99 protein-coding genes, 4 tRNA genes and 4 pseudogenes (2 of these 107 cut by a window edge) are annotated in these 115343 nt (G+C 43.1%); 13 read left to right on the forward strand and 94 right to left on the reverse strand.

Annotated features, from left to right (window positions below):
• Positions 1 to 52, forward strand: partial view of a hypothetical protein gene (locus AC06MN_RS12795; protein ID WP_475672778.1) — the 3' portion only. Its footprint begins 305 nt before the window's first position; only the last 52 of its 357 coding nucleotides appear in the window; the start codon falls outside the window, past its left edge; the stop codon is at positions 50 to 52.
• 250 nt (positions 53 to 302) lie between these two features.
• On the opposite strand, the gene AC06MN_RS12800 is transcribed toward AC06MN_RS12795, so the two are convergent.
• The 8 genes and pseudogenes from AC06MN_RS12800 to AC06MN_RS12835 form a co-directional block, all read right to left on the reverse strand.
• Positions 303 to 1814, reverse strand: coding sequence for an NAD(P)H-hydrate dehydratase (locus AC06MN_RS12800; protein ID WP_475672779.1), 1512 nt, complete (start codon positions 1812 to 1814; stop codon positions 303 to 305).
• Positions 1811 to 2737 (reverse strand): LysR family transcriptional regulator, encoded by a 927-nt coding sequence (locus tag AC06MN_RS12805; protein WP_475672780.1) that lies wholly within the window; start codon positions 2735 to 2737, stop codon positions 1811 to 1813. The genes AC06MN_RS12800 and AC06MN_RS12805 overlap by 4 nt, the downstream gene beginning before the upstream one ends.
• A 125-nt stretch (positions 2738 to 2862) precedes the next feature.
• Positions 2863 to 5007 (reverse strand): annotated as a pseudogene (locus AC06MN_RS12810) (ATP-dependent Clp protease ATP-binding subunit); the annotation flags it as partial.
• 235 nt (positions 5008 to 5242) lie between these two features.
• Positions 5243 to 6748, reverse strand: coding sequence for a leucine-rich repeat protein (locus AC06MN_RS12815; protein WP_475672781.1), 1506 nt, complete (start codon positions 6746 to 6748; stop codon positions 5243 to 5245).
• Positions 6749 to 6807: 59 nt separating this feature from the next.
• The gene (locus AC06MN_RS12820) at positions 6808 to 8541 is read right to left on the reverse strand and encodes an alpha-1,3-galactosidase-related protein (RefSeq protein WP_475672782.1); all 1734 of its coding nucleotides are present in this window, start codon (positions 8539 to 8541) and stop codon (positions 6808 to 6810) included.
• A gap of 109 nt (positions 8542 to 8650) precedes the next feature.
• A complete protein-coding gene (locus AC06MN_RS12825; RefSeq protein WP_475672783.1) occupies positions 8651 to 9448 on the reverse strand; it encodes a DUF5714 domain-containing protein in 798 nt (265 codons plus the stop codon).
• 231 nt (positions 9449 to 9679) lie between these two features.
• A tRNA-Leu gene (locus AC06MN_RS12830) sits at positions 9680 to 9761 on the reverse strand.
• 10 nt (positions 9762 to 9771) lie between these two features.
• Positions 9772 to 9855 (reverse strand) — tRNA-Leu (locus AC06MN_RS12835).
• A gap of 123 nt (positions 9856 to 9978) precedes the next feature.
• On the opposite strand from AC06MN_RS12835, the gene AC06MN_RS12840 reads away from it, so the two are divergent.
• Positions 9979 to 11490, forward strand: coding sequence for a DUF4301 family protein (locus AC06MN_RS12840; RefSeq protein ID WP_475672784.1), 1512 nt, complete (start codon positions 9979 to 9981; stop codon positions 11488 to 11490).
• A 263-nt stretch (positions 11491 to 11753) separates the two neighbouring features.
• Here AC06MN_RS12840 and AC06MN_RS12845 read toward each other — a convergent pair whose 3' ends face one another.
• From AC06MN_RS12845 to AC06MN_RS12855, 3 genes are all read right to left on the reverse strand, one after another.
• A complete protein-coding gene (locus AC06MN_RS12845) occupies positions 11754 to 15086 on the reverse strand; it encodes a TonB-dependent receptor (RefSeq protein WP_475672785.1) in 3333 nt (1110 codons plus the stop codon).
• A gap of 224 nt (positions 15087 to 15310) precedes the next feature.
• On the reverse strand, positions 15311 to 17440 hold the full coding sequence (locus AC06MN_RS12850) for a ComEA family DNA-binding protein (RefSeq protein ID WP_475672786.1): 2130 nt from the start codon (positions 17438 to 17440) through the stop codon (positions 15311 to 15313).
• A complete protein-coding gene (locus AC06MN_RS12855) occupies positions 17440 to 18282 on the reverse strand; it encodes a PorV/PorQ family protein (RefSeq protein ID WP_475672787.1) in 843 nt (280 codons plus the stop codon). Before AC06MN_RS12855 ends, AC06MN_RS12850 begins: the two co-directional genes overlap by 1 nt.
• A gap of 95 nt (positions 18283 to 18377) precedes the next feature.
• On the opposite strand from AC06MN_RS12855, the gene AC06MN_RS12860 reads away from it, so the two are divergent.
• The 3 genes from AC06MN_RS12860 to AC06MN_RS12870 are packed head-to-tail and all read left to right on the forward strand — an operon-like array spanning position 18378 to position 19612.
• Complete coding sequence (locus AC06MN_RS12860; protein WP_475672788.1) at positions 18378 to 18800, forward strand: HI0074 family nucleotidyltransferase substrate-binding subunit; 423 nt, start codon at positions 18378 to 18380, stop codon at positions 18798 to 18800.
• A gap of 1 nt (position 18801) precedes the next feature.
• Positions 18802 to 19101: a nucleotidyltransferase domain-containing protein gene (locus AC06MN_RS12865; RefSeq protein WP_475672789.1), complete on the forward strand. Its 300-nt coding sequence runs from the start codon at positions 18802 to 18804 to the stop codon at positions 19099 to 19101.
• 1 nt (position 19102) lies between these two features.
• Entirely contained in the window at positions 19103 to 19612 is a 510-nt protein-coding gene (locus tag AC06MN_RS12870; protein WP_475672790.1) for a DUF456 domain-containing protein, read from the forward strand.
• 7 nt (positions 19613 to 19619) lie between these two features.
• On the opposite strand, the gene AC06MN_RS12875 is transcribed toward AC06MN_RS12870, so the two are convergent.
• Positions 19620 to 21473 (reverse strand): DUF4419 domain-containing protein, encoded by a 1854-nt coding sequence (locus AC06MN_RS12875; RefSeq protein WP_475672791.1) that lies wholly within the window; start codon positions 21471 to 21473, stop codon positions 19620 to 19622.
• 107 nt (positions 21474 to 21580) lie between these two features.
• On the opposite strand from AC06MN_RS12875, the gene AC06MN_RS12880 reads away from it, so the two are divergent.
• On the forward strand, positions 21581 to 22393 hold the full coding sequence (locus AC06MN_RS12880) for a transketolase (RefSeq protein ID WP_475672792.1): 813 nt from the start codon (positions 21581 to 21583) through the stop codon (positions 22391 to 22393).
• Positions 22380 to 24269 carry a transketolase C-terminal domain-containing protein gene (locus AC06MN_RS12885; protein WP_475672793.1) on the forward strand — a complete coding sequence of 630 codons (1890 nt, stop codon included), beginning with the start codon at positions 22380 to 22382 and terminating at the stop codon, positions 24267 to 24269. The genes AC06MN_RS12880 and AC06MN_RS12885 overlap by 14 nt, the downstream gene beginning before the upstream one ends.
• A gap of 253 nt (positions 24270 to 24522) precedes the next feature.
• On the opposite strand, the gene AC06MN_RS12890 is transcribed toward AC06MN_RS12885, so the two are convergent.
• Together AC06MN_RS12890 and AC06MN_RS12895 are read right to left on the reverse strand one after the other, a co-directional pair.
• Positions 24523 to 25494 carry a chorismate synthase gene (locus tag AC06MN_RS12890; RefSeq protein ID WP_475672794.1) on the reverse strand — a complete coding sequence of 324 codons (972 nt, stop codon included), beginning with the start codon at positions 25492 to 25494 and terminating at the stop codon, positions 24523 to 24525.
• Positions 25495 to 25773: 279 nt separating this feature from the next.
• Positions 25774 to 27714, reverse strand: a complete 1941-nt coding sequence (locus AC06MN_RS12895; RefSeq protein WP_475672795.1) for a DUF349 domain-containing protein — start codon at positions 27712 to 27714, stop codon at positions 25774 to 25776.
• A gap of 746 nt (positions 27715 to 28460) precedes the next feature.
• Between AC06MN_RS12895 and AC06MN_RS12900 the strand changes: the two genes are divergently transcribed.
• Positions 28461 to 28549: transfer RNA gene (locus tag AC06MN_RS12900), tRNA-Ser, on the forward strand.
• Between the two features lie 15 nt (positions 28550 to 28564).
• Positions 28565 to 28639 (forward strand) — tRNA-Pro (locus AC06MN_RS12905).
• 347 nt (positions 28640 to 28986) lie between these two features.
• Here AC06MN_RS12905 and proS read toward each other — a convergent pair.
• Positions 28987 to 30459 (reverse strand): proline--tRNA ligase, encoded by a 1473-nt coding sequence (gene proS, locus AC06MN_RS12910; protein ID WP_475672796.1) that lies wholly within the window; start codon positions 30457 to 30459, stop codon positions 28987 to 28989.
• Positions 30460 to 30544: 85 nt separating this feature from the next.
• On the opposite strand from proS, the gene AC06MN_RS12915 reads away from it, so the two are divergent.
• Both AC06MN_RS12915 and AC06MN_RS12920 read left to right on the forward strand, forming a co-directional pair.
• Positions 30545 to 31834 (forward strand): hypothetical protein, encoded by a 1290-nt coding sequence (locus AC06MN_RS12915; RefSeq protein ID WP_475672797.1) that lies wholly within the window; start codon positions 30545 to 30547, stop codon positions 31832 to 31834.
• Between the two features lie 76 nt (positions 31835 to 31910).
• Positions 31911 to 33368: an OmpP1/FadL family transporter gene (locus AC06MN_RS12920; RefSeq protein ID WP_475672798.1), complete on the forward strand. Its 1458-nt coding sequence runs from the start codon at positions 31911 to 31913 to the stop codon at positions 33366 to 33368.
• Positions 33369 to 33505: 137 nt separating this feature from the next.
• On the opposite strand, the gene AC06MN_RS12925 is transcribed toward AC06MN_RS12920, so the two are convergent.
• The 66 genes and pseudogenes from AC06MN_RS12925 to porX all read right to left on the reverse strand — a co-directional run bounded on the left by AC06MN_RS12925 (position 33506) and on the right by porX (position 98672).
• Positions 33506 to 34240, reverse strand: coding sequence for a tyrosine-protein phosphatase (locus tag AC06MN_RS12925; protein ID WP_475672799.1), 735 nt, complete (start codon positions 34238 to 34240; stop codon positions 33506 to 33508).
• Positions 34240 to 36705 (reverse strand): GumC family protein, encoded by a 2466-nt coding sequence (locus AC06MN_RS12930; protein WP_475672800.1) that lies wholly within the window; start codon positions 36703 to 36705, stop codon positions 34240 to 34242. The genes AC06MN_RS12925 and AC06MN_RS12930 overlap by 1 nt, the downstream gene beginning before the upstream one ends.
• Positions 36706 to 36726: 21 nt before the next feature.
• Positions 36727 to 37533, reverse strand: a complete 807-nt coding sequence (locus tag AC06MN_RS12935; protein WP_475672801.1) for a polysaccharide biosynthesis/export family protein — start codon at positions 37531 to 37533, stop codon at positions 36727 to 36729.
• A gap of 19 nt (positions 37534 to 37552) precedes the next feature.
• A complete protein-coding gene (locus AC06MN_RS12940; RefSeq protein ID WP_475672802.1) occupies positions 37553 to 38341 on the reverse strand; it encodes a polysaccharide deacetylase family protein in 789 nt (262 codons plus the stop codon).
• On the reverse strand, positions 38338 to 39465 hold the full coding sequence (locus AC06MN_RS12945; protein WP_475672803.1) for an AAA family ATPase: 1128 nt from the start codon (positions 39463 to 39465) through the stop codon (positions 38338 to 38340). The genes AC06MN_RS12940 and AC06MN_RS12945 overlap by 4 nt, the downstream gene beginning before the upstream one ends.
• 69 nt (positions 39466 to 39534) lie before the next feature.
• The gene (locus AC06MN_RS12950; protein WP_475672804.1) at positions 39535 to 41046 is read right to left on the reverse strand and encodes a type II toxin-antitoxin system HipA family toxin; all 1512 of its coding nucleotides are present in this window, start codon (positions 41044 to 41046) and stop codon (positions 39535 to 39537) included.
• A complete protein-coding gene (locus AC06MN_RS12955) occupies positions 41043 to 41357 on the reverse strand; it encodes a helix-turn-helix domain-containing protein (RefSeq protein ID WP_475672805.1) in 315 nt (104 codons plus the stop codon). The genes AC06MN_RS12950 and AC06MN_RS12955 overlap by 4 nt, the downstream gene beginning before the upstream one ends.
• Before the next feature lie 98 nt (positions 41358 to 41455).
• Positions 41456 to 42631: a UDP-N-acetyl glucosamine 2-epimerase gene (locus tag AC06MN_RS12960; protein ID WP_475672806.1), complete on the reverse strand. Its 1176-nt coding sequence runs from the start codon at positions 42629 to 42631 to the stop codon at positions 41456 to 41458.
• A gap of 112 nt (positions 42632 to 42743) precedes the next feature.
• Complete coding sequence (locus AC06MN_RS12965) at positions 42744 to 43772, reverse strand: PDDEXK nuclease domain-containing protein (protein WP_475672807.1); 1029 nt, start codon at positions 43770 to 43772, stop codon at positions 42744 to 42746.
• A gap of 47 nt (positions 43773 to 43819) precedes the next feature.
• A pseudogene (locus tag AC06MN_RS12970) lies at positions 43820 to 43974 on the reverse strand (AAA family ATPase); the annotation flags it as partial.
• Positions 43975 to 44095: 121 nt separating this feature from the next.
• Positions 44096 to 45109 carry a DUF354 domain-containing protein gene (locus tag AC06MN_RS12975; RefSeq protein ID WP_475672808.1) on the reverse strand — a complete coding sequence of 338 codons (1014 nt, stop codon included), beginning with the start codon at positions 45107 to 45109 and terminating at the stop codon, positions 44096 to 44098.
• A gap of 27 nt (positions 45110 to 45136) precedes the next feature.
• Positions 45137 to 45601, reverse strand: a pseudogene (locus tag AC06MN_RS12980) (acyltransferase); the annotation flags it as partial.
• Positions 45602 to 45604: 3 nt separating this feature from the next.
• Positions 45605 to 46558 (reverse strand): N(5)-(carboxyethyl)ornithine synthase, encoded by a 954-nt coding sequence (locus AC06MN_RS12985; RefSeq protein WP_475672809.1) that lies wholly within the window; start codon positions 46556 to 46558, stop codon positions 45605 to 45607.
• 6 nt (positions 46559 to 46564) lie between these two features.
• Positions 46565 to 47650 carry a sugar-transfer associated ATP-grasp domain-containing protein gene (locus tag AC06MN_RS12990; protein ID WP_475672810.1) on the reverse strand — a complete coding sequence of 362 codons (1086 nt, stop codon included), beginning with the start codon at positions 47648 to 47650 and terminating at the stop codon, positions 46565 to 46567.
• Between the two features lie 14 nt (positions 47651 to 47664).
• Positions 47665 to 48474, reverse strand: coding sequence for an SDR family NAD(P)-dependent oxidoreductase (locus tag AC06MN_RS12995; RefSeq protein WP_475672811.1), 810 nt, complete (start codon positions 48472 to 48474; stop codon positions 47665 to 47667).
• Positions 48471 to 49352 carry an aldo/keto reductase family protein gene (locus tag AC06MN_RS13000; protein WP_475672812.1) on the reverse strand — a complete coding sequence of 294 codons (882 nt, stop codon included), beginning with the start codon at positions 49350 to 49352 and terminating at the stop codon, positions 48471 to 48473. The genes AC06MN_RS12995 and AC06MN_RS13000 overlap by 4 nt, the downstream gene beginning before the upstream one ends.
• A 1-nt stretch (position 49353) precedes the next feature.
• On the reverse strand, positions 49354 to 50457 hold the full coding sequence (locus AC06MN_RS13005) for a sugar-transfer associated ATP-grasp domain-containing protein (RefSeq protein ID WP_475672813.1): 1104 nt from the start codon (positions 50455 to 50457) through the stop codon (positions 49354 to 49356).
• Between the two features lie 5 nt (positions 50458 to 50462).
• Positions 50463 to 50738, reverse strand: a complete 276-nt coding sequence (locus AC06MN_RS13010) for a PDDEXK nuclease domain-containing protein (RefSeq protein WP_475672814.1) — start codon at positions 50736 to 50738, stop codon at positions 50463 to 50465.
• Positions 50739 to 50790: 52 nt separating this feature from the next.
• Positions 50791 to 50982, reverse strand: a complete 192-nt coding sequence (locus AC06MN_RS13015) for a DUF1016 N-terminal domain-containing protein (RefSeq protein WP_475672903.1) — start codon at positions 50980 to 50982, stop codon at positions 50791 to 50793.
• 47 nt (positions 50983 to 51029) lie between these two features.
• Positions 51030 to 52349, reverse strand: coding sequence for a phenylacetate--CoA ligase family protein (locus tag AC06MN_RS13020; RefSeq protein WP_475672815.1), 1320 nt, complete (start codon positions 52347 to 52349; stop codon positions 51030 to 51032).
• Positions 52350 to 52432: 83 nt separating this feature from the next.
• Positions 52433 to 53365, reverse strand: a complete 933-nt coding sequence (locus AC06MN_RS13025; RefSeq protein ID WP_475672816.1) for a glycosyltransferase family 4 protein — start codon at positions 53363 to 53365, stop codon at positions 52433 to 52435.
• Between the two features lie 36 nt (positions 53366 to 53401).
• Positions 53402 to 54331, reverse strand: coding sequence for an ATP-grasp fold amidoligase family protein (locus AC06MN_RS13030; RefSeq protein ID WP_475672817.1), 930 nt, complete (start codon positions 54329 to 54331; stop codon positions 53402 to 53404).
• Positions 54328 to 55437, reverse strand: a complete 1110-nt coding sequence (locus AC06MN_RS13035; protein WP_475672818.1) for a glycosyltransferase family 4 protein — start codon at positions 55435 to 55437, stop codon at positions 54328 to 54330. The genes AC06MN_RS13030 and AC06MN_RS13035 overlap by 4 nt, the downstream gene beginning before the upstream one ends.
• A gap of 16 nt (positions 55438 to 55453) precedes the next feature.
• Positions 55454 to 56854 carry a hypothetical protein gene (locus AC06MN_RS13040; RefSeq protein ID WP_475672819.1) on the reverse strand — a complete coding sequence of 467 codons (1401 nt, stop codon included), beginning with the start codon at positions 56852 to 56854 and terminating at the stop codon, positions 55454 to 55456.
• Positions 56855 to 56946: 92 nt separating this feature from the next.
• Positions 56947 to 57924 (reverse strand): glycosyltransferase, encoded by a 978-nt coding sequence (locus AC06MN_RS13045; protein ID WP_475672820.1) that lies wholly within the window; start codon positions 57922 to 57924, stop codon positions 56947 to 56949.
• A gap of 9 nt (positions 57925 to 57933) precedes the next feature.
• On the reverse strand, positions 57934 to 58812 hold the full coding sequence (locus AC06MN_RS13050) for a glycosyltransferase family 2 protein (protein WP_475672821.1): 879 nt from the start codon (positions 58810 to 58812) through the stop codon (positions 57934 to 57936).
• Positions 58809 to 59735 (reverse strand): glycosyltransferase family 2 protein, encoded by a 927-nt coding sequence (locus tag AC06MN_RS13055; protein ID WP_475672822.1) that lies wholly within the window; start codon positions 59733 to 59735, stop codon positions 58809 to 58811. The genes AC06MN_RS13050 and AC06MN_RS13055 overlap by 4 nt, the downstream gene beginning before the upstream one ends.
• A gap of 15 nt (positions 59736 to 59750) precedes the next feature.
• A complete protein-coding gene (locus tag AC06MN_RS13060) occupies positions 59751 to 60479 on the reverse strand; it encodes a polysaccharide deacetylase family protein (RefSeq protein ID WP_475672823.1) in 729 nt (242 codons plus the stop codon).
• Positions 60479 to 61135, reverse strand: coding sequence for a DUF1919 domain-containing protein (locus AC06MN_RS13065; protein WP_475672824.1), 657 nt, complete (start codon positions 61133 to 61135; stop codon positions 60479 to 60481). Before AC06MN_RS13065 ends, AC06MN_RS13060 begins: the two co-directional genes overlap by 1 nt.
• A 38-nt stretch (positions 61136 to 61173) precedes the next feature.
• Positions 61174 to 62226: a hypothetical protein gene (locus AC06MN_RS13070; RefSeq protein WP_475672825.1), complete on the reverse strand. Its 1053-nt coding sequence runs from the start codon at positions 62224 to 62226 to the stop codon at positions 61174 to 61176.
• A 27-nt stretch (positions 62227 to 62253) separates the two neighbouring features.
• Positions 62254 to 63150, reverse strand: coding sequence for a glycosyltransferase family 2 protein (locus AC06MN_RS13075; RefSeq protein WP_475672826.1), 897 nt, complete (start codon positions 63148 to 63150; stop codon positions 62254 to 62256).
• The gene (locus tag AC06MN_RS13080; protein ID WP_475672827.1) at positions 63147 to 64025 is read right to left on the reverse strand and encodes an alpha-1,2-fucosyltransferase; all 879 of its coding nucleotides are present in this window, start codon (positions 64023 to 64025) and stop codon (positions 63147 to 63149) included. The genes AC06MN_RS13075 and AC06MN_RS13080 overlap by 4 nt, the downstream gene beginning before the upstream one ends.
• A 5-nt stretch (positions 64026 to 64030) precedes the next feature.
• Positions 64031 to 65269, reverse strand: a complete 1239-nt coding sequence (locus AC06MN_RS13085) for a glycosyltransferase (protein ID WP_475672828.1) — start codon at positions 65267 to 65269, stop codon at positions 64031 to 64033.
• A gap of 3 nt (positions 65270 to 65272) precedes the next feature.
• The gene (locus AC06MN_RS13090; protein WP_475672829.1) at positions 65273 to 66217 is read right to left on the reverse strand and encodes a hypothetical protein; all 945 of its coding nucleotides are present in this window, start codon (positions 66215 to 66217) and stop codon (positions 65273 to 65275) included.
• Between the two features lie 13 nt (positions 66218 to 66230).
• Positions 66231 to 67523, reverse strand: coding sequence for an ABC transporter ATP-binding protein (locus AC06MN_RS13095; protein ID WP_475672830.1), 1293 nt, complete (start codon positions 67521 to 67523; stop codon positions 66231 to 66233).
• Between the two features lie 54 nt (positions 67524 to 67577).
• Positions 67578 to 68939, reverse strand: a pseudogene (locus AC06MN_RS13100) (ATP-binding protein).
• An 89-nt stretch (positions 68940 to 69028) separates the two neighbouring features.
• Positions 69029 to 70021, reverse strand: coding sequence for a glycosyltransferase family 2 protein (locus AC06MN_RS13105; RefSeq protein ID WP_475672831.1), 993 nt, complete (start codon positions 70019 to 70021; stop codon positions 69029 to 69031).
• Positions 70014 to 71072, reverse strand: coding sequence for a glycosyltransferase family 2 protein (locus tag AC06MN_RS13110; protein ID WP_475672832.1), 1059 nt, complete (start codon positions 71070 to 71072; stop codon positions 70014 to 70016). Before AC06MN_RS13110 ends, AC06MN_RS13105 begins: the two co-directional genes overlap by 8 nt.
• 6 nt (positions 71073 to 71078) lie before the next feature.
• Complete coding sequence (locus tag AC06MN_RS13115; protein WP_475672833.1) at positions 71079 to 72140, reverse strand: ketoacyl-ACP synthase III; 1062 nt, start codon at positions 72138 to 72140, stop codon at positions 71079 to 71081.
• A gap of 8 nt (positions 72141 to 72148) precedes the next feature.
• Positions 72149 to 73048 (reverse strand): polysaccharide pyruvyl transferase family protein, encoded by a 900-nt coding sequence (locus AC06MN_RS13120; protein WP_475672834.1) that lies wholly within the window; start codon positions 73046 to 73048, stop codon positions 72149 to 72151.
• 22 nt (positions 73049 to 73070) lie between these two features.
• On the reverse strand, positions 73071 to 73820 hold the full coding sequence (locus AC06MN_RS13125) for an SDR family NAD(P)-dependent oxidoreductase (RefSeq protein WP_475672835.1): 750 nt from the start codon (positions 73818 to 73820) through the stop codon (positions 73071 to 73073).
• A complete protein-coding gene (locus AC06MN_RS13130; protein WP_475672836.1) occupies positions 73813 to 74799 on the reverse strand; it encodes an acyltransferase family protein in 987 nt (328 codons plus the stop codon). Before AC06MN_RS13130 ends, AC06MN_RS13125 begins: the two co-directional genes overlap by 8 nt.
• A 50-nt stretch (positions 74800 to 74849) precedes the next feature.
• The gene (locus AC06MN_RS13135; protein WP_475672837.1) at positions 74850 to 75926 is read right to left on the reverse strand and encodes a ketoacyl-ACP synthase III; all 1077 of its coding nucleotides are present in this window, start codon (positions 75924 to 75926) and stop codon (positions 74850 to 74852) included.
• Positions 75926 to 76159 (reverse strand): acyl carrier protein, encoded by a 234-nt coding sequence (locus AC06MN_RS13140; RefSeq protein WP_475672838.1) that lies wholly within the window; start codon positions 76157 to 76159, stop codon positions 75926 to 75928. Before AC06MN_RS13140 ends, AC06MN_RS13135 begins: the two co-directional genes overlap by 1 nt.
• Before the next feature lie 22 nt (positions 76160 to 76181).
• A complete protein-coding gene (locus AC06MN_RS13145; protein ID WP_475672839.1) occupies positions 76182 to 76784 on the reverse strand; it encodes a GNAT family N-acetyltransferase in 603 nt (200 codons plus the stop codon).
• Between the two features lie 197 nt (positions 76785 to 76981).
• Positions 76982 to 77578 carry a hypothetical protein gene (locus AC06MN_RS13150; protein ID WP_475672840.1) on the reverse strand — a complete coding sequence of 199 codons (597 nt, stop codon included), beginning with the start codon at positions 77576 to 77578 and terminating at the stop codon, positions 76982 to 76984.
• Between the two features lie 2 nt (positions 77579 to 77580).
• Positions 77581 to 78582, reverse strand: coding sequence for an AAA family ATPase (locus AC06MN_RS13155; protein ID WP_475672841.1), 1002 nt, complete (start codon positions 78580 to 78582; stop codon positions 77581 to 77583).
• Between the two features lie 273 nt (positions 78583 to 78855).
• Entirely contained in the window at positions 78856 to 80409 is a 1554-nt protein-coding gene (locus AC06MN_RS13160; RefSeq protein ID WP_475672842.1) for an ATP-binding protein, read from the reverse strand.
• Between the two features lie 62 nt (positions 80410 to 80471).
• Complete coding sequence (locus tag AC06MN_RS13165) at positions 80472 to 81431, reverse strand: hypothetical protein (protein ID WP_475672843.1); 960 nt, start codon at positions 81429 to 81431, stop codon at positions 80472 to 80474.
• Complete coding sequence (locus AC06MN_RS13170) at positions 81431 to 82909, reverse strand: ATP-binding protein (RefSeq protein ID WP_475672844.1); 1479 nt, start codon at positions 82907 to 82909, stop codon at positions 81431 to 81433. The genes AC06MN_RS13165 and AC06MN_RS13170 overlap by 1 nt, the downstream gene beginning before the upstream one ends.
• Positions 82885 to 84084: an ATP-grasp domain-containing protein gene (locus tag AC06MN_RS13175; RefSeq protein WP_475672845.1), complete on the reverse strand. Its 1200-nt coding sequence runs from the start codon at positions 84082 to 84084 to the stop codon at positions 82885 to 82887. Before AC06MN_RS13175 ends, AC06MN_RS13170 begins: the two co-directional genes overlap by 25 nt.
• A 35-nt stretch (positions 84085 to 84119) precedes the next feature.
• Positions 84120 to 84347, reverse strand: a complete 228-nt coding sequence (locus AC06MN_RS13180) for a DUF3791 domain-containing protein (RefSeq protein WP_475672846.1) — start codon at positions 84345 to 84347, stop codon at positions 84120 to 84122.
• Positions 84348 to 84351: 4 nt separating this feature from the next.
• The gene (locus tag AC06MN_RS13185) at positions 84352 to 84855 is read right to left on the reverse strand and encodes a DUF3990 domain-containing protein (RefSeq protein ID WP_475672847.1); all 504 of its coding nucleotides are present in this window, start codon (positions 84853 to 84855) and stop codon (positions 84352 to 84354) included.
• Positions 84845 to 85081 (reverse strand): DUF3791 domain-containing protein, encoded by a 237-nt coding sequence (locus AC06MN_RS13190; protein ID WP_475672848.1) that lies wholly within the window; start codon positions 85079 to 85081, stop codon positions 84845 to 84847. The genes AC06MN_RS13185 and AC06MN_RS13190 overlap by 11 nt, the downstream gene beginning before the upstream one ends.
• A gap of 35 nt (positions 85082 to 85116) precedes the next feature.
• On the reverse strand, positions 85117 to 86229 hold the full coding sequence (locus AC06MN_RS13195) for a DegT/DnrJ/EryC1/StrS family aminotransferase (RefSeq protein ID WP_475672849.1): 1113 nt from the start codon (positions 86227 to 86229) through the stop codon (positions 85117 to 85119).
• A 414-nt stretch (positions 86230 to 86643) separates the two neighbouring features.
• Entirely contained in the window at positions 86644 to 87753 is a 1110-nt protein-coding gene (locus AC06MN_RS13200) for an AAA family ATPase (RefSeq protein WP_475672850.1), read from the reverse strand.
• Between the two features lie 226 nt (positions 87754 to 87979).
• Entirely contained in the window at positions 87980 to 88822 is an 843-nt protein-coding gene (locus AC06MN_RS13205) for an ABC transporter permease (protein ID WP_475672851.1), read from the reverse strand.
• 2 nt (positions 88823 to 88824) lie between these two features.
• Positions 88825 to 89673, reverse strand: coding sequence for an ABC transporter permease (locus AC06MN_RS13210; protein ID WP_475672852.1), 849 nt, complete (start codon positions 89671 to 89673; stop codon positions 88825 to 88827).
• Positions 89674 to 89881: 208 nt separating this feature from the next.
• Positions 89882 to 91003, reverse strand: a complete 1122-nt coding sequence (locus AC06MN_RS13215) for a sugar transferase (RefSeq protein ID WP_475672853.1) — start codon at positions 91001 to 91003, stop codon at positions 89882 to 89884.
• A gap of 178 nt (positions 91004 to 91181) precedes the next feature.
• On the reverse strand, positions 91182 to 92312 hold the full coding sequence (locus tag AC06MN_RS13220) for a DegT/DnrJ/EryC1/StrS family aminotransferase (protein ID WP_475672854.1): 1131 nt from the start codon (positions 92310 to 92312) through the stop codon (positions 91182 to 91184).
• 220 nt (positions 92313 to 92532) lie between these two features.
• Positions 92533 to 93093 (reverse strand): acyltransferase, encoded by a 561-nt coding sequence (locus tag AC06MN_RS13225; protein ID WP_475672855.1) that lies wholly within the window; start codon positions 93091 to 93093, stop codon positions 92533 to 92535.
• A gap of 274 nt (positions 93094 to 93367) precedes the next feature.
• Positions 93368 to 94090 (reverse strand): (Fe-S)-binding protein, encoded by a 723-nt coding sequence (locus AC06MN_RS13230; protein ID WP_475672856.1) that lies wholly within the window; start codon positions 94088 to 94090, stop codon positions 93368 to 93370.
• A gap of 106 nt (positions 94091 to 94196) precedes the next feature.
• Complete coding sequence (locus AC06MN_RS13235; protein WP_475672857.1) at positions 94197 to 95459, reverse strand: 3-phosphoshikimate 1-carboxyvinyltransferase; 1263 nt, start codon at positions 95457 to 95459, stop codon at positions 94197 to 94199.
• On the reverse strand, positions 95459 to 96445 hold the full coding sequence (gene aroB, locus AC06MN_RS13240; RefSeq protein ID WP_475672858.1) for a 3-dehydroquinate synthase: 987 nt from the start codon (positions 96443 to 96445) through the stop codon (positions 95459 to 95461). The genes AC06MN_RS13235 and aroB overlap by 1 nt, the downstream gene beginning before the upstream one ends.
• Before the next feature lie 5 nt (positions 96446 to 96450).
• A complete protein-coding gene (gene tsaE / locus AC06MN_RS13245; protein WP_475672859.1) occupies positions 96451 to 96885 on the reverse strand; it encodes a tRNA (adenosine(37)-N6)-threonylcarbamoyltransferase complex ATPase subunit type 1 TsaE in 435 nt (144 codons plus the stop codon).
• A 230-nt stretch (positions 96886 to 97115) separates the two neighbouring features.
• Positions 97116 to 98672, reverse strand: coding sequence for a T9SS response regulator signal transducer PorX (porX, locus tag AC06MN_RS13250; protein ID WP_475672860.1), 1557 nt, complete (start codon positions 98670 to 98672; stop codon positions 97116 to 97118).
• A 197-nt stretch (positions 98673 to 98869) separates the two neighbouring features.
• On the opposite strand from porX, the gene AC06MN_RS13255 reads away from it, so the two are divergent.
• Together AC06MN_RS13255 and AC06MN_RS13260 are read left to right on the forward strand one after the other, a co-directional pair.
• Positions 98870 to 101161, forward strand: coding sequence for a patatin-like phospholipase family protein (locus tag AC06MN_RS13255; protein WP_475672861.1), 2292 nt, complete (start codon positions 98870 to 98872; stop codon positions 101159 to 101161).
• A 41-nt stretch (positions 101162 to 101202) separates the two neighbouring features.
• Positions 101203 to 102441: an HD domain-containing protein gene (locus tag AC06MN_RS13260; protein WP_475672862.1), complete on the forward strand. Its 1239-nt coding sequence runs from the start codon at positions 101203 to 101205 to the stop codon at positions 102439 to 102441.
• Between the two features lie 70 nt (positions 102442 to 102511).
• Here the strand turns inward: AC06MN_RS13260 and AC06MN_RS13265 are convergent, their stop codons facing one another.
• The 13 genes from AC06MN_RS13265 to AC06MN_RS13325 form a co-directional block, all read right to left on the reverse strand.
• On the reverse strand, positions 102512 to 103363 hold the full coding sequence (locus tag AC06MN_RS13265) for a formylglycine-generating enzyme family protein (RefSeq protein ID WP_475672863.1): 852 nt from the start codon (positions 103361 to 103363) through the stop codon (positions 102512 to 102514).
• 32 nt (positions 103364 to 103395) lie between these two features.
• Positions 103396 to 103851 (reverse strand): acyl-CoA thioesterase, encoded by a 456-nt coding sequence (locus AC06MN_RS13270; RefSeq protein ID WP_475672864.1) that lies wholly within the window; start codon positions 103849 to 103851, stop codon positions 103396 to 103398.
• A gap of 47 nt (positions 103852 to 103898) precedes the next feature.
• Positions 103899 to 104669, reverse strand: a complete 771-nt coding sequence (locus AC06MN_RS13275) for an MBL fold metallo-hydrolase (RefSeq protein ID WP_475672865.1) — start codon at positions 104667 to 104669, stop codon at positions 103899 to 103901.
• Positions 104670 to 105057: 388 nt separating this feature from the next.
• On the reverse strand, positions 105058 to 106869 hold the full coding sequence (locus AC06MN_RS13280; protein WP_475672866.1) for a glycoside hydrolase family 2 protein: 1812 nt from the start codon (positions 106867 to 106869) through the stop codon (positions 105058 to 105060).
• 16 nt (positions 106870 to 106885) lie between these two features.
• Positions 106886 to 107290, reverse strand: a complete 405-nt coding sequence (locus AC06MN_RS13285) for a hypothetical protein (protein ID WP_475672867.1) — start codon at positions 107288 to 107290, stop codon at positions 106886 to 106888.
• A 6-nt stretch (positions 107291 to 107296) separates the two neighbouring features.
• Entirely contained in the window at positions 107297 to 109024 is a 1728-nt protein-coding gene (locus AC06MN_RS13290) for a protein kinase domain-containing protein (protein ID WP_475672868.1), read from the reverse strand.
• 80 nt (positions 109025 to 109104) lie between these two features.
• The gene (locus AC06MN_RS13295; protein ID WP_475672869.1) at positions 109105 to 109338 is read right to left on the reverse strand and encodes an XRE family transcriptional regulator; all 234 of its coding nucleotides are present in this window, start codon (positions 109336 to 109338) and stop codon (positions 109105 to 109107) included.
• A 211-nt stretch (positions 109339 to 109549) separates the two neighbouring features.
• Positions 109550 to 111277 (reverse strand): hypothetical protein, encoded by a 1728-nt coding sequence (locus tag AC06MN_RS13300; protein ID WP_475672870.1) that lies wholly within the window; start codon positions 111275 to 111277, stop codon positions 109550 to 109552.
• On the reverse strand, positions 111274 to 111738 hold the full coding sequence (locus tag AC06MN_RS13305) for a hypothetical protein (protein WP_475672871.1): 465 nt from the start codon (positions 111736 to 111738) through the stop codon (positions 111274 to 111276). The genes AC06MN_RS13300 and AC06MN_RS13305 overlap by 4 nt, the downstream gene beginning before the upstream one ends.
• A gap of 2 nt (positions 111739 to 111740) precedes the next feature.
• Positions 111741 to 112616: a hypothetical protein gene (locus tag AC06MN_RS13310; protein ID WP_475672872.1), complete on the reverse strand. Its 876-nt coding sequence runs from the start codon at positions 112614 to 112616 to the stop codon at positions 111741 to 111743.
• Between the two features lie 13 nt (positions 112617 to 112629).
• Positions 112630 to 113403: a hypothetical protein gene (locus AC06MN_RS13315; protein WP_475672873.1), complete on the reverse strand. Its 774-nt coding sequence runs from the start codon at positions 113401 to 113403 to the stop codon at positions 112630 to 112632.
• 2 nt (positions 113404 to 113405) lie between these two features.
• Positions 113406 to 114593 (reverse strand): HesA/MoeB/ThiF family protein, encoded by a 1188-nt coding sequence (locus tag AC06MN_RS13320; RefSeq protein ID WP_475672874.1) that lies wholly within the window; start codon positions 114591 to 114593, stop codon positions 113406 to 113408.
• Positions 114593 to 115343, reverse strand: the 3' portion of a protein-coding gene (locus tag AC06MN_RS13325; protein ID WP_475672875.1) for a hypothetical protein. It continues 518 nt past the right edge of the window; only the last 751 of its 1269 coding nucleotides appear in the window; the start codon falls outside the window, past its right edge; it ends in the stop codon at positions 114593 to 114595. Before AC06MN_RS13325 ends, AC06MN_RS13320 begins: the two co-directional genes overlap by 1 nt.

Here is a 115343-nt window from a genome sequence, read left to right on the forward strand (position 1 = left end):
ATACAAAACCCAAAGGAGAATTAATGCAATCAATAGATTCTTTAATGGCTAACTAGCCGAACACATTCATTTTTAAACTTTAGAATTTGCGCAATAAGGACATTGTCCGCTGTTCATGCACCTTGGCGGGTGTTTTCTCCTGAACTTGGAGAAAAACAAAATTTGAGAGCAACAGATTTCCACTTCTGCTGCTCTCTTTTCATCTGAGACTACAACATCACGAGTCTTTTTCGCGAAGTTTTCTCATCATTTCCTTTGTGTAAGCCCGCCCTCTTGGTACCAGTTCTTGCAATCCTTTTTTATCATTTCCCCTTCAATACTCCAAACGCCTTCCCGATATTTTCCGTGATGTCACTTGCCAGCAAAGCTTCGTAGCCCATGCTTTCAGCTGCAATGTCACCTGCCAAACCATGCAGATAAACGCCCAAAACAGCCGCCTCTTCTGGAGAATAGCGTTGTGCGAGCAAAGAAAGGATGATTCCCGTCAGCACATCACCGCTTCCGGCTGTCGCCATTCCTGAATTTCCAGTCGTGTTGAAGAAACATGAACCATTGGGAAAAGTGATGGATGTGTTAGCACCTTTCAGCACAATAATCAGATTGTTACGCACCGACATTTCACGTTGTTTTTCAAGTCTCTCGAACGATGAACTGAACTTCGTTCCAGCCAAACGCTCAAACTCTTTCGGATGAGGCGTGAGAATAGTCTTTGCTGGCAAAAACGGAATCCAAGTCGGGTTTTCCGAAAGAATGTTCAAGGCATCGGCATCCATAACCAAAGGCACTTTCACCTCTTGAATCAAGCGTTTCAAAGCGCGTGCCGTTTCATCCGATTTGCCCAAGCCAGGACCTATTCCAACGGCATTATAAGACTGTAAATCACCGAAATAGCTAAAACAAGCATCCGATTCATCTGCATCGACAATGGCCTCCGGAACGGTGGTCTGCAATGGCAAAACGGCTTTTTGCGGCAAATGCACACTCAGCAGACCGACACCTGAACGCAAGCACGATTTGGCACTCAGCAAGGCGGCTCCCGTCATTTGTGCCGAACCTGCAATCAGCAAAGCGTGGCCGTAAGTGCCTTTGTGCGAAAACTTCGTCCTGACATGCAATATCGGTTTCACCATATCCTTTAAAACCAAGAAGTTAGGCGTTGCAACTTCGTCAATATATTTGGGGTGCAGGTTGATGTTCAGTATCTCAAAACGACCGACATACGGATCATTTTCAGGCATCAGGAAAGCCAGTTTCAGGAACTGGAAACTGAGCGTGTAATCGGCTTTGAAAATGAATCCCAAGGCGCTGGGTTGGTCGGCAAATAGGCCGCTTGGAATGTCGATGGCAATCCTAATGGCATGACTTTGATTCAGATACGAAATCAAATCGGCGGTCATGCCTTGCGGCGGACGGTTCAAGCCGGAACCGAAAATGGCATCAACGATGATGTCGTTGTCGTTGATGGGCGGAAAATCGTCTTCCGACATGATGTCGAACATCGGGACTTTGGTCTCGTTCAGCAGGCGGTAATAATTCACCTCGCAATCGTGGCTCATCTTGTCGGAATAGCGCACCATAAACACCTGTGGAACAATGTCTTGCTCATAAAGCAAGCGAGCGACCACAAGACCATCTCCCCCATTGTTGCCCATGCCGCAGAAAATCCGAATCACTTTTTCGCGCGAGACTCGGCGGTAAAGCCATTCAAAGACCTTTGTGGCAGCGCGTTCCATCAAATCGACTGATTCAATCGGCTCATTTTCAATCGTATATCTATCCGCTTCGCGGATTTGTTCTACTGAAAGGATTTTCATAGTCTGATAGGATATTTAACCAAATGTTCGTCGAGCATTTCTTCGGGGATGATGCTTTTGATGGCTTCCGCAATGATATTCAGCATTTTCTCGCGGAAATAGTCTTTGCGCACGAACAGCGAAACGATGCGGTAAGGTTCGGGATTGACCAAAGGACGGATGTGTTTCACGGACGACTCGCGCAAAAGCTTGATATGCAGTTCGGGGATAGCCATATAGCCGCCGTTTTCATCCACAATCATCATCAGAGTCGGGATGTTGCCCGCTTCGTAAATGGAGGAATGTTCGACAACCTCGTCGCAGATTTCGGGCGACTGGAACTGCAAGCTCACATCTTCCTTCATGCCCCAAAGATGTTCACGCGGCATAGTCTGAAAATCAAGCGATTCCTCGTAATACAAGGGCGATTTCGGCGACACATATGCCATGTATCTCTCCTTAAACAGAGGAATTTCAAGCAAAGTGTCAGGCTTGCGCGGCTCCGACATGATGGCGACATCGATTTCAGCCTGTTCCAGTTTCCTGATGATTTCATCGCGCATCATTTCGGAAGCGCGAACAGAGACCGCCGGATAATGGTCGTGCAGATATTTGAACAGTTTCGGCGTGATGTAAGGGGCAACCGTTGCACTGATGCCCAAATTGATTTCGCCCGTATTGCGCTGTTTTTCAGTCTGAACCATTTCCTCCAACTGATGCACGTTGAACAGCACCACTTTTGCCTGACTGATAATCATTTCGCCTGCTGCAGTAGGCACCACAGGGCGGCTGTTGCGGTCGAAAATGGTGACATCCAATTCCTCTTCGAGTTTCAGAATCATCGAACTCAGAGTGGATTGCGTCACGCCACACGATTCGGCGGCCTGCACAAAAACGCGGTATTTGTCAACGGCCACGATATATTCCAATTGCTGAAGCGTCATCTTTCTATTGATTTTGACGATGCTGCAAATATAGTATTATTTATTTCAATAGTTTGCGTTTCGTGCAATAATTTGATGATTTGCAAGAAAAAAGTCCCGATGTCGTTCACACCGGGACTTTTCATTTAGTTTTCAAAAACCATCTTATCATCCTTGATTTTGATGGTTATCGGTTTCGTCTTGTCGACCTTATCGGCCAACACCATCTTCGAAAGTTCATTCAGCAACTCGCGCTGCATCATGCGTTTCACTGGTCGCGCGCCATATTGCGGGTCGTAACTCAAATGGGCAATCCATTTCACGGCTTCTTCCGAAATGTTGATTTCAATATCGTTGTCTTTCAGCATTTTCTGAACCTGCGCAAACTGCATTCTCACCACATCGGCAATCTGATCTTCACTCAGCGGACGGAACATGATGACATCATCGACACGGTTCAAAAACTCCGGACGCATGAATTGTTTCAACTGTTCCATCACCTCGTAGCGGGTCTTTTCGAAAACCGCATCGGAATTGGCATCGGCAGCCGATGAAAGGTTGTTCTGGATGATGTTCGCGCCAATGTTCGAGGTCATGATGACAATGGTATTCTTGAAGTCGACCACGCGGCCCTTGTTGTCGGTCAGACGGCCATCGTCCAACACTTGCAACAAGATGTTGAACACGTCAGGATGCGCTTTTTCGATTTCGTCAAGCAAAATCACCGAATACGGCTTGCGGCGCACGGCCTCGGTCAACTGACCGCTTTCTTCGTAACCGACATAGCCTGGAGGCGCTCCAATCAGTCTGGAAACCGTGTGACGCTCCTGATATTCAGACATATCGATACGCACCATGGCGTTCTCATTGTCGAAGAGAAATTCAGCCAAAGCCTTTGCCAATTCAGTCTTGCCGACACCCGTCGTTCCCATGAAAATAAAGGAACCGATAGGACGCTTAGCATCTTGCAGACCTGCGCGGCTGCGGCGGATGGCATCGGAAACAGCGGTAATGCCTTCCTCCTGCCCGACCACACGCTTGTGCAGTTCCGTCTCGAGATTCAGCAGTTTTTCGCGTTCGCTTTGCATCATCTTGTTCACTGGAATCCCCGTCCAACGTGACACTATTTCCGCCACATCGTCGGCACTCACCACCTCATCGACCAAAGGATGATCGCCTTGAACGGCTTTCAAATCAGCCTTAGCCTTCTCGATGTTAGCTTCAGCATCGCGAATTTTGCCATAACGCAATTCCGCCACGCGACCGTAATCACCCTCACGCTCAGCCACTTCCGACTGATGGCGGTAGTTTTCAATGTTATCCTTTTCCTTCTGGATGATTTCGACATAACGACGCTCGGCCTGCCATTTTTCACGAATCACATCGCGTTTGGCGGTCAAGGCAGCGATTTCTTTTCCTAATTCATCGGCTTTCTTGACATCGTTTTCGCGCTTAATGGCCTCACGTTCAATCTCCAACTGACGGATGCTGCGTTCCACATCTTCCAATTCCTCCGGCACGGAATCAATCTGCAGACGGAGACGGGCGGCGGCTTCATCAATCAAGTCGATGGCCTTATCGGGCAGGAAACGGTCTGATATATAGCGCACTGAGAGTTGTACGGCAGAGATGATGGCCTCGTCCAAAATACGGATGTGGTGATGCGTCTCGTAACGTTCCTTCAAGCCACGCAAAATGGAAATGGCCGATGCAGCATCGGGTTCGTCGACCATGACGATTTGGAAACGGCGTTCCAAAGCCTTGTCCTTCTCGAAAAACTGTTGGTATTCCTTCAAAGTCGTGGCACCGATGGCCCTCAATTCGCCACGCGCCAAGGCAGGTTTCAGGATGTTGGCAGCATCCATGGCACCGCCCGTAGCACCTGCGCCAATCAGCGTGTGGATTTCATCGATGAACAAAATGACTTCGCCATCGCTGTCAACCACTTCCTTGATGACGTTTTTCAGACGTTCCTCAAACTCGCCTTGGTATTTTGCACCGGCAATCAGCGCACCCATATCAAGGGAGAAAACGGTCTTAGACTTCAGGTTTTCAGGCACATCGCGACTTACGATACGCTGCGCAAGCCCTTCAACGATGGCAGTCTTACCGACACCAGGCTCACCTATTAATATAGGGTTGTTCTTGGTGCGGCGTGAAAGAATTTGCAGCACACGGCGGATTTCCTCATCGCGGCCAATGACCGGGTCGAGCTTGCCCGCCGAGGCCAACTCATTCAGATTTTTGGCGAACCGATTCAACGATTCGTAATTCTGTTTTGGTTTCTGTGTTTGGTTGTACGTATTCATATTGCATGAAAATTTTCGCTGCTCTTATCAAAACTTGAGCCATTGCGATTTTGTTCACAGCAAACGCTTGATGAATGACAAATTGTCTGATAATTAGAATTATAACAATGATATCAAATGACAATTTGTCACCAGAAAACTATCTCAATTACACTTTTCGTCGGGACTTTTTCAGAAACACATTGCAAAAACGGTTTCTAAAATGTTTTTCCATTGCTCAATCCTTAACAACCATTCTTGTAATTGCGCCATGTTTTCCAACGATTTGAACTGCATAACAACCTGATGGCAAGAATGTCAAATCCAAAACACAATTCTTTTCTGAAATCGCTTTCATTTCACTGACTTGCAAACCATTAACGTCAAAAACACGAATCATTTCGACATTTTCGGCATTGATGTTCAGCAAGCCTTTTGTCGGGTTTGGGAACACATTAATCAATGAAGACTGACTTTCCCCGATGTTGGAATATTGGAAATTTGCAACCAAATGTCTGTCGCTTTCAAGCGGGAAGAAAAACAGCGAATCTTCCGAAACCACAACGCCGTCTTCCGTCCAATTGATAAAACTGTGATTTTCTCTTGGAACCGCCAAAACCGCTGCGGTATTGTCAAGGCAATCATCTGGCATCTGATAAATCTCAACGCTTCCATGCTCTTCATTTGCCGAAACTGCTTCTATTTCAAACAGATTCCGTTCCTCAATTGACGAAAAATCTTTCCACTCGACAGCATTCTGATAATTTTCCAATGCGCCACAAGGGACAATAACAGGGACATCTCCCACTCCATCAAATGCCTGAGCACTTGGCGGTGCTATGGGATTTTTTGAAACAATGTACTGAAAGTTATGGGTATCTGCAAAAGCAAAAGCCTGAATTTCCTGCACGGACTTTCCCAATGTCATGGAATTAAAACCATAACACATGGAGAAGGCATACGTTCCGATTTTTTTCACATGGTCGGGGACGACTAAATCTCCTGACAAACGATAACAGTTCTTAAATGCATATGTGCCAACTTCTTCCAAGCAGTCCGGCAAAAACAACTCACCATTTAATTCAGAACATTTATAAAAAGCCCCATAACCTATTGCCTTTACATAATCGGGAATCACCGAGTTTTTGCAGCCAAGTACTAAGGTGGAATCCGATTTCATAATGATGCAATTCGAATCAACGAAAAAATATGGACTATCTTCATCAATCACAAAAGACTCCCAACATGTCGAGAATGCAAGATGCCCAAAATACGACAAAGAAGCAGGAAGCGATAACGTACCTGTCATTCCTACACATCCTTCAAACGCACCTGCACCAATGGAACTCACTGAATTTGGAACAGCCAGACTTCCTGTTAAACCAGCACAATCTTTAAAAGCGGCTTGGCCAATTTTCTTCACCGAATTTGGAATGACCAGCTCTCCCGTCATCGAATTACATCCTTTAAAACCCTTCTCACCGATAGCAGTAACCTCATATTCATGTCCTTCAAATGTGACCATTGAAGGAATGGTAACATTTCCAACCGGCATCTGAGGCCCAAGATAAGGAAACATGTCTGTGTTCGGATAAGTTATTTCGACCTCATTGGCTCCTGTAATTTTGTAATACAAGGTTTGCCCAGATTCGCAAGAAGCTGAAAAATCGAAGTTTTGCGCTTCCAGAGCAAGGCTTGATGCCATAATTGCAACAATTGTAAAGAGTTTAATTACCTTATTCATAATATAGAGTTTTAATGTTTCTGCAAAATTAGAACTAATTCATAATTAAAGCAACATGATCATTCCTCAATTCTCACACCATCACAGTTTTCATAGACAAAACGCCTCGTTTCCGGCCTATTGTAAATGTAATCATTTGTCATTTCAATCGTATTATTCTGAAAGTCAATCCCATCAACGCAATACAAATTCAAAATGCGCGGGTCAAAAACACGGAACACATTATCGTGGATTTTTAGATTACGATGATAACGGCTTGCCTCGCGGTCGTTCCACAAACCCGTCCCGACGGCAATGCAGGCACTTCCCCACCCGCTGCTGCCGTAATTTCCGTTTTCAAAGACATTGCGGCAAATCTCAACATCGCGGACGCCGCCTTGTTCGTACCAATACGAGCCATCGCCCTCAAACAGAATGGAAGCCCCCGCCGAATGGAAATAGTTGCTGTCTATCACTATTTTGCCACGCGAACCAAGCAAAATGCCGCGGGCGCGATTGCATCTTATCGTACAACCTTTCAGCAGCACATCGGGATACGCATCCATTTGAGCAACAACATATTTCACTTTCACATCATCAGGCAAATCCTCGGTCAAGACAACGCGCGTATATTCCTTATTCAGTACTTCCACACTTTCAACCTGACGGGAGCAATTCGTTATAAGGCTTTCGTTATCAACGATTTCAAGATTCATTTGCGGACAAATGAAATTGAAACCAAACTGCTGCCCGTGGACATATTTCACCACGACCTGATTCGGTTTTTCGATTTCCGAAATCATCGCATAAATGCCGTGGATGTTGGTCGCATCGTCTTTCTGGTTCTCGAAAACGCAGTCAATCAGGCGAATATAACCCGAACAGTTCGAGAAATGCGTGGCATCAGCCGTGGCACTCACAATCCTGTTTTTGTCAGGCGGACAGGTAACGTTCACCTTATTCAACTCGATGTTTTCCGAACGCTGCGCAACAAAGGCCATACCGCCTGTATGATAGACATTTACATCATGAATCAGCACGTTTTTGCTGTCGCTGATAATGAAACCCGGCACAAGCCGATGGCCGCAACCAAAGACAAAAACATTGCCAACCGTGCCTTTCAAGCCTTCGTGGAAAACACGCACGTTTCCATCGGGAAGCTGCTCGCACATTTCGGTTCCGCCCACCCAATAATCATTGGCGTAATAGGCTGGTTCCCTGCGTGTTTTATCAAATTCCAAAAGGTTGTTACATTCAGGATAACCCGTAGGCTTATTGTCGAAATAAAGGCAGCCGTTGCGAATCTGATAAGGAAATTCCACCGTATCGAAACGCAAATCCACATATTTTTCGGTGACAGCCATGATTTCGCCTTCGGAATGGAACGGCGTCGTGTAATCTATCGAAATTCCTGAAACCGTAATGTCATTCGCCTCGCCAACATAAAACGGAACTATGAAACCCACAAAATCCAAATGCGTGTCATTGCCTTTAATTTCCAGATTTTCAATTCCTTCCAAATCGAAAGCAATACGTTTCAATCCTTCATCGTTGTTGCTAACATAACAATATTTTTCGTAGGCAAAATCAGGTTTCACTACAAAAAGACCTTCCGGTAAGACCAAAGCGGTTGCCTTTTCACTGCGACAGGTTTCCAACGCCGCACGAATGGCAGGCATAATGTCTTCATTGGAATTGATGTAATTTTCAAGATAGACCGTTTTTTCATCAGTTTTCTGCCGCGACTCATTCCGACAGGACACAGCGCAAGCGACAAGAATCAAACTGATTATCAAATAATTAAACTTTCTCATAAAAAATATTTCCGTCCTCCGATAAGGATAAGTTTTCGCCTATTTATTACATGATTGAATCATCATCTCGACAGGCTCAATGAGTGCTGTACTTGTCGAAAGGACCATTCTACTTCTTTGGAAAGAACGGACAGCGTTCGCCAAGGCACTGGTTGTTGCGCTGCGACCTCGAGCACACCACTTTAGTTTTCTCCATTTCCACGCCTAAGTTTTCCTTCACAAAATCGATGGCGGTGAGCACCGACAGGTAAGAATCGCGCTTACAACAACGTGGACCGCCGTGTTCGGCCACTTGCGCCAAGGCGGAGGCCGTCATCTGGTTGCTCAGATGCCACGAATCAGTGGAAAGCGGCGTGTTGCGGGTGACTATGGAAAGGAACATGCCCGTGCTGATAGTGGCACCGCAAGCTCCCCAATAGCCACAGGCACCGCCTGGAACTTCCTTGCCACGCGACATGATTTCAGTCAAAGCCTTCGGCAAATCGACCTCGCCGCCAGCATTATGATAGGCAGTAAGCAACGAGGCACCCACAAGCACATGATGCTCAGGGCCATGCATGTGGCAGAACGACATCGACATTAGCCGTTCAAGGATTTCGATAGGATTGCGCGAGGTGTCGGAGAGGCACACCGCCATAATCGAGTCCATGCCCGTAGTATGGCATTGATTGCAGACGTAATGGCCTTTGACGCAGTGCGTCTTGCTCAACTCTTTTTTGTGACAGAGCACACACTCCATCATCGTGTCTTGCGGCAGATATTCCAATGGCGCACCGCAAATGAGACATTCGTCGTTTTCCATGATCTCGAGGTTTTGTTGTTGTTCGTCCTGTTTGTTTTCCTGATGGCTGCAGGCTGTCGCGAGTCCAGCCACGAATAGCACAAGTAGCAGTAGTCTGTGTTTCATTTGAATGATATTAGCCATTCTTGAATGGTATTTTTCAAGTGGGCAAAATTAGTGAAATTGTTTTCATTTACAAATACAAATATTGCTTGATTGTATTTTTTTTTGCGGCACTAATGTAGGAAATTTGTTATTCAACACGCCAAAAGCAGTGGAAAAAGTCCATATCACATATCAAACACAAATAAAAAAACCTAACTGACTGGAAATCAATTAGGGTTGTTATGTTTTCTGTGCCCCGAACAGGAGTCGAACCTGCACACCTCTCGATATACGCACCTGAAACGTACGCGTCTACCAATTCCGCCATCGGGGCTTGGTTTGAGTGCCCAGGACAAGAGTCGAACTTGCATGCCGTAATCGGCACCACCCCCTCAAAGTGGCGTGTCTACCAATTTCACCACCTGGGCCTTAAATCGGTTGCAAAAGTACAGCTTTTTTCTTTCACCGCAAGCATTTTTTCATTTTTTTTCAGAAAAAAGTTCATCGTATCGCTTAATTTACTATTTTTGAACCGTTTAAAATTTGATATTATGTTTACGGAAAACGATAAAACTCAACTTATTGGAAGAAACATCACCGAAAATCAGGTGGAAAACCAAGTCAACAGACTGAAAATAGGTACTGCTTTTGTGCATCTCGTAGCCCCTGCAACCATAGGAAACGGCATTGTGAAGATGGATGAAGCCGAAATCAAGGCCAGCATCGAGGCTTTTGAAAGCGACAAGGAATACTATCATTTTACGAAATTCGTCCCAGCTTCAGGTGCCGCCACACGCATGTTCAAAGCCATGTTTTCGTACATCGAGAATCCTTGCGAGCAGACCTTCCCTACCGAGTTTTTCCAAAAGATTCACAATTTCGCATTTTTCGACGACCTCAACCAAGCCGTCATCAATAATTACGGTCTCAACATCGACCAGATGATGGATGCCAAGCATCATGCTGAGATTGCTGAGACCTTGTTATTAGAAAAAGGTCTCTCCTACGGCAAACTGCCCAAAGCCTTGCTGAAATTCCACCATTACGATGGATTCAACCGTCTCGCCTTGGAAGAACATTTGGTTGAGGCCGCGCGTTATGCCCAAAATACAGATGGCACGGCTCATTTGCATTTCACGGTCTCGCCTGAACACGAAGCGTTTTTCCGCGAAACCTTGGATGCACTGCAAGCACAATACGAGCAGCAATACGGCGTGAAATACATCATCAGTCTGTCGAATCAGAAACCTTCGACCGACACAGTCGCCATCGATGTGGAAGGCAATTTGTTCCGCAATGCCGACGGTAGCATTTTGTTCCGCCCGGGCGGCCATGGCGCACTGATTGAGAACCTCAACGACCTCAAGGAAGAAATCGTTTTCATCAAGAATATCGACAACATTGTGCCCGAAAAGCAATCCGCAACCACCTACTTATATAAAAAGGTACTTGCTGGTCACCTGCTGAAACTGCAACAGCAGGCTTTCGAATACCTCGAGATGCTGGATGAAGGTCTTGTTGACGACAGCGAATTAGACGAAATGATTCAGTTTGCCAAAAACGAACTGCTGATTGACGTTCCCGATTTCGTCAACGCCTACAACAACATCGAAAAAATCGACTTCCTTTACGACCGCTTCAACCGCCCGATGCGTGTGTGCGGCATGGTGAAAAACGAAGGCGAACCCGGCGGCGGCCCATTCTGGATTAAAAACATGGACGATGAAATATCACTGCAAATCGTTGAATCATCGCAGATTAACCACAACGACGAAAAGCAGGAAACCATCTTCAAATCATCGACACACTTCAACCCCGTTGACCTGATTTGCGGCTGCTGGAACTACAAGGGCGAAGCCTTCAACCTGACCGAATACGTCGATCCAAGCACCTGCTTCATTTCCAACAAGTCGAAGGACGGGCGCGAACTGAAAGCCTTGGAACTACCCGGCTTGTGGAACGGTGCCATGGCCGACTGGATTACGGTCTTCGTCGAAGTGCCGATTGAGACCTTCAATCCGGTCAAGACCGTCAACGACTTGCTGAAGGCGGCGCACCAGTGATTTGTTGTCGATTAAGCTGAATGTGTTTTCTCATCTTAAGTAACTGTTCAAAATTAAACTAAGTAGGTAAGCAAAATTAGTTTACATAAAAGGCACAATGCTTCGACATCGTCACACCCTTGGAAAAGGGTGTCAGCAAGCTATCCGCTCATTGAGCCTGTCGAAATGAGTGAATTAATGTAGTTTGTTTCCGACCACTTGCTTACTAAAAAAAGCACCCCTTTCGAGGTGCTTTTTTCATGTTATCCGTTAGGATTCTGCGATTAGAAGCTCAAACGGACATTGAGAGCTGCCGACCATGTTGAATAGGTGCTGGCATATTCGCTCCATGTTGGATTGGTGAATTCGTACTGATAGTCGCCTTCTGAATTCTTGGAATACTTCAAGATGTCTGAGCTGCTGAGTCTCTGCATGTTGCCCCAGCCTCTGTAGATGAGGTTGGCAATGTTGTTGACATCGATACCGAATGACAGCTTTTCACCGCCGTTGAACTTGATGGTTCTTTCGTACTTGAAGTTGAATGTATGTCTCCAAGGAGCGATTGCGCCGCCACGTTCTGCATATTCACCACGGTGATTATTCAAATACTTATCCTGCATGATGAATTGGTTGAAATCTTCAGCATTTTCTTCGCTGACGAATGGCATTTCTGAGAGTTCGGTCTCAGTTGGGATGTAAATCAAGCTGTTGGCACCGCCGTCACCATTGACATTTGTAGTCATAGTGTAGCTGTAACGGGTGTAGCTGTAGCTGCCGATGTAAGCGTGGTTGAAGCCTTCGTAGTAGAGTCCGATGGTTTCAGTTGAGCGTTTGCCGCTAGGCCATGTCCAACCTACGTTGAAGAGGATACGGTTAGGAGAAACGTATGAGCTGTAGCCGAGTTCCTGTGAGTTTGAACCATTTACGCCAAAGGTGTTGGTGTTGAAAGCTGAAGTGACTTGGTCGCCAATACCATCAATGACGTTCTTGCCATTTGAATAGGTATAAGCAGCCATGAGGTTAAGACCGCAGTCGAAATCTTTGCTTAACTGAGCGGTTCCGCTATAGTAGTAGCCTTTATTGTCGCTGTTAGTAATATAATAAGGTGTGACAGGCTTGCCAAGAGAGTTTAAGATACCTTCTGAAACCCAGTTGTCTCTTTCTTCTGGTTCACCTAGAAGTTGAACAGCATCACCTTTAACAATGCCGAGCTTGGTAACAGCAACCGAAGTGATGTCCTTGTTGTAGATGCCTTCCAAGGTAGCCTTGATACCGCCAGGAAGTTTAGCATCCAATGCCAATGATGATTTCCATGTTTGAGGCATCTTGAGATCCTTGTCCATGATGGTAGGTGATTGTGGAGCAGGAAGGTCGCCGACAAAGAGGTTGTCGCTGTTGGCAGCGATGATGGCATCAGGAGATGTAGCGAAAGTTACGTCTTCATTAGTGGTGATGTATTGGTTCTGCATGCAGTTGGAGTTACCAACGGTTGAAACGATCCACACGAATGGGAGACGGCCTGTGTAGAAGCCGCTACCGCCACGGAGGATAAGGCTACGGTCGCCCATGAGGTCCCAGTTGAAACCAATGCGTGGCGAGAAATTCAGACGAGCGTTTGGCATGTCGGCTGTCGAGAGACCGCTGATGGTGTTGTTGCCATCGGCCAAAGCGTGGTGAACGATTTCGGTAGCACCTGTTTCTGGATCGGTAACTACTGTTTCATCCCAACCATTGAGGAATTGATTATTCGTGTTGTAAGAAGCGATTGAAGGATAGGTAGGAACTTCAAGACGGAGACCAACTGAGAGGTTGAATCTTTCGCTGAGGCTCATTTCATCTTGCAGATAGAGTGAATATTGCAAATACTTGAATGAAGGATAAACCTGATCGTGGTTTTCGTTGTTACCGTATGTGATTGCGAAAGCAGCAGGAGTAGCCAGGTTTACGAAATCATTCCATGAATTGTAGACATAGTAACCGGCACCACCTTGCATGTAGCCGTTTTCAGTCTTGTTATATTCAAACTGAGCGCCGAGGACGAAATTGTGAACGCCAGTGAGATAGCTAAGTTCGTCAGTGAACACAGCGGTCTTAACGTCGCGGAGGTTGCCGTAAGTGAATGGGTCAGGACCGAATGAAGTATAAACAGCTTTTGTGCCATCTTCAAGAGGTTCAAGAATATCGACGGTTGGGAAAAGGTCGCCAACGTAGCTGCGAGGTTCATCTTGGTGTGAATAGGTGGCGCGGAACATGTTGTGCAAGCGGCCTGAGAGGAATGAAGAGTTCAATTCAGCTGCAACTGAAGCGAAGTTCTGTTCCTGGAAGTAACGTGAGCTTTCGAAGTACAAAGCGTAATCGGAAGTACGGCCATAGGTGTTACGGTTGTAAACGCTGCTTGGCAGTGGGCTGATGGAGCTTGAAGGAGTTGATGAATACTTGTTCTTAACCAAGCTGTAACGGACATTCAACTTGTTGTTGTCGTTAATGTTCCAGTCTACACGAGCCAAGAGTTTAAGGTCAGGAGTGCTCATTGAGTAATTCTGGTAACGGCCTGGATCGTAATTGTAGTGAGTGTTCAGATAATCCTTGATTTCGTCCATTCTCTCAACGGTTGGTCTGTTGTATTGAGTGGTGCCACCCCAATCGTCTCCTTCATGCAGACGGGCAAAGTGGTTCTGACCTGGGTCTTTATCACTCTGGAATTCAAAGTTGACGAAGAAGAACAACTTGTTCTTTACGATAGGACCGCCAACGGAAACGCCAATGGTGTTGTCTAAGGTTTCGGAAAGTTTCAATTTGTCAGGGTAGTTGCCCATAGCGTCTTTCTTACCGAACTTTGTACCAACGAGACCGTCGTTGTTGAAGTAGTCGTAGATGCTGACGTGAATGTCGTTAGTACCACTCTTGGTAACGGCATTGATAGAACCACCGGTAAAACCGCTCTGACGGACATCGAAAGGAGTGACATTGATGGTCATCATTTCGAGAGCATCAAGTGAAATCGGGCTACCACCTGCAGGAAGGTTGCTGCCGATACCGAAGGCATTGTTGAATGCAGCACCGTCAACGGTGACGTATGACTGACGGTAGTTACCGCCACCAACTGCGAAACCGTTTGATGTTGCAGCAGCCTGAGGTGTCAGAGCCAAAACATCGTTCAGGCTACGGCTAACTGTTGGAAGGGTGTTGATTTGCTCGGTGCTGATGGCTGTTGTTGCGCCGGCACGGTCGCTGTCCATTCCGTTGGAAATGGCTTCGGCCGAAATAGTGACTTCGCCCAAGCCGACTGCTTCTTCTTTCAGGATGACGTTCAAAATCTTGTTCTCGCCAAGAGTAGCGGTAACACCTTCGTGAACGTTGGTCTGGAAACCGACCATGCGAACCTCAACTTTGTAAGGACCGCCAGGACGGACGTTAAGCAAACGGTATAAACCGTGCTGGTCAGCTACAGCATAGTACTGTGAGCCTGAGGGTGTGTGTGTTGCAACAACAGTAGCACCTGGTAAAACGCCTTTCTTTTCGTCGGTCACTTTACCGCTGATGCTTGATGTTGTCACCTGTGCCATCATTGTGATGGAGGCAATCATTGCCACGAAAAAAGTAAGTAACTTTTTCATAGTGAATAATTTAATGTTAATAATTAGGTTGTTTTAAGTGTATTCATTTTAATAAAATGTATTGCAAAGATAGGAAAATGATTGAAGCAAAAAAAATTTTTCTGATAACTTTGAAAAAAATAATCAACAATGGCTGTTGATAACTTTTTTAGAATTTAGTAATCAATTGATATTTAATTTTTTAGATTAACATAATTTAGGATTGATTTGTTTTTTAAACTTGCTCAAAACTTCCAAATTGCTTCAATTTTCAAATCAGTCTTGTGATTGCCTTTGATGAGTGTCGGACCGCTGCTGATTTCATCTTTGTTGGAATAAATGGTGCGACCGATGCGTGCGTAAATGCTGAGTGAATTGAATAACTTAACGTGACCTAACAGATAGATTCTCATGCCTTTGTCATAGAGTGATGGCACCGAAAACGAATATAAAACATCGCTTTCGTAGGCATAAATGCGGCTGTTGTAATCATCTGTGTCGAAAACGGCATAACGGAACGAGAGCGAATAGGGCTTGCCAACGGGCTTGTAGGCCACATCCTGGCAGATGAAAAATCCATTGCTGTTGGTCTGGTCATCATTGTAATAATGCTCATAATCAGCACGATTGCCCAATGACCAATTTTCGCCAATCTTGTAATTGATATTGAAACGCACGGAGTTTTTCGTGTAGAAAATCGGGTAATGCAAAAACACAAAGGCATCGGTGGAGTTTTTCATCTTCGTCTTTGAACGCAAGACCAAATTCCAGCTTGCCCTGCGGCTGACTTGGTGAGAGAGTTTGGCATAATAATCATGTCCCCAACTTGGTGTGTAGACCTGACTTGTGAGCCATGTCATGCGGAAGAAGTCGGTGTAAACCAACAAGTTCCAATAAGGTGCAAGGGCAGCCTGTACGCCGAAATAGATGCCTTCTTCGCCTTGTCCGCGACTGCTTTCAGCGTAGGCATTGGAGAAAAGATTCTGGTATTTTTTGTCGTAATTGCGGTAAAACAGCGTGAAATTGATGTAACCGGTAGGCCGCGCCGTTATGCCGACCAGTCCGGCAAAGGCTTTGTTATCGCTCATGGCGGCTTCACCGAAAAAGGCGAATTTGTTTTTCACATATTTGATGTCAATGCCTTGATTGGTAAGCTGTTTGCCTTGAAAATAGAACTGGTTGAAATGGCTCGGCTGCAAAAGCAGTTCCGCGCTGAGGCGTGTGTGATGAAGGGTGTAACCGATTTCCAGATGGCTGTTGGCGTAGGCAATATGGCCGCCAAATACCTGCTGACGGATGGCGTTTCTATCCAATAATTCTCCGATAGTGCGGTGATAGCCAGTCTCTTGCAGACTACTGACCATCTCGGTTTCGTTCAACGAATCGGCAACGCTGATGTTGGCGTCGATTTTACGGTTGGAGTAGAACAACGTGCCGTAAAAGTCTTTGTGATGCAAGGTGACGGCAGCGCCACGGAAATAGCCGAATTCAGTTGTTGAGGTCTTTGGTTTCAGGCCGCGACTTTGTTTCATCACCGAACTGCCATCGACTGTCTTGCCGAAACTCATGCCTGACCAAAGCGTAAGTCCTTGACCGAAAGAGAGTTGGTAATCGCCCAAAGCCACATCCTTGACAATGCCTAAGTCGTTGGCATAAACGTGAAAACCGTAAATGTCAAAGCCTTTGTGATATTTGTCGCCCAAAACCGACTTGATGGTATCGCTGATTTTGTCGGTGAAGAACATTTCGCCCGGGTCTTTTTCGGCGGCAAAGCCAAAACGAATTTTATTCCTGTAATTATAGGTATACTTGATTTGATATTTCTGCGGACTGCCCAAGAAATGTTGTCCTTGGTGTTCAAGCATTTCCTCGTCGTCAACATCTTCATAACCTTGCTGGTCTTCAAGCACTTGCTCGTAACGCGCCACAATCTGATGCTTGCCGTATTTGGCCATTTTCTGTAAGGTTACTTTCTCTTTCGAATTGTCGGCACCTGCGTAAACGATGGATTTGATGATGCTAACCGTCTGTTCGTCAAAGCCTTCCACCATTTCCAATTCATCGAGGAAAAGGAAATCGCCGTAGAATTTGCGGTAGTTTTTCAGGGCTTCGTACTGAAACACGTTGATGAGGCGCAATTCCAGCAGGTTGACGATGTCGTCGCTATTGATGTTGATAGGATTTTCGCTGTAAAAAATGTAGTTGTCAAGCAGTTCTTCGTAATCGATTTCGTCTTCGGTTTCCTCAGCCAGACGTTCAACTTGCTCGATAAGCAGTTGATTCAAGGCATCTGACGACAAGGAATCGACAGCAATCTGAGCCGAAGCGACACTTGAGATAAAAGCAAATAATATGATGACAATCAGTTTTTTCATTATTTGCCGATATTAAAAATCATACCTACGTTTATGCCTGCGCCTAATACCTGATGCATCTGTGCGCCCACATTAATTTCGACAATTTTAATCTGGTAGCCGAGGCCGAAAGTCAGCAGGCCTTGCTGCTCGAAACGGTCGGTGCCGATTTGTGCGCCGGCGCGGATATAGAAATCCTTAACGGCTTCATATTCAAGTCCTCCACGAAAAGCGAAACCTTCAAAATCAGTGTTCTTTTCAACTTCGAGTTGAGCGATGAAATTTTTTGTGAATTTGTAATTGGCACCAAAACGGAAAACGATAGGCAGTGGTTCCTGATTGATGGTTTGCTTCAACGTGAATCTTGACGGATTGAAAATATATGTTCCAAGTGTCAGTTTATCAGTGACTTTCGATTGAATACCTAATTCAAAGGTTAAAGCGCTTTTGTTGCCGTATTCTTCTGCAATCTTCAGCAGGCAGTAGTCCAATTGCAATCCGATTTGAAGGTAACGACCGAAACTTCGGGCGTAGGCCAAACCGATTTTGTTTTCATTGAAATTGCTTGAGCCATATTGGTTGAAACTCACACCGATTGTGCCCATATTGAGCGGCACGGCAAAGGCCGCGCTTTTGTCAGCCGTTTCGGGCAGCATCCATTGGTTTTGGTAATAGAGGCCGAGGCTCATCTTTTGCAGTTCGGCCAGTCCCGCAGGGTTGTTTTGCATGGCCCAGATGCCTTGCGAGGCGACGCACGAATTGCCCATAGCTGCCGCGCGACCGCCAACGGGATGAATGAAATCGTAAGCAAAAAGGCTGTTGCCCAAAGTCAGTATGATAAGGAGGAGGTAAAGTCTTTTCATTTAAAGATTTGTTTTGATTCCACAAAATTACAAAAAGAATGGCAATTGCCAACGGAATATGGAAAAATGTGTAATTTTGCGAAAAAATCAGCGAAATGGAAAATCAAGACATCAGATGGAAGCAGCGGTTTGACAATTATCACAAGGCTTGCGCAAAAATTCGTGAGTTGGTTGATTCAAAGCGTGACATCGAAAGCTATTCGGAACTGGAACGGGAGGGACTGATTCAGCGTTTTGAATATACATACGAATTGGCTTGGAAGGTAATGCAGGATTATCTGATTTACAAAGGATACACGTTCACTTCCGGACCTAATGGTACACTTCAGATGGCTTTTGAAGATGGCTTGATTGCGCATCACGATGCTTGGCGGCGTATGGGTATTGCCCGAAATGCCACATCTCATGTCTATAATGAGGAAGAGGCTTTGGAGATTGCCAAAAGCATCTTGACGGAATACGGCTCGCTACTGATTGAATTTGATGATATGATTTTATCAATAATAAGCAATAACTGAAATGTACGGATTGAGTGACGAAACGGTGAAAGCCTTGTGCTCGGTGTTTGCCCGCTACGACAATATCGAGAAAGTGCTGCTTTTCGGGTCGCGGGCAAAAGGCAATTTCCGTGAAGGTTCTGATATTGACTTGGCTTTGTTCGGGAAAGACATCACCTTTAGCCAGATTTTGGACATCAAAGTCAGGATTGAGGACTTGGCTTTGCTGTATTCCGTTGATTTGGTGAATTTTGAAAAATATAAAGACTATCCGATAGGAGAGCATATCCTTAGGGTGGGACAACCTTTTTATACTGCATGATATGGACGGACTTTCAATCATATTAATCATTGTATCCATTCTGTTGATTCTGGTGGGTTTGGTCGGGGCAGTCGTTCCTGGCATTGCCGGAACGCCTATCAGTTTTCTTGGTTTGCTGGCTTTGTCGTTTGTCGATGGCATTGATTATTCCACGCGCTTTCTCGTCATTATGGGCATTATCGGAGCCATCGTCTTCACGCTCGATTATGTCGTTCCGGTGTGGGGAACGAAGAAATTCGGCGGCACAAAAGCTGGCGTGCGCGGCAGTACTATCGGCTTGATTTTAGGCCTTTTGATAACGCTGTTTTTCCCCATCGGATTTATTGCGGTGCTGGCTGGCCCGTTTATTGGGGCTTACATCGGCGAGAAAAACAACGGCACGCCCGACAATCTGGCATGGCGCTCAGCCTTCGGCTCTTTTGTCGGTTTCTTGGCTGGCACATTCGTTAAGATTGTCTACGGCTGCGTGTGTATTTTCTATGTGGTGAAGGACTTGGTGGGGCTGATTTGAAAATGGATTATTCCTCCAAGCCATGCATTTTTGCTTTCCTTCTTTCTTCTTTTTGTTCCTGTCTAAGATAGGCTTTGAATTTCCTATTCATTACTCTTTGGTGATGCCTGTTATACCATGCGCTATTTTCGAATTTAAATTTCTGATAGTTAATATCGAATTGTATGACGGTATTTGGCAATAGTTTTTTTATGGCTTTCTTTTCAGCCCGAGAAGGCTCTACATCGAAGATGATAGTGTCAATTGTGGTTGTTATTTCATTTGGCATATTGGTGACAGTCCTATAGGCAGGTTTTCTTGAAACTAATTCTCGATGTTTATTCTCAATATTTAATATGTTGATGCTATCCAAGCCTTCAATGTATTCGTAGAAACAGTTGTCTTTATCAACACTAACACTGACAATTAGAGAAGAATCGTTTTTTAGAGCGTATCTTATATCACGGGATAAAACACTCAAATTGGTATGACCTTTCTGATAACAAGCAGTGTTAATATAAATTCTTCTAGTTTGTTTATACCAGTTCAGAATCTTGTTCCGCTCTTCAGTGCTGATAGCCCCGTATATACTTAATTCATCAATTTTTTTCGTTTCCATCCATTCTGGCATGTAAACACTGTCCATGAACCTTAGATTTAGCGAGTGGAAATAATCAAATCGGTTGAGCACATCGGGCACGTCCTTAATGACAAGAGTGCCCCAGCCATGTTCGGTTGCATTTTTTATTTTATTGTAATCCAGGTTGTTGTTGTCAATTTTGCGTTTAACAAACCATCCAATCTTTGGCGTTAAGGCGAAGTCGGAATTGCTCTGTTCTAAACCGATGAAACCGGCACAAAGTTCCACCATGGTTTCCTCACCGGTCGAAATATTAATCACTCTGACATCGGCTGAGGCAAGTTCACTGGGAAGGGTAGTTATAATCTTGTTGTCAGGAATACTTTTGAAATAGGTACGTTTACCAATTGCATTGTAAGGGAAAAATTTGATAATCCATCCGTCAATGAGGTTGGGAGCGAGGTAGCCTTCTTGTGAATGTGTCCTGAACATGGCTTTCCAAAAATCTGTGTCGATGTTGCCTTTGGATGCCTCGATGAATTGTTTAAGGATGGGCTTTAATTCGTCAATCCACCAATCCAGTTGATATTGGCTAAGGAAAACGGCCTTGTCATAGACTTTCTGCCAGTCGTCTGGAGTGCCCAAAAGTGTGATTTCGGGAATGCCGCATCCAACAACAGGGTAAACGTAATCAAAAAAGTTTTGTACGGCTTCCATCAGGGTAACTTCGGTGGCAATCAGTTCGGTAGACGTTGTAGTGGAAAAATCGGCCATGATGGTTTCGGCAAGGTCGCCTTTGGTATTTTCCTTGATTTGTTGCGTGAACTGAGGAATAGCATTCGCCCAATTGATTTGCTTTATGTCTTCTTCTCCATTGCTTACCACTAACGACATTCTTCCTTCAAAATCAACAATTTGGTCTCTCAATTCCTCGGAGTTCGCGTTGACATGTTGCGAAAAGCCTTGGCAGATGAGCAGCCAAATCATATCGGGCGAAAGCACGAAAGGACGGTGGTGGATGAAGGCTTCATACATTCCATTGAAGAAGGGGTGCGTGTCGTAAAAAAAGACAAGCGAGTCGGGAATGTCGCAGTTGGCTAACAAAAGGTCTTCCTTCTCAATATCAGAAATTGAAATTCTTGAGGTTTTTGCGGCCAAATAGTCAATAACCCTCTGACTGTCGGTCAGGTCAAGCAGCGCTTCTGGCTTGCTCAATTCTTCGACCTTGAATGTAATTCCGTTCTGGGCAAATGAAAACAAAAAGTTGAATGTGATAAACAAGGTAATAAATATCTTTTTCATAGCAATTTATAATTAGAGTTTCGTCGGCAAATATAGGTAAAAAGAAATAAACTCCAACTGCACGCGAAAAATTCTTATCTTCGCAGTCCGATATTTAAGCAATCAAAATGACAAACGACGAACTGAAACAAAAAGCCACTCACATCCGCGAACTGATTCTGACTTCCCTGACGGAAGCAGGTTCGGGTCATACGGGTGGTTCAATGGATTTGGTGGATATTTTCACGGTATTGTATTTCAATCATTTGCGTCACAAACCCGACAATCCGAAATGGGAAGACCGCGACAAGGTGATTCTTTCCATCGGACATACGGCGCCGGTCTTGTATGCGACTTTGGCGGTTGCGGGTTATTTCCCCGAAGCGGAAATGATGACCTTGCGCAAAATGGGAAGCCGTTTGCAGGGACATCCGAGTTATGAGTTCCAACTGCCTGGTTTGGAGTCTTGTTCGGGTTCTTTAGGACAAGGTCTGGGCGTGGCTTTGGGCATGGCATTGGCAGCCAAGATGGATGGCAAGCCAAACCGCGTGTTCTGCATCATGGGCGATGGCGAGCAGCAGGAAGGAAGCGTGTGGGAATCGGCAATGGCGGCGGCACATCACAAAACGGATAACCTTTGCGCCATCATCGACAGAAACCGCCTCCAGATTGACGGCGGAACGGAGCGAGTCATGGCCATCGACCCGCTGAAAGACAAATGGTTGGCTTTCGGCTGGAATGCCATTGAAATTGATGGCCACGACCTGAGCCAAATCAAGATGGCTTTGGATATGGCCGACAAGATGCAAGGCAAGCCGACGGTCATCATTGCCGATACCGTGATGGGCAAAGGCGTGAAATCCATCGAAGACAACAACAAATGGCACGGCAAAGTGCCGACAAAAGAACAATTGGGAGGATTTATTGATGAACTATATTAATAAGGGAAATAAAGCCACGAAAACGGGTTTCGGCGAAGGCGTTTTGGCGGCAGCTCAGGCCAATCCAAATGTCGTCGGACTTGGTGCCGACATCACCGCATCGGTTGGCATGAATCTTTTTGCAGAGGCGTTCCCTGTGCGTTTCTTCTCGATGGGCATTGCCGAGCAGGATTGCGTGGCGACGGCTGCGGGTCTTGCCTTGAGTGGCAAGGTGCCTGTGTTCAGCACATACGGCGTTTTTGCCGCACATCGTGCCAACGACCAAATCCGTATTTCGGTGTGTTACAACAATGTACACGTCATCATCGGTGGTGCTCATGCTGGCGTTTCGGTCGGTCCCGATGGTGCAACGCATCAGGCTTTGGAAGACATCGCCACGATGCGCGTATTGCCCAACTTGACCGTGATTTCGCCTTGCGATGCCACGCAGACCAAAATCGCGGTGCAAAAAGCCATCAATGAACTCGATGGACCGGTTTATATCCGTTTTGGCCGTGAGGCTGTGCCGGATTTCACCGATGAGAATCAGGACTTTGAAATCGGCAAGGCGCAAGTGTTGCGCGAAGGCCGTCAGATAACTATCGTTGCTACGGGCCACGAAGTGTGGGAAACCTTGAAAGCCGCTGATATGTTAGAGACGATGGGACTTTCCGCTAAGGTTATCAATATGCACACTATCAAGCCTTTGGATGGTGATATTTTGCTGAAGGCGGCAACGGAAACCCGAATGATTTTCACTGTTGAGGAGCATCAGATTGCTGGCGGTTTGGGTAGTGCCGTAGCGGAATTTTTGGCTGAGCATCACCCGATTCGTGTGGTGCGCATCGGCATGAATGACCGTTTTGGCGAGTCGGGACAGGCCTCGGCTTTAGTACATAAATACAACCTCGACGCGGCAGGTATTCTGAACCGTATCGTTTACGAATCGTCACGCGACGACCTAAGCATGTTTATTCCTAAAATGGGGAAGCCTTTCCCGACTTATCCGCGTAAACTTTACACCAGCAAGGAACTTTATGCCGGTTACGATTATCATGACGAGTCGACTTTTGAAACGTGTTATGATACAAAGGTTTATCGTCATTATCTCAACTTTGGAAAACAGGATGTCATGGATGTGCGTGAGACTTTGGCACGCTCGTTACATGATCATTTTATTTCTTATAGCCTTCATCAGCTGCTTGATATTTATGAAGAAAAAATGGTTGTCGGCCTTATGGGCGGCCATGCCAAACGCCGCGATGATCCTGATTATCGGCAGATTGTGTTTTTAAGCAAAAAGCTCACCGAAATGGGTCGTCTGATGGTTACAGGCGGAGGCCCTGGCGCTATGGAAGCCACGCATCTTGGCGCATGGATGGCGGGTAGGAGCGATGAGGAAGTCAATGAGGCTGTTGATATGCTGATGCCGTCGCCTACGTTTAAGGATGAAGGCTGGCTTCGTCGCTCGTTTGAGGTGATGGAACGTTTCCCATTGCAGACAAATTACCGTAGTCTTGCCATCCCGACTTGGTTCTACGGTCATGAACCAACCGCACCTTTTGCCACGCATATTGCAAAATATTTCGACAACAGTGTGCGCGAAGATGGCATTGTCACCATTGCCATGGGTGGCATCATCTACACGCCGGGCAGTGCGGGCACCATGCAGGAAATCTTTCAGGATGCCGTGCAAAACCATTATGAGACACTGGGGTATGCCAGCCCGATGATTTTCATGGGCAAGGATTATTTCACGAATTGTCTGCCTGCCTACAAGTTCCTGAAAACCATGAGTGAAAAGGGATTGTACAACAACATGTATCTTACCATTAGCGATGATAACGATGAAATCATTGATGCCCTCGTGAAGTTTAAGGAAGCTGATGAGCATTAACAAAAAAACACTATTGCTTAAAAAAAACGACTGCAATGTGTTGAATTATAAAAAATTACGCCATAACAAAATATCAGTTTACTGATTTGGCAAAGACATTATGATTCATCAATTTTTGGATAAAAACATGGAGACGTTTCCTGAAACGTCTCTATATGTTTTTATTAGAATCAGGAGAATCTGTAAATTGGAAGCATAAAACACTTGTAATCAACAGCTAAAAGAATCATCAACCACAATGATATGATTTCTATTAATTTCTCTTGAAAAGCATTAAATGGTCAACGGAAACCATGGCCGCCAAAGCCTCAACCAGAACAGCGGCCCTTGGAACGGCACACACATCGTGACGACCTTTTATTAAAAGAGTACGCTCCTTCCCTACTTCATCGACTGTTTGCTGAGGCAAAGCAATTGACGGAATCGGCTTGAAAGCCACATTGAAACTCACCGTTTCGCCATTCGTGATGCCACCCTGAATGCCGCCCGAATGATTGGTCAACGCATGGATTTTCCCATCCTCACAGACAAAAACATCGTTACATTCCGAACCTTTCATAGCTGCCATGGCAAAACCATCGCCATACTCAAAGCCTTTCACGGCAGGAATGCTGAACATGGCCGCTGCCAAATCAGCCTGAAACTTGTGGAACATCGGTTCGCCCAAACCAGCAGGCAAATTCTGAATATCGCAATGGATTATGCCGCCAACCGAATCACCATTTTTCCGAGCCTGTTCCACATCACCCATTGAGGCGATTTCCGCATGAATGGTAATTTTCTTCTCCAACAGCAATTGTTTTGCGATTGCGCCGGCAACCACAATCGGCAAAGTGCAACGTGCCGAAGCACGGCCACCGCCACGCCAGTCACGGATGCCGTATTTCTGCTGATAGGTGAAATCGGCATGTGAAGGACGGAAAACATTTTTTAGGTCGTCATAATCAGACGACTTGCAGTCTGTGTTTCTGACCAAAAATGCAATCGGTGTGCCCAAAGTAACGCCATCAAGTATGCCGGAAAGAAACTCCACCCTATCGGCTTCCTTACGTTGCGAATCGGTTTGCGTTTGTGCGGTTGACCTACGTTTCAGTTCGCTTTCAATCAGGCCGAAATCGATTTTAAGTCTTGACGGGCAGCCGTCAATCACGCCGCCGACGGCCGCTCCGTGCGATTCGCCGAAAGTGGTCAATGTGAAAAGATTTCCTATCGTGTTTGCATTCATGCGGCAAAAATAATAAAAGCTGCCGATTTTGCGACAGCTTATTGAGTGAAAAACAACTGTCCGACAACAAGTCGTCAGGATCCGAAACATGGATTGAGTCATTCTGCAAGCGCGTGTTGGGCACTTTTTCAACCGTCCACACTTGTTGGGCGAAAGAATATACTGGCAATAGCAGAAAAAGCAATGCCAGCAGGCTGATTCGGTTTGTTGAAGCTTTCATTTTGAGCAGCAAAAGCACCCCTTTCGAGGTGCTTTTTTGAGTTGATGACATGTAAACTATTAATCTTCAGCGATTTTCAGCTTGGCTTCAAGCACCTTGAGGTCACTCTTGGCCTTGTTGATCTTCTTTTCGTATTCGGCACGCATCAGTTCCGAGTTCTTGCTGTTGGAGAAGAAACCGATGTTGTTTTCCAACACAGCGATTTCGTCACGCAGTTTCTGAATCCTGTTCTGCAAATTGGTGCGTTCTCTTCTCACCTTGTCGTGACCTTCCGGATCATCCTTCAAGCCAGCCATCATTTCGCGGTATTCGTTGGTCGAAGCTTCGTCCTGATTCTTTCTCATGGTATCGAAGAAACCATCGATGAGACCTCTGAATTCCTTATTAATGGCATCCTTGACTTTCATCGGAACGTGACCAATTTCGAGCCAACGGCGCTGGAAACCTTTCAGGGCTTCCATGTTCTCGTTACGGCTTGTGCCCAGTTCAAATGCTTTCACTTCTTCGAGAAGTGCTTTCTTAGCTTCAAGGTTAGCATCTTCTTCACCTCTCAAACCACTGAAATGTTCTGACTTACGGTTGAAGAAAGCATCGCAGGCAGCGCGGAAACGCTTCCAAATCTTGTCGGCATGACGCTTCGGAACTGGACCGATGGTCTTCCATTCTTCCTGCAATTTCTTCAGTTGTTCGGAAGCCTTCTTCCATTCCGTCGATTCCATAAGTCCTTCTGCCTCAATGCAGATTTGGGTCTTACGTTCGAGGTTTTCGGTCTGTTGGTCTTTCAAGGTTGAGAAATACTCCTTTTTTTGGGCGAAGAAACTGTCCATGGCCGATTTAAAGCGAGTCCAGACTTCTTCGTTTTCCTTCTTGGCGGCTGGACCGACAGTCTTCCAAACCTGGAACAATTCCGTCAATTCCGTCGATTTCTTCTGCCAAGCGTTGATACTGTTATATTCGCCATTTACAATCTCCTCGGCTTTTTCACAAAGAGCGGTCTTTGTCTGGAAATTACCGTTCTGTTCCTCGGCAATCTTTGCGAAATGATCCCTGCGGATTTGGTTTATCTTGTCGGTGGCAGCCTTGAAGCGTTCCCAGATTTCGTCTTTCTTTTCCTGCGGCACTGGACCAATTTCCTTCCACTGTTCGTGCAGTTTCTGCAATTCCTGGAATGCCTTTGTCAGCGACTTTTCGTTCAGCAGTTCTTCCGCCTTTTCGCAAAGGTCGACTTTCAGATCAAGGTTCTTCTTCATGTCAAGGTCGCGCAACTCACGGCCAATTCTTACCTTATCAAAGAACTGTTCGACAAGGAAATGATATGTATTCCAAAGATTTGCATTCTCGGTTGCCGGCACCTGACCGATTTCCTTCCAACGGTCTTGCAAAGCGCGGAATTCATCGTATGTCTTCTTCAGCGATTCATCGGAAGCAATCATTTGCTTGAGGTCTTCAAGCAGAGCCTGTTTCTTGGCGAGGTTTTCAAGTTTCTGAGCCTCAAGAAGTTCGTTCTGATGGGCTTTGTTTGACTTATAAATGCCGAAAGCCTCATTGAAACGGGTTTCAAAGGCATCTTCAGCATGACGGAAAGCATCCATTTCGCCACCGCCCTGAAGGAACTGCTCGATTTCGCGGTCCAGGTCTTCCTTGTTCAACTTATTAAAATGAATTCTGATGGCTGCGACTTTATCCTTAATCTTCGCCAAATCCACTTCCTTGACGGTTTCTTCAAGCATTTCAACGAGTTGCTCTTTCGTTAGGCCTTCAAGATTGAAATCCGTTTCAAGAGCGGCTTCATCTTCTTCGGCTTCAGTCAGTTCGAGCATTGGAAGTTCTTCTTCCTGACTGACTAAAGTTGAAACCTTCACATCGACCTGTCCAGGCAAGATGCTGGATTGGATTAATTCGACGATTTTTTCTTTTTCGTTACCATCAATGGCGTTTTTCAGTTCATTCTCAACATTCTGATTCTGAATGTTTTGATTCAATTGTTCATTGTTTTCCATATCAATTCATTTTAGTATTATCAAGGAATAATCCTGACATAAGTTGTTCAAATAAGTGCGCAAATATAAGAAGTTTTATCAAGCAAAAAGAAAAAATCATTTTTTTGGTAATTATTTATTTATGCCGCTCCAAGCCATAACAAACCAGCCAATCTTACATTTGCACCGTCTACACCTTTATTTATAAAAGGAAGTGAGCAAAATTAGTTTACATTCTGAATCAACGGTTATGGGTGATTCTGACGCTTAGACATTTGGACATTTGGACGCTTTGGGCATTAAGACAATTTACTGACTGATAACCGATAACCAATTCATGTTGCAATTTAATTTTGAACAGTTACCTTATAAGTAATTGTTCAAACCATAGCTTCAATTTAGATTTCAGGGCTGCGAGATTCCGCTCACTGAAATTATCGGATAGGCTAACCGCATTCCAGTGACCTTGCCGCCTCGTATCCAAAGTCCGAAACTAACTGCCAACAGACAATTTTACACCAAGAAGTGGGAAAATGTTTTCCATCACCAGCAATAAAACAAGCTAATTGACATGCTTTCATCAGGCTTTTCGTTGAACAAATTAACGCTAAAGCCACGAAAACATCGATTTATGCAAAACAAAGCGGATTTTCTTCAATTTTCAATTCACTGATTAACAACGAATAAATAAGTTTTTCAAAAAAAAATAATAAAAATGCTTGGAGGTAAAGGAAAAAAGCCTACTTTTGCACTCGCAATTCAGACCTGGAGAGGTGGGTGAGTGGCTGAAACCAACAGTTTGCTAAACTGTCGTATCCCGCAAGGGGTACCGGGGGTTCGAATCCCCCCTTCTCCGCTGGAACTTTGAAATCGGGGTATGGCGCAGTCCGGCTAGCGCACCTGCTTTGGGAGCAGGGGGTCGAAGGTTCGAATCCTTTTGCCCCGACAATGAAAATCAAGGAGTTACGAAAGTGACTCCTTTTTTTCGTTCATACCATTTGCCCATACGATTGGGGAAAACTGGACACACAGAAAATAAAGATTTAAAGCTGGCGTACTATCAGCATGAGGAGAACGCTGCTCTGGCCAAGGCTGATATGGAAGAGTTCGCGTTACAGTACACCATAGAAATCCGACAGGCGAACCCAATCATCGGAGGTATGAAGATGTGGCACATGTATCGCAAGGTGTTCAGCTTCGGCAATGCGAGAAACTTGTGTCCTAATAAGAAATCCGCCTGATTGCTCAAGCGGATTCCTTTTTGTATTCTTACTTATGAATGAATTACAAGACTTAGTATGCCTTGGCGAAATAGACGCGCATCTTGGCCGGTTTGCCGGAATAGACATCCACGCCTTCTTCTTCCTTGACATCCAATGGAATGAATCGCAAAGTGGCCTTAGTTTCTTCCTTAATCTTCAGTTCGGTTTCGGTGGTGCCATCCCAGAAAGCGTGTACGAAACCACCCTTCTCCACCTGAGCCTTGAATTCGTCCCAAGTGTTGACATCGAAAGTGTGTTCGTTGCGGTAAGTCAAAGCCTTCTGATAAAGATTACTTTGGATGACATCCATCAGTTCGACGACATGAGCATCGATACCTGCAAAGGCAACCGATTCCTTAGTCATGGTGTCGCGGCGAGCCAGTTCGACAGTGCCGTTTTCCACATCGCGAGGGCCGACTGCCAAACGAACCGGAACGCCCTTGAGTTCCCACTCGTGGAACTTGAAACCAGGCTTCTGGGTGTCGCGGTCATCATATTTCACGCGCAAGCCCTTGGCTTCCAGCTGAGCCTTGATTTCGAGGCAACGGCTGTTGACCTTTTCGCGTTCTTCATCGGTCTTGTAAATCGGGACGATAACAACCTGAATAGGAGCGATTTTTGGAGGCAGCACAAGGCCATCGTCATCGGAATGCGACATGATGAGCGCACCCATCAGACGGGTTGAAACGCCCCATGACGTAGCCCAAACATATTCCAATTTGTTTTCCTTGTTGAGGAACTTCACATCGAAAGCCTTAGCGAAATTCTGACCCAGGAAGTGAGAAGTGCCAGCCTGCAAAGCCTTGCCGTCCTGCATCATGGCTTCGATGCAATAGGTATTCAAGGCACCTGCAAAACGCTCATTAGCTGACTTAACACCCTGATAAACAGGAATTGCCAGCCACTTTTCAGCAAACTCGGTGTAAACGCCCAACATTTTCTTTGCTTCGATTTCAGCTTCTTCCATGGTAGCGTGAGCCGTATGGCCTTCCTGCCAAAGAAACTCAGCCGTGCGAAGGAACAGGCGGGTACGCATTTCCCAACGCACCACGTTAGCCCACTGATTGCAGAGAATCGGGAGGTCGCGGTAACTCTTAATCCAGTTGCGGTAAGTGTCCCAAATGATGGTTTCGGAAGTCGGGCGAACGATAAGTTCCTCTTCCAGTTTGGCCGACGGGTCGACCACAACGCCGTTGCCATTCGGGTCGTTCATCAGGCGGTGGTGAGTCACCACGGCACATTCCTTGGCGAAACCTTCAACGTGATCGGCTTCACGGCTGAAGAAACTCTTAGGGATAAACAGCGGGAAATAAGCGTTGACATGGCCCGTTTCCTTGAACATCTTGTCGAGGGCATCATGTATGAATTCCCAAATTGCGTAGCCGTAAGGTTTGATTACCATACAGCCTCTAACGGCCGATTGTTCAGCCAAATCAGCCTTGACCACGAGGTCGTTGTACCATTGCGAATAATTTTCTTCGCGAGTCGTTAATTCTTTTGCCATTTTGGTATAGTATTTGTATATTTTTATCTAAATTTGCGACTGCAAAAGTAATAAAAATAGGTGACAATAAATAAATCTCAATAAAATGAAAGTCTTCAGATTAATCCCAATGCTTGTAATGCTCGCTCTCGTGGGCTGTTCGGGAAAGAAAAACCTTGTGCAAGACGATGTGTATTATTCGCCTTACAATAGCAACGACAACAGCAAGTTAGTCAGCTCAGGCAATGGCTCTTACGTCAACTCAAGCATCAGCAAGAATTCGGAATACGACTATCAGAAGTACTATTCCGACAGCAAAAATTACGTTTCGGACACCGACCCAGTTTATCAAACCACCGAAACCGTAACCGACACTAATGGTGTTGTCTACACGACAACCGAAACCTATTACGATGCTGATTTTGCAGCCCGTATCAAGCGTTTCGGTTCTTCGGCCTCAAAAAACGTCGACTATTACGATGATTATTACACCAGCGGCGGCGACACCTACATTTACGTCAACAACTACGATCCTTGGTATTGGCCTGTACGTCCATACATTTCCATCTATTGGGATCCGTTCTACCATCCTTTCTATTGGGACTGCTGGTGCTGCGGCCCATACTGGTATCGTCCTTACTATAGCTGGGGATGGTACGACTATGGCTGGCATCGTCCTTACTATTACCACGACTATCATCCTTACTATGGTGGAGGCATGGGCGGATATGTTGCAAGTGTCAGACACCGTGGCAATAACACTCCTGGTTCACTCAGTTACCGCACACAACAACAGACTAACGGCAGAAACCAAGCAAGCGTTTCCGGCAGACCAACATCTGGCGGAGCCTCTGGCAGACCTACCGTCAACGGAGCCACAACAAGACCGACCGCTGGCGTTTCTGGAAGAGTTGGCGCAACAACCCGTCCATCGGCAAGCGCATCAAGCTCACGTCCAACCGTATCGTCGCGTCCAGGACAAAGCGGCAACAGCTCTCGCCCGACGGTATCATCGCGACCAGGACAAAGCGGCAGCAACGCACGCCCAAGCAACGGCAATAGCAGTAGCAGCCGTCAATCGTACACCTCGCCAAGCAACAGCCGTCCATCACGTTCAAGTTCGGAATATGTACGTCCACAATCAAGCAGCCGTCCTTCATCAAGCGGCACCAACCGTTCGACATACAACTCCGGCAACAGCCGTTCATCGTCAAGCAGCTACAACAGAAGCGGCAACTCTTCAAGAGGTTCCTCCTACTCAAGTGGAAGCCGCAGTTCAAGCTCAAGTCACAGTGGAGGCAGCCGTAGTTCAGGCTCAAGTTTTGGCGGAGGTAGCCGAGGTGGATCAAGCCACAGCGGTGGCGGTGGCGGTCGCAGCGGAGGAGGAAGAAGATAAATAGTTTGTTACAAATTGATAAGAATAACCGAGAAAAGACTACCTTTGCAATCTCAAGGGTAGTCTTTTTTGAATTATGAAACACACCTTATTTATATTATCAACAGCTTTTTCGGTCATTACGGCTTTCGGTCAAGGCAGCGATGACGCCAGAATCTTTTCCCAGACATTTTATCAAGGAACCGCCAAATCAATGGCCTTAGGTGGTGCAATGGGCGCAATTGGAGCCGACATGACCGCCATTTGCATCAATCCTGCCGGAATGGGCGTTTACCGCAGCAACGAGCTGGCTATGAGCATGGGATTGACCGATAATACAAGCCAATCAACCTATTACGGCAACAAGGAAAGCCTGCAAAGCAAAGCCATTGTGAACATTCCGAATATCGGTTATGTATCCACCAAAGAAAAAAGCAACTACGGCAAGTTGCGTTTCACACAATTCGGCATCAGCCTAAACCGAACCAACGACTACAACAGCATTGCTTTTGCTTCGGGTTTCAATCCTAACAGCTCGTTGATGGACAATTATCTTGGGCAAATTCCACAAGATTACAATCCGGATTATTTCAGAGACGACTTCCCCTACACCTTATATCCTGCGTGGGAAGCTATGCTTTTAGATATTTTCAATGACACTTTATCCTCTCCCGTTCCTCAAGGCAATATCCAGCAAGAGCAAACGAAATCATTCAAAGGCCGTTCAGAAGAATGGACATTCGCTTTCAGCGCGAACTATAGTGAACGCTTTTTCATTGGCGCCAGCTTAGGCCTCGACCACATCAAACGCACTGGAACCAAAATACACACTGAATTCACTACCGAAGCTTCACCCGAAACCAGTTTTCAGGAGTTGGATTTCACCGAAAACATCACTTCAAACGCATGGGGCGTAAACCTGAAATTGGGAGTCATCTATTACCTGACAACATGGATGCGAATTGGAGCATCTTATCACACCCCTACCCTTTTCAGTTTCGACGAATCGTGGAAAACCATCACGGAAGCCTATTACACGCCCGACGATTACTATAGCAATTACTACTATAAGCCATCACTGATTTCAGAATACAATTATGATTTCCTTTCGCCTCAGAAATTCATCGGAAGCTTGGCTTTCATCATCAATCATCGCGGCCTCATTTCCATTGATGCCGATGTGATGAATTACCGCAGGGCGAAATTCGATTGCAAGGATTTCGACTATTCTTTTGTCAACCAGGAAATCAAAGACATTTACAAGACCACTCTCAATTTTCGGCTTGGCACGGAATGGCAATACAAAAACGTGTATTTCAGAGGCGGATGCGCCTATTACGGCAGTCCTTTCGGCTTCGGAGAAATGGATAATAGCGTGAAAAAAGCCTCATGCGGTTTAGGAATCCAACTCAACGAAGGCGTGCTTTTCGATTTCGCCTACGAATTCAGCCATGGAAAACAGCAATATGTGCTTTATGCCTATGATGACATCGAACCTGTTTGCCAAACACTCAACCGGCACGCCTTTGTCGCCACGATGAAAGTGAAATTCTGATCTTCAAACGACGGTTTCAATTAAAGTGTCAAAAAATCTGCAATCTTTAAAATTCAAGAAACTAATTGACTTATAGTAAAAACAAAAATCCCGATGAAATCTTTCATCGGGATTTTTGTTTTCCTGCCATTCAGGATTCAGAACAATTTGGCATTGTTTTCAAAAAGGAGATGCAATTCGTCAATTTCCTTGGCTGAAAGCTTCATGTTGGGGAGAATTTTCCTAAAATTGTCCAAACGATGCATGTCTGTTCCAACATAGTCATACATTTTATGCTGAAGCATATAATGCGATTTTTCACATGCAGGAGCGCCATAAGCTCCAGTCAGCGACAGCAGATTCAGTTGAAAAAGATAATCCTTTTCCTTCCAACGATTATACTGTTGCTTTGAGGCATATTGATAGCGTTCAGGATGAGCGATGACCGGAGTATACCCTGCAAGCATGATGTCGTATAGTTTTGAAGAGTCATTCGGTTCGCACATTAAATATGATGTCTCGCACAAGACAAGCGAATTTTCCTTGTCAATGGTAAGGAATCCCCGATCGAAATGTTCTTCGAAACCAGCATCCAGCATGTGCTCTGCCCCAATACTTAACTCGACACTTGTGTGCAATGCTGCCTTACGCTTGAACGATTCAAACTTTTCAAGAATCAACGGTTTCGTATTATCGGCATACTGTTTCATGAAATGAGGTGTGAGCCTCACCTTACGGAAACCTTTTTGCTCCAAATATTTCAATGCCTCAAAAGAGGCTGACTCGGTCTGGAATCCATCATCAACGCCAGGAAGAATATGGCAATGCACATCACAAGCATCGCGAAAGAAATCGTCAGGCAACGTTTTCCTAAAGAAATCGAACATAACCATTAGTCCTTATTATCCTCCGATGATTCATCCGATTTGTGCTGATGGTGATGATGCCGTTTCTTTCCCTGTCCTTCCTCATTTCCGTAGCCGTAACCATAGCCGTAACCATAGCCGTAATCATAGCCATAACCATAATAGTTATAACCGTAGCCATAATACTTCTTGTATTTCACGGAATTCAACACAATGACAAGGTTCGGGAGCTTATCGTTTTTGTACAGTCTGTCCACTTCTTTCAACAAGCGCTTGTCAGTCTTTTCGGCTCTCATGACGAACACCGTTGTGTCGGCAACACGCTTTACTATATCAACATCAGCGACCATGCCAAAAGGGACATTGTCCAAAAACACATATTCATACTGCTGACGCAAGTAATTTATCAATTCATCCAAACGGTCATCCATCAGCAATTCTGCAGGATTAGGAGGAATCGGACCCGCAAAAATAACATCCATGCCCTTAGTTATTAAATCATGCTGAATGATTGATTCAATGTCATCAATCTTGCCCGATAAGAAATTCGACACGCCAGACTTTGCCTTATACCTGAAAACCTTACCTAAAGTTCCCTTACGGATGTCGAGATCGACCAAAACGACTTTCTTATTTCCGTGGGCGAAAATCGTTGCCAGATTAGATGACACAAAAGTCTTTCCCGATGAAACCATGAAAGAGGTAAACAGCACCACATTGCTCTCACACTTCCTATTTCTCACATATTCCACATTGGATCTGACCAATCTAAATGCCTCAGAGACAGGATCTCTTCCATTTTCCTCTACCACAATTGCATGACCATCGACGTTCTCCTTATAAGGAATCTCGCCCAAGAACGGTGTCTTTGTAGCTTTTTCGACATCAGCACGGTCATGTATTGCCGTGTCAAACAAGCGGTTAAGCAAAATGATGACGGCAGGAATCAGCAAGCCAATAAGCAGACCGGAAGTAACACTTTTTTTCGGATTTGGTGCAATAGGCGAATTATTAATCTGTGCCGCATCAATTACTTTTGCCGTTCCCTCGAATTTAGGACGATTGAGCAACATTTCCTCTCGTTTTGTAAGCAATGTCAAATAAAGCTGCTGCCTGATTCTCAGCATGTCTTCAACAGAACCGATTCGCACTTGTTTTTCAGGAACAGCCTGAATTCTTGACGTGGCGACAGTTCCCTCCTCTCTTGCCATATCAGCTTGAGTTTGCAACGAACTCAAATCACTTTCCAAAATAGCAACGATGTTGGCAAGCAATGCCGGCTGTTCTGCTGCCAGTTTTTTTGCTGCCGGGTTCTCAGTCACACCCGACTCTCTATATTTCTGCAATTTCTGTGAATTTGCATTGTATTTTGTAATTAACGTTGCTGCTTCCGTCCCGACGTCAGACATGACTGGCAAAATATCGTCGTCAGCCACGTCATTAGCCGCATCCAGCAAATACGACACACGCGAAATCCTGGCCTGCAAGTTCTTCACCTCAACCGACGACGCCGATCTCGCCGCCAGTTCCGCTTCGCCTAATGATTTCGTATCAACCAAAACATTAGCCACTTTAAACCCTACGACCTGCTCCTGCAACGAATCCAAATCGCCATAAAGCTGGTCGATACGGCCATTGATGAACTTATACGAATAATCCAGCATACGTTCCTGATCTGCAATGACATCATTGTTATAGACCGAAATCAAGGTATTCAGTATATCGGCCGCACGCGATGCCGATTGATCAATGATGCTCAGTCTAAGTATGGAATTCTTCTCATCGTCCCTTGACACCCGCAATCTGGCACGAATGGATGCAGACATGGCCTGAACAGGCTCAACGCTTACCACCACCGGCACACCTATCATGTTGTTATAATTCCATTTTTCAGAAACGGTCATGGTTCCAATCGGAGTAATGATTTTTTCGCCAAAAGGAACAAGCTTTTCCTGAGCATTTTCACTTAAATTGCTAATAGCGAAATGTTCCGAATCCCTAGGGGTTAACTGGAACGAATAATATGCGCTTTCATCCAGATTTTCAAAACTCACGGAAACAGGACTGTCCTGATAAAGCACTTTGTTACGTTTTGCCACCTTGGTCTTATAGGAATAGGTCACATTAAGGCCCAAGTTTCGAACCACCGAATCCATCAACGAAGCTGATTTCAATATGATGATTTCATTATTGATGGTACTCACCAAGCCTTCGGCACCCAGCATTTGGTTCATAACCGACGAGGAACGGATTGACCCCGATCCGCTCGTGGCGCCAGTCTTAATCATTATGGAGGCACTACTGGCATAAGTCCGTTCTTCCTTGTTTACTTTCCAATAGGAAATGCCAGCACCAAGAAAGCCACACAGGATGAACCAATACAGGTTGCGTAAGATGATGAAAAGAATGTCTTTCATCTGAATGCTGTTGTCATTGTCCTCTTCGAGAAAGGACATGTCAACATTATTGTTTTCCAAAGGAGCATTTGCCATTTTCAAATCCGTTTTTATTTGTTATCGATTACTCAGGTTGCCGATGCTTGTTCTGACAGCTATGACCACAGCCAGCACAGAAGCTAATGTCGTGATTGGCGTCAAAACCACGCCTATATTCGACATCCATTCCTTGAAATACACATAGCTCATGGCTTCCGTCAGGATAATGTCGTTCTGCTGAAGCAGGAAAAACTCATCATTAAAGATATCAGATGAACGCGGATCCATGTAATGGATGACCATTTTGCCATCCTTTTCACGGACAACGCCAATCTTGCTTCTTTTCGTATAGAGGTTCAAATCGCCAGCCAACGACAAGGCCTCAAGGAAGGTACAACGTTCGTTGTCAATGTTGATAGCCTTACCGCCATTACTTCCCAAGAAAAAAATCTTAAAGTTCGTAATACGGACATCCACTAATGGGTCGGTCAGATAACCTTCATTTTTCAGGCGGTATTCGATGGTATCGCGCAAATTGCGGCATGTCAAGCCAGCCACTTTCATCTTACCCAAAACCGGATACTGGATGTTCCCCTCAACATCCACCAAATAGCCAAGGCCTTGGTTTGTATTCGTCATATTTCCGTTTCCGTTGGAATAGATATTGAAAGGCTTTATCAATTCCTGTTCTTCCAAATCGCCGTTTGGCAAGACGAAAATTCTCAATTCATCTGAAGGACTAATCTTCGCCTCAAATTTTCCATCAACATCAACCTCGCCAAGTTCCTGCATATCTTGCAGATAGCGGACATTTCGTGTCGAAACACATGAACTTACCATGAAAACTGACATGGCTAAAAAAAACATGATTTTGAGTGATTTCATATAAAATTCGTATTAATTGTTATCTAAATAGGTTGCAAAAATACACAAAAAAACAACAAGCGCCCCATCTGCGATGCCTTATTAAAATAAATCTTTTCACAATGTTTTTAACATTCTGAAGCATCATTTCCTTAAGCCATTCGGCAGGTTTATCCGTCCATCGTTGCGGATGGGTGGTTATCATGATTCTTTTCGGCAACTTTTCTGCATTAGCCGCACGAACAATATCGTCAGTTGAATGAAAAACAAGACCTTGTTTTACCCATTCATCCTGAAAGCCAGGAATCTTATCCCTCACGCTCACTTTGTAGCCATCCCAACGACGCCCCGTATCGGTCAAATAGAAAGTCTTCGAAAAATCGGTATCGAAATAAGGCTCAAATTCAATTCCCAATTGGCGATAATCATATTTTTTCCAGATGTCCTTGCTGTCCCATTTCGATTTCGGGCTGCCGTGCATACAGATGCTTTTCACAGGAACAATTGCCCTCAGTTTTTCCAAATTTTCACAAAAATCCCGATAAGCAGCATCAATATCACCATCACAAGTTGTCAAGGATTCATAATGATATCCTATTTCATGGCCAAGAGCGGCGATTTCACGAATGATACTTTCGTCCCAGCTTTCAGGAACCGCACGGAAATAATAAACCGCTTTCAAACCGAGTTCATACTCAATTTTAGCCGTCGCCAGACTGTTTTGCGGCTTCAAGTCAACATCATGGCGTAAAGTGATTTCGCCATAGCCTTTCAAGGCCACAAGAAGTTCTCGGTATTTTTTTAATGTGAAGTCTTTATTTCCCATCATATTTTCTCTCCCATTCTTATCCAAATGTCAAAGAACTTATCATACACCTGATAAATGCCTTTGTCATTGGTTATCAAATCCTTGTCAAGCAAGGCTTTCACGGCGGAGCTGACCGAGCTGGCCGAAACCAAGCCATGCCGCTTGGCGAAATCGCCCGACATGACTTGCTTGGCGTTGCCATCGGCACTGATTGCTTTCAGCACCTGACTTTGCTTGTCGGGCAACTGATACATCAAATCCTCGTAGGTAGGCGCGGTAAAATTGATGATATAGTCAATGGCCGGTTTCAAATCAGCCAACGTGCAATGCCCTTTCGTTTTAGTTTTCATAAAAAGCACGTTCATTACCTTTTGCATGTAGAAAGTGCCGCCATCAAAACGGTCGTAAAGCTCTTCCACAAGTTCCCTGTCGAGAATTTTGTCCGCCGATTCAAAATGGCTTACGCAAAAATCAACATATTTCTGTTTTGGAATAGGCTGTAAATTGATTATGGTGACGCTTTGGTAAAACGGGCGCGACGGCGAAGAGAAAATGCCTCCCATCAAATGACGTTGCGACCCCGAAAACACGAAATGCGCATTCGGACAATACTGCATATAGGTCCGCATAGTGGCTTCCACATTCTTGTCGTCATATTTCAGTATCTGCTGAAATTCATCAATGGCCACCAGGCAAGGCTTGTCGGCATGCTGCAAATAATGGAAAATCTCATCCAAGGTATTAGAAGGATTCTGAATTTGTCCCAAAGAAAGATTCCACGAAGGCTGCCCCATGGCATCATACTCCACACCAGCCTTTACCGACGATAGCACATTCAGGAAAGCACTCCACGAGCGTTTTCCCTTGGGTTTCAGTTCCTCCAAAATCGATTTTCCCAATTTGTTGACCATATCGGCCAGCGATTTCGTCGCATAGATATCAACTATGAACGTATAATAGTCAGCCTTGACCTTTTCCTGTGCGAAACAATGACGCAGCAAGTCCGTTTTCCCGTAACGGCGTGGCGAAATCAACGCCAGATTATTGCCATTGACAAGCAAATCGGTAATATCCGTCGTTTCCTGCACGCGGTCGCAGAAATACTCCGGACCAACATAACCATTTGTAACAAAAGGATTTTCCATATCAAAAGTCCATTACGGCTGCAAAAATACAAATTATCATCTTATGATTATCATAAAGCGATAATCATTTTATGATAATGGAAGCATAAATCGCTCCACAAATTCCATTTTCTGTGCATCGGGCATGGTGTTGAAACCCTTCTCCATGATTTCCATGAACTCTACGCGTTTCGGCGCAATGACATATTTCCTCTCAAAGCCATCAATCACAGCCATGAGATGGATATTGCCGTTTGCCGACATTTCGAAACGCACATTGCTGACACTATGGCCTTTAATAGTTTCGGAAAACCGATTAGGTTTCCAAGACGACATTTTTTCCTTGTATTCATCGGGGACGATAGTCGACAAATACCGTTCAATCCTATCAACCCAAATAAACGGGACACCATTTTTCAACGCCAATTCCCTGAAACAAGAGACAGCTTCGCAAACCTGAGCAATGATTTCCGAAGTGTTTTTCACCCCATTTTCGACTCCAAACGACTTGACATCTTGCACCGTAAAACCATCCAATTTCCCTTTCAGAGAAAGGCAATGCAAGTAGCGGACACCAGGCATATTCAAATCGGCGGTGAAAGTCAAATCGTAGAACGGAGCTATGTGCCATTCCCCATTTTCGCTCATTATGAACGATATGTTTTTCACATGGTCATCGGTATTCGACGCGAACACATTGAACACCATGAAACGAAACACTTCGCGAATTTCCGTTTCCGGCAATTTAAGCCGACGACAGACATCAAACAAATCTTCGTAACTCCCAGCATCAGGATTCAAAGCCGCAAGGGTCTGTGTGAAAACCTTCTTTCCTTCAATCCTATCAAAACGCTTTGTCAGGAAATGCTTTTCTCCTTCCACTTCGAGAAAACGGCTTGGCATCATTCGTAGGCCTGCCTTGCAAGCCATCTCATAATATGTCATTTCCATTTGCGTGGCAGGATACCCATCGCCAACGGCAAATTTAAGGATATAATAATCAAAACCTTTTAGTCCATCAATCTGACCAGACCTTATTTCTTTTGTCGTTTCATTGATGGCAACGATAGCCTTGGGTTGACGGCCTCCCGCGGAAGTTCCGACCTCAAAAAGTCGCTGTAAAGTCAATGATTCTTCAGGAAGGATATGCGCCTCGCTACGCTGTTCATAGATTTTGCAAGCCAAACGTGCCAATTCATCAACAGCAAGATTGTCAGCTTCCAATCCCGAATCACTTTCAGGGAAATACTCCAACGCGCCAATGCCTCTTTTTCCAATATATGCCAATTTGTCAAGTGGCGTAATATCCCTGCTTCTTAATCCTTGATTCTGAGCCCATTGTTCAAACACAAGGCTTCCCCAATTATCTGGTAAAGAATCCGCGACAAAAGGAGGCAATCCGGCAAATATTTTCTTTTTATCGCCAACAATAGGCAGATAGGATCTCGCCACACCCAAAGGTGCAACAAAAGGAAACGGATTCAAACCTGAAGTTAAAAATTCCTCACTATAAGCAAAATACGCCACCCCGTTGCGTTCATCCCAGCGCAAACTTCCAACTTCCTTTCCCCACAAACGCACTTTCAGCACCGTATTCTTCATTGCTTTTTATGTCTGACTCTTTGTTTTTTGTTCCCCGTTAGTTCATCAATCAGATAGGGCGACAAGGGTATTTCCGGTAACATCGCTTCAATATTATCAACCATGCCGATAGTCTTCATCAAGGCGATGAAATTGGTCATCGTGATATTATCGGCCTTTCCTTGCTCAAACTTCCTGATAGTCTGAACTGTCACACCCGATTTGACAGCCACTTCCTGCTGGGTCTGGCGCGATGCCATCCGATAGGCACGGAAACGGCAGCCAAGAAGTTTCACCCAATCAGGTCCCGACAATTCATTTGCATCAACCATATCTGAAATTTTCCGCAAAGATAAATATATTTTCTGTTATATAAGCATTTTTGCAATAAAAAACAATATATTTTCTATTAAAATCACTCTTTCACTTATTACAAACCTTCCAATATCTCCACAATCCGCTCCGCAGCGTGTCCATCCCAAAGTTCAGGAATAGCACCTTTTTTCCATTGACCCGCAAAGAGCATATCCAAAGCCGGCTTGATGGCTTCGGGCTTGGTGCCAATCAGTTCATTAGTTCCGATGGTACAAGTCTCCGGGCGTTCGGTGTTGTCGCGAAGCGTGATGCAAGGCACGCCCATCACCGTGGTTTCCTCAGTGATGCCGCCACTGTCCGTCACCACTGCCTTGGCACGTTCCACCAAATAGTTGAACTCCAGATAGCCCAAAGGTTCAACGATATGCAAATTCGGGAAACGCAATTTCAGTTGCTGCTCATCGCCCCAAAGGTTATAGAAAATCTTAGCCGTGCGCGGATGAATCGGGAAAACTATGGGCAAGCCATGCACATTGGTGATGATTTGCTCCATCAGTTGGCGCAAGTGGTTTTCCTCATCCACATTGGCCGGGCGATGCATGGTCATGATAATATACTCGCGTTCGCGCAATTGCAGTTCGTCCCACAATTCGGTCTTACGGAAATGCGGGCGGTTTTTCAGCAAAGTGTCAATCATCACGTTGCCCACGCGGAAAATCCGTTGAGGCACACGTTGGAAGGCGAACTTATCCTCGGCCAAGACATCGGCAGAAGGGTTTGATTCTTCTCCCAACACTGCACCGGCACGAAGCAGATTTCTATCTGCCACATTGCTGGTAGTGAACATATAATCAGCCAGCGAATCCGTCACCATGCGATTGATTTCCTCAGGCATGGAGAGGTCCCACGAGCGGATACCAGCTTCCACATGCGCCACCTTGGTATTGAGTTTCTTGGCCACAATGGAACAGGCCATAGTGGAAGTGACATCACCCACCACGAGAACCAAATCCGTCGGATGCGCCAGCAATTCCTTCTCAAACTCCACCATGATATGAGCGGTCTGTTCGGCCTGCGAACCGCCGCCACAGCCGAGATTCACATCAGGTTGCGGGATGCCCAATTCCTCAAAAAAAGTATCGGACATGTTCTTGTCGTAGTGCTGACCCGTATGCACCAGACGAAAATTGATATTCTTGCCCTCGCTCTGAGCCTTCTGGATGGCATGAATCAGCGGAGCAATCTTCATGAAGTTCGGGCGTGCGCCCGCTATGAGTGTGATATGTTGCATGGTAAAATATTTCGTTTTTAAATTTGTTTTCAGTAGAGCTTACAAAAAAGGAGTCATGTAAAGCGGCAAATAGACTTTTCTACACTTCCAGCAATTATCATGGGCAATTCCATTATAATTCAGTACCGTGTTGATTCAGAAAAAACTGTTTCTGCTGTTCTATTTCATGGCGCAATTCTTCTTCCGTTGGCATATAAGCCATGTATTTGGCAGCGAAAAGTTGTTCGCTTTCGTGCAATACGGAATAGCGAGCAATAGTATTATCTGTATCAGTACAAAGCAATACGCCAACAGTAGGGTTGTCGTCATCTTCTTTCACCAAGTCATCGTACATCCTCACATACATATCCAGCTGTCCCACATCCTGATGTGTTAGTTTGTGTGTCTTAAGCTCAAATAGGACGAAGCGTTTCATACGATAGTTATAGAACACAAGGTCGATATAGAAATCATCGGTATCGGTGGTGATGTGTTTCTGTCGGTCAACAAAGGCGAACCCTCGACCCAATTCCATGATGAACTGCTGCAGATTATCAATCAAGGCCTGTTCAAGTTGCGATTCGTCAAACTTAGTGTCTTTGCGGAACCCCATGAATTCGGCCACAACAGGATTCTTGATATACTCCATTGGATCGTTTTTTTCTAATACGGGTTGAGGTAACGTCAATGCCTCCCGTTGCGATGCCAGCATACGGCCATAGTACTGCGTACTCACGTTACGGTCAAGTGTCCGGGTGCTCCACATCTGTTCTGACGCTTCCTTAACATACCACAAACGTCCTTCGGGAGTTGGTTCACGCATAATGATGCGGAAATGAGTCCAGGTAAGATTGCGTACGCACGCGTTCGCAATCTCCAAATCCTTAAAGCTCAAATAAAAGCGACGGTATTGTTCCAAACTTCTCTTATTGTACCCGGCTCCGAATTCGCGCGTCAGTTCATTGGCAAGGTTGGCTATCAACTTTGCACCATATTGGGCACGATGCTCACCATGCTGTTCCTCTTCCACTATTCGTCGGCCTTCATTCCAATAGGTGACAATAAGAGCTTGACCGACAGCAGCATAGGCTTGGCTTCTGCCACGCTCTATTATATTGCGGATGTCGGCAAGAATAACACTATCAGGAATAATTTCATTCATGATTCCGTTTCATTCGATTCAATTCTTACGAATGCAAGACTTCTATCGGTAAGGTTGCTGAAATTAATTAAAATGTACGATTTATACTCATTTCTAGCAAATTCCTCAACAATAAAACTTTTCCCCACACGACGCGCCCCATCAATCAAGAGAGCCTCTTTTGCTTCCATTCAAGCAACCTATTGTAAATCTTGCGTTTCATACACTATAATACACCAATTAGTGATTTGTAAAAGTACAAAATTTACACCAAACAGCAATTATCAGCTAATCTTCATAAAGTTCGGGCGTGCACCCGCTATGAGTGTGATATGTTGCATGATTTATTTTTTCTTAACTTCATCAATGATCTCATCAAAAATGTCCAGCACTTCCTTCAGGACTTCCTTGCTTCTTTCTAATGAAGCTTCGGAACGCTTGGCTGTTTCAACATAATTCTTGATTTCCTGCGGATTTCTTGACTTAAACTCCTTTCCTTGCTCCTGAAGGACAACATCCACGGTCAGAAATTCATTTCGCGGGAAGAAACTGACCGCCGGCACACCCAGCAAAGCAGCCTCTCGAGCAAAAGTGCCTGCACCCGTAAGCATTGCCTTGGTATAATAACAGACATCGAGTCCGACAAGTGGTTTCTCCGGATACCAGATGTTCTTATATCCTTCAGCGAATTTCTTTTCCGATTCATATCTTGGTAGGAAAAGGATATTTTCGTCCTTAAACGTTTCAAAAAGCTGAGGGACGATTGTCGTTGCATCTTTTGGCACGTATGCTGCCTTCAGATTTTCAGGACGAATAGTGATAAAATCATTGAAAGGCAGCTTTTCCAGGAAATGTTCATCAACTTTGTAATCCGCAATATAAATATCTTCCTTGAATCCGTCAAAAGTCTTTATCTGGTCATCTTTTATCTTGAACTTTTTCTGGACTTCCTGATATTTCAGATATTTTGGGAAGATAAAATAGTCGCTCAGCATATAAGTCAGAAACTTATGCGTGGAGAAATCATTATCAGAAAACGAAATGGATTTCTTTCTCCGAAGTGTTGAAATTACCGAGGTATAAATCCCGCCAAGCGAAAAAGCGAGGTCAAACTTGGGGATTCCAAAAACAAGCTTAAAGATTCTTCCGACCATGCCAAGAGATTTCTTGACCTTATTTTTGCCATGATGCGAACCATACACGATTGGCTCGATGCCATTTTGACGGAGCAGCGGAACCGTTTCCGAAAAATCGCGTGCGGTAATAATCAGTTCATGTCCTTGTTCTTTCAAATGTCTGTAAATCGGCATCAGCACATTGACATGAGGAGTATTGGTAACGTCAATCCAAATACGCATAACTATTTATTCTTTTGGTTGAAATGTCTTAATAACTTTTGCTGGCGCGCCCACTGCCACACAATAAGGCGGAATATCGCGTGTAACGACCGAACCGGCACCAATCACAGCACCTTCGCCTATCGTGACACCCGGCATGATGATGGAACCGATGCCGACATGGACTCCATCTTGAATATGAATGGGAGCAAATTTCAAAGGGCAATCCATTACGGGCTTGCCGACTTCATAGAACGACAAATCACGTTGATGGCAAAGCAGCATCACGCCACGGGTCACCCAAACATTTTTACCAATGGTAATCAGTTCGGGAGCCGACATATCAATTTCAACGGTTGCCGCTATCTTCGATCCCTTTCCCACTTTCACGCCCATTGCCTTATAGAAAGGCATTCGGAGTTGAGCGGGGAAAAGGTGTCTCGCAAAAAAAGCGAATATCCTGTTCATGACGCCTTGCGTCACGTTTTTTACTGTACGATGGTTGTTTGACATTGTTCACCTATTCTGGAACTTGTTTATCCTTTCATCAATGATAGCACCGTCTTTCACATTCATTGCCTTCTGCAGAACCTCCGACGGTTTCCCTTCCATCAGTTCATCGGCATATTTCACAAACTCGCGGCTCAAACTCTCAGTTGCCGATTTCCAAAACAGTGATGGCGTATGGTCAACCACATAATGCGTAACACCCTCAACAATATAAATAGGATCTTCAATTGTTGTAGGAATGCTCGTTTCGATACCGCCATTCCTATCACAACTAATGTCAATAATCAAAGCGTTTTTCTTCATCCGTTTTAAATCATCCCTATAAATGATGTGGTCTTTCCTTGATGTATCCCATAAAATGGCATTCACAACAACATCAAACTGGGGCAATTCCTTTCGGAACAAGCTTTCAGTCTTCCTATCATACAAAGTGACATCGGCACCCATATAATTCAATGTTTTCACTGCGCCTTTTGCCGTATTTCCTCGACCGAGAACCGCAGCCTTTGTATTGTATGGGAATATGCCGTGGCACATATATGCGTGAAAAACGGCGGCTTCGCCCGCAATTTCATTGTTGCGCCAAAATGAATGTCGGCCATCCTCATACATGTCTTCCCATGCAAACGAAGTCAACTTGCCCGCAATCAATTTATCAGTAATATCGCGATTCTGAACGGCATGAACCCAGCCAAAAATCGTCTGATTAGTGAGTTTATCCAAATACTCGGCATCACCTATTTTGGGATCACAAATGATGTCTTTCGACAAAATCTCTTCTCTTGCCGCGACATGTACTCCTTGAGCGGAATAGTCTTCATCGGTATAGCCCAACACATCGCCATAACCCGATTCAATGTATATTTGTTCAGGATGTTTCACCAGACGAATATCATTGGGAATCAACGCCCTTCTTTTTTCATTCTCCTTATGGGAGATTGGTAAACCTATGGTTTTCATAATATCCTAATTTTTATTTTTCATGATATAATCCAACACGTCCTTAGTCATATCACCAAACACAGGTCCTGCTGCTATCTGGACAGAGCCGCCCCAGGTCAAATTCGTCTCAATCAAAACCGGTTCTGCATCCTGATCAATAGTAATATCCCAACTAATCAATTTTGAGATGTTACTAAACCTCGGAGCCAATCGTTTAACCATCTCAACACACTTATCGTAATTTGGAATCACACAGTCAGCAAAAGCAATTCCATTAGGGTGTCTTTCATACTGATTCAGTTTTCCGTCAAACGCCGTTGACATAAGTTGACCTGACGGCAATATTCCACAGACCAAGCCGCCACAATGCAAATGATTGGTCAATGCGCCTTTCCCTCCCATAATCACGACAGCTGTCGTCAGATGCACTTCCCCTTCAAACAACAAAGTGACAAGACGCAAAGTATTGACACTTGAATCGTTGAAATCAGCCAGAACCTTATGCTGTTTGACAAGTTCTTGGACAACAACATTTTTACGGTTACACAAATTGGACTTTAAATCATTTATATTGTCTTTTGCAGAACTCCATTTTTCTATACCCTTGCCACCGCAGGCATGAACCGATGGCTTTAGTATCACATTTCCACTCTCAGCACATAACGACAAAGCTTTTTCCTCTGTTATGATATTATATTGGGAATCTAAATATACATCACCGTTTTTGCGACAGATCGTCGAAGGTTGCTTCGCATCTCGAAAATACAAATCATACATGTTTTTATCATCAAAGACAGAAGCAGCCTGTCTGTCGGAGAAAAACGTATCAACAACGCAATAATAAAAACTATCCGGTATATAATACTTCAATGTGTTACCGAACACATTTGTCCGATTATAGATATCGAACCAACGGATATCGAAAGATTTCTTTGCCACCTTACCGACAAGAAACGGTTCCCAGAAATCCATGATCTCCTTTTTCTGACTTTCAGAAATAGGCTTCGCACAAGGCAAAGCCTTCAAAAGATCTCTTTTTCCGTCTTTATAACGACCGTTGAGAATTGTTTGTGTCTCAACGATGTTTTTTACTATTTTTTTGATGTTCATACAAAACAAGTTTTTTATCTCAATGTTACTCCTCCATCACAAATAATCGTTTGTCCAATTATCGAATTATTCCTATCCGAACACAAAAACAAAACTAATTCAGCAACTTCTTCTAATGTCACATATCTTTTATTGCCGTCCATACTATAAAAGGCATTTTTTGACATATCAACATAATTAATACCAGAAGGCAAATAGCCAGGAGCAACACCATTAACAATAATACCAAAATCAATATACTTTTTTGCGAGTCCCTCTGTAATGCAATTTACTGCATGTTTTGAAACGAAATACGGAGACAATCCTCCTTGAAACGAATTACATGACGACACATTAATTATTTTCCCACATATTTCTGCTCTTTTATAGAACTCGCAGACTTCCTTACTCACATACAATAAAGATTTTACGTTAAGAGACATTGTTAAGTCAAACTCTTTTTGTGAAGAATTTTCGACGAGCCTTCCTGCATTATTTATCCAGACATCGATTCTACCAGCCAAAGAGACTATATCATTTACTCTTTTTTCGATATCAGTAATATCCGTTAAATCCCAGCAATAATAGAAGAATTTATCCGAATTCAACCTATCTTTCGCTTCAACCAAGCGTTTTTCATCACTCCCGATAGCCACAACGAGTGCCCCAGCTGACAGCAATCTTTTGACAATTGCATAGCCCAATCCTTTACTACCCCCTGTAACCACACAAACTTTATCCTTTAACAGCTCACTATCCGAAACTGTTTGCAAGGACACATTATAAACTCCGCCACGCTTTATATAACGGAGAAACCGAAACCAATTTAATATTTTTTTAATCATTTTATTATTCTTTGCAGCTTGAAACTTAGATATTTTCTCGGATCGCCCCAAACTGAAATTCCTTTATTCAAAGAATCAATATCGTTCATTTCATTCTCATCAAGAGTGTAACTAAACACATCAATATTTTCCTTTAAATGATTAAAATCATTTGTTCTTGGAACTATTGAATACCCATGCTGAACAGCCCACTTGCATATAATATTTGCAACGCTTTTATTGTGCCTTTGAGCTATTTTCACCAAACATTCATCATTCAATAGAGTTTGAGAAGCCTCCGGTTTACCATTAAAAGTGGTATATGCTTCGACCTGTATTCCCAGCTTTTTTGAATCAGTTACCAAATCTGTATTTGTATTATACGGACTAATCTCGATTTGATTCAAGGCCGGAATAACATCAGAAATCCTTTTCAACTCTTCCAAATGCAATTTTGTAAAACCAGAAACACCAATTGCACGGATTCTTCCTTCATGATATATTTTTTCAATCTCTTCCCACATTTCGATGAAATTATAGAAAGGCCAATGAAGTAAATATAAATCAATATAATCCGTTTGCAAGGATTTACATTGGGAATCGAAAGCTTTTCTTATGGATTTCTTTTTAATAGGCAATTTTCGTAATCGCCTTGGAAGATACACTTGGCTTTCATGCAACTTCGTCTCAATAAACAATTTATCCCTCGGAATAGACAAGCGTTTAAAAACTCTTCCTAAATCGTCTTCGTTCTGATACTTCCATGCCGTATCAAATCTGGTATATCCGCATTGTAATGCCACATCAACAATATTTGATAATTTTTTCGGATGTAAATTCCAAGTTCCCAACCCCACCATCGGCATCTTGACACCGTTATTTAATGTGACATATTCCATCTTATCCAAATATTTTTTCAAATTCTTTTTTCAAGCCGCCATTAGTTTCCTGATTGATGGAAATCTCCATATTGTCGTTACCTTCAATGAAAAGCGGGCCATCCGGAGTAATAGCTATGTCACAGCCAATCACAGCCAATGGGCGAAGTCTATAATGCAAATCCTTTGCCTGCTGCACAGCCTCCTCAAAGAACGGCAGAACGAAACCGTCAAAAGCAACCTTTGAACCAGGATGAACGAGCGTCTTCGTTCCACAGCCTTGCTTATAAAAAGCATGTTTCTTCAGCATCCCGTTTTTCATGTCAATGCCTACTGCCAAACCACCTTTCGCCCAATTATCAACCACATTGCCATGGGCACCAATTCTTAGCACCGCTGACAGAGGAACTATTTCATCTTGTTTCTTGTCATACAAAGTAACAAGTCTTATCGTATTGATAGACTTATCATAAATCCTCGAAATCTCCGGATGTTGCACCACCAACGACTGTATCAGATAAGCATCCTTTGCGAACTGCTCTTTCACCCAGTTTTTCGCTTCTGCCAACGACATCTCTTGTCCATCAATTTCCACAGAATCCGCTTTCACAATCAGCTTGAAAATGCCACCGCCACATTGTCCGTCCAAAGGCTTGCAGAAATAGTTGTCTGGTTCAGCAAACAATTGCTCAGCAACGACATCTGCATCATCTTTCGATTTCACACAGGCAATGGTATGCGGCGTGTTGAATCCCCACTCGGCCAACAACGTGGCAAACAGATCCTTGTCGCGCAAAATGCAAGTGTAATCATGGTCAGGAAGTACGGTATTCAGCATGGCACATTTCCACAGAAACCAATTGTCGTCAAGATAATCATCCTTGTCGCGGAATCCCTTAATATCAAGGCCATACGAAAAATAATACCTTTCCAAACTGCCATATTTCATGATATGTCCCAGCAAATCCATTGCAATCCTGAATTTGCCTTTTTGAGGCATTTCGGGATAATAGGATTCTGAATTGATAAATCCCGAAGTGAACAACTTGACAGGAAGCGTCAAACGGCGTTTCAACAAAGCAGCCTGACGGCATAACTTAATTATGGGATAGTATTTGGCATTCATAGCATTTATTTCATTTGCAACAAAGATTTCAATTGTTCCTTACTTGGAAGATAGGTCAGGTATTGACTGGCAAAAATATTCTTATTATCCTCTGGCAAAGTCATCTCAACGATTTCGTTGTTTTTATCTTTGCAAAGCACAATTCCAATCGTTTTGTTCTCATCGGGAAGTTTCACTTTCCTGTCGTAATAATTCATGGTTGTCATCGGCTGGTTTGCGAATTGGGGAAACAGTGTTTCCCCAATCTCATCATCCGAATAGACCAAATAAAAACGCCGCATCAACTTCAGATTATCTTCCGAATAACTTGATCCAAGATGATCCGTCAAATATTCAGACAATCCTTTTTAAAAGACTTGTACCATAAACTGCTCTTGGCTGACCTTTTTGTTCTTCTTCGACAATGTTCATACCTATTTCATAATAAGTATAAACCATGGCAAGATTAACGGCTGTCTTAAACCGTTGTCTCGCCTGCTGTATCAAAGACGAAATCCTATCGTAAAACTCATTCGTGGCAGTCATATCTTCCAAAATCGCCAAAACTACACAAGGCAATGCAACAGTATTTCCTATTCTTTATACTCAAATTCTGAAACGCAATAGTCTTCCTTTCCAGAAGGCAAGCAAGGAATGTCATCCACAAACTCCAACGACACTTCCGAACCCACGAAATGATTCTTATAGTTGTCGATGATATAATCGTATTGCGATTTTTCGTAATCAACAGGCTTCATTTTCAGCAAAATGCGGATGTCACCTTTTGCATCCTGACGGATCTGGAATTTGTCAATCTTGTTGTACAAAGCCTGATATTCCGGCACATGATAGTTCAAATCCGGATAGAACATGATAGGCAGCATGGTCGGTGAAATCGGCACACCTTGTTTGTTGTACATCAGTTTGCCCGCACGTCCCATCACCTGGCCTATCAGCCGTGTCTGCCGACCACAGGAGCACAATTCAGGTTTGATATAAGCCATGTCACCCACATGATAACGCAAGAATGGGAAAGCGTAATTCTCCAAATCAGTAGTCGCCACATATCCAGTCGTACCGTCAGGCAACACGTGACCTTGCTTATCGGTGATTTCAATGATACACATCTCTTCGGTGATATGCAGCCCTTCTCGTTTTGGACATTCATGGGTCAAGATGCCACCATCACCAGCACCATAATCATCATAAACCGGAGCCTTGAACACTTCTTCCAGTTTCCGGCGGTATTCTGGCATCAGCACTTCACCCGTGGTAAGGATGGCTTTCAACGGACAAGTCGGAAGATGATTCTTTTCAATGTAGCGGGCGAAAATATAAAGCGACGACCCATAGCCACGCATAGCCTTTGGCTTTATTCTCATAAACGACTCGTAATGCCGTTGCATACATTCGTCGGACACATCGGCACTGCTATGCTTATAATTGCGCATAATGACAACATCGTAGATGTTCTTCGGCGAAAAGTGCTTCTTTTTCTTTACGATGGAATTGCCGCCCAGCGAAAATATCCTGTCACCGAGTTCAACACCATACCATTCCCAGGCACGCAATGTCGCGGCCTTCTGCCCACTCCATTCATCGGCATCCGTACAGAATTTCAATGGCGTACCTGTACTGCCGCCCGTCGAGCACTTCTTAAAACGCTTCGGATCGACTGCCGTGCTGAACATGTCATCATAATTATCCCTGATGATTTGCTTGGTCAAAACAGGAAGTTTTTGCAAATCATCACTTGTCTGAATGTCATCGGGCTTCAATCCAAGGCTATCAAAAAGTTTGGTATAGTACGGCACCGTTTCATAGCAATGCCTGACAAGTTTACGCAGTTTTTCGTCACGAATGGCTTGCAGTTCCTCATGGGAAAGGAAATCATTATGTTCCAATTCCTTCAAGCGCTTCGCTATCGAGCTATGATATATGGAATCTGCAAATGGGAGCAGAAAATGTCGATCTAAATAATTGTAAAAGCTCATAATCAAACAATAGTTTTATAAACACCGATAATTTTTTTTGCAATATCTTTCGTAGAAAGTCCAACGCTTTCAATGCGTTCACGGCCTTTTGTCCGTGCTTTAAAATCCAAAGCCTGCTTTATCAATCGGGCAATCGTTTCGGGCTTATCATCATTGGCAACAAATGTTCCTTCAACGCCATCAGTCACCCATCGCACATCACCCACATCGGTTGTGACAATAGGACAGTCGCAAGCCATAGCCTCCTTGATGACGTTTGGCGATCCTTCCATTACCGAAGTCATCAATTGTACATCGGCAGCGCACATGAATTTCACCACATCGTCGTGTGTGCGGTTAAACACAGGAAACAGCACGACACTTTCATCCTTCAGCAAAGCGACCGCCTTTTGGGCTAATCCGAAACGTTTTTCAGTTCTTTCGGGATTTGAACACCATACGACATATTTCCTGTCGTCATCAAAACCGACCATTTTCCTTGCTTCATTCTGCTCAATTAAAACAAACTGTTCCAGATTCACGCCATTTGGAATAACCGGCAAATTCATTCCCATTTGGTTGGCCGTGCGTTGTGATTTCACGATGGTCTTATCCCAAACATGTTTTGCGAAGAATTTCACTATGCGCAATTTCCTGTTTTTTTTCGGGAAACTTCCCAAAATGGAAACCACGGTTTTAGACTTCAAGAACAACGTTGCCATCGTTGCCACGTAACCACAAATGGAATAATGGGCATGGACAATAGCAGGTCGTTCCTTTTTGATGAGTTTTCTCAGTTTCCATGCCGCTTCCAGATACGACTTGGCACCATGCCCAACAACAGGAAACAGAACCATTTCAAGTCCTTCTTCTTTCAAGGAATAGAACTGCGACTGCACGAAAGCGCTGACGCTTCCCACAGCCTTGTTGCCACTGGCTACAAATATGACTTTCATTTCAAATATGGGTCTACTGACCGATTTAATAACAAATCAATTTATTGTCTTTTCCGGCAATTTTATCCATGAGCCAAATTTTTCATCCCATTTTTGGGGGTGGAAAGATGCCGTTCCACCAGAATCAAAAAATGTCAATTCCCCAAAATACACTTTCCCGTTCACTTCATATAGATCAACCCTAACTTGAGGTATTCCTTTTGACAAAATTGATGCTATTTTCTTCATTTCATCAAACGTTTTAGGTTTCAACATATTACCAGGAATATGAGGATGACCTTGATCCAAGTCCAACATTTTAAAGTTTTCATCATAGTAATTCATCATCGTATGACCTCCTCCCCGTCCAGAAGCAATTAACATAACTTTCACCATGCCATCAAAACAATAAAATTTATAATCGCGAAGCTCTTGATAAACATTATCCTCTAAATACATTTCAGCCATTATTCTCTTTTTCACATTTTTATACGGCCATTCGCGGCCTATCAGATATGAATTTCTACGATAAGAATGCCTTAATTCTCTCAAAGCTTTCCTCTTATCAAAACAATTCTTATCTTTACAAATAACAATTCCATTTCCACCGCCATCGTGATTTGTCTTAATAACAAACTGATTGGGCAAAGCATTCCAATCTATCTGAGACGGCTTATCCCAAACGCCAAGATTCGGAACTACATATTGGCTTCCGACTTTATCAGCCACATATTGTTTCACTTCATATTTGTCAACCATCCGAACATATTCTGGTTGCCTATCATATAGTTTTAACCATTGAAGTTTTTCATTAAAAGTCTTGGGGTTATCCAGATTCAATGGTTTTCTCATCTCTAACCAATAGTAAATCTTCACATACAATTCATCATTGGGAATTAACCAGGGAACACGTCGAAAAATAGCAAACACCAAATGTCTTGGATCATGGAATAAAGCTCGAAAAGCGTTTTTTACAGGATTTCTCATTTCATGCAAGATTGATATACATTATTTAACTTCCTAATATGATTTTCAATGGAGTATTTTTGTCGGATTTCAGCTGCAACAGTTCTATTTCTTTCCGAAAGTTCATCTGCATTATTGTTTTTATTTTCAATAAAACGGATGATTTTCTCCATGCAATCATTCACATCATCGGTCTTATATAATTCAGCGTATTTGCCATTCTCCGTGATATCCTTCATCACCACCCAGTCATTCACAATGACAGGCACACCCGCAGCAAGAGCTTCCAAAACGGCTATTCCAAAAGTATCGCTATTCGATGCGTATAAAAAAAGATCCATTTTCTTGAGCAATTCTGGCACATCAGTTCTAACACCTAAAAAATGGACACAATCCATTAGCCCATTCTGCATACAATAAGAGACACAATCATTATAATACCGACTTTCAGCATCGTCCTTTCTTCCAACAAAAAAGAAATCAAATGGAATTTGTTTTTTATACAATTCTGCCAATACATGGCAAACAAACAATTGAGAGCGAACCGAAACGAAACTGCCCACCATCATCATATTCAAATTCTTTTCCGGCAACATCAACTCATTATCAACCGTCTTTGTTAGTCTATCCAACTTGGAATAATCTATACCATTATACACTACACTTATCTTATTATCAATTGGCAAATTCCATTTTCCCTCGTAATAATGTTTTTCATATTCACTAACACATATAATCTTTTTGCTATTCCGATATACAATGTTTCGAAATATTTTCTTAGAATCCGAAAATGTGAATCCGTGAAACGTTGTAACCAATTTGACTTTTGTAAAAGCCAATGCTAAAACGCAAATCATTGCATTGGAAGGGGTCTGTGCATGAACAATATCTATGTGATTCGACAGTACCATCCGTCTAAGCCTTAACATATATAAAAGCAGGCTTTTCCTCTTTTCCAACTTTAACAAGTCCGCTCCAGATTGCCGAAATGATTCAGAATATGTCCCATCATTCCTATAAATGCAACACATTTGAAATGGAGCATTTTTTCTCATGTTACAAACATCTAACACAAGTGTTTCAGCTCCTCCTCTATTCAAAGTTCCCAAATAAAAAGCTATTTTCATTATTATTAACCAATATTTACAACAATCCTCTACTACCAATCTTAAAGTAAGCCCAGCCGACTTCCATCAGTATAACAATAACATACCACGCCTTCACAAATTTCATGCTTTTAGCGTTCAGAATGGATATGCCGTAAGCCCACATGATTATCAGACCTATTACGCCTGGCAGCAAAAAACGCTCCGAATTGGCAAAGCCACTGAGAGAAATGATGCCCAAGTAGCCTACTGTAAATGACCCCACCAAAGCAAATTCACGCCAATTCTTTTTCACGAACAATGCACTGAACAAGGTTATCAACACAAATATTCCCATGAAATTACGGACATAATTACCGCCACCAACAATCAACTGGTTATTCTGATCAGTATCAACCATCGTTGAGAAAGGCAAAACCATCACCATAGGAGCCATTACCGTACCTGTAGCGTATTTTGCCCATTGATTGCCTCGTGCTGTCTGCTCCATTCGCCTTAAATTCTGATTTGTTCCCCTATCGTTCCAATATTCTTCAACCTCATTCACAATCGTTCCTCCCATAGCCAAAACAACAACCAAGATCACCCAAAACGTCAGCATAGCCTTCCTGCCTTTCTTCATTACATGTATCGGGCTAAAAACCAATGCACTTACAAAAGAGAAGAACGCAACCGCTCCTAAAACCGTGCGGAAGAAAAAAAGACTACCTGCCAGCAACAGGGCAACCAAAACATTTCCAAAAGTGATTTTCGAAGCTCTACAAGCATAGTCCGCCCGCTCCAAAAAAGCGACCGTCAGAAACAGCATTTCCGTTTCCTTCACATGCAAGCCACAATAAATAATCAAATTAGGCATCAGCATGGCAAAAACGCCAGCCATTCGACCTGGTTGCTCACCAATGACACGAGCAGCCAACTTATAAAGCAAGACACATGCGAAAGACGACCACAGTACTTTAAGAAATCTGGTAATAATAATATTAGCACCGAAAATCTTATATATCAATGTCAAGTATAACTCATAGCCCGAATCCGAAACACCTGATTTTACTTTAAACTCATAATCGAAAACATCGCTCCAACTAATTCCCGACAGCCAGATTGCCGTTTCATGGTATCCTATGGCGTCACGCGCATCAAATTCAAAAGGCTGCCCCGTCTGCTTAAGATAAAAGAAATAGGAAAATATCACCCAGACGACTCGCAAAGCAACAGCCGTCCAAAACAGGTTCTTCACAAAATGATTGACAGAAATCTGCTGCCATTCCTTCGTCAATTTGTTAGACATCAAGAAGAACAGTGCAACCTCGGCCACCCCCAACAGCATCCATGAGAAAGAAATGGCATGACTCATAAAAGCCACACTCACTATAAGCAAGCTGACTACATAAAAAGCCAGACCTTTGTTGGCAATAGATTTTGGAAAATATGGTATCATAAACTACATCTTTCAATTCACACACATTCTAAAGAACAACTATAGATTTGCAAAAAAATGGTTCCCAAATTTATCTTCAACAAGCCACCTTATCATTTTCTTTTCACGACATGCAACAGCCAGCAGGCAAATGATGGTGAAAAATTAATCAACACGGCTTTCCGCTTCGCATATTTCGTCAAATAAGCATAGGATATGGGGAATAAACGTTTCTTTTTCAAACTTTCGAGATACGCTTTTCTTTCCGGATAAAACTCATCGGCTATCGTTCCTATAATTGAAACGGCAGTTTGGGCTATCATGCCCTTAAACCAGCGGTTATCTTCCAATTCTTTTTCCTGCTGTTGCATGGCATCAAGCAAATCCATCCTGTCATGCAACGATTTCTGTTTCTTTGCCTTATCTGTACTTTTTGTAATTGAGCCTACACGAACATAGTAATCATAAACCATCAGACTGACTGAAGTAACCCTACGGGCTTGCAGCAAAACCCTCGGCGTCCATTCCATATCCTCAAAGTGAATGCCTTCCTTGAAATAGAACCATCTGTCACTTAGCAAATCTCTAGTCAACATAAACTGCCATGCATAGCAGGCAAAGCCCATACGCTCATTCAAAAAAGTCAGTCCGTCACAAATTTCTTCACGATAGTCGACAAAAGGCTTGCTCACCTTGTTAGGCTCGAAAACCTCATAGTTTTCATTTACATTCTGGTAATTGAATCGCAGAATATCCAAATTATCCGCTTCCATCTTCTCAACCAAGGTTTTCAGCACATTCGGTTCCAGATAGTCATCGGAATCAACAAACTGGAGGTATTTGCCCTGGGCAATCTCAATGCCGCTATTGCGAGCCGCACTCAAACCGCCGTTTTCTCTATGAATGACACGGATGTTGACATATTTTGAAGCGTATTCATCACAAATGGCACCACATCGGTCAGGCGAGCCATCATCCACAAGAATGATTTCGTAGTCTTCCTTGGGTAAATTCTGATTCAAAATGCTGTCGACGCATTTGCAAAGATACGTCTCAACTTTATAGATGGGAACGATTATTGAAAGTTTCATTATTTTTCCCTATTTTTTCAGGTGTAATCTATATAATCTTGGAAAAAGGAATCTCAATCTCATAGACATTTTTTGTTGTGAGAAATCAATTTGATTGAGAACTCTTCTTAAATCCTTTTTATATTGTGGCATCAAAGTATATTGGAATAATCTATAAAGACATTCTTGATCACAAAACTTTCTGAAACTCGCATTTTCTTTCCGCCATTTCTCATATTTTTCAATAAAAAAAGGTATATGTTTTTCAAAAGGAATGAATTTCTTCATTGCACGATTTTCCGAATCTTGAACATAGTATGCCCAAATACCTTTACCATCAATTGCGCCATCACCTTTTAACAAAAGTCTCCACCACATATCCATATCCTCCCCATGAGACATTCGGGTATCAAACAATCCAACTGAAATCAAATTTGCTCTACTACTACTACTACTACCTGTCCAAAAACCAGGATAGTTGTTCCACACATCTTTGACAATGCCTCTATATCCCCTATATAATTGACAAGGTTGCAATTCCTTTCTACCATTTTCCATACATCCATACCCCAAACCATAAATAGTTGCGTTTGGATAATCGAAAATAAGTTTCTCTAATTGTTCTAAATACCGAGAATCCCAAATATCATCCCCATCCAAAAAAGCGATATATTCACCCTTAGCTGCAAGAATTCCCTCATTCCGGGCAGAAGAAACGCCACCATTAGTTTTCCGAATGAGTCTAATCCTTTTATCATTATATGCACTTACAATATCAGCGCTATTGTCAGTAGAGCCATCGTCAACTACAACAATTTCAAAATCGGCATAAGTCTGGTTAAGCACCGATTGCAAGGTTGCACTAATTGAACACTCCTTATTATATAAAGGGATTACAACTGAAATCATTTCCTATGATATAAATGGTCAATTTTATTAAAAATTACTCCAAATAAAAATGGCATACAATAAAGCGCCCTATACTTTGAGGGAATTACACTATAATCTAGTTTTTTTACCGCAACTCGAGCATCCTGCTTTTCTACACAATCATCACCAAAATAGAATGAACGGATTTGTTGTGCACTCCATCGGTTAATCCAATTCCAAAAGACCTGATTTTTTTTATATATTGGCTTATCATACTTATCAACGTAGTACGGCAAATAGTCTTTCAAATGGCGATACCTATTCAAAGCCCTATTTTCTGCATCAAACTGGTAAAAAACCATATATCGATCGTAAAAAGCCACACGTTGCGTTGCAATAATCCGCCACCACATATCATCATCTTCAGCATATTTTATCCGCTCATCAAACATTCCGACCTTGTCAAAAACATCTTTTCTTATAACCACACTACTCGAGCAAAACAAATCCGATACACGTCCGGGCATCTCAAAGTAATGCTCTACATAGCCACGATAACCGTCAGGCAAACCCGTTGATAACCGCCGGACCAGCCTATCGCCTTCCGTCACTTCGGCAAAATTGATGCCCCACATGGCTGCATCCGGGAAATCATGTATCATCTTTACCTGCTCTTCCAGATAATGTTCATCCCAGATATCGTCTGCATCAAGAAGAGCAACATACTCGCCTCTTGCCTCCATTATGCCACGATTACGAGCAGAACACACCCCTCCGTTTTGTTTTGATATCAATCTAATCCTTGAATCTTGACATTTCCTAACGGCTTCCGAACTATTATCAGTCGAGCCATCGTCAACAACGATAATCTCAAAATCAGCATGGCTTTGGCTAATAACAGATGCCAAAGTGTGCAAAATAGATTTTTCTTTATTATACAAAGGGATAACTATTGATATCATAGAGCCCACATTTCGTTATTTATCAAATATAATTCTTCTCGGAAGAGCATATTTATCATAACCGACTCCACTTCTCAGACATCCTCCCCACGCCGCAAATGCCATATCGTAACCAACAGATTTCGCGACAGTTATGGTTTCAACATCATAGTCGCCCAAAGGATATGCGAGGAAACGCACAGGGTTCCCCACCATCTTTTCAAGATCCGCCTTTGATTTTTCCAATTCCTGTTTCTGCAGCTCAATCGGCATCTTGCTCAATGCCTGATGAGAAATGGCATGAGATCCGACGGTACAAAGCGAAGACTTGGAAATCAGTTGAAGTTGCTCTATGGTCATCATTTCTTTCGGCTCGGTCTCGCTGACTTTCGCCTCTCCAGTTAACAAGGCAGGCGAAATGAACAAGCAGAACGGGATGTCATATTTTTTAAAGATAGGATATGCCACATCATACACATTCCTGTAACCATCATCAAGTGTAACAACAATATAATGTTTCTTTCTTGATATTTCTCCTTGATTTGAAACATAAATATCGTAAAATCCATCTACTGAAATGAACTCAAACCCAGAACTCAATGCGTCTGTGATGATCTTTTCCAAATAAGATGGAGTCACTTCACACTGGTGCAAACCGAAATCTTTCGAAAACTCATTTGTAATGCTATGCAACAGCCAGATTTCAGCCCGTACTGGATGCACGAAATTATAGCCGAATGTACGGATTTTCCTAAACACAATCATTAAAACCTGATTTTTCTCAAACGTATTCCTTTACCATTCAAGAAATGAACATAATCCAAACGTTCCAAATATCTATGAGCACCATTTTGAGCATAGTCCAAGATTTTCCCCCAATAAAAACCTACTGTATAAAAAGCCTCTGGCATTTCCGCCACAAAATCTCCTTTGAATGAGGCGTATAGGACCTTGTTTTGGAAAGGAATAAACTCGAAACGCCTGAATATAGCTTCATCAACAGACTGAGCCTCCATAATCACAAACAAATTATCCCAATCTATTCGCTTTTTCCGTTCATTCCATTTCTCTAATCCTTCCTCAAATGTCTTGTAATGACGAAAATTGATTCTCACACTCCCATATTCTCCAAGAATAACGCCCACAGGACAATTTGTATCCGAAGGAATCTCTTTTATAGGCAAAGACAAATAATACGGCAAATGCTCACAAATAACGACAAAGTCTTTAGGACAAATATCCAAATTTATCGTTGGAGAGCAAAAACGTTCATGCAAGTCATGGTATATTATGCCTCCGATACAATTATTAGCTATTATAGTAAAACCGTGATTTTTCAATTTCGAGCGATATCTTGCCGTAACCATTGAACGCAGAAACTTAACCACTCGATTCTTCAGCCGATGCACAGATGATTTCATCTTTCCAAATCAATTTCATAAAATGTGAGACACGCCTTTCAGCACACCATATCGCCATCTCCCCCTTGAATATTCAACGACTCGTCAACCGTAAAACCAGGTGGTAACGTCAACGAAACCTGTTCCACAACATGCTTGGAATTCATTCCGCAAAAGCCGACATTTCTCATAAAGTCGAACAAGTCCTTTGAAAATGTGGAAAATTGCATCAAATCCATTGAGAACACATTCTGCAGCAACGATGCGAAAACAAATTCCTTGTCATTTGTATCATAATAAAGATATAAAGGCTTGCATCTCTTGTTCACACAATTCAAAACATAAAATCCACAAAGTCTTTCTTCCCGATATACCTGAACCATCTGGACAGAAAGTGACTCAACATCGGAGCCAAATTCGCAGCCCGTTTTCTTCTCAAACCTACGATCTACAGCTTGTAAAAACGGAAAATGAATTTGCCAATTCAAGTAGTCACGCTGACGCAAGAATAAATCTTTTTCGCTATGAGCCACAATAAAAGCGTAGGTCTCTTCATCAATCAAAGGCACATGACGATTGGAATACTTATATTGATTTAACGACTCAAACGCGTTCTTGTTCTTATATTCCATCAATTTCTTTTTAAGCAATGCCTTCGGGCTGCGACAAGTAGTCTTCAAGTTCAGGAAATACTTTGGGTAATAAGATATGGCATATCCTTGCTTATGATCCAATTTGCAAGAAGCCTCTGTCGATTCCAAGGCGATATACTTCTCACCCACAGCATCTTTTATCTGACGCATCATATTCCATGATGCACCTTTCCCCCTATATTCAGGTTCAAGCCACTGTGTCGATCCCCAGAAATATCGGTCTGACAAAGCCGGGCGCACCCATTTTTCGGAGAAAGCCGCCGTATAGCCTATTGCAACATCACCGTCAAATACTGCCGCTATGACCGCATCCTCTTTCCTGGCATGCGGATTGTTGATGAAAGCATAAGCGCGTGTACGCGAAATAATCCTATCCGATATGCCATTCGCTTTATTGTTTACCAGCCAATCTTCCAAATCGGCAATGGTGAACACCTTATAAGTCAATGTTTCATTCATTATCTTTCAAAAGCTATATCATTTATTTCATTGAATCCAATTGGGCTGCTTCACAGTATTACATGAACGATAATACTTAATCTCCTTAACATGTTCACGAAGATACTGATAATGGCGCAAATAGCTCTCACTGCCATTTTTATCGCCATGAAGCCAACGCGACAAAGCCTTAAACAAATAATGGGCGCGCATCGACAGCACCGATTTTGAAGAACGCGGGTCAATAAAAGTTTCCGGATCGTATGTATTTGAATACCGTGAAAGTTCCTCTGCGTTGTCCAGACGCTTGCCACTATCATGTACCATGCGTGCAGCCGGAACCAATGCCATTGGCATTCCGAAATACTTTAGGCGATTCATGTAATCATCATCCTCTCCATAATGATAAATCATCGGCGTGAAGCCGCCAACAGTTTCCAACGTCCTTCGCGGAATCAACCAGCCCGCTGCGTTCGAATAGGTAATATCATATACTTCCTGCATCGTGCCACAATAAGCATCACTGATAAAGCTTCTTGAATTCGGGAACTGAAGCTGCATATTAATCCTTTTATTGTCAACAGACAGATGCACCGGACTATACACCCCATATTCAGGATGCTTTTCTGCCGCCGAAACCAGTTTTTCCATCATGTCAGGTTCGACCCAAGTGTCCTGATTCAGCAGGAAAACATAATCGCAGCCATGTTCCCTTGCATATTTCATGCCTACATTATTGGCATTGCCAAAACCAAGATTCTCCTTGTTCTCGAAAACAATCACTTCAGGATAATTAGCGCGGATATAGGCCACACTGCCATCTCCGGAATTATTATCCACAACAATAGTGGTAACAGGATAAGTGCTGGCACGCAACGATTGAAAACAACGGTCGTACCAATACTTTCCTTTATAAGTAACAATAATGACAAAAATCTTTTTCATTTTATTCTAATCCACTCCTTTGGATAAATTGCTCCTGAATCCAACCTTTGTGAAAACCGTTCCGGCACGACAACTATTTTTCCTTTATTATCATTCAACCAGGCGCCCCACCAACTGAAAGTGCTATTTGCATTAATATTATGCTTGCATCGGCTCATCAGCATCATGTCCTTCCACGAGTCTTTTCCGTGATGGATGTCAACAAACGTGACATTCTCACATTTGAGGTTCTCTCTTGACCATTCCATGTCATCGGAAAACACAAAATAGTGAGGATTCCCGACATGGCTGTTCATATAAGCAAGAGCGCTGTCATAGTATTCCTTAGTACATATTCCACCAAAGCCATCTGTAAGAAAATCACCTCTACGGACATGAACCGAAACACTATTTTCACTTTCAATTTGCTTTAAGATTTCGCATCCCTTATCGTTCAGCAGGTTGTCGTCAAACGAATAAAGATTGCGGACTTCGTTTTCAACACTTTTGAAATTATCCTCGCAATGCCACCCGCCATACAGGAACCTCACGCCATGTTCGACCGAATTAAGCATTTCAGGGTCAGCAGCATACGATGGTTCTCGCTTTAACGAAACATGCAACTGCTTCATAATGACACGCAGCCAATGCCGTTTGCGGCTGTCGCAAACCTGCGACCAGTTATACCATGAAAAAAAACGTCCCAAGAAGGTATCAGGCCGGTTTTTCATTTTTACGCCAAACAACCTGTCCAATTCATAGCCGTTGTGTTGGCATGTGCCTGGTTCCGGAAAATACAAGCATTTTGTCCTCGGGTCTTGCTTTTTCTTCGCAAGATAAAAGGCATATTGCGACATTTGATTTCCGAGTCCGTTGAATATCAAGACAACATCCATAACTTTCAGCTTAAAACATGTTGATAAACATCAATATATTGCTTTGCCACATGCTGCGGAGAATAGTTTTCAATAGCGCAACTCCTTATTCTCTCGGAATCGTATCGCCTGCCAAGAGCCAATTTTATGGCTTCCGAAATATCAACCGGCGCATATCCTGATGATACGACACCATTGTCTTCATTAATCATGTCTTTAGCACCACTGACTGGCGTAATAATCACAGGAGTCCCACAGCACAAAGCTTCAATCGGCGTCAGAGGGAATGCTTCCTGATGGGATGGCTGCACAAGAAAATCAGCAGCAGAATATAATAATTTCAGCCAAATTGCATCACTGACAGAACGATAGTGGCGAACATCAATCTGTTTTTTACTGCAAGGAACATAACCATCGCCAACACAGGCCAACATGATATTGTCCGAATCCATCATATCCAGAGATTCCAGCAATTCGCTTAAACCTTTTTCCGAATCATTCATGTTTTTATTGACGAACAGCAATATTTTTTTGTCAATAGGCCATTCCAACATATTACGCAGCACAGCCTTTTCCACAATGGGGGAAGCAGAAGGCTCAACACAATTGTGTATTTTGAATATCTGCCTTTCCTTATAGAATTCATGCTCTTTCATCAGCCTTTCCATTTCACTTGACAAAGCTATCAATGTCAAGTTTCCGAAACCTGCAAGAGCCTTTTTTTTCACATTGTAACTTTCTTTTTCCAGACTCTCATACTGATTGTAATACTTTTCACGCAAACGGACATGATGGAAACCGCCATACATAGGATTCAGATCGTGCATTGTCCAAACTACCGGTTTCTTGACGTTTGCAAAAAACGTTGGGAAATCCACATATCCCGAAATCCAATGAATATTTATGACATCCACCCAAGCGACCAACGGGTGTTTCTCCAATTCAAACGAAGACAAAGGCAAGTCGAAATATGCAGGATATTTCCTGTCAAGTTTTGCAAGCTCAAATTCCATCTTTTCCATCGGAGTCATGCATTTGCCCTTACGACGCAATGCACGGATAATCTTGTCAAGCACAGGAATATTCGGAACCTTATAGCGGCCTCGCATAGTTTCTGTCGCTTTAACAATATCATCAGAAACGATATTGGTCTGCCCGACGAGCACCTTACTTTCGATGCCTTGTTCCAGAAGCGCTTTATGCAGACGCAATACAGCTATGCCAGCTCCACCTGATGTAGTATATGTGATGTGAAGAACTTTCATCCTTTATTTTATGACTCTCATCTTGCGAAGCATAGCTTTCACTCTTCTCTTTGCTTTCTTTACCAAGGAAACCTTTTCATATTTAAAGAAATCATGATACGATTTCAATATTTTACCATTTGGCCTAATCCTTTCTACAAAGCTGACATCAAACACTTCCTTTTCATAGTCAGGCGTAAAAACATACCCCAAAGAAGCCCCACAATGAGTACCAGAATTATCCATTCCGCAATTACTTGCAAAGGATTTGACAGGAACGACCGTATAGCCATGATGTTGATGGATACAATATTCCCAACGGATGTCCCAGGCATCAATTTCACCATGCAGTTGCATCAGCAACATATCATACAAATCTTCTCCCCCTCGGTTAAAGCTCTTCACGCGCCACCAGTTGGGATGCTTAATGATGTCATATTGCTCTATATTCCAATCAGCCAAAGCCCAACGATCGCTCCATGTTGCCCAGCCCCACGAAACCGAACGGCAGGAAAGATAAACATCATATTTATAATTTTCCGGAAGTGTTATGCCAATGCTTGTCGCTCCTAAAGTAAAAATACGTTTATCTTTTTCATAAAACCGCAGCCCTTCGTTCATGAACCTCAAAAAAAACCGATTGGTTACAATATCATCTTCAACCACAATCACTTTCCCGAAACGATTCACGGTTTCCGTCACGCCTTGGATAATGGAATCGGCACATCCAATGTTTTTTTCAGCGAAATGCAATTCAATGGACTTAAATCCAGAAACAGAGGACACATACTCACGAACTGCTTGAATTTGCTGTTTTGTCTGTTCCGTTGCACCCTCTTTAGGACCATCGGCATAAACAATCAGATCCGTATCCTCTACAAGTTCATTATTGAGCAAAGCTTCTACCGTTTTGCGCACATGATCGGTACGATTATAAACGAATAGGACTACTGGAGCTAAATTTGTCATAACAATTTAACGATTATTCAATGCTAATTTCCGTATCTGAGAACCTACTATGTCCCCATTCATAACGCCAAAACGACAATGGTGTCTTAGTTGCCTTATCTCTATACTTCATTTCAAAAGACAAAACATTATAAACCAAATCGTAATCTGTGAAGCCATACGCATCAACTTTATATCCAATATTGAAGGCGACCTTGTACTTCCCATTTGCCAGATTATGATGTCCGACTCTTAATCTGACAGTAAACAAATCTTTATTATCAGGGATTGCCAGCAATGGAGAAATAAAGGATCCGACTTGCTTGTCCTCAATATCTTCAATCATCATTTCGCAGGTAAATTCCTTTTGAGATGGATGATTTCTACGAATAACAAGTTCAATCTCAAGATCTTCATCCAATGCAATATCCGTATGCCCGTTCAATAACTTTACAGACATTACTTCCAAAAACATATTGGTCTCATACGGTCGATTCTTATTATTTGGTTCACAATACGTAATCAGATCGGAAATGTTATTCCCCAAATATTCATGCACTGCATCTTCAGCCGTTCCCGTATATTTAACAGAACCCTTTTCCAAAATCACACCTGTTTTGCACAAATTCTTGACTGCTGTCATGTTATGGCTCACGAACAAGACCGTTCTTCCTTCGCCTTGGCTCACATCCTTCATCTTGCCAATAGCCTTTTTCTGGAATTCCGCATCACCAACGGCAAGCACCTCGTCAACGACAAGAATTTCAGGGTCGAGGTGAGCAGCAACAGCAAATCCCAAACGAACCGTCATGCCAGACGAGTATCTCTTTACAGGTGTATCGATATAACGTTCACAGCCCGAAAAGTCAACGATTTCATCCAATTTCTTTGCTATATCGTTCTTGGTCATTCCCAAAATAGCTCCATTCAAGTATATGTTCTCGCGCCCTGTCATTTCAGGATGGAAACCTGTACCCACCTCAAGCAACGAACCAATTCGGCCTTTGGCACGGATGGTTCCCGTTGTAGGGCCAGTAACCTTCGAGAGTAATTTCAAGAGCGTACTCTTTCCGGCGCCATTCTTGCCAATGATGCCAACCACATCGCCCTGCTCCACCTTGAAGTTGATGTCGCGTAAGGCCCACACATATTCCGAACTGCCTTTTGTGGATCGGTCGTTGGTTTCGCCGATTTTAAGATACGGGTCTTCCTTTCCCAATACATTGGTAATCCAAAACCTGCGGATGTCGTGGCTAAGGGTTTTGGTACTCACTAATCCCAAGCGGTACTGCTTGGATATGTTTTCAAATTCTATTGCTGTGGACATAAATTCTTTCCAAATTCTATTTTTACATTAAACTACTCTTATTCTGTTTTTTATCTATCTGCTCATTGCCAGCACTTGAACCGGATATAGTTCGAAACCTGTAGGATGCTGAGGCTTTTTCTTAAGGAAAAGCGCTGGCACTATCTTTCGTCCAGCAGCGAAAGGCATATATTTCACCTTCTCTTCAAGCTCATTCAGCAACGACATGGCATTCTCCTCATTCGTCCACTTACATTCACCCACAAGCATTGTGCTGTGGTCAACCGATTCAGCTACCACATCCACTTCCACTGTCAGGTCACGGTTCACCGAACGCCACCAGCGGCTTGCCTTACCGTAAACTACACCGTCAATCACATTGCCCGAAACCGCATCACGACAGATGTCTTCCCAAACCATGCCGACATAATCGCTGAAGGTGTTTTCAAAAGCATTCTTCAGAGGGACTGTCCTACCCATCTCGATAAAGGAACGGAAAGGAACAAGGTACTTGTAATAGATTCCGAAAAAAGAGTCCGAAACTTTATACAGACTTTTCTTCGCTTTCTTCTCATTCTCGCCGAAAGGGATGTCTTTCTTCAGATAGCCGAGTTCGATGAGTTTTGCCAAAGGCCGCGACAGATTGGTGGCGGGTTCTCCGCAACGGCTGGCTATCTCCGAGACTTTCGCTGATCCCGTCCCCACATACGACAAAATCGTCGAAGCCTTCACCGGGTCTTTCACATCATCCCGCAGCAAACGACCCGCTTCCTCATACAAAGTGCCGTTCACATGAAACAACTCCGACCAGAGCATATCCTCCAGCGAACCGTATGCTTCCCTAACGCACCAATAACGGGGAACTCCGCCCAATACAGCAAAGTTTTCAACGCTTTCAATGGGGGTCAGTTGCAAAGCCTCCTGAATGAAAGGAATGCGTAAAGGATTCACCTTCATCAGAAGGTCGGCACGACCATAGATAGGTGAAGTTGAATCCAAGAGCAAGGAATACATCGACTGCTGCGACGACCCGCAAACAATCAGATTGTATTTCAGAACATGGGAATCGACCATTTTCTAAATGACCGACGGTAGCTCAGGACTCGTCCGCACCATGTACGGAAACTCATCGAAACACAAGGTGAATTTCTCCGTCACCCTAAAATTAATGGCAAGCAGCAGGGATTCCCAATCGTTATAGGATACGATGTCCAATCCTTCGAAAACGGATGACGCCGTTTTCGCCACCAGCTCGCGCTGCAAGGCTGCATCGACTTCGGTGGCAAGATAATAAATATCGCCATCGCCCAAAACTCTCTGAATCAAAGCCGACTTCCCGACTCTGCGGCGACCATAAATTGCCACAAACGAAGGTGCCGTTCTATTCAAAGCCGCCTTCAAACGTGCCATTTCATCTATCCTATCGACGAATTCCATCTACTATGCTTGACAAACATTATGTTTCACCTGCATAATAATCCAATCAGCTGCGATTTGTTATTAAATTCTATTGCTGTGGACATAAATCAAATATATATTTTCTTCAAAATCTTGTTTATGAAACGCACTATGATCGATTTGGATTCCTTATGGTTAACCTTGTGAAAATAGCCATGAATCACTTTGTCAATTAGCGTTCTCCGATCCTCGATCTTATAATACTTTAAGAACGCTTCATCCCAAATGTCCAATTTTCTCAATTTCGCCATCGGATACTTGTTAAGACGCTCAAATACATAATCATCGAACCATGTGTGGGTTGAGTGTATTTCTAAACTATCCCAAAAATCAAAGGGAAAAGCTATTGATTGAGGCTCCAACTCAAAACGAATGTCATTTTTCTGATTTTCTATTCTATGTTGAGCATAGCTTGTTGCCAACGAAACCGGGCTTCTATGGTTCATCTCCCAGTCCACGAACTGATAGAACCGGTTCTTCGCTGCAATTCTGTTCGGATCCAACAAGCCACAATGCAGCACACGGAAATCCTTAACATAATACATCTGTTTTTCTTCAATAGGATAAGGTATGCGCATTGAGTGCATATTTCTCACATAATTGCCATGAGGCTCAACACCATCATCATGAAACAGCCAGGGATAATACGGAGAATCACCGTAATGTTTCTTATCGGGTGCAAGCTGAGCCCATTTAAAACAGAACACATCTCCTGGGATTGAATTCAATATATGTCGGCCATCTTCCGTTTCCCGCCAATTGGCCGGCAGTATTTCATCAGCATCCAACCCCCAAAGCAGCGTGTCGCGGCCATTGGCAACCTCCCTCGCTTTCTTGACGAGCATGGCCTGCCTTTCGGCTTCATTGAAATTCGGATTTGTGTTATCAATGACAATCACCTTAGGGTACTTGCCATAAATATCTCGGCTTCCATCAGTCGACATCTGGTCGGCTATGATGATATAGTCGGCCCACAACGAAGTCGCTTTCAAAAAAGCGTTCAACACCCAAGCCTCATTACGAACTGGGGTCATTACGATTTGGAGAAGTGAATTATTCATGTCTAAATTTCATCAAAACGAACAAAACAAATGCACTAAAATAACCCAATAAATATTTCGAAAACATTTTATTCTTGTATTCGTCTGTGACAAGTTGCCTTTTTCTATTAAGAGCCTTATTAAAACGGAAAACATTTATGTAGTGACGCAAATAAATATAGTTTTCTCTATCAGCGAATTCAAGTTCATCAAAAGAGCACTTATCCGGAAATGCTTCGCTTAAAAACTTTCGATTTGCGACCAACCATTTATGATACATAAGCTTAATCTCAAAAGATTTTGAATTTGACAAACCGCTTTCATGAATTCTATATACACAAGAGCAGCCTTCTAATCTTGCAAAAGCAGATTCATGTGCCAATATAGCTTGTAAAGACAAATCTCCCATACTTTTCATAGGAAATTCATCTATTATCTTTTTTTTATACAAAAGAGTACATGTTCTGGTCACGGGACCACAAATTGCCGATTCAAATACATTTCCCAGCTCTTTCACGCCATTTTCAACAAGATAATCGCCTTTTGCAAACCAATCAATATCATCAGTCAACTCATCACCTTTACACACCATACAATTTGCTCCAATAAAACCATACTCTTCATGCTCCTCCAAAAAATCCACCTGCTTCTGCAACTTCAATGAATCCGTCCAGTAATCGTCACCTTCACAAAGAGCAATGTATTTGGCATTGTCATGCCATTCTTTAAAATAAGGTAATTTCGTCTTCTTTATGCTGTAATGGTTATACTTCAAAAACACGACAACAAATGTACAATTCTCATTAGTCTTATGCTTTGCCACCACCCTGACATAATCCTCCGTTTCATCCTGCACGGAAGAAGCCATATCAAACTCTTTTTCCAAAAATCGTTTGATCACCTCCGGTTCGCCATCCATTGAAGCATCATCTACTACAACAGCCACATACGGGAAATCCGTCTGCTGCATGACAAAGCCCTTCATTGCATCTTCAATGTAATTGACGTGATTAAAAGTCATGCATTCAACAAAAACCAATGGATTTTGTGTGTTTTCTATATTGGAATCCATACCCAATTATATTTCAACTATTTCGCTAATCCTACAATCTACAAAAGGAACAATAGCCGTAGCCCAAGCCATGCCAACGCCAAAAGCACTTAACATCAGCTTTTTGCGGCCTGCCATCTTGCCCTTCAACTCACTGATAATGGTAAGCGGCACAGAAACAGAGGAAGTGTTTCCATATTTTTGAATCGACCACGGAATCTTTTCCGCATCCAAATTCATCTTCTTGGCAATGAAACTGTTGATGAAAGTATTGGCCTGATGGAAGACATAATAATCCATGTCTTTAAGGTCTTCACCTGTCTCTTTGAAAAGGCACTTGATATCCTTGGGGATTTCAATGATGACAAAGTTAAAGACATCATCCCCATTCATATAACCCTGCTCCTCGCTGCGAATATTGCCATACTCGTCAACGACTTTCTCTTTCAGTGTCTCGGCAGAACTCATATTGCGGTAACCGCCTCCCGGTATCATAATCAAATCGCCACGGGAACCATCAGAGTTCAATGAGAAATGGCTTTCGCCATATTTTTCATCTCTTTCAATCAGTGCTGCAACACCCGCATCACCAAAAATGAAAGCGGATTTTCTGTCTTTCCTTGAGTAGACTTTCGAGCGTGTCTCTCCATCCAAAAGCAAGGCTTTGCGCAAGCCGTTTTTTTCCATAAAAGAATAGACGATGCTCAAACCAAACAAGAACCCCGAGCAGCCCAGATTGACATCGAAAGCGATACAGGTTTTTGGTAATTTCAACCTGTTTTGCAACAAAATGGAAGTAGCCGGCATACGATAGTCCGGCGTTTGCGACACAAAGACCAACAAGTCTATCTCTTCCCTGTTTACGGCATTGTCAGCAAACAGTTTTTCTGCCGCTGCATAGCACAAATCAGAAGAACAGGTTTGCTCATCAACGAAACGGCGTTCAGCCACACCAATCTTGTCCACCACTTTCTTTACATCCTCTTCAGGGAAAATGTCCAAGTCGTAATGATAGTTGTCAATGACTTGGTGCGGCACACATGCCGCCATAGCGGAAATACCGACGTTATGATAGGTAATTATGGCCATAAAAACAATTACTTTTCCCACAAATCGTATGGGAAACTATCAAGGAGACCTTGCTGTAATGCTGACAAATCTGGTATGGGAAGGGGAAACATTTGCAAAGCTTCCTCCAACGTGTCTGCTATTTTAACATCACGCCTTCCAGTACTATAATAGTAATCAAGATACTTAAAATCAATAACTTTATCCAAAGAACGGAAGAAAACGGCAGGAACACCATATGATTCCGCCAAAATTATCCCATGCAAAGAACTTGTAACAACTTTTTCGCTAGAAACTATTGCATCTATCACACTCTTATAATCATCAGTATTCATGGAAACCATACTATGATTTGGGTATTTCATCCTCAAACCCTTTTCAACATAGAACTGAGGGATAATACAAAACTCATTGCATTCCGTCTTCTTTTCTGGTTGATAAATTAAAGGCATAAGAATAGCGGGGTCGCCATAAACTTCTGGACATTTATGTCCAAATTTCAACACGACATCCCTTGTCAATGGTCCTCTAACGGCACGTACATCCAACTTTCGGAAAGGATAATACAACAAATATTTCCAAATGCTTTTAGGTTCGAACATAGCACCCGACCCCCATATTGTACAATTCTGATACGAACCAAAGACATTAGAGCCAACTGAATTTAAAAATTTTTTGCCACAAGTTGGCGAATCCAATGACAGATTCCTCTTTTCAAGCATCCAATTAACTATTACAAAGCCTAAATAATCGCCTAAATTATAGCGACTATTATTATATCTCGTTTCTTTTCCATAAGAATCTAGTTCTGGATGATAATCGTATAAATTCACTCTATCCTCTTTCGGTTTTATTTCAGGATAGTGTCCCACCATTCTAGAACGATTGACATATAAATTCATACCATGCTGAAAAGAATTCAGACTCATAGAAACAATAATTTTACATGATTTACATTCTATTCAGAACACCACCATCAATAATCAGGCTACTTCCCGTTACCCATGATGAAGCATCGGACAACAAATAGATGATGGCCCAAGCAATATCTGTCGGATGTCCATAACGCTTCAATGGATAACGTTGCATATCCTTTTGCTTTTCTTCATCTGTAAAAGACAAGTTATCGACCAATTCCGTCTGTACCATTCCTGGATGAACGGCATTGAAACGAATCAGCTTTGCAGGTGAAAGTTCCCTTGTACAATAATGCATAAAATTGGCAAGAGCAGCTTTTGCACCACCATACACCGAATTTGCAGGACTACAGCCATAGGAAGCAGCAGAAGAAACAAAGACAACAGAAGCACTTTTGTTTATTTTCTTTTTCCTCACAATGTCGTTTGTAAGCAAAATAGGAGCAAACGCATTGGTTTCATATACCTTCAGCAAATCATCGTGCTTAATGAAACCAATGGGTTTGGTGAAAGAAATGCCTGCATTATTCACTAGGCCATCCACTGACGGAATTGCTTCCACCAATTCTTTCACTCCCTCAGGAGTGGATAAATCGGCTATAACTTGCAGATGTCCGTCTCCTTCGAGTTGGTCAAAAGTCTGTTGCAACCGTTCCTGATTACGGCCTGTAATAATACATTTTGCGCCCAATTTCGAGCACTCAATAGCCGTTGTGCGGCCAATACCTGAAGACGAACCTGTGATAAGAATCGTCTTTCCTTCTAATGAAAACGGATTATACATATTTCCTATTCTTTATTAAATTGATTAAACAGCTGATAATCGGCAAAACAACTATACAGCTCAAAACATACAAAAGACATAAATATTTGGGCGATTGAAACTTAAGCTGATAAGAGAAAGCAAATTGTGCTACGACCAAAACTATCCAATGGGTGACATAAAAATTCATCGCATTACGACCAATATATGAAAGTACCGGGAATTTCCAATAATCATACGATTTTCTGAACAAGTTATTAATTACAACGATTCCACTCAGAGCAAAAGGATAGAACAAAAGATAGTTCCCTTTCGAAATTGTATTTTTGTGAAAGTATAAGGGAGCATAATCCATTTTCCCCGTCAAATATAGCACAACATAAGAGAAATAAACAATTGCCGCCACAACAATTACCCACTTGTTCTGTTCATATTTTCTGAAATAGTTGCCCAATGAGAAGAAACACAAACCTGAAAAAAAATTACCCAAATACCACGGAGTATGCGAACCAGCAAAATAGAAATGAGCCGTCGCCACTGAAAGACAGACTAAAGCCACCACAATCGGATGGACTTTGTGCAAAATGAAATCAGAAAACAGTCTGACAAAAAACAATGTCAAAAGGAACCATAATGCGCCATTCCCATACACGTCTCCACGAAGCAAAAGCCCTTTCAAGGAAAGTCTTAGCCACACAAGAACGCTCTCTCCTTCTCCAAGGCATAATATCAGGCCTTGCACCAACCAGCCTATCAAGCCATAAATGATAAAGGGCCGGATATATTTTTTTAAATAATGCCGGGTTCTTCCCCCCCCAGAAGGTTTGCTAAAAAAGCCTGACTTGTAGAAAAACCACGGCATGAAAAAAGACAGGGCTTTTTTTAACTGTATAATCAAATTCGGATAAAAGTGGCTAAAGAAGCTACAATGTCCAAGAAAAATCATTATGCAAATCATTGCACCGTGAACTACAGTAGTATAGTCATTCCGTTGTTCCATATTCCGACTTTTTGAAATCAAAGATGAACTTTTTAGATGTAATTCGTTTTTCAGACCACGTATGCCGACACTTCTGTATCATCAAGTTCTACCAAATCAGGGATAACAATATCCTTTGTCTCAAAAGCCACAGTTCCCCATGACAGACCTACACCAAAGCCACAGCAAATATACTTGGTTGGCACAGCTGCACGGTCTTTCAATTGCGTTACAATCGTTAACGGTATGGATGCAGAAGACGTATTGCCAAATTCATACATACAAGAAGGCACCTTTGTATCTTCTAATTTTAGTTTTTTTGCAATCATATTATTCATCTTCATGTTCGCCTGATGGAACACGAAATAATCATAATCCTGATAATCGAAGCCATAATGCTCGGCCAATTTCTTCACTGTCTTAGGTGCGGTAGAAATGCCAAAAGAGAACACATCCATGCCCTTCATACGAGTCTGCATACGATGCATCATCTTGCCTTCAACTTCTTCCAATTCGAATGATTTAGGCGACACCTGATTACGGCTACCACCATCAGGCGTAATGATGGCATCAAAGCCACTGCCATCCGTACCGAAATGGAACTGGAAACCTTTTTCCCCTTCTTTAAACTCGACAGCCGTCACCGTTCCTGCATGTCCGAACAAAGGGTCACGTGGCCCTGCAGCACGTTTCTTTGCATCGCCACATAAAAGCAACGCTTTTTTTATAGAGCCAGCCGATAACAATGACAGAATCTGGCTTAATCCATACACCCAGCCAGAGCAACCCAAAGTGCAATCAGTCGCATAACACTCCTTACTGAGTTCCAAGCGGTCTTGAAGAATGCATGAGGTACAAGGCAACACGTAATCAGCAGTCTGAGACACGAACACGAGTGCTTCTATTTCACTCTTATTCCAATTCAAATCAGCGATAAGTTTTTCCGCAGCCTCATAGCACAAATCAGAAGTGCAAAGATTATCAGACACATGTCTTTCCTTTACGCCTGTGGTCTTAACGAATTCTTCAGGAGAATACTCACTTGAGATACCATCCGAAGCATCTGGATGCAAATTGCTCAAGACGTTTTTAGGAACGCCGGCTGCAATGCCGGCGATCCTAACGTTCTTAAATTCAAGAAATGCCATTAGAGCTTGCTGATAACCTTGTTATACAAATCCTCGATGGTAACGGAATTTCTGACATCATCACCTTTTAAGGCAACGTCAAATTCTTCGTCAACCATGGCAATGACCGAAAGGCCTGTAAGGGAAGACCATTCGTCCAAATCATGGAATACGGTTGTTGCAGCAAATTCACTTGCATCGGTGTCATCAAACTGCTCTGCGAAGAGAGCTACAAATTCTTCTAATGTTTTCATAATGATACTTATGTTAAATCTATTATTTATTTCTGTTTCTAAGACTATTCCTAAGACGATGAAGAATTGAAGACATTTCATATTCACCATTAACTTTATGGTCTAAGTATTCTTTTCTCAAAATACTGCCTATTCTCAAATCATAGAATTCACCGTTTTTTCTAACAGCTTGGCGCATAATGCCCTCTCCTTTCCAAAACAGGATTCCTCCAATAAAGTTGCTCTGCTTATGATTGACAAGGTTTTTCCCCTCCAGCCTATTAAGTCCCATCACATCAAACGTCTGAGACATGACAAACAAATAGGATTCAATCCAGGCAAATCCGTCCCTATAATTTGGATCTGCAATAACTATTCCGTGAAAACTCGCGCTCATATTTTCATAATCAATATCAGAAAGACTCACCCAGCCAATTATTCGTTTCTCTTCATCATTAGTACATACAGCCCAAAACTTATAGGTTTTGTGCTCGCCCATACAACCGTGTACCCAATTTATAGCTTCTTCGTATGAAAATGGGTGATATTGACCGACAATCAAACTATTCAACTGTTCGTCATTCTTCCATTTATAAATGGAATCGACATCACGTTCCTCAAAATCTCTAAACAATACGGTTTCCATCAGTCAGCAATTATAAATTTTAAATATTATATTCATTTCGTTTTTACCATGCCTTTGGTCAATTGGCGAAGGCAAAGCAAATGTTGTCAATTCATACTCTAACTCATTGGGGTTGCTCCATTCAAGCACATTTGGCCAATAAGTTGCCACATAACTTTATTCTCAATCATTCTGTTTCACAAATCAATACAATTGTTTCAACCATTTTTCCTAAACCATTCCTCCGCATTTCTACGATGTTGCTCGGTATCATCTTTCGGCTGTTTTATCGCAGAAAGCACATCCATTGGGATATAATCAACTATTAACTTCAATTCCTTAGCCATTGTGTGGTTCAGGGCTTTCACATTGACATCGTCTATATTCCATTGTTCAATCACATCCCGTAATGCCTCGCGCAGAGCATCCTGCAAGCCACCCATCCACGATTCATCATTTCCATGGATAATCAGATAAATTCCATACTGCTCATCCGACAAATCAAATTTCTGAAGCCGAATGGGCAACCTTTCAAATGCTTCCTGCCCATGCTGTTTGCCACGAATTTCAGAAAACAGGCACAATGATGTAGCGAACTTTTCTTTAATGTCTTCGATGAAAGTGTCGAAATTCTCTTTGTTATCTGGTTTTGGGGACGAACTTTTCGCTTCTATCAAAGCAACCTTTTCATTGATAAGTACCACACATTCACAGGACTTGACACCCTCTGTCTCCTTTACCAAAGGGTCATTCTCTATGATGAACACATCTTCATCACTGAAGACAAAACGCATGAACGACTCTACGAACTCCATACTCAAAGCATCACTTCATCCTTGTACAATTTGACAGACTCGTCTATGATGGCATTCTTGGGCATATTCTTTTGCAAATCCCCATACGAACATTCCCCATCAGCGAAAGAGAAAACCGGTACAGATATACCAAGTTTATGCGCAAGGATATACAAACGCTTTATTACAAAATACGAATGAGTGGAGATAAAAAACTGCACCCCAACCTGAGAAAGCATCATCACTGCATTCATAAAGGTATTAATCATGGCAGGATGAAGATTTGCTTCCACTTCATCAATAAAGATAATGGATTGACTTGACAAATATCGGTTACCCAGCAAAACATCCAGTATGGATATTTTTTTCACACCTTCCGAAGTCATGGCGATTTCATAAACACGGCGATTCTCATCTTGAAACACCCATTGTTCTTTTGAGGCATCAAAATCCAACCGTCCACCGACCATCGTCTCAATGGAACGACGCACATTAGCAAAGGCTTCATAATTACGGCCCTTTGTAGTTGGCGTTAATGCCATGGCCAAATCATAATATGTATCATCATACCCCTGTTCCGTACGCAACCTGGAATTGATAATGGCATTTTTTATCGACAATATCTCTTTTGCCGGAATAAAAACGGAATTTGTGGCAGTCGGAGCAAAAGTATTATCTGTAATGTTTGCATATTTTGCCGCAGAAGCCGTAAATGAAAACGAGAACTTCTCTCCTTTATCTGACGTCATTGAATATGACAATGAATTCGAGCCTTTCTTGACCAAAGCAGACAACTCACGAGCCAGAAAGGTCCAATAAAGCTTGTCGGCCAGAATCTCTTTATCCGACCTGTTTTCGGCACCCCTTCTGTTTTGTTCTGTCGTCTTTACAGCAACATATAATGCCTTTAGCATGGTGGTCTTACCCGACTGATTGGGACCAATAATCAAATTGATATTGGACAACGCATTTAAGCCGACTTCGCTTATTCCTCCAAAATTCTCAATTCTAATAGACTTTATCATGACTTTATGATCTTAAATATTCGTTCCATATTCTCATCCCCATATCTTTGGTCACAAGGCAAAGGAAGCATATATTTCGTTAATTTGTACTCTATATCATTTTCGCCACACCATTCCAGCACATTCGGCCAATACTTAGCCACATAAATCCTATTGTCAATCAATTTCTTCCGAAGCGAATCATCTTTTGTCCAATAAGGATAAACCATCGGGGCATCCTAATCAATGTTTTCAAAATCCATGTCCCGTTCTTCAAAGTCTCCATGAACTTGTTCAAACTTTCACTTGCCAATCATCAATAACACCGCTCTTCTTTCCAAAGGATGCGCCTATCAGATATATCCGTTTACCGCTCTGCTCATAAGGGAGGGCATACTTGCGATCCTCAATCTGCTGAAGTGCTTCTGATGCTGTTCCATCCAACTTAAACTCAAAGATATAGACATAATCTTTTGTCTCCACCACCAAATCAGCACGTCCCTGACTGTTGTGCTGTTCAACTTTCACATGGTATGCAGATAACAAACTGAAGATCAAATAAAAAGTATATTGGAAATGATATTCCTTGTCCTTGCGCATCTCATAGTCAATATCTGCAAGATACACATTCATTATGTCATGCAGTTCATCCAAACTTGCATTGCGCAAGCATCCAACCATACGTTCACATACATTCCCTGCATCTTCATTGGAACTGAAATAGGAATTTGCGAGCAGAGTGACGAACCCCCGTTTAACCTCAGCATTGGGATAGTCCAAGCGATAACGTTTGGTAAAATCATCCTGAAGTCTTGTTTCTTTTATTGTCAGATAACCGCTTTGATAAAGCATGGCCAACGGATCTTCCACGCATGCGCGATAATCGGTGAAGTATTCCGGTGTATAGTCCTTGTCCAACAGAGTCTGCATATCCACAAGTTTTCCCCGCAACAGTTTCAACAAATAAGAGGGTGTCCCGCTTGAAAACCAATAACTGCGCAAAGCATTGTTGGCAAAAGCGTTCAAGACACTGAACGGATTATATAGGCCAAGCAGAGATCCGCTGAAATGATAGCCGTCATAAAATGTTTTCAGCGCATTCCGCATCTGTTCCTCAGATACATTGTTATTACAAGCCAATTCTGTTATTGATTCCGCAAAATATGTATCCATTTCCGTATCCGTTATACCGCAAAGAGCATCATAATCAGGATTCATACTAATATCGTAAGGTTGGTTGAATCCACTAAAGACACTGACTTGCGAGAATTTTGTAACACCTGTGAGCAGGACAAATCTTAAATCCGCATCAGCGGACTTGAATGCCGAATAAAAGCCCTTAAGAATGTTCCTATTTAAATCCTCCTTTTCACTTTCCAGCACATCCAATATCGGTTTGTCGAATTCATCTACCAACACGACACAACGCCGTCCCGATTTTTCATGAGCTATACGAATAACCGATGCCAATCTTAAGCCAATGCTTTGATTTGCATCAGCACTGATTTGATATTGATCTTCCCAACGAGACACATAGCTTTGCAATGTATTTTCTAATGCCATCGGCTGTGAAAAATCAACGCCATTAAAATCGATATGAAAAACGGGGTATGTTTTCCAATCATGTTCCAATTGGTCAATTTTCAGGCCATTGAAAAGCTGCCTTTTGCCGAGAAAATACGCTTCAAGGGTGGATATTGTCAGCGATTTGCCAAAACGCCGCGGACGACACAGGAAACAGATATGTTGTTGTGCCAAATAATATATCATATCCGTTTTATCCACATATATGAAGTCTTCTTCCCGCAAGACCTCGAAACTCTGTATACCTATCGGATATTTTCTCATTTCTTCATCAATTATGTTACGGACAAATTCACCACGGGAACATTCGCCCGCAAGATTATTATTTACTTTTGAGATGCGTAAATCAATTCAATTATTCCATTCATTTCTTCTTCGCCATATCTTTGGTCACAAGGCAGAGGGAGCATATATTTCGTTAATTTGTACTCAATATCATTTTCGCCACACCATTCCTGCACATTCGGCCAATACTTAGCCACAAAAATTTTATTCTCAATCAATCTGTTTCGCAAATTGGCGTCATCTGTCAGATACGGATAAACCATCGGAACTGCATCATCAGCCAATTCGAAATGAATCTTATTCCTGCTTTTCAGCTGTCCATCAAGATGCCTGTAGTTTTCGATTCTCTTCTCTCTGCAATATTCATAGTCAATCGAACAAAGTATCTTTTCCGTCAGATTCGACATCCTTCTGATTGGATTGTTTATCAGAGAATCATCGTTTGTCCTGAAATCCTGATAGCCAAACTCAGCACCGACATCTGCACGTTTCAAAAGATGCGTCATCCTATCGTAGGATTGGTCTTGTCCAAATTCCTCATCCAATCTGCATTCCGTATAAAGATAAGCCCCATCCGCAACCCCAAAGAATTTTCTTGCCGAAAAAAAAGTGTCAATTCCTTGAATCGGCTTGGCATAAAAGGCCTGTGCATTATCTACAATCAAACAGTTTCCAAAACAATTTGCCAACATTAATACGCAATCTTGTTTCAGACCATAGTAGTTTGTGTATAAGAAGGCTTCATTTTCTTTAAGGTCTGGTAATACTACTGGTTCAAGTTTTTCATTTATTGAATAAAATTCGTATTGGACACCTAACTTATTCAAAGGTTCAAGCATCACCTCACATGTATAATAAGGAATATAAACCTTTGTATATTGCCGGGAGCGTAAAACATACTCAAAACAATTCCGTGCCGTATTCAGTCGGATGGCATCCTTGTGATAATGTTCGCCATGGCGAAGTTCTAAGCCGAAATATCCACCTATTGCCCTATCCATTATTTTCCTTTCTCTATCTCGTTAACCTGCCAGCGTCCTCCCTTATCCGGTCCTATTCGGGTAATCAGACCTTGAGATTTCAACTTGGCGATTATCTTCTCAACTCCGCGAGTGGTTATGGAAAGTTTTCCAGCAAGTTCCTGTATTGCTATTTCGGGGTTTTCCTTCATCAACCACAACACTTTCTCCGAACTTTTCTCCGAACTTTTCTCCGAACTTTCATCTTTCTGTTTCTTATCCGTAACATTCGAAGATTCATGCTCCGTTTCATCAGAATGTACAGACATTGAGGAATATGCTGTTCCGACAATCATAAAAGCAATCTGCTCATACTTGGGTGAAGGACAGCCGGCCTCCAGCAATTCACGGTACATTCTGTCAACACCCTCACCGAACTCACGGACAAATCTATGCACTTTCAAAAACTTGGCAATGATCGGATTGCGTGAGAAATGGACATACCTCATATTGTCTAAACGCACGATACTCGGCAAATTGCCTGGACTCTCCACGGCTATTCGGTCATCAAACATTTTAATCTGGATGTCAGTACCTAAAATGCTATAATCACGATGTGTTATTGCATTTATGATCAATTCTTTCCAAACGAATTCAGGATATTCCGGCTTGGTGACGAAACGGGCATCCGGTCCCAAATAGGTATGTTCACGTATTTGCGTTCCCACAAACGCAAGGCTTTTATTGACCATGTCGAGAATAGTTCCATCAAATGTCACATCTTTCATCACATTCATTTGGGCACCTGTCAAAGCTTCCGTTCCCTGATACTTTATGAAACGCACTTGCGCACGAGGAAAGAAATTTTGCGGGTTCCTGCCAAACAGCAGAATGGCAGCAGAACTTATCTTATATTCATCTCCTTCCCTGACAATCAATTTGTCGTTTTGTTCCAGATACTCCAATGGCGATTTCGGATAACCGATCATCTCGCAATACTCCTGAACAAGTTGCAAGTCAATATCATCTAATGAAGCTCCAAAAACGGATTTATTTTCATAAACCATTTCCCCCTTATCATACAGCAACTGCAACCGCTCATCAAATGTCAATTTCTTGGATTTGTCGCCAACACGATAAAAAACCTCATCTTTTTGATTCGCATGAACTTTCTGACTCTGTTGCACATTCATCAAAAGAATATGGTCAGGAGTTCCATCATGATGAGAAAACGGCAATCTTTCCACCATTACTCTTACAGTAGGCTGACAAAAGTCAAACGGAACACGTAACAACTCATTCACATGTTCCTGATGCTCGTCAACACCTTCTAACTCGCCATCATCCGAAATTCCTATAGCAACTGTTCCACCATCCGCATTAGCGAAAGCCACCACAATGACAGCCAAATCCTTCGCCGCAATTTTAATGCTCTTGCGATCAAAAGTCTGTCCTTCAACGGCATTTGCCAAATCGCATATAGTTCTTTTTCCCATTATTTCACCATTACTTTTAACCATTCCTGCTGATTTGCGAATGCTTTTTCCATCTCACCTGCATCATCAAACCTCATCACCAACGTCCCAATCGCATTGTTGGCACCTTCAAAGCCATGCACAAAATCACCTTCCTTCACCCACAAATCTGTTTCCACGATTTCAGCCGGCAAAGAGGAATCAATCTGCAATCCTGCAAACTTGCCATCTTTATCAGCATGAAGGATGGATTCCGACCAGTGGCCATTGTATGGCTTCTGTTCTATATCTTCGGGTTCTTCACCCACCATAGCTTTTGTTATGGCCGTTATCATGTCAACGCCCGTAGCATATCGCAGCATTTCGCACAAACGGTTGCCACCACCACGAGGCGTAAATTCCATAATATACGGTTTGCCATTCACTCCAATACGAGTCTCGACATTGAAGACCGCAGTTTTCATGTTGAGAAGCGTTATCAGCCGTTGCATTTCATCGGTCAAATATCGTTCTTCTTCTGCAGAAAAAGTCGACGGCCAAGAATATGCAGATGGCGTAAAAGGATTTATTGCTTTCTCGTCAAAACGCTGAGCAGAAAAACTGACAAACTTCAGCTTGCCATCTTGGGCATAGCAATCCGTATCAGAAGAACAGCCTCTTTTTTCTATAAATCCCTCAACAATAATATGTTTACCTATGGAATGTTCCATGGCATAGTCAAGAGCCTTTTGCAATTCATTTTCACTATCCACCCTGCTGCAACCTTTACTCCCTGCAGAATCTGTAGGTTTCACAATCAATGGATACGAGAACTTATTTCTACAATTCCACGCTTCCTCAACTGAGGAAAAGCCAAATGACCATGGCAAGTTAAAACCATTTTCGGCTAGAAAAGCACGGAATTTATCTTTATTTTGAAGGATAACCACACTCTCGTATGGTCCAAATGATGGCAGTCCCATTTCCTGCTGGACGTATGAAGCCGTAACAACCCCTGGGTCAACTGCAAACGACATGATGCCATCTATCTGCTTCTCTCTTGCCACCTTCAGCACAGCCTCCTTGTCAATGATGCTCACATTGACATACTCGTCACTGTATTTATGGGCAATGTTATCCGGCAGATAATCCGCCGTAATGACATAAATGCCCATCTTATGCGCAGCATCAATCACCGGCAACAAATACCGCAGACCGCCGAGAAGCATGAGTTTCTTCATCTCACAATCAATTCAATTACTTTATCCACATCCGTTCAAAGGGCACATTCTTCCGTCACAATTCCTTCGCGAATTTCCGCCAGCACATCATTCACGATATAGGTATCAGACATAAGCTGAAAACCGTATTTAGGATCATGCAGTTGCTGCCCAACATGGCTGGCATAGAAATAATGCAACGCCTTTTCTGGAGCTATCTGAAGTGTATCAGCTAATTGCATGATAATACGCGCCATTTTGCGCCACAAAATGTATTCTTTCATCGTTCTATAATTCCACCGATTCAATAAATGTGAGAAAACGATTCACAACATCCTGATGCCGAATGCAAATCTGATGTTTGAGATCGGCATTGACTAACTGTCCAATGGCTTGTTCGGCTGTTATGAAACCATCAACGTAAGCATCGACGGTAGAGATGACACTATCGTTTGCAATTCCTCCTTCAATCCAATCGTAATTCTCCCATGGCTGCTGTCCTTTCCGACTGGCAGCCACAAAGTTGAGCCATTCCAAACTGTATTCCGAGAAAACAAGTCTTTTCCATGATGTTTCCGACAAAAAGGCATCTTCGGCAAAACGATAGACGTTCAAAATCGGTTGACCATCCTTTCGGCGGCTGGCTTTCGTTTGCGCCCATGCCGTTGCCTGCTGTTTGTCGTGCGTCACATAAAAACCCGGACCAAAATCCAATTCATGGCGACCTACTTTCACCAAAGGAGTTGCAACCGAAATCACAGCACCATGATACAGTATATTGTTATCCCCCATTCTCATAATTCAAAAGAGTCTCAATCAAATCGTCAGCCACATAATCCGCACTTTGGGTGTGAAGCATATCGTAATAGCGGAACAAGCGCCCCTCAATAAGATTCTGACGTTCAAGGCGGTTCACAAGTTCTTCCGTTGACAAATTCAGTTTTTTAGCCGCATTCTCTATGGCAATGACAGCAAACAGCACTTTATCACCTTGAGGGGTTCTCTCAGTTCCTTCCATTATTGTCTTGTTTTATAATGCATTCGAAAAAGGCGTTATTTCACAATCAATTCAATTACTTTTTCCACATCTGCCTCACTTAAAGCATGATGCATAGGCAGACAAATCACCTCGTTGGCAATGCGGGTAGCCACCGGCAAGTTTTCAGGTCTTGCCGATTCCAGACCACGATAAGTCGAAAAAGTGCTAATCAAAGGATAAAAATAACGACGGCCCAATACATTGTTTTCCTTCATCCTGAAATAGAGTTCATCACGTGTCATGCCATATTGTTCTGCATCCACGAAAATCGGGAAATAGGAATAATTGTGCCGCACGCCCGGCATATCGTCAAAGAAACGGATGCCTTTTACATCACGAAGAGCTTCTCGGTAACGGATAGTCACCTGATGACGCGCTTCAATGGCAGCATCCACCTGTTTCAGGTTCAGCAAGCCGTATGCCGCCCTCAGCTCATCCATCTTGCTGTTGATGCCTGGAGCCACCACTTCGGTTTCTCCTGCAAAGCCAAAATTTTTCAAATAGTCGATACGCTGTTTCGTAGCGGCATCTTTAACGACCAAAGCCCCTCCCTCCAATGTGTTATACACTTTCGTTGCATGGAAACTCAAGGTGGACATATCGCCATTATTCAATATTGACTCACCGTTTACCTTTACCCCAAAAGCATGAGCGGCATCATATATTACTTTCAAACCATATTTATCGGCAATGGTTTGGATGCGTTCCGTATCACATGGTTTGCCGTAGCAATGCACAGGCATAATGGCAGTGGTGCGAGGCGTAATGGCGGCTTCAATCTTTTCAGGATCCATACCGCAATTGCTCGGGTCGATGTCAACAAAAACCGGTTTGATACCATTCCACCAAAGTGCGTGGGTCGTTGCCACGAAACTATAAGGCGTAGTAATCACCTCACCCGTAATGTGCAAAGCTTGCAAAGCCGTAATCAGTGGCAAAGTGCCATTGGTAAAAAGACTGATATACGGCACACCCAAATACTCCGCCAAGGCCTTTTCCAATTGTTGATGGAATTGCCCATTGTTGGTAATCCACTTGCTGTCCCAAATCTGTTTCAACATTTCGTTGAACTCATCAAGATTGGGAAGCAAAGGGGATGTGACCGTTATCTTGCCAGCAGTATTCATTTCAGTTTTTTAGTATTTATCAAAACACCTTATTCCTTCAACTCCAAAAGTTTTCCAACTCACAAGAGCATCCATTTAACATTTTAACATTTAACATTTCGGAGCGGTTAAAAAAGCCAAAAACGATTTCCCTAGTTAGGAAAAAAATTTTCTCTAGTTAGAGAAATGAAATTCCTTTGTTTTTCCATGCTACAAATTTGATGTTAAATGTTAAAACGTTAAAATGTTAAATCATCGTTTGTCATTGTCATACAACGACACCCAAACAACTAATTATCAATAATTTAAATCTATATTTTCTTCTCCAAACCACAAAATGACAAAATCAGCCGCAAACCTGCAAAAACAGCATCGTTTCATCATTTTTTCGCATTTTAGGCCAATTTTCTCAGCTCAATTTAACATTCAACAACGTCATCCGATCAGAAAACGTCTGAAAAAAGGATCTCCAATGAAGTACGACGAATCCGAACGTTCCACCAAACCCGACTCAATCAGCACGGAAAGTGATTTCTGTATGGAAGACGCACCAACCAAACGGTTGTTGGCAATGTATTCTGATGAGAAAATGTTATCGCCCGAACGCGCTATGGATTGCAAAAGACGCTTTTGCGCCGGCGAAAACCTATCAAACAACTCAAAATAATAATCGTGCTTAAGTTCAATAACCCTCGCAAAACATTCATCAATAATATCCTTTGTCACTTCATGTAAATCAGGGGTCATGTATTGCCAGATTTCGGCTGCAAGCAACTGTATGTAATATGGAATGTTATCAGCGCGGGAAATCAAGTAACGGCACATCATTTCCTCAATCACGATATCAGATGCAGCAAACTTGTCTTGAAGGAAACGACAAGTGTCCCGTTCCGGCAGCACCGATAGTTGCATGACCATAGCCGAATTATAGAATGGACGATTCTTGGCCATAAACATATCTTGCATTAAATGTGTCTTACTGCCAAGGAAGAGATAGTTAGCGGCATGCTGCAACTGTATTTTGCTCCGCATCAGGCTTTCCAATCCGAATTTATCGAATCGGCGTATTTCCTGAAATTCATCGAAAACCACAACTACCCTACGGCCATCTTGCGACATCTTTTCAGGCAATTCGAGGACTTCGGCAACAGTAGCGGACGAGATGCGTGGCTCCATAATATCAATGCTGAAATCGGCATTCCCAACAGGATCGAACGTGAGCTTAGGCCGAATGTTCCTCAGTTTGGAGACCATACCCATGAACTTTTCCTTTGCCGTCTGCTTACGATACAATGCCTGAGTAAACAATTCGACAAACGACTCCAAGGAATAGACCGGCATCATATCGAAATAAACGCAAACAATATTCTGCTTTTCCAATTCTTCCATTACCTTGAAGACCAACGAAGTCTTTCCGTAACGGCGAGGGGTCAACAGCACGATATTGTTTCCTCCCGATAAAGTCTTCACCATCCGTTCCGTTTCTTCGGTACGGTCGTAAAAATTATCGCCCTGCGCTATCGATATGTAATTAAAAGGATTCACAATTACACTATTTAGTGTTACGCCTCAAAGCGTAATCATTGTTTCTAGCACTCACTTGTCTCAAGCGGTACTGCTTGGATATGATGTTATATTCTATTGCTGTGGATATTTTATTTATTCATTTATTTTTTACAAACTTTTACGATACTCATTTCAAGAAAAACGCCTGAAAAAAAATGAATCTCAGATCAACATTTCCTTCATCGCTTCAATATATAACCCTGCATCAAATCGTATCAATAAACAGCTTCTGTTTCCTATTGAACAGCAACATTCCGACGAGGAGAAGCACCACCATAATGCCAAAACTGTAGGCCAGCCAGCCCCAGCTGAATTCTCCAGCACCCATAGCTCCATATTTGAAAGCCTCGATAATGGATGTCAAAGGATTGAGTCGCATGATGTTCTTGAGGGTTTCATTTTCAATCACGCTCATGGGATAAACAATAGGCGTAGCATACATCCACAAGGAAACGAAAACACCGAAGAAATTGTTCAAGTCACGATATTTTGTAGTCAGCGAAGTGACAATCAATCCCAAGCCCATAGCCAGACCACCCAACATAAGGACCAACACTGGGAACATGAGCAAATAGACGTTTGGAGCTACATCAACGCCTTTTATCGCATAGATAACATACACGACGATAAAAAGCATCATCTGTATTGAGAAGCGGAATAACTGCGACAACACTTGCGAAATCGGCACAATAAGCCGAGGGAAATACACCTTCCCAAACAAGCTGGAATTGGACGAAAATGTTGACGAAACCTTAGTCAGACATTGAGAAAAATAGTTCCACAAGCACTGACCCGAAAGATAGAACAGCGGCTTTGGAATGCCATCAGTTGGGATGCCCGCCACACGGCTGAAGATAATAATATATATTGCCGTTGATACGAGCGGCGAAATGAAATACCACGCGAAACCGAAGATGGTCTGTTTGAACTGCACCAGAATGTCACGCTTGATGAACAGCCATAGCAAGTATTTTTTTGCCCAAACTTCTTTCAGTTCGAGATTAAAAAGTTTATCCTTGGGTTTTATTTCGGTTGTAAAATTCTCCATAATTAAACCGTATCCATAAATGATTTTTGAGTCCTGTTGAAAACAATAATGCCAAAAGCTAACAGCACTACCATGAAAACAAAACTATAGCCCAGCCAAAGCCAACTGAAATCACCAGTGCCAAGCAAGCCATATTTCAAGGCTTCCATAATAGGAGTAACCGGGTTCAACGACATCAGCATGTGCAACTTAGGATTCGTAACCATGCTCAATGGATAAATGACTGGCGTAACATACATCCATAAACTCACCAAATGGGTAAAGACAATCTGCAAGTCTCTGTATTTTGTTGTCATTGAAGATATTACCATTCCAAATCCCGCAGCAGTAAGGGCAACCATTACGACTAATACCGGGAACAAAAGTCCAATCCAGTTGGGTGCAATCGGAGTGCCAGTTGCAACATAATAGATGTAAAAGGCAACAAAAATCAGCATTTGCACACCAAAGGCCACCAAATTAGTAGTTACGGAAACGAAAGGCATAATCATCCTTGGGAAATACACCTTGCCGAAAATATTCGAATTGGTCACAAACGAATTGGAGGTCGCTGTAAGGCAAGCCGAAAAATAGCCCCACACGGCAGGCCCCAGCAAGTAAAACAAAGCAGCAGGAACGCCATCGGTAGGAATGCCGACGATGCCGCCAAATACAGCTACCATCACTATCATCGACAAGATTGGATTGATAATCCACCAAAGTGGTCCAAGCACAGTCTGCTTATAAGCCGTCGAGATATCTCTTCTTACAAACAAGGCATAAAGGTCTCGGTAGCGCCACATCTCCTTAAAGTCAATGGCTAGCATACGGTCCTTAGGCTTAATTTCTATGTCCCATTTTTCCTCTTTCATTACCAAAAACTATGAAAAAAATTCAATTTCGTCTTTATACGGCTTCGCCTTCTGACTCACACAAGAAAGCCATAAAACACTAATATATAACCTCTTGCATTATCAGCAAGTACCAAACAAAAGCACTTTTACCCGAAAAATCGGGCGCAAAATGCAGTTTGCAAATTTACAATAAAAAAATTTGAAAAAGCAAGGAAGAAACGTTGATTTATTTTGACCTTTTCCCTTTGAATACAATGTTTCTGACAATCTTCCAGAAATAGTTCCAATCGGTGCGGAAAGGATGCTGGAGATAGGCTTCCAAATAGCGTCTCTCGCTCTCCTGAATCTCTTCAATGGTCTCCGGCATATCAACGTAATAAGGGGGCAGCATACCAGGCTTAGTCTTGATGCGCAACTGCTGGATTTCAGGCGAATAAAGACCGAAATACTGTCTGCTCAACGGACGCACCCCAACCAGTTTCATCTGACCTTTCAGGACATTCAGGAGCATGGGCAGTTCGTCGATCCAAAATTTGCGCAAAACCTTGCCCCATTCCGTGACGCGGTAATCATCGTGAAACTTGCCACCTGCATCCATACTGTTGTTATTGTAAATGTAAGTTTGAAGGAATTCCGAATAGACATACATGGTGCGGAACTTATACACATCGAAAAGCTTGCCATCCTTACCGACACGACGCAACTTAATGAAAAATCCGCAAGTATGTGGTTCTCTGCAAGGTGGACGTTTCTTCTGACCGATGACCATATAACGGTCGTGGACATACTGTTCACAAACGACATCGAAGCCACAGTAATATAGACGGCCTAATATTTCCGGACGCGGGAAGACCTTCCTCACCTTTTTCGTGCAGAAATAATAGAAACGGCGCGTCAGCCCCACCTTGGGAAATACGCGATGCCAGATAAAGTCAAAGAAATAAATGATATTTGCCAGGAAACGGGGATGTTTGCTATAAATCTGGGCACGATGCTTTTGTGCGGTATCGAAAGAACAGACGAAATAGCCATCATCGGCCAACTTTTCATTGGCCTTGCGCAGATAACGGTTCACATAGCGTATGACATTCAAATGGTCTTCCGCCAAAAGGACATGACATTTTCCATCGGGCAACGCCCATGATTTTGCAGCAAAATCATTAAGCCATTTGGAACGTTCCTCACCGCGAGGATGGAAAGCGTGGATAATCAGTTCGCACAATTCCGTTGGAGCGTGTTCGTAGTCGAAGACCGGAGCATGTTTCGTCTCAGCTGATGAAAGATATTCCATCACTTCATCGTAATTGTCGCGAATCGTCAGCTTGTTAAAACGTTCCCTGATTCCCATCTTTCAAAATTCCTTTCTTTTATTTTGCATTTACTTTTCCAATCTCCTCACGTTTTTTTTCCTACTTCCAAGGTCTACTTGGTGATGATTAAATAATAAGTTGTAATGATGCTATTGCATAAATGACAGAATATGTGTAATTTATTCTTTCACATCGTCTCATGCTATTTTTTTAGCGTTACTTCTTCAAATATTCACGCACTGCATTGCAAATCATGTCCTGATCTTTTTCAGAAAGATATGGATGTATCGGCAAAGAAAGTACAGTCTTGGCAATCCTTTCAGAGACTGGGCAAAGGTTGTCATCAGGATTCAGATATTTGAAAGCGGTCTGCTGGTGCATCGGAATCGGATAGTAAATGGCCGTCGGGATGTCCAAAGCCTTCAAAGCGGCTTGCAATCCTGCACGCTGTTCTTCACTTTCCAATTGCAAAGTATATTGTGCCCAGCTGGAATAGTAACCTTCTGGCACAACTGGCGTCTTCACCACATCTTTCAATTTTTCGGTATAACGTGCCGCAACCTTATTGACATCAACCAATTCGTAGGCCTTGAAAGCCTTCAATTTCACCAAAAGAATAGCTGCCTGAATGCTGTCAAGACGCGAATTGATACCGATACGGACATTGTCGTAACGATCGCTGCCTTTGCCATGAACATGATAAGAATCAATCAACTCCGCCCATTCAGTATTGTTGGTGAACACAGCACCGCCATCACCATAGCAACCCACAGGTTTTGCCGGGAAGAAAGAAGTCGTGGCAATATCACCGAAAGTGCAAGCCTCCCGACCTTCAATACGACCGCCAAAGCCTTGTGCGCCATCTTCCAAAACAAAAAGATTATATTTATCAGCAATCTTTCTAATCGCCTTGAAATCAGCAGGAAGGCCGAACAAATCAACAGCTATGATAACTTTTGGAGCCAGTTTGCCAGCCTTAACAGTCTGGTCGATTTTGTGTTCCAAATCAGCTATATCTATATTAAAGGTATTCTCGTCGACATCAACAAAGACTGGCGTTGCGCCCACGTTGGCAATCACTTCTGCCGAAGCAAAGAAAGTGAAACTCGGTACAAAAACCGCATCACCTTCCTTCACGCCCCAAGCCATCAAAGCGAGCAGCAACGCATCGGTGCCGCTATTGCAAGCTATGCAATGCTTCACGCCCACATATTCGGCGAAAGCCTGTTCCATTTCCTTAGTCTTCGGTCCCATGACGTATGCACTCGAAGCCACCACATCAAGAATCGCCTTGTCCATTTCGTCCTTCAAGGCTGCATATTGTGTCTTTAAATCTCTGAATTGCATTGTTTTGAGTTTTTATTAGTTATCAGTTTACAGTTATCAGTTTACAGTTATCAGTTTTCGGTCTTTAATTATCTGTTTTTTTTGTGTCAATTATGAAAACATCCAAAATCGTTCAAAAGTTCAAGATTTTTCCACTTCAAACGCCGTTTCGACAGGCTCAACGAGCAATTTTTCACTTTACACTTTAAAACTTTTCATTTTTAGACGCGGAATCGCGTCTCTACATCTTTTTCAACATTCCGTTTTCCTCGACGTAACAGCGGCCGCACCCACATTTCAGCGAAGCATCAAGGCGTTTGCCACATTCGCATACCCAGCCAATTTGACGGGCTGGCACACCAGCCATCAGCGCGTAGGGTTTCACATCCTTTGTGACCACGGCTCCGGCAGCAATCAAAGCGCTCTTTCCGACGTTGTGTCCACAAACAATCGTGCAATTTGCACCCAAAGAAGCCCCTTCACCAATCACGGTCTTGGCATAGATACAATGCACTGGAAAATGAGCACGCGGAGTTGTTACATTAGTGAAAACACAGCTTGGGCCACAAAACACATTGTCTTCAATTTCAACGCCTTCGTAAATTGAGACATTATTCTGCACACGGACACCATTTCCTATTTTCACATTATTTCCAACATTTACATTTTGACCCAAAGAACAACGTTCACCGATTACGGCTCCCGACTGAACATGGCAGAAATGCCAAATCTTCGTTCCTTTGCCAATGCTTACATTATCATCGACATAACTGCTTTCGTGAACGAAATAATCCTTTTCCATATAGATTGATTTATTATTTAAAAATTCAAAATTTAATGATTCAACTTTTTTCTTTCTGCGAAGGGTGCCTATCGCTAACGCTCGCTCTGCCCTTCGCTTCAACAAGCCGCCTTTCAGGACGGACTCGTATCCCAAACTCTCCTTTCTCCTGTTTCCTTCTTCTGGAGACCTATGAACCGTCCATCCGACAAACTCAAGGAAGCTGTTTACTCCTAACTCCTAATTCCTCACTCCTAACTTTTTCACTTCCCACTTAAACACTTTCCACTTAAACTCATTCCCAACCCGATGCCAACACCTCCGCAATGTGAATCACCTTGATTGACAATTCCTGCTTGTCGATGTACGACTTCTGGTGTGCAAGGCAACTCATGTCGGTAGAAACAATATATTCGGCTCCGGTGTTCATGGCGTTCTTAACTTTATGACTTGCCATGCCCAATGAAAGCATTTCATGATTGAGCGCAAACGACAAATCGCTTCCACAGCACATGTCGGTCTGCTTCATCTCTATAAGTTCCATGCCATTTACTTTCGAAAGCAACTGACGCGCTTCTTTTCCCAAGCCCATTCCACGCAATGCCGAACAGCTGTCGTGATAAGTCACCTTATAAGGGAACTCTGCGCCAAAATCATCATAATGCAAAACATTGACCAAGAAATCAGTCAGTTCATAGACATTACCAACCAAGCGTTTGAAATTCAAATGATTGGACGTATTGTAGAACAATTCCGGATAATGTTTCCTGATGAAATTAACACAAGAAGCAGTTGGAGCAACTATTGGACGATTGTTTGAAAAATCCGACATGAACTTATCGCCCAAAGCCTTTGCATCTTCAATAAAACCAGCATTATAGGCGAAACGTCCACAGCAAGTCTGATTGGGATTATATTCAACTTCGACACCCGCTTTGCGCAAGACTTTGACGGTTGCCAAGGCTACTTCGGGATGGAACTGGTCGATAAAGCATGGGATAAATAAGTCAACTGTCATATTACAATTTGCTAAAATTGTGCAAATTTAAATAATAATTCTATACAAAGAGAATTAAAGGATAAAAAAATTCGCAATGGGGGGGGGTGAAATCATTGATAATCAATTAATTACATAAATATAACAAGATTTCATCCCAATAATTCGGATAAGATTTAGAAACAACACTAGGGTTTTCAATCGAAAAAGAGTCGATAACAAGCACTAATGGAGCCAATGCCATCGCAATTCTATGGTCGTTATGCGAATCAAAGACAATCGGTTGAAAATGTGATAACCGTGAAGTATTTTCGAATGATGACAAAAATGCCTCATTATCTGAAAGCCGCACCAAAGTTGCGCCAATTTTCCGCAATTCCTCAGCCATCGCCGCCACCCTATCCGATTCTTTCAAAGCAAGGTTCTTTATTCCCTTAAAACTTGCCTTCAGTTTCAAGCCGGCACAAGTCGCCACAACTGCTGGAAACAGGTCAGGCGTTTCCGAAAAATCAAAGACTGGATTTCCTACTTCTAACAATTTCTTTTTCAATCGGATACCACTTTTTTCCTGAATTGCATCAACGCCCAAAAAGCGCATCATTTCGGCAATGGCGGCATCACCTTGAAGCGAATCAAAAGACAGATTTTCGAGCAACAAGTCGCAATCATCGCTCAAGGCCGCCAGCTCAAACCAATAGGAGGCGGCACTCCAATCCGCCGAGACCTTTTGCCCTGCAAACTGATAAGGCACATTATCAACAGAAATCACAGTTTTTTCCCTAAACGAATTTGCACCAGCATTTTGCATCATGGCAATAGTCATATCAATGTAAGGCAGCGAATTGAGTTGGCCCAGCAAATGCAGTTTCAAACCTTTCGGCCACATCGGAGCCGCCAACAATAAAGACGAAGCAAACTGACTGCTTTTTTCGACATTAAGGGTGACTTTACCACCTTGAATATCAACTCCTTTTATTTTCACCGGCAAACAATCATCATTTCCGAGACATTCAATCGAAGCCCCCAATTGGCGCAAGGCTGCCACCAAATCACCCATGGGACGCTGGCAAAGGCGAGGACTGCCCGTCAAAGTCCAATCACCCTGTTTTCCTGCCAAAAAAGTCATCAGAAAACGCGCCACAGTTCCCGCATCTTTGCAATCAAAAGCCGATACACCTTGGGAGAAGGAACAAAGCAGTTTTTGCAACAGTGCAGTATCATTGGCATCCGACAAATCATTGATTTCCAACGGAAATCCACCGTATGCCGCAATCATTAAGGCACGATTGCTTTCGCTTTTGCTAAACGGAAGCTTCACATTGCCTTTCACCGTTTTTTGGGCAAAAGGACATGAAATTTCAAGCGTATCATTGTCTTGGAAGTCCTTCATCAAGCAAAAAGTTTTGGACAACGTATTAAAGCCTCACGAATCATATCAGGCTCTATTTCAATATCGCGAACCGGTTTTCCAAGAGCTTCCAGCAACACAAATTGCGGCTTGCCATCGCGCGATTTCTTGTCGTGGACAAGTTTCCTCATAATATCTTCAATATCTTGCTCACCAACAATGACTTGCGCTTCGGAAAGCGACACGGGAAGTTTTCTTTCGTAGTCTCGTAAAACCATTTCATCAAGCCCCATTTTTTGCACGGACAGCCACAATGCACACCACATTCCAAGTGCCACGGCCTCGCCATGCAACAAAGGATTTTCGCCTGTAAGATAATGACTTTCAATAGCATGGCCAATAGTATGTCCAAAATTCAAGATTTTGCGTTTGCCTTGTTCAAACGGGTCGTCTGCAACAATTTTCTTCTTGATTTCGGCAGCATGATGAATGAAAGATTCATAGTTTTCCAAATCGACTTGCAGCAAATCAGGATCGGCTATGAAACCATATTTCAGCATTTCAGCAAGTCCGGAAAGGATTTCCCGTTCAGGCAAAGTACTGAGAAACATAGTATTGAGCAAAACCGCCTTAGGTTCAGCAAAAGTTCCAATCTGATTTTTGTAACCGCCGAAATCGATACCCGTTTTTCCGCCAACCGATGCATCGACCATCGCCAGCAATGTGGTCGGAATGTTGATGAAGTCAATGCCGCGCTTAAAGCATGATGCTGCAAAACCACCCATATCGGAAATCACGCCACCGCCTAAATTGACGAGCAGAGAATGACGGTCGGCATTGTGTTTCAACAGTTTATTCCAAATTCTTTGAACCGTCCGAAGATTCTTTTGCTGTTCGCCAGGCTTGATGATAATTTCGATTGCCTTGGGGCAATGCAGCCATTCGCACACTTCGGGCAACCAAAATGGCGCAATGTTTTCGTCTGTCAGGATGAAGACGGAGGAATAATCACTTAGATTGATTGCCATAGCCTTTATTCCACCACCGACACGACAATCTTTCTGCTATCATCCGTATCGCCCAGAGCGATGTCGACACGGATGAACTTTTCAGGCATCAGAGGCTCAATCATTTCCGGCCACTCGAGCAGACAGAGATTGCCGCTATAAAAGTAGTTTTCATAACCGATGTCGTAGACCTCTTCCAACTTCTTAATGCGATAAAAATCAAAATGATAGACCGATTCCGACTCTTCAGTCACATACTCGTTGACGATGGCAAATGTCGGACTGTTGACCTCATCGGTAACGCCCATTCGATGGCAAAGATTCTTGATGAGGGTTGTCTTTCCTGCACCCATCGGTCCGTAAAAAGCGATGATATCGGATTCCTCGCGCAAACCTAACAGATATTCAGAGACTTGCGAGAGTTCCTCCACGCTATTGATTTCAATTTCCTTTTGCAACATGATTGAAGATATTTGCGGCAAAATTAGGAAATTTTGGAGTTGCTTTTATGAAAACATTATATGGATTCGGCTTTGCCGAAGAAATCTAATAAAAATCCTCATTTAAAATCTTTCAAAAATCTGCTTTCGCTTTCGCAAAGAGACGTAGCACGCTACGTCTCTACAAGTGAAAAATGATTTTTTAATCGATTTTTGAAGCATTTCTTGCCGCAGGCAATCCTAAAACCCTCTTAAATTTTCGGCTTCAAATAAGTTATCGGAATCAGCATTTCGCTCATCGAGATGCCGCCGTGCTGGAAAGTATTGCGGTAGTAATTGACGTAATAATTGAAGTTGTTCGGATAGGCAAAAAAGTCGTTGGAGCCGGCAAAAATATATGACGTGCTCAGGTTGATGCGCGGCAGGAAAATCTTTTCAGGATCGCGCACCTCAAACACTTCTTTCGGATTATATTTCAGGTTCTTGCCGTACTTGTAGCGCAAATTCGTGTTCACTTCCCTATCGCCCAAAACCTTCACAGGATTCTTCACATAATTGGAGCCGTGGTCGGTGGTGATAATCATGTCGCATTTCTTTTCGGCAATGAAACGCATCATGTCGAACAGGCTTGAATGTTCGAACCACGAGACCATCAGCGAGCGGTAAGCTTCCTCATCATCAGCCAGTTCGCGGATGATTTCCATTTCGGTACGCGCATGAGAAAGCATATCGACGAAATTGTAGACAATGACATTCAGCTTGTTCTGCATCAGGTTCGACATCTGGTCGTAGAGTTTCTTGCCAGCCTGCAAATTCAACACCTTATTATAAGAGTACTTGATGTTTTTTCCAAAGCGCTTCAACTGTTCGCCCAACAGTTCGCCTTCAAACTGGTTTTTCGTGCCCTCGTCCTCCTCGTCAACCCACCATTTCGGATAGCGGCGGCGGATTTCAAGCGGCATCAGACCGGCAAACAAGGAATTGCGTGCATATTGCGTCGTGGTCGGCAAAATGCTGTAATAAACATCATCGGAATCGACGCGGAAATAATGCTCAATCATCGGCTGAATGGCTTTCCACTGGTCGTAGCGGAGATTGTCTATCACAATGAGAAACAGCGGTTTGTCATCATCCGTAATGCGTGGCAGCACCTTATCGCGAACCACCGTGTGCGACATGACAGGCTTCTCCGATTTGCCTTGAATCCAATCGACATAATTGCGCTGCACATAACGCGTGAAAATGTTGTTGGCCTCCTGTTTTTGGTCAGCAAGAATGCCTTTTATGCCTTCATCAGTCGACTTTTGCAATTCCAGTTCCCAACGCACAAGGTTTTTGTAGACATCAATCCACTCGTTGAAATTCAGATTGTTGTTCAAATCCATGCTGATTTTGCGGAACTCCTGCTGATAGCCCATCGACGACTTTTCATCGCGAAGTTTCTTGTTCTCAAGATTGCGTTTCAGCGACAGCAAAATCTGGTTCGGATTAACGGGTTTAATCAGGTAATCAGCTATATTTGAACCGATTGCATCTTCCATGATGCGTTCTTCCTCGCTCTTCGTAATCATCACGACAGGAAGACTCGGATAGTCGCGTTTGATGACTTCCAAAGCCTCGATACCCGAAATGCCGGGCATCTGCTCATCGAGAAACACAATATCAAAATGCTGTTCGCGCACCAAATCAATGGCATCGGAGCCATTGTTGGCCGTAACTACTTCATAACCTTTTTGTTCCAAGAACATGATATGAGGCTTCAGAAGTTCAATTTCATCATCGGCCCAAAGAATCGTCATTTTTTCCATAGTTCATATATTTTCAACTGTACAAAGCAGTAATTTATCCTATAACGCACAAAGAAGCATTCTGGTATGAAAAACGTCAAGATTTTTGACGGCAGCCTCTTTCTGTCCTATTTTCAACAATTTGCAAAAATATTATTTCGCTTCTATTTTTCATTTGAAAAAAACAGTACTTTTGCAAAAAATAAACATTCATACCAATGAAATTAAAGCATATTATTCTGTCAATCTGCATTTTGCTGTCAATTTCAGCACAATCGCAAACCAAACCAAATCCGAAAAAGCAAGCAGAACGTCCTAAAATCGGACTGGTACTTAGTGGAGGTGGCGCAAAAGGTTCAGCGCACATCGGTGTCTTGAAATACTTTGAGGAAATCGGATTGCCCATCGATTACGTTACGGGCACCAGTATGGGTTCCATCATCGGCGGCATGTACTCATTAGGCTATTCGGCCAACGAACTCGACACACTCATTTCCAATCTCGATTGGAGCATATACATGAGCAACAACATCAGCCGCGACAAGATGTCGTCGGACGACCGAATCCGCAAAAGCACTTATTTGCTGACCATTCCATTCAACTTCAAAGACGGCGAATCGGATCACATTTTCACAGGCATTGACCGTCACGATTTCCTGTCGTCGCTTCCAAGTTCATTTATAGATGGTTCAAAGCTCACCAACCTTTTCAACGGACTTTGCGTCGGCTATCAGGATTCCATGAGTTTCAACGACTTGCCAATTCCTTTCGCCTGTGTTGCCACCAACATCAGAGACGGCAAGGAAGTCGTGCTGAGAAGCGGCAGTATGCCAATCGCCATGCGGGCCAGCATGGCCATTCCGGGCGTGTTCGAACCTGTCAGAATCAACGGAATGCACCTTGTCGACGGCGGATTGGTGAACAATATTCCCGTCGATGTCTGCAAAGAGATGGGAGCCGACATCTTGATCGGCATTGAAGTAAACGACGAAGTCGTAGTTGGCGACGACCAGCTGAAATCGCTGCCGCAACTTGCCCTTCAGCTCGTCAATATCACTGGTGAAGAAAAAGCCGAAAAAAACCGCAAACTGTGCGACATCTACATTCACCCTAACATCAAAGGCTACAACACGCTGAGCTTTGAAAAGGAATCCATCGACACCCTGATTCAAAGAGGTTATCAGGCTGCAAGACAATATAAAGATGTACTTCTGGCCCTGAAAGAACAGATTGATTCGTACGGTCCTATCGCACAAACACACAAAGCGCCGAAAGCCAGATCGATAGCTGACGAATATATCATCATCAATTCCGTCAATTTCAGCGATAACATCGGCAAACAGGAAGGCAACTGGCTTTGCAGGAAAGGCAAGCTCAAGGAAGGGACAATCATCAAAGGCGAAGACATTGAAAAAGCCATTGAAACATACAAAGGGACAGGATCTTATTCTGAAGTCACATACAAAATCAAACAAGTTGAAAATGAGAACGCTAACGACACCCTTGAGGCTTTTGACATTAATCTGAGACTCAGAAAATCAGAACCTCATTCGATAGGTTTCGGATTCAGATACGACACAGAAGAAAGTGCTTCCGTATTGCTCAACATCAGCCTCAACCATAACCGTCTCACCGGAGCAAAGCTGGATTTTACCACAAAACTCGGCTACAATCCTTACATCAACACGACTTTCACATGGGCGAATAGAGGCACAAACAAAATCAGTGCTTCTTACGAATTCTATTCCGCCGATTTCAAGACTTATGTCAACGAGGATGATTTGGAAAACATCAATTTCCGCAGCAACAGATTCAGCATATACATTTCTGAATTTCACTTGTTTAGTTTTAACGGCGCCCTTGGTGTCCGCTGCACCATTCTGCCACATATCAAGTTTCCGTTTATCAATAATGAAGCAACCGACGACTTCAATTTCGGGCCTTTCCTCAGAGCACAGTTTGACAACATGGACAATGCCTTCTTTGCCATGCACGGCTCAAAAACAACTTTAGACGCCAACTTGAACTTCGGTAGAGACAAGCAAGAAGGTTTCGGAAGTGTTCAGTTCTCTTGGGAATCGTACTTTACGCCAAACAACTGGCGCATCACCCTGATTCCTCAAATCTATATCAGTGACATCATTGGCACCAACAATCAGCTGATCAACAGCAACTTCGTTGGAGGCAGTTTTGCAGGACGCTACCTTGACCAGCAATTGCCTTTCGTTGGATCGCTTTACACAAGCATGACAAACAACTTCACCGCCATCGGCAGATTCGATGTCAGAGTCAGGCTCTTCAAGAGACATTATGCTTCGGGAATCTGCAACTATCTGCGCCATTCCGACAAAATCGAGAAATTTTTCACCAATGGCGAGTCTTTCGACAACTGGGGTTTTGGACTCAAATACACACTCGACAGCCACATCGGCCCAATCTCACTCGAAGGACAATGGAGCGATTTGACCCACAAGTTTTCGGCTTATTTCAGCTTAGGCTATAAGTTCTAAAATGACGGTTCCAACATTTCGCGTAACTAACTCAATTTGTAATGCTTGAACAGACATCCAACAAAAAGAAAATCTTCAACGATCCAGTTCATGGTTTCATCAGCATTCCTGACGAACTGCATTTCGACATCATCGAACACCCTTATTTTCAACGTCTGAGGCGCATCAAGCAAGTCAGCATGACCAACATGGTCTACCCGAGTGCCAACCACACACGATTTGCTCACAGCCTTGGAGCCATGCACCTGATGAGGCGTGCCATTCAGATTCTGCGTGCCAAAGGCTACGACATCTCCGACAAGGAATCGGAAGCTGCCTCACTTGCCATTTTGCTGCACGATTGTGGGCACGGACCTTTTTCTCACACACTGGAAAACAGCATCGTGCAAGGCATCACGCATGAAGAGATTTCGTTGGAAATTATGAAAAAACTCAACAAGTTGCATGACGGAAAACTCGATTTAGCCATCGACATTTTCACCGACAATTATGAAAAAAAGTTTCTCAGCAGACTTATTTCCAGCCAGTTGGATGTCGACAGAATGGATTACCTGAAGCGCGATAGCTTTTTCACCGGCGTTGCCGAAGGTAGCATCAATGCTGAACGATTGCTGGAGATGCTTGAAGTGGTCGGCAACGAGCTGGCCATCGAAGCCAAAGGTATTTATTCCGTAGAGAGTTTCATTGTCTCGCGCCGTATCATGTATTGGCAAGTCTACATGCACAAGGCCGTACTGAGTGCGGAATACACTTTGATGAAGATTCTAAAACGTGCAAAAATGCTCAGCAAGGAACGCGATTTGCCCGCCACCCCTGCCTTGTCGTTTTTCCTGAAAAGCCAATGCAAATTCAACGATTTTGAAGACAAGGATTTCGCACTCGACCAATTCTGCCAATTGGATGATTTCGATGTGATGGCAGCCGTGAAAATGTGGTGTTACGACAAAGACACCGTTCTTTCAGAATTAAGCAACAGACTCATCCACAGGCACTTGTTCAAAATCGAAATGCAGGAAACGCCATTTGATGAAAACTATGTCGATGAGAAGCGTCGCAAGATTGCGAAATTGTACGGCTGGAGTTTGGAAGATGCCGATTTCATGCTGCTGCAAGGCATTTCATCGAATCACGCCTATCATCCGAAAAAATCTGCCATCAACATTCTGTATAAGGATGGTACGTTAAAAGACATCAGCGAGGCCTCCGACCAGCTGAACATTTCGGTGCTTTCGCAACCTGTTGTGAAACATTTTATCTGCTATCCGAAAGAGATAGGATAATAGTTAAGAGTGAGGAATTAGGAGTTTAGGGTTGATAATTCAGCGATGATAAGTAAATCGCTTGATGGTGTCATTTGACAGAAAAGTTCATTCCCATAGCAAGCCTAAAGCCTAAATTGTCATTCGACTTGTCTCCATAGTAATAATCACGGAAGGACACTCGGCTCAAATTTGAGACATTGCCCCAACTGCCACCCCGAATAACACGCTCATTGCCTGTCTCAGGTCCAGCAGGGTCTTCTTGAGCAGTTTCGGGATAAGCTCCGAAATAATCACTGCACCATTCCATCACATTGCCGCTCATATCGTACAACCCCAATTCGTTTGGCCGTTTTGTTGCGACTGCATGTGTTGAATCGGCATTATTGCTATACCAAGCCACGGCATCAAGATTATTGCTGCCGCTAAACTTATAGCCATGATTCAACTTTCCGCCTCGTGCTGCAAATTCCCATTGGGCTTCCGTAGGCAAATAGAAATGATATTCCGACAACTTATTCAAGGCATTAATAAACTGATTGCAATCAATCCAGCTCACTGTTTCGACAGGCAAATCATCTCCGACAAAATGACTTGGATTGTTTTCCATTACAGCTATCCAAAGTGCTTGAGTCACTTCTGTCTCAGCAATATAGAAATCCGAAACCGTTACTATATGCAAAGGGCCTTCCCAACTATAGGCATTCAGATCGTAACTTGGAGCAGCAGGATTCGTGTTCTGCCCACCCATGACAAACGATCCGCCTATGACATGTCTCATGTTTAAGCTAACGCCATTCACAGTCACCTTCAACGTATCAGGATAAACACACACTTCCCCACCCTGATCTTCATTTCCTTTATTTTCGTCTTTATGGCATCCTTGCAAAGAAAAAGCCAAAAGCATAAGAAATGCCCAAGCAAAATGTTTAAGCATATTCATATAAATCAGTTTTTTACAGAACCAAACGACAATCAATACCTTCTATTGCGGCTGGCACGTTTGAGCGATTCCATCACGATTTCTTCAGCTTCCCGCTGCAAGGCGACCTCTTCTTCCGTTTCGGGCGTAATGACGAGACCATGGGGACGCGAATGATGATTGGCATCCAAATGCGAGAAGGTCGAGAAACCGTAGGCACAAATCCTGTCAGGATCGTTGCTCTTGTAGACCTTGGTGTAGACCGTCACCGTGCTTCTGCCAGCACTTACCACCTTACTATCGAAAGTAATGATGTCACCGACAAACAACGGGAAACGGAAATTGATGCCATGTTGCACCAAAAGCACTACGTTTTTCGTATCAAGATATTGGTTGATAGCGAAATATGAACTCTCAATCAGCCATTCGGCGCAACGGCCGGCATAGAAAGTTTCATGATGATTCAGGTCTGCGACCTTGATTAAATGTTGAGCAATTGTTGATTTCATAGTCGTAAATTTTTGCAAATAAAAGCCAAATTTCAGAATTATGCAAATTATTCCAGCAAAATTTTCATGCCATCAAATGCCAAAGCCATACCTTCTGGCAACTCACGGCAAACATCCACATAACGCCCCATGCTATGGCTGCAATGCGTGAACCAAGTCCGTTTCGGATTGATTTTTTTCGCTACGGCAATTGCTTCATCCAATGTAAGATGTGAATAATGTTTCTTTCGTTGCAACGCTTCAATAATCAAGTAATCAACGCCTTGCAAATGCTCAATGATTTCATCGGAAATCTCGCTCAAATCGGTAACGTATGCGAATTTCCCGATGCGAAAACCGTAACTCGTCAAAGTAAAATGTTTCAAGCGGATTGGCTCAATGTGCAAATCGCCTAAATCAAATGGCGTTTCATCAAGTTTGCGAATATCGTAAGTCGGCGCACCGGGATAAGGATGCTCCTCAAAAGCATAGGAATATTCGCGTTTTATTTCCGGCAAAGCCTCATCAGAGACATACAGGACCATCGGCTTCTCCTGCCGGAAAATGAAAGGCCGCAAATCGTCCAAGCCACCGATATGGTCTTTATGTTCATGCGTAATCAGCACAGCATCAAGACGATTCACATTTTCACGCAACATCTGCTGACGGAAATCAGGGCCTGCATCAACGGCCACAGTCACTTGTTCCGTCTGAATCAAAATAGAAGTACGCAGGCGTTTGTCGCGCGGGTCAGCCGACTGGCAGACAGGACATTGGCAACCGATAACCGGCACTCCCTGCGACGTTCCGCTTCCTAATACCGTAATTAGCATCGACATAGCAAATATTCATTCCATGTGCGTTTCCGCACAATATTTCAGCAAAAATAAGGATTTTTTAATTGTGCGGTTTGCAAAAACAAATCAACTGCAAATTACAAGTTCCTTTCTCAAAACAAAGCCCTTTATTCACAATTTGCATTTATCAACATATTTGACTAATTTTCAATGGCATAAAAAAACTTCATTTCATCATAAACTTCACACAAAAGAGCTTTTCCGAATTCAAGGAAAGTGTGAAAAAAGAGTTCAAGGAACGATTTGAATTATGGTCAGACTTTTAGGTGGCAGGATGCCGTCCCGAATGTTTATTACAAATACAGAAAGACGACCAAATGTGGTATCAAAAAGGCACATTTGGTCATTTTTCTATGATAACAATGCAAGATTATTCCGCCAAAGCGTGGCTAATCTTGCTGTTGATGTCGTGCAAGCGTTTTTCGTCCAACTTAATCACCTTGCGGTCGTAGGTCATCAGGCCATTGAGTTCCGTTTCGCAGTCGGTGGTCTGGGTGTAGACAGCCGCCGAAAAGCCTTGCGGAATCATCTTGTACAAAGTATTGGCGTATTCAACGTATGTATCGGTGACTTTTTCTTCGGTATCGAATTCCACATAACCCCAGCCTTGGTCTTTCACCCAAGTGTGGCCATCAACCTTGCGGCCAATGCCACCATATTCACCCAAAACCGTGGCGCGAGTCGGGTCGTAAAGCACCATTTTCGGGTCGGGATAATGGTGTAAATCAAGAATATCGCCGCACTGATAGAAATTGCCGCCCGAAGCCGGATTCACCAAACGCGTCGGGTCGAGTTTCTTGGTCATTTCAACGATTTCAGGTGTCTTGAACTGTCCCCACGACTCGTTGAACGGCACCCAAACGCCAATGCAAGGCTGCGATTTCAAAGCAGTGATGATTTCCGTCCATTCCTTTTTGTAATTCTCTTCCGACTCCAAAGAACGCAGACTTTCAGGACCTTGGAAATACTCCTTGGTATTCCAGCCTGGGCCACGGTCGCCGCTTGGCATGTCCTGCCAGACGATGATGCCGAGACGGTCGCAATGATAGTACCAGCGTGCCGGCTCCACCTTGACGTGCTTACGAATCATATTGAAGCCAAAATCCTTGGTTTTCTGCACATCGTAAGCCAGAGCCTCATCGGTTGGCGCAGTGTAAAGTCCATCAGGCCACCAGCCTTGGTCAAGCGGTCCGTAATGGAAAATAGGCTTGCCGTTTAAGGTCAGACGCACAATGCCATTGTCATCGCGCTGCGTGCCGAAACTACGCATGGCGAAATAACTGTCAACGACATCAATTTGTTTTCCCTTGCGTAAAACCTTGATTTTCAAATCATATAGAAATGGATGATCGGGCGTCCAAGTCAGGAAACCTTCAGGCATATTCACTTCAACCGGCTGTCCATTGATTGACTTGCCTTCGGCCACTTTTTCACCTTCGTAAATCACATCAACCCAATACAAATCGTCAGCGGTAGGATTCGAGAAATCGATGTCGACTTTCACCGTAGCCTTGTCCAAATCAGACGTCGTGTTGATGGATTTGATGTAGGCATCGGGCACCGGTTCAAGCCACACCGTTTGCCAAATGCCCGTCACAGCCGTGTAGAAAATGCCTTCGGGATTCGAAACCTGCTTTCCGCGAGGGACATAACTCTTGTCGGTCGGGTCCCAGACACGGACAACCAACTTGTTGTTTTTCCCAGACAAAGCCTGCGTAATGTCGAAAGTGAAAGGTGTGTAACCGCCCGTGTGCGAACCGACTTTAACGCCATTCACCCACACATCGGTCATCCAGTCGACAGCGCCAAAATGTAACAGAACACGGTCGTTTTTCCATTCATTCGGAACGGCGAAAGTCTTTTCATACCACAAAGCATTATCCTGACCGACAGTTTTTTGCACGCCTGAAAGCGAAGACTCAATGCAAAACGGCACCAAGATGTCGCCTTCGTATGCCGTCGGAGTCTTCTCCCCTTTCGGTGTTATGGCATATTGCCACAAGCCGTTGAGGTTTTTCCATGTCGGGCGCACCATCAGCGGGCGCGGATATTCAGGCAACACGTTTTCGGGCACCACTTCCGAAGCCCAGTCCGTCTTGATTTTATCGCCAGCAGGCTTGTATTGCGAAAAAGATGTTGTGGTCATCATCATTGCAATGAGAATCAGTAAGTTTCGTTTCATTTTATTCAGATTATTATTATTCATCAGTCATTTCCTTCATAAAGTCATCGCAGGCACCCAGCAGACTTTGTATGGCACGCGGCACAATGTCATCGACATTCGGCGTAGCATCAAGCAGTTGCTCAAAGCACATCCACACGGAAGCGCCGCTTTCATGCTCGTCTTCGTAATCATAAACCACAGCCTTCACCACCTTATATTTCCAGTTGATGTTGTTGGCCGCCATGATTGCCTCTGCAAAATTCTCGTCGGTAACATCGAAAATACCCGGCAAAGTGAGACGGAAAAAAAGCGGATCCTGTTTGTCGTTCCAAAGCAAGAAATTCCAACCTTTATAGCTGAAATTGAGGCCAAATTCATTTTCGGTAGGCTCAATTCTAATGCCTTTCAGATAATTGAAAACCAATTCTTTAGCAGTCATTTCCAATTACTTGTTGAAGCCAATTCTCGTATTGGTCGAATAAGTCGGATTCTTGAAGCGCAGCACATCGACAAGAATTTTCTGCGAAATCGGGACATCCATGTAAGCGGCAGTCATGGCAGCCTCATTCACCGTTTCGGTAATGTCGCCGGCATTGAAATCATTCGACAGTTTTGCCAATTCGTCATAATCCAATTCATCGCATGGACGGCCTGCCAAATGATTCTTAAACATATCCTTACGCGCTTCAAAATCAGGCTGAGGCACAAGGAACACCCTATCAAGGCAGCCCACACGCATGATGGCAGGTTCCACCAAATCAGGGCGGTTTGAAGTTGCCGCAATCAGAATGCCTTTCTTGGCACATTCGTTCATCAAGCCAAATAGCGCAGCAACCTGAGGCGTAATGCCAGCCTCTTCCTCGCCACGGCCTGGAGCCAAAAACTCGATTTCGTCAATGCACAAGACAAACGGAGCCTTAATGCTTGCCGCATCAAACACGCGCTGCAGGTTTTCCAAAACGCCAGGCTGATAAATGTTGCCGAAATCAGAAGCCTTAATCATGGAATAATTGAAACCCAATTCTTCCGCAAAGTTCTCAAGCACAATGCTTTTGCCACATCCTGGAGGACCATAAAGTAGAATGCCGTTGATGGTAGGCAGCTGGTATTTCTGCGCTTTTTCGGGATTCTGCAAGGCAAAAATAACCTCCTTGCGCAACTGTTCCTTCAGTTCACCGCGCCCCGTGACATTCTCAAAGCCATTGCCCGAGCCTTTCTTGAAAGTGATTTCCACCTGAGGCACCTGCTGCGATTCCTGCTGCGGTACAGCGGCTGATTCGGCCTGCTCAATTTCCTGAGCCAGTTCCGGCATGATTTGCTCAGCCAAAGCCTTGGCAAAATCCACAGCAGATTCAAAACGGTCGTCTGGTTTCTTAGCCAATGCCTTCTGCAAAATCGCCTTCATGAAATCCGGCAGCTTGATTTCTTCCGTTTCGAGAATCAAATCCTGCTTGCGGGCTTCCTTTACGGCTTCCTTAATCAAAGCCTTATCTTCATGGCAATCAGACAAATCAATTTCCCAAGGTGCTTTTGCGAAAAGCATATAATAAAGGAGTGCGCCAGCTGAGAAAATATCAGTTTTCGGCGTGTAAATTCCTTTGAAAGTTTCAGGAGCACGGAAGAACGGCTGCAAATCATCGACCTTGAACGTCGGGCGTCCCATAACCATATACGAGATGTGTCCCAAATCGATAATGGTCGGGAGCAACATGCCATCCTCCAATTCCTGAAGCATAATGTTGGTTGGATTTATATCATTATGAATCAGAGCATTGGAATGTAAATACATCAATCCGTTCAGCACGCACAAAGTGATTTGCGCAGCATCCTGCGAGTCAAGAACTCCATCGCGTTTTATCGAATCGCTAAGTAAATCGCCACGATAGAAATTCGTTACTAAATAGCGGAAAGTCTTGTTACCTTTTTTAACTTCGCCCTTATCGACAAACTTGATGATATTGTCGTTGTCAATTTCCTGACACAGAACGATTTCGTAGACTTCCTTACCCTCAAAAAACTGTGCCTTTGGAATCAAGGCGAGGTCATAAATCTTGAGGAAATACATCATGTCGTCAGTTCCGTAAACGGTGTACGATTCGGCGACAGCACCTTTTTTTATAAAAGAATTGACAACATATCTGCCAATTTTTTCTCCTTTTCTAAATGTTCCCATAAATTGCAATTTAATGAAGGGCAAAATTCTTCATAAAAATCGAATTGCGCAAGAAGAAAGGAAATTTTTTTATAAAATAGTCATTCAACACCATCTTGGCGATGCAACTCTAACGCATCAGAACATTCCTTTAAAAAATCATGTTGCAATAATTCAGAAATCTGCATCAGCAATCCAATGTCAATCGACGGTCTCTTCAGCATCTTGTAAACATTGCTGACATCACTATGAATAGCGGCCGCCAACCAAGAAATCCGACGTCCTTGAACATCTAATTCCGAGCGAATCATTTTTCCAATATGAATATCTTCCATCAGTTTGAATTTTATGAATTAATATATTATTATCAACGACTAATCAATTCTTCAGCAACTGAGGCAAATGAACACAAAAACACGACAAATGAGCTATGATAATCAGCTTACCAACACTCTTCATCAAGTGTATGGCAGTGTCGATAATGCTTTCCTCACTTATGTCCTCAGCCTCTCGTATTCAATAGGCAAAACGAATCATCCCTCCTTTTTAATAAGTGTATTTTACCATACATTTGACCCAACCAGAGCTTCTGGCTTCAATCAGGCGTTCCATTCTTTTCATCACATGAGGCATGTCATTGCCAAACTTATTCACACTTTTATTGAAGCCTACCGACACACAGACGCCCCGTCTTTGTCCAACTTCCTCGAAGTCAACCGAAATTGACATGATGGTGTTTTCGGAAAACCCCTCCTGCAACAAAAACCGTTTGCAAAACGATTTCAGATCAGCGCGAGTGACAATCCGATCGTTGGTCTGCATATAGTATTTGCTCAACATACTTTTTTCGTCGGAATCGGTTAATTCGTTTTTTCCTCCCATCGTCGAAGTAAGAAGCCTTGTCTTGGATTTATCGAAGAACTTCTTTGGATTTACTGCGGCATCCACACTAATTCCATTAGCAAATGCACCTTGCGTGAAAAGACCCGCTATTTTTATTACAGTATCAGTGTCATCGTTTTGGCTATCGTGACGCAACATGGCGTATACTCCTGATGCAGGAAGTTTCTCAACCTGAAGTATTTCTATCACATCTTTCAAAATACAAGAAAGCTTTCTCATCTTGTCTCCATTCTGCAAGCCATCAATCTCATGAAAGGCATAGAAATCAGTAGCATATTTCTTTGACAGCCTATCTGACAAACGGATTAATTCGGATGCATTGAAACGTTCATTGCAATATTTCCTGACAATGATACGTTCAAAATCGCCGTTACAGTCATCGTCGTTTACCAGATTGATGAAAAAGGAAGTTTCTGAAAAACTCTCCGATGCTGAATCCGAATTATCATTATCAACAATGATTTCATTCGCCAATTTCACTATCGGGCTGGAAGGTGTCAACTCAAAAGAAACTTTCGACACATTGACAACAGGAAAACTATTGACAAAAATACTCTGAGGCTGAATCGACGACAAGCCTGAACAACCAGCAAATCTAAACTCCAAGGTTATAGTATCGGAATCGGGGAAGCTCGGACAATTTTCGTCAATCATGTAATAATTAAGCCCATATGATGCCCATATATCAATCCATTGCTGACTCGCATCATACAAAAGTGACTTGTTGTATACCACATTCGATATGCCAAACCAGTCGTTTACCGGCAATTTGTCATATTCCCATGGTTTAATCAAAGGTATTTCAACATCACCAGCATAAACCTTCAAATCGTCAAAATCCAAATTCGGGAAATACATGCCCATTCCACCTAAATTTCCATCCGCTTCCTTCACCCGCAGACAGACGTCAAGCCTCTCCCCATCCTTCGGAGTCACTTCAACGACAGAAACATCACAGATTTTAATCTTAAACAAAGGATAATAAGGCATCCAGCCGCTTTTACCGAGTCTTTTCACCTTCACCATAAACGGCGTTTCGACATCGACGTAACACGTTTCCTGAACACCGCCCAGTTTGCTAGTGCACATCATGGCAAAAGACGGGATTGCCGAAGTCAAGTAATGAGGCAGGACAATACTTTCAAAATCATCCATAAGACCTTCCTTAAAACGCTCCATATCGAGATCTATCTCATTGACTTGATAAACGACTGCGGAAAGCAAAAGTGCGAAAATCGGATCCTTATCGATGCCGAAAAAAGGCATGTTCCTGTTATCTCCATCCCATTTGCCTTCTTTCTTCCAGAAAGAAAGCACTTTCTCCATAAGGTCAGCGACCTGTCCCCTAATGTCCAATTCTTTTCCTATCATACTGTTTCCCTCCATATTGCGACCTTAAAAACATGTTCATATTTTGCATTGCTTTTATCGTTTATTATTCCTTTGACCTTCACGTTCAAAGAAGTGCCGTTATTTGTCAGTGACATGTCAACTTCAACATTTCTAAGACGTTTTTCATACTTATCAATCACAACTTTCAAATCCCTTGCAAACGAATTTTCCTTTTTGCTGTTGCCTGACACCATTTTCATCGTTTTCCGTGCCTGACCGTCAAATTCGTCATTGACATACACATAACCACCATTTTTGACCATGAACTGTTCAAAACGATAATCCTCGAACAAGAAGCTGAAACCTGAATCTGCAAGACAAGTATGATTGCCCGAATCGACCAGCAATTGCAGGAAATAGTCGATTGAATCTGTCAAGGTCTCGTTTACATCTTTCCATAAAGGAGCCTTGATTTTGACTGGAACATTTAACTGCATCATAATCAAATAATTGGACAAAACAATATTTCTTCAATCTTTTGTTCGGAAGGAGGTGTTTGAACAACATCAAGTTCATTATATGCCTTCTGGAAAAAGCTGAGGACTTGGTTGAAAAACGGTTCCACATCCATCAGCGAATGGTCAAATGCCTTGTATTCATAGCCTAAAATCAAAGCGAAAGCCATGTAAACCTTATTGCATATTGCTATCAATTCGGCTGGTGAACAATCGATGGAAAACGAAGCCAGTTCACCAAACATAATATGCGCAATGAGACCATTGCTTGTTTTCCTAATGCTATCATGAGCCACAAACTTATTGACACTTTTGACAACAGAGTCGAACAAATACATCATGACGGAAGAACTCCGAACCGCAACGCATGGTGGAACATATCCGTCATAAACCGACCACTCGTCTTGATCTTTGACAAGTTTGGCAAAAGGAAACAGCCCCTTCAGCTTATCGCCGTTATCCATATCTTTCAGATCCTTCAGACCTATTTTCAATTTTTGACGCAGATGAGGCACGCCATTCAGTTCAAATGGAATGCTGTCATCCAAAGGCTCTATCGTCAGATACAGGCACTCGATGTCAACCTCAGGAATACGGACTTCAACAGCATGTTCCATCGACACGATTATCATCTGGCCTCGGGGCAAAAGGATTTTCCCATCCAAATGCTTGATATAGACAATGCTATCTTTCACGCTGACATCGCACGAGAACTTCTCCCACGGCACAATGCCAAACATTCTTGACGACAATGTCTTTTGGAAAAGCAATCTATATTCAGCCATTTCTTCCTCCAAATTGATGAATGTCTGCGGGGTGATTTCCATCCCCGAATGCCAGTCAATCCTTATATCTTTATTCATAGTTTCACTGTTTTTATAAATGAGTATCATAATCGAGCACCATAGGCTCTGTTTCAGAAACGGCAAACACCTTGGAATAATCCTTGACCTTATAGTAACAATCATTTTCAACCGGGACAAACCACTCCTTGATGAATTCGAAAAAAGGCCTAAGTTCTTCAGAAAAGCGCAAATAGCCTTGACTGTCAAGACCAGGTTTATGTATCTCGAAACGAATCCTGAATCCGTCTTCCATACGGAAATCCACCTTGCACCCAATGACATTTGCGACAATTGCACTCAAAAGTCTGAAATCCAACCTGATCTGTGACACATACAGGACAAGTGGGAGCAACCTTCTGACATAAGGATTGGTTTCATTCTCAAGATCGAGGCCAAAGAAGTTCGACAAGAGCGTTTCACATTGGGATTCATAAATCGCATTCACTGTTTTCTCAAGTTCCAGCGACTTGTTAAACAGCAACGAATCAAACGGTTTGAAGAAAGCTTTTATCAGTCTCTTCTCTTCGTACATTTTCTCCAATTCGTTGACGAAGGAATAATCGGATTTCCCCATCAACTCATTCGTAGCAAAAAACAACGATTCAGGAAGCACATCGTAAATTCCATTCCGCGATGTCGATATGGAGCTGCGTATAGGGTAGCATGACCTCAAATCATTGTTGTAGTTCCTTGAGAAATAGCTTTCGTGCTCAACAAACCATTCATCTATTTCCGGGAAATTGCAACTAAGCCAAGTTTCCGCCCTGACGTCACCGATGTCCAAATATCTATTGTCAACAACCATATTCAAAAACCATATTTACCCCTGTCAGCTGAAAGTTCGACATACACACACCCGTTTTCTGTCGAAACCTGAACAATGTCAAAATAAGGAATCCCTATTTGCCTCAAAGTTAATTCCTGATAAGGGAACGAGGAATCGATGTTTTCGTATTCATTCTGAAACAGTTCCGCACGGGAGGTCGTATATAATTCGTAATTTGAATCAATGAAATCACCGACCTTTGATTCGGGAAGCATTGTTTCAAACTTACGGTTATCAGTACGCGAAACAATGTAGTCGACAAACTTATCGTTTCTCAGATTTATCTGGATTTCTGAGGCATTCAACTTATCATGGATCATCTGCAAAGCAACATCAATCCGAGTGTCGGCTCCCAACCCTTCGATTTTGACAATCCTATCCCAAAGTTCATGCGACGGACAATCATCATCAAAAGCGGCCAAATCATACACTTCCACTTGATTGTGCATACCCTCATAATGGAGCATCTGCCCTTTCAACACCGAAAAAATCCCTTTCTCCAACTCTTCCTTATGAAGAAGTTTCATAGCTTCCTGAACCTGAATTGCACCAATGACAGAAGCTATGACGGGAGTAGTCGGCACCCTACCCACCTTTTCGTTGCGGTGTGCAATCCCTGCGCAAGACATCTGCTGCGACAAATGAAGCCTTGCACTTGGAAGCAAACCACATTCGTAGCAATTCTCCCCTTGACAATAAACTTTCACATTGCCAGTCAGATTTTCAATACCTCCATCCACCCACGGCACATTTGCACGCATACAATGACGATTCAGACGCAAACGAGCCAAACGGCTGTCGAGGCATCCTATGACAACATCCATTTCGCGAAATATTCCCAGCCCGACATCACTGTCAAGATGCCCTATGACAAACTGCACGTTAATGTTAGGATTAATTTCCTTGACTCTCTGAGCCGCCACCTCAGCTTTATACAAGCCCTTGTCTGCATCAGATTCCCTATAGAGCACGGAACGTGTAAGATTCGAATACTCTATCGTGTCGAAGTCAACGATAAAGATGTTTCCAACCCCAAACAAGGCCAGATTCTTAAGGACTTCATTACCCAAGGCTCCGGCACCGACAACCATCACCTTAGCATTTTTCACTACCTCAGCTTTGTACCAAGACAAATGGTCAAAGACTTCCTTTCCCCACTCCTTCTCCATTACTTCAAATTATAGACAATGCCTATTTCAAGGCTATGGTTCAGCACTTTACCTTTTTCCGGCAAATTCGGGCAGCCCAATTTATAATCGCCAACCTCTACTCCTTCACCTGCCTTCCAAAGCTTTGAAAAACAGTAATCCATACGAACTCCAGCTTTCAGAACCAACCGCGATCCCATTTTTGCCTTCGGCGAAAGCGGCAAATACACGCCTAAAGATGTTGTTCCCCACAAAGAGAATTTTTCCACTTCAACATCAACATCCTTATAGCATTCGCCGTCGGTCACATACCCTAATTGTTCAACGTCCTCTATAAGGACATCCCAGTTTTCATAGTAACCATTTGACGTGTATGAGCCTTCGCCTTCGAACACTGGGCTAAAGCCAAACGTGGGTACAATCCCCAATTTGAAATAGGCTGTAATCTTATTCTTGGAAGGCTGTCCGAAACAAGCCATAACAGGAATCGCCAGATAAGACTGCACGATTTTTTCCTTCAGGTCAGAAAATGCGAAATACTTATGGCAGTTATCGCCGTCAACGTCTGTAACATTCACAAGCATCTGCTCATACCAATCGCGAGTGGCTTTTACCGAAAAACGGCCAAATCCAATCCCAAATTCAAAAGAAAGAGGAAATTCCTCGGTCAAAGGCTTAGTGCCATAGTATGCCGAGACATAACCTGACCAACCTTTATCAGCCGATAGCACCGCATCCCCGTTGCTCAAATTGCACGGGCCTACTCCAACC

The organism is Candidatus Limimorpha sp., assembly GCF_056203535.1.

Coding starts and splice junctions, on each gene's coding strand:
- AC06MN_RS12940 (WP_475672802.1), bottom strand. CDS start 38,341: ATGATGGGAAATAAAGACTTCACATTAAAAAAATACCGAGAACTTCTT.
- AC06MN_RS12870 (WP_475672790.1), top strand. CDS start 19,103: ATGGACGGACTTTCAATCATATTAATCATTGTATCCATTCTGTTGATT.
- AC06MN_RS12825 (WP_475672783.1), bottom strand. CDS start 9,448: ATGAAACACAGACTACTGCTACTTGTGCTATTCGTGGCTGGACTCGCG.
- AC06MN_RS13080 (WP_475672827.1), bottom strand. CDS start 64,025: ATGGATGTTGTCTTGATATTCAACGGACTCGGAAATCAAATGTCGCAA.
- AC06MN_RS12850 (WP_475672786.1), bottom strand. CDS start 17,440: ATGAAAAAACTGATTGTCATCATATTATTTGCTTTTATCTCAAGTGTC.
- AC06MN_RS13310 (WP_475672872.1), bottom strand. CDS start 112,616: ATGAATAAAGATATAAGGATTGACTGGCATTCGGGGATGGAAATCACC.
- AC06MN_RS13070 (WP_475672825.1), bottom strand. CDS start 62,226: ATGAATGAAACATTGACTTATAAGGTGTTCACCATTGCCGATTTGGAA.
- AC06MN_RS12875 (WP_475672791.1), bottom strand. CDS start 21,473: ATGAAAAAGATATTTATTACCTTGTTTATCACATTCAACTTTTTGTTT.
- AC06MN_RS13185 (WP_475672847.1), bottom strand. CDS start 84,855: ATGGGGGATAACAATATACTGTATCATGGTGCTGTGATTTCGGTTGCA.
- AC06MN_RS13050 (WP_475672821.1), bottom strand. CDS start 58,812: ATGATTTCAGTTGTAATCCCTTTATATAATAAGGAGTGTTCAATTAGT.
- AC06MN_RS13180 (WP_475672846.1), bottom strand. CDS start 84,347: ATGAAAGAATACATTTTGTGGCGCAAAATGGCGCGTATTATCATGCAA.
- AC06MN_RS13255 (WP_475672861.1), top strand. CDS start 98,870: ATGAAATTAAAGCATATTATTCTGTCAATCTGCATTTTGCTGTCAATT.
- AC06MN_RS13140 (WP_475672838.1), bottom strand. CDS start 76,159: ATGAAAACATTAGAAGAATTTGTAGCTCTCTTCGCAGAGCAGTTTGAT.
- AC06MN_RS13175 (WP_475672845.1), bottom strand. CDS start 84,084: ATGAAGAAACTCATGCTTCTCGGCGGTCTGCGGTATTTGTTGCCGGTG.
- AC06MN_RS13125 (WP_475672835.1), bottom strand. CDS start 73,820: ATGTATAATCCGTTTTCATTAGAAGGAAAGACGATTCTTATCACAGGT.
- AC06MN_RS13160 (WP_475672842.1), bottom strand. CDS start 80,409: ATGAGAAAATATCCGATAGGTATACAGAGTTTCGAGGTCTTGCGGGAA.
- AC06MN_RS12935 (WP_475672801.1), bottom strand. CDS start 37,533: ATGAAATCACTCAAAATCATGTTTTTTTTAGCCATGTCAGTTTTCATG.
- AC06MN_RS12890 (WP_475672794.1), bottom strand. CDS start 25,494: ATGAATGCAAACACGATAGGAAATCTTTTCACATTGACCACTTTCGGC.
- AC06MN_RS12930 (WP_475672800.1), bottom strand. CDS start 36,705: ATGGCAAATGCTCCTTTGGAAAACAATAATGTTGACATGTCCTTTCTC.
- AC06MN_RS12860 (WP_475672788.1), top strand. CDS start 18,378: ATGGAAAATCAAGACATCAGATGGAAGCAGCGGTTTGACAATTATCAC.
- AC06MN_RS13005 (WP_475672813.1), bottom strand. CDS start 50,457: ATGAATGCCAAATACTATCCCATAATTAAGTTATGCCGTCAGGCTGCT.
- AC06MN_RS13085 (WP_475672828.1), bottom strand. CDS start 65,269: ATGAAAGTTCTTCACATCACATATACTACATCAGGTGGAGCTGGCATA.
- AC06MN_RS13120 (WP_475672834.1), bottom strand. CDS start 73,048: ATGAGTCTGAATTCTTTTCAGCATGGTATGAATTTATATGTCAATCGT.
- AC06MN_RS12960 (WP_475672806.1), bottom strand. CDS start 42,631: ATGCAACATATCACACTCATAGCGGGCGCACGCCCGAACTTCATGAAG.
- aroB (WP_475672858.1), bottom strand. CDS start 96,445: ATGGCAATCAATCTAAGTGATTATTCCTCCGTCTTCATCCTGACAGAC.
- AC06MN_RS13260 (WP_475672862.1), top strand. CDS start 101,203: ATGCTTGAACAGACATCCAACAAAAAGAAAATCTTCAACGATCCAGTT.
- AC06MN_RS13025 (WP_475672816.1), bottom strand. CDS start 53,365: ATGAAAGTCATATTTGTAGCCAGTGGCAACAAGGCTGTGGGAAGCGTC.
- AC06MN_RS13015 (WP_475672903.1), bottom strand. CDS start 50,982: ATGACTGCCACGAATGAGTTTTACGATAGGATTTCGTCTTTGATACAG.
- AC06MN_RS12915 (WP_475672797.1), top strand. CDS start 30,545: ATGAAAGTCTTCAGATTAATCCCAATGCTTGTAATGCTCGCTCTCGTG.
- AC06MN_RS13065 (WP_475672824.1), bottom strand. CDS start 61,135: ATGAAATCATCTGTGCATCGGCTGAAGAATCGAGTGGTTAAGTTTCTG.
- AC06MN_RS13155 (WP_475672841.1), bottom strand. CDS start 78,582: ATGATAAAGTCTATTAGAATTGAGAATTTTGGAGGAATAAGCGAAGTC.
- AC06MN_RS13215 (WP_475672853.1), bottom strand. CDS start 91,003: ATGGGAATCAGGGAACGTTTTAACAAGCTGACGATTCGCGACAATTAC.
- AC06MN_RS12920 (WP_475672798.1), top strand. CDS start 31,911: ATGAAACACACCTTATTTATATTATCAACAGCTTTTTCGGTCATTACG.
- AC06MN_RS12895 (WP_475672795.1), bottom strand. CDS start 27,714: ATGGAAAACAATGAACAATTGAATCAAAACATTCAGAATCAGAATGTT.
- AC06MN_RS13295 (WP_475672869.1), bottom strand. CDS start 109,338: ATGGAAGATATTCATATTGGAAAAATGATTCGCTCGGAATTAGATGTT.
- AC06MN_RS12800 (WP_475672779.1), bottom strand. CDS start 1,814: ATGAAAATCCTTTCAGTAGAACAAATCCGCGAAGCGGATAGATATACG.
- AC06MN_RS12995 (WP_475672811.1), bottom strand. CDS start 48,474: ATGATTAAAAAAATATTAAATTGGTTTCGGTTTCTCCGTTATATAAAG.
- AC06MN_RS13280 (WP_475672866.1), bottom strand. CDS start 106,869: ATGAAACGAAACTTACTGATTCTCATTGCAATGATGATGACCACAACA.
- AC06MN_RS12855 (WP_475672787.1), bottom strand. CDS start 18,282: ATGAAAAGACTTTACCTCCTCCTTATCATACTGACTTTGGGCAACAGC.
- AC06MN_RS13095 (WP_475672830.1), bottom strand. CDS start 67,523: ATGTCCACAGCAATAGAATTTGAAAACATATCCAAGCAGTACCGCTTG.
- AC06MN_RS13055 (WP_475672822.1), bottom strand. CDS start 59,735: ATGATATCAATAGTTATCCCTTTGTATAATAAAGAAAAATCTATTTTG.
- AC06MN_RS13040 (WP_475672819.1), bottom strand. CDS start 56,854: ATGATACCATATTTTCCAAAATCTATTGCCAACAAAGGTCTGGCTTTT.
- AC06MN_RS13030 (WP_475672817.1), bottom strand. CDS start 54,331: ATGAGAAATCCTGTAAAAAACGCTTTTCGAGCTTTATTCCATGATCCA.
- AC06MN_RS13210 (WP_475672852.1), bottom strand. CDS start 89,673: ATGAAAGAGGAAAAATGGGACATAGAAATTAAGCCTAAGGACCGTATG.
- AC06MN_RS12840 (WP_475672784.1), top strand. CDS start 9,979: ATGTTTACGGAAAACGATAAAACTCAACTTATTGGAAGAAACATCACC.
- AC06MN_RS13090 (WP_475672829.1), bottom strand. CDS start 66,217: ATGACAAATTTAGCTCCAGTAGTCCTATTCGTTTATAATCGTACCGAT.
- AC06MN_RS13305 (WP_475672871.1), bottom strand. CDS start 111,738: ATGATGCAGTTAAATGTTCCAGTCAAAATCAAGGCTCCTTTATGGAAA.
- porX (WP_475672860.1), bottom strand. CDS start 98,672: ATGGAAAAAATGACGATTCTTTGGGCCGATGATGAAATTGAACTTCTG.
- AC06MN_RS12925 (WP_475672799.1), bottom strand. CDS start 34,240: ATGGTTATGTTCGATTTCTTTAGGAAAACGTTGCCTGACGATTTCTTT.
- AC06MN_RS13190 (WP_475672848.1), bottom strand. CDS start 85,081: ATGGAAGGAACTGAGAGAACCCCTCAAGGTGATAAAGTGCTGTTTGCT.
- AC06MN_RS13265 (WP_475672863.1), bottom strand. CDS start 103,363: ATGAATATGCTTAAACATTTTGCTTGGGCATTTCTTATGCTTTTGGCT.
- AC06MN_RS13105 (WP_475672831.1), bottom strand. CDS start 70,021: ATGAATAATTCACTTCTCCAAATCGTAATGACCCCAGTTCGTAATGAG.
- AC06MN_RS12955 (WP_475672805.1), bottom strand. CDS start 41,357: ATGGTTGATGCAAATGAATTGTCGGGACCTGATTGGGTGAAACTTCTT.
- proS (WP_475672796.1), bottom strand. CDS start 30,459: ATGGCAAAAGAATTAACGACTCGCGAAGAAAATTATTCGCAATGGTAC.
- AC06MN_RS13220 (WP_475672854.1), bottom strand. CDS start 92,312: ATGCAATTCAGAGATTTAAAGACACAATATGCAGCCTTGAAGGACGAA.
- AC06MN_RS13010 (WP_475672814.1), bottom strand. CDS start 50,738: ATGCGGCGTTTTTATTTGGTCTATTCGGATGATGAGATTGGGGAAACA.
- AC06MN_RS13000 (WP_475672812.1), bottom strand. CDS start 49,352: ATGGAATATGTCACATTAAATAACGGTGTCAAGATGCCGATGGTGGGG.
- AC06MN_RS13165 (WP_475672843.1), bottom strand. CDS start 81,431: ATGGATAGGGCAATAGGTGGATATTTCGGCTTAGAACTTCGCCATGGC.
- AC06MN_RS13195 (WP_475672849.1), bottom strand. CDS start 86,229: ATGAATACTGCTGGCAAGATAACGGTCACATCCCCTTTGCTTCCCAAT.
- AC06MN_RS12880 (WP_475672792.1), top strand. CDS start 21,581: ATGACAAACGACGAACTGAAACAAAAAGCCACTCACATCCGCGAACTG.
- AC06MN_RS13275 (WP_475672865.1), bottom strand. CDS start 104,669: ATGTCGATGCTAATTACGGTATTAGGAAGCGGAACGTCGCAGGGAGTG.
- AC06MN_RS13115 (WP_475672833.1), bottom strand. CDS start 72,140: ATGGCCATAATTACCTATCATAACGTCGGTATTTCCGCTATGGCGGCA.
- AC06MN_RS13290 (WP_475672868.1), bottom strand. CDS start 109,024: ATGGGAACATTTAGAAAAGGAGAAAAAATTGGCAGATATGTTGTCAAT.
- AC06MN_RS13110 (WP_475672832.1), bottom strand. CDS start 71,072: ATGGATTCCAATATAGAAAACACACAAAATCCATTGGTTTTTGTTGAA.
- tsaE (WP_475672859.1), bottom strand. CDS start 96,885: ATGTTGCAAAAGGAAATTGAAATCAATAGCGTGGAGGAACTCTCGCAA.
- AC06MN_RS13270 (WP_475672864.1), bottom strand. CDS start 103,851: ATGAAATCAACAATTGCTCAACATTTAATCAAGGTCGCAGACCTGAAT.
- AC06MN_RS12965 (WP_475672807.1), bottom strand. CDS start 43,772: ATGAATGAAATTATTCCTGATAGTGTTATTCTTGCCGACATCCGCAAT.
- AC06MN_RS13150 (WP_475672840.1), bottom strand. CDS start 77,578: ATGGAGTTCGTAGAGTCGTTCATGCGTTTTGTCTTCAGTGATGAAGAT.
- AC06MN_RS12820 (WP_475672782.1), bottom strand. CDS start 8,541: ATGAGAAAGTTTAATTATTTGATAATCAGTTTGATTCTTGTCGCTTGC.
- AC06MN_RS13060 (WP_475672823.1), bottom strand. CDS start 60,479: ATGATTGTGTTTAGGAAAATCCGTACATTCGGCTATAATTTCGTGCAT.
- AC06MN_RS12990 (WP_475672810.1), bottom strand. CDS start 47,650: ATGAACATCAAAAAAATAGTAAAAAACATCGTTGAGACACAAACAATT.
- AC06MN_RS12945 (WP_475672803.1), bottom strand. CDS start 39,465: ATGGAAAATCCTTTTGTTACAAATGGTTATGTTGGTCCGGAGTATTTC.
- AC06MN_RS13235 (WP_475672857.1), bottom strand. CDS start 95,459: ATGAAGGACTTCCAAGACAATGATACGCTTGAAATTTCATGTCCTTTT.
- AC06MN_RS13230 (WP_475672856.1), bottom strand. CDS start 94,090: ATGACAGTTGACTTATTTATCCCATGCTTTATCGACCAGTTCCATCCC.
- AC06MN_RS13300 (WP_475672870.1), bottom strand. CDS start 111,277: ATGATAGGAAAAGAATTGGACATTAGGGGACAGGTCGCTGACCTTATG.
- AC06MN_RS13320 (WP_475672874.1), bottom strand. CDS start 114,593: ATGGAGAAGGAGTGGGGAAAGGAAGTCTTTGACCATTTGTCTTGGTAC.
- AC06MN_RS12845 (WP_475672785.1), bottom strand. CDS start 15,086: ATGAAAAAGTTACTTACTTTTTTCGTGGCAATGATTGCCTCCATCACA.
- AC06MN_RS13315 (WP_475672873.1), bottom strand. CDS start 113,403: ATGGTTGTTGACAATAGATATTTGGACATCGGTGACGTCAGGGCGGAA.
- AC06MN_RS13035 (WP_475672818.1), bottom strand. CDS start 55,437: ATGAAAATAGCTTTTTATTTGGGAACTTTGAATAGAGGAGGAGCTGAA.
- AC06MN_RS13285 (WP_475672867.1), bottom strand. CDS start 107,290: ATGACTGCTAAAGAATTGGTTTTCAATTATCTGAAAGGCATTAGAATT.
- AC06MN_RS12885 (WP_475672793.1), top strand. CDS start 22,380: ATGAACTATATTAATAAGGGAAATAAAGCCACGAAAACGGGTTTCGGC.
- AC06MN_RS13170 (WP_475672844.1), bottom strand. CDS start 82,909: ATGGTTAAAAGTAATGGTGAAATAATGGGAAAAAGAACTATATGCGAT.
- AC06MN_RS12815 (WP_475672781.1), bottom strand. CDS start 6,748: ATGAATAAGGTAATTAAACTCTTTACAATTGTTGCAATTATGGCATCA.
- AC06MN_RS13045 (WP_475672820.1), bottom strand. CDS start 57,924: ATGAAACTTTCAATAATCGTTCCCATCTATAAAGTTGAGACGTATCTT.
- AC06MN_RS13135 (WP_475672837.1), bottom strand. CDS start 75,926: ATGGCATTTCTTGAATTTAAGAACGTTAGGATCGCCGGCATTGCAGCC.
- AC06MN_RS13130 (WP_475672836.1), bottom strand. CDS start 74,799: ATGGAACAACGGAATGACTATACTACTGTAGTTCACGGTGCAATGATT.
- AC06MN_RS12805 (WP_475672780.1), bottom strand. CDS start 2,737: ATGACGCTTCAGCAATTGGAATATATCGTGGCCGTTGACAAATACCGC.
- AC06MN_RS13225 (WP_475672855.1), bottom strand. CDS start 93,093: ATGGAAAAGGATTATTTCGTTCACGAAAGCAGTTATGTCGATGATAAT.
- AC06MN_RS12975 (WP_475672808.1), bottom strand. CDS start 45,109: ATGCGTATTTGGATTGACGTTACCAATACTCCTCATGTCAATGTGCTG.
- AC06MN_RS12865 (WP_475672789.1), top strand. CDS start 18,802: ATGTACGGATTGAGTGACGAAACGGTGAAAGCCTTGTGCTCGGTGTTT.
- AC06MN_RS13145 (WP_475672839.1), bottom strand. CDS start 76,784: ATGGAAACCGTATTGTTTAGAGATTTTGAGGAACGTGATGTCGATTCC.
- AC06MN_RS12950 (WP_475672804.1), bottom strand. CDS start 41,046: ATGAAGAATACGGTGCTGAAAGTGCGTTTGTGGGGAAAGGAAGTTGGA.
- AC06MN_RS13075 (WP_475672826.1), bottom strand. CDS start 63,150: ATGAAAAAGATTTTTGTCATTATTGTTACTTATAAAGGAAAGTATTGG.
- AC06MN_RS13205 (WP_475672851.1), bottom strand. CDS start 88,822: ATGGAGAATTTTACAACCGAAATAAAACCCAAGGATAAACTTTTTAAT.
- AC06MN_RS12985 (WP_475672809.1), bottom strand. CDS start 46,558: ATGAAAACCATAGGTTTACCAATCTCCCATAAGGAGAATGAAAAAAGA.